Origin of the sequence: Kosakonia sp. LAM2021 (assembly GCF_016620385.1) — a bacterium.
Classification (GTDB): Bacteria; Pseudomonadota; Gammaproteobacteria; order Enterobacterales; family Enterobacteriaceae; genus Kosakonia; species Kosakonia sacchari.
Genome location: NZ_JAENHT010000003.1, coordinates 171,856 through 287,198, shown reverse-complemented (window position 1 = coordinate 287,198; position 115,343 = coordinate 171,856). Strand labels below are relative to the sequence as shown.

General features: G+C 54.1%; 108 protein-coding genes, 12 tRNA genes and 1 other RNA gene (2 of these 121 only partly in view). 65 read left to right on the top strand and 56 right to left on the bottom strand.

Annotated features, from left to right (window positions below; translation table 11 throughout):
* From modE to gpmA, 9 genes are all read left to right on the top strand, one after another.
* A protein-coding gene (gene modE, locus JKP81_RS10170) for a molybdenum-dependent transcriptional regulator (protein WP_200551623.1) crosses the window boundary here: on the top strand, positions 1-260 show its 3' end. 529 nt of this gene lie to the left of the window's left edge; the window shows 260 of its 789 coding nt (coding positions 530-789); its start codon lies beyond the left edge, outside the window; it ends in the stop codon at positions 258-260.
* 67 nt (positions 261-327) lie between these two features.
* On the top strand, positions 328-1,797 hold the full coding sequence (gene modF, locus JKP81_RS10165) for a molybdate ABC transporter ATP-binding protein ModF (protein WP_200551622.1): 1,470 nt from the start codon (positions 328-330) through the stop codon (positions 1,795-1,797).
* Between the two features lie 175 nt (positions 1,798-1,972).
* Positions 1,973-2,893 carry a DUF2167 domain-containing protein gene (locus JKP81_RS10160; RefSeq protein WP_200551621.1) on the top strand — a complete coding sequence of 307 codons (921 nt, stop codon included), beginning with the start codon at positions 1,973-1,975 and terminating at the stop codon, positions 2,891-2,893.
* A gap of 3 nt (positions 2,894-2,896) precedes the next feature.
* Positions 2,897-3,592, top strand: a complete 696-nt coding sequence (locus JKP81_RS10155; protein ID WP_025263685.1) for a site-2 protease family protein — start codon at positions 2,897-2,899, stop codon at positions 3,590-3,592.
* 217 nt (positions 3,593-3,809) lie between these two features.
* Complete coding sequence (galE, locus tag JKP81_RS10150; RefSeq protein ID WP_200551620.1) at positions 3,810-4,826, top strand: UDP-glucose 4-epimerase GalE; 1,017 nt, start codon at positions 3,810-3,812, stop codon at positions 4,824-4,826.
* Positions 4,827-4,836: 10 nt separating this feature from the next.
* Positions 4,837-5,883 (top strand): galactose-1-phosphate uridylyltransferase, encoded by a 1,047-nt coding sequence (gene galT, locus JKP81_RS10145; RefSeq protein WP_200551619.1) that lies wholly within the window; start codon positions 4,837-4,839, stop codon positions 5,881-5,883.
* A 2-nt stretch (positions 5,884-5,885) separates the two neighbouring features.
* Positions 5,886-7,034: a galactokinase gene (galK, locus tag JKP81_RS10140; RefSeq protein ID WP_200551618.1), complete on the top strand. Its 1,149-nt coding sequence runs from the start codon at positions 5,886-5,888 to the stop codon at positions 7,032-7,034.
* Positions 7,028-8,068, top strand: a complete 1,041-nt coding sequence (galM, locus tag JKP81_RS10135; protein WP_200551617.1) for a galactose-1-epimerase — start codon at positions 7,028-7,030, stop codon at positions 8,066-8,068. Before galK ends, galM begins: the two co-directional genes overlap by 7 nt.
* A gap of 207 nt (positions 8,069-8,275) precedes the next feature.
* A complete protein-coding gene (gpmA, locus tag JKP81_RS10130) occupies positions 8,276-9,028 on the top strand; it encodes a 2,3-diphosphoglycerate-dependent phosphoglycerate mutase (protein ID WP_200551616.1) in 753 nt (250 codons plus the stop codon).
* A 56-nt stretch (positions 9,029-9,084) separates the two neighbouring features.
* Here gpmA and aroG read toward each other — a convergent pair whose 3' ends face one another.
* Positions 9,085-10,137, bottom strand: coding sequence for a 3-deoxy-7-phosphoheptulonate synthase AroG (gene aroG / locus JKP81_RS10125; RefSeq protein WP_200551615.1), 1,053 nt, complete (start codon positions 10,135-10,137; stop codon positions 9,085-9,087).
* Between the two features lie 318 nt (positions 10,138-10,455).
* Between aroG and JKP81_RS10120 the strand changes: the two genes are divergently transcribed.
* Entirely contained in the window at positions 10,456-10,833 is a 378-nt protein-coding gene (locus tag JKP81_RS10120) for a YbgS-like family protein (RefSeq protein ID WP_200551722.1), read from the top strand.
* Positions 10,834-10,960: 127 nt separating this feature from the next.
* Positions 10,961-11,893: a CDF family zinc transporter ZitB gene (gene zitB, locus JKP81_RS10115; protein ID WP_200551614.1), complete on the top strand. Its 933-nt coding sequence runs from the start codon at positions 10,961-10,963 to the stop codon at positions 11,891-11,893.
* Here the strand turns inward: zitB and pnuC are convergent.
* From pnuC to JKP81_RS10015, 20 genes are all read right to left on the bottom strand, one after another.
* Positions 11,890-12,609 carry a nicotinamide riboside transporter PnuC gene (pnuC, locus tag JKP81_RS10110; protein WP_200551613.1) on the bottom strand — a complete coding sequence of 240 codons (720 nt, stop codon included), beginning with the start codon at positions 12,607-12,609 and terminating at the stop codon, positions 11,890-11,892. The two genes, zitB and pnuC, sit on opposite strands and share 4 nt — an antisense overlap.
* Before the next feature lie 38 nt (positions 12,610-12,647).
* Positions 12,648-13,691: a quinolinate synthase NadA gene (nadA, locus tag JKP81_RS10105; protein ID WP_200551721.1), complete on the bottom strand. Its 1,044-nt coding sequence runs from the start codon at positions 13,689-13,691 to the stop codon at positions 12,648-12,650.
* 177 nt (positions 13,692-13,868) lie between these two features.
* Positions 13,869-14,004, bottom strand: a non-coding RNA gene (locus tag JKP81_RS10100) — RtT sRNA.
* Positions 14,005-14,097: 93 nt separating this feature from the next.
* A tRNA-Lys gene (locus tag JKP81_RS10095) sits at positions 14,098-14,173 on the bottom strand.
* A gap of 49 nt (positions 14,174-14,222) precedes the next feature.
* Positions 14,223-14,298: transfer RNA gene (locus JKP81_RS10090), tRNA-Lys, on the bottom strand.
* Between the two features lie 136 nt (positions 14,299-14,434).
* A tRNA-Lys gene (locus JKP81_RS10085) sits at positions 14,435-14,510 on the bottom strand.
* Between the two features lie 3 nt (positions 14,511-14,513).
* Positions 14,514-14,589, bottom strand: a tRNA-Val gene (locus JKP81_RS10080).
* Positions 14,590-14,615: 26 nt separating this feature from the next.
* A tRNA-Lys gene (locus tag JKP81_RS10075) sits at positions 14,616-14,691 on the bottom strand.
* Between the two features lie 163 nt (positions 14,692-14,854).
* Positions 14,855-15,661, bottom strand: coding sequence for a cell division protein CpoB (cpoB, locus tag JKP81_RS10070; RefSeq protein WP_200551612.1), 807 nt, complete (start codon positions 15,659-15,661; stop codon positions 14,855-14,857).
* A gap of 9 nt (positions 15,662-15,670) precedes the next feature.
* Positions 15,671-16,183: a peptidoglycan-associated lipoprotein Pal gene (gene pal, locus JKP81_RS10065; RefSeq protein ID WP_017455955.1), complete on the bottom strand. Its 513-nt coding sequence runs from the start codon at positions 16,181-16,183 to the stop codon at positions 15,671-15,673.
* A gap of 33 nt (positions 16,184-16,216) precedes the next feature.
* Complete coding sequence (gene tolB / locus JKP81_RS10060; RefSeq protein WP_017455954.1) at positions 16,217-17,509, bottom strand: Tol-Pal system beta propeller repeat protein TolB; 1,293 nt, start codon at positions 17,507-17,509, stop codon at positions 16,217-16,219.
* A 127-nt stretch (positions 17,510-17,636) separates the two neighbouring features.
* A complete protein-coding gene (gene tolA, locus JKP81_RS10055) occupies positions 17,637-18,902 on the bottom strand; it encodes a cell envelope integrity protein TolA (protein ID WP_200551611.1) in 1,266 nt (421 codons plus the stop codon).
* A 39-nt stretch (positions 18,903-18,941) separates the two neighbouring features.
* Positions 18,942-19,370: a colicin uptake protein TolR gene (gene tolR / locus JKP81_RS10050; RefSeq protein WP_017455952.1), complete on the bottom strand. Its 429-nt coding sequence runs from the start codon at positions 19,368-19,370 to the stop codon at positions 18,942-18,944.
* 3 nt (positions 19,371-19,373) lie between these two features.
* Positions 19,374-20,066: a Tol-Pal system protein TolQ gene (gene tolQ / locus JKP81_RS10045; RefSeq protein ID WP_017455951.1), complete on the bottom strand. Its 693-nt coding sequence runs from the start codon at positions 20,064-20,066 to the stop codon at positions 19,374-19,376.
* On the bottom strand, positions 20,063-20,467 hold the full coding sequence (gene ybgC / locus JKP81_RS10040) for a tol-pal system-associated acyl-CoA thioesterase (RefSeq protein WP_017455950.1): 405 nt from the start codon (positions 20,465-20,467) through the stop codon (positions 20,063-20,065). Before ybgC ends, tolQ begins: the two co-directional genes overlap by 4 nt.
* A 148-nt stretch (positions 20,468-20,615) precedes the next feature.
* A complete protein-coding gene (ybgE, locus tag JKP81_RS10035) occupies positions 20,616-20,909 on the bottom strand; it encodes a cyd operon protein YbgE (protein ID WP_200551610.1) in 294 nt (97 codons plus the stop codon).
* Entirely contained in the window at positions 20,909-21,022 is a 114-nt protein-coding gene (cydX, locus tag JKP81_RS10030) for a cytochrome bd-I oxidase subunit CydX (RefSeq protein ID WP_004100325.1), read from the bottom strand. Before cydX ends, ybgE begins: the two co-directional genes overlap by 1 nt.
* A 14-nt stretch (positions 21,023-21,036) precedes the next feature.
* A complete protein-coding gene (cydB, locus tag JKP81_RS10025) occupies positions 21,037-22,176 on the bottom strand; it encodes a cytochrome d ubiquinol oxidase subunit II (RefSeq protein WP_017455948.1) in 1,140 nt (379 codons plus the stop codon).
* Between the two features lie 15 nt (positions 22,177-22,191).
* Positions 22,192-23,760, bottom strand: a complete 1,569-nt coding sequence (gene cydA / locus JKP81_RS10020; protein WP_017455947.1) for a cytochrome ubiquinol oxidase subunit I — start codon at positions 23,758-23,760, stop codon at positions 22,192-22,194.
* Positions 23,761-24,409: 649 nt separating this feature from the next.
* On the bottom strand, positions 24,410-25,606 hold the full coding sequence (locus JKP81_RS10015) for an MFS transporter (RefSeq protein WP_200551609.1): 1,197 nt from the start codon (positions 25,604-25,606) through the stop codon (positions 24,410-24,412).
* Positions 25,607-25,694: 88 nt separating this feature from the next.
* Between JKP81_RS10015 and JKP81_RS10010 the strand changes: the two genes are divergently transcribed.
* Positions 25,695-26,132: a winged helix-turn-helix transcriptional regulator gene (locus JKP81_RS10010; RefSeq protein WP_370568876.1), complete on the top strand. Its 438-nt coding sequence runs from the start codon at positions 25,695-25,697 to the stop codon at positions 26,130-26,132.
* A 73-nt stretch (positions 26,133-26,205) separates the two neighbouring features.
* Here JKP81_RS10010 and sucD read toward each other — a convergent pair whose 3' ends face one another.
* The 8 genes from sucD to sdhC all read right to left on the bottom strand — a co-directional run bounded on the left by sucD (position 26,206) and on the right by sdhC (position 36,007).
* Positions 26,206-27,075: a succinate--CoA ligase subunit alpha gene (gene sucD / locus JKP81_RS10005; RefSeq protein ID WP_017455944.1), complete on the bottom strand. Its 870-nt coding sequence runs from the start codon at positions 27,073-27,075 to the stop codon at positions 26,206-26,208.
* On the bottom strand, positions 27,075-28,241 hold the full coding sequence (gene sucC, locus JKP81_RS10000; protein ID WP_017455943.1) for an ADP-forming succinate--CoA ligase subunit beta: 1,167 nt from the start codon (positions 28,239-28,241) through the stop codon (positions 27,075-27,077). Before sucC ends, sucD begins: the two co-directional genes overlap by 1 nt.
* Before the next feature lie 103 nt (positions 28,242-28,344).
* On the bottom strand, positions 28,345-29,565 hold the full coding sequence (gene odhB, locus JKP81_RS09995) for a 2-oxoglutarate dehydrogenase complex dihydrolipoyllysine-residue succinyltransferase (RefSeq protein ID WP_200551607.1): 1,221 nt from the start codon (positions 29,563-29,565) through the stop codon (positions 28,345-28,347).
* A gap of 14 nt (positions 29,566-29,579) precedes the next feature.
* Positions 29,580-32,387: a 2-oxoglutarate dehydrogenase E1 component gene (gene sucA, locus JKP81_RS09990; protein WP_200551606.1), complete on the bottom strand. Its 2,808-nt coding sequence runs from the start codon at positions 32,385-32,387 to the stop codon at positions 29,580-29,582.
* A 376-nt stretch (positions 32,388-32,763) separates the two neighbouring features.
* Complete coding sequence (locus JKP81_RS09985) at positions 32,764-33,480, bottom strand: succinate dehydrogenase iron-sulfur subunit (protein WP_017455940.1); 717 nt, start codon at positions 33,478-33,480, stop codon at positions 32,764-32,766.
* Positions 33,481-33,495: 15 nt separating this feature from the next.
* Entirely contained in the window at positions 33,496-35,262 is a 1,767-nt protein-coding gene (gene sdhA / locus JKP81_RS09980; RefSeq protein WP_017455939.1) for a succinate dehydrogenase flavoprotein subunit, read from the bottom strand.
* Entirely contained in the window at positions 35,262-35,609 is a 348-nt protein-coding gene (sdhD, locus tag JKP81_RS09975) for a succinate dehydrogenase membrane anchor subunit (protein ID WP_017455938.1), read from the bottom strand. The genes sdhA and sdhD overlap by 1 nt, the downstream gene beginning before the upstream one ends.
* Complete coding sequence (gene sdhC / locus JKP81_RS09970) at positions 35,603-36,007, bottom strand: succinate dehydrogenase cytochrome b556 subunit (protein WP_017455937.1); 405 nt, start codon at positions 36,005-36,007, stop codon at positions 35,603-35,605. Before sdhC ends, sdhD begins: the two co-directional genes overlap by 7 nt.
* A 637-nt stretch (positions 36,008-36,644) precedes the next feature.
* Between sdhC and JKP81_RS09965 the strand changes: the two genes are divergently transcribed.
* Positions 36,645-37,931 (top strand): citrate synthase, encoded by a 1,287-nt coding sequence (locus JKP81_RS09965; RefSeq protein ID WP_017455936.1) that lies wholly within the window; start codon positions 36,645-36,647, stop codon positions 37,929-37,931.
* A 46-nt stretch (positions 37,932-37,977) separates the two neighbouring features.
* On the opposite strand, the gene nei is transcribed toward JKP81_RS09965, so the two are convergent.
* The 8 genes from nei to JKP81_RS09925 all read right to left on the bottom strand — a co-directional run bounded on the left by nei (position 37,978) and on the right by JKP81_RS09925 (position 43,962).
* Positions 37,978-38,769 (bottom strand): endonuclease VIII, encoded by a 792-nt coding sequence (gene nei, locus JKP81_RS09960; protein WP_017455935.1) that lies wholly within the window; start codon positions 38,767-38,769, stop codon positions 37,978-37,980.
* Between the two features lie 14 nt (positions 38,770-38,783).
* Positions 38,784-39,521: a 5-oxoprolinase subunit PxpA gene (gene pxpA / locus JKP81_RS09955; RefSeq protein ID WP_200551605.1), complete on the bottom strand. Its 738-nt coding sequence runs from the start codon at positions 39,519-39,521 to the stop codon at positions 38,784-38,786.
* On the bottom strand, positions 39,511-40,443 hold the full coding sequence (gene pxpC, locus JKP81_RS09950) for a 5-oxoprolinase subunit PxpC (protein WP_200551604.1): 933 nt from the start codon (positions 40,441-40,443) through the stop codon (positions 39,511-39,513). The genes pxpA and pxpC overlap by 11 nt, the downstream gene beginning before the upstream one ends.
* Positions 40,437-41,093: a 5-oxoprolinase subunit PxpB gene (pxpB, locus tag JKP81_RS09945; RefSeq protein ID WP_017455932.1), complete on the bottom strand. Its 657-nt coding sequence runs from the start codon at positions 41,091-41,093 to the stop codon at positions 40,437-40,439. The genes pxpC and pxpB overlap by 7 nt, the downstream gene beginning before the upstream one ends.
* Positions 41,094-41,104: 11 nt before the next feature.
* The gene (locus JKP81_RS09940) at positions 41,105-41,848 is read right to left on the bottom strand and encodes a type 2 GTP cyclohydrolase I (RefSeq protein WP_200551720.1); all 744 of its coding nucleotides are present in this window, start codon (positions 41,846-41,848) and stop codon (positions 41,105-41,107) included.
* Between the two features lie 10 nt (positions 41,849-41,858).
* Entirely contained in the window at positions 41,859-43,271 is a 1,413-nt protein-coding gene (gene phrB / locus JKP81_RS09935) for a deoxyribodipyrimidine photo-lyase (protein ID WP_200551603.1), read from the bottom strand.
* Entirely contained in the window at positions 43,268-43,654 is a 387-nt protein-coding gene (locus JKP81_RS23755; RefSeq protein ID WP_370568875.1) for a DUF1722 domain-containing protein, read from the bottom strand. Before JKP81_RS23755 ends, phrB begins: the two co-directional genes overlap by 4 nt.
* Before the next feature lie 101 nt (positions 43,655-43,755).
* Complete coding sequence (locus tag JKP81_RS09925) at positions 43,756-43,962, bottom strand: YbfA family protein (RefSeq protein ID WP_200551602.1); 207 nt, start codon at positions 43,960-43,962, stop codon at positions 43,756-43,758.
* A 416-nt stretch (positions 43,963-44,378) separates the two neighbouring features.
* On the opposite strand from JKP81_RS09925, the gene kdpF reads away from it, so the two are divergent.
* From kdpF to JKP81_RS09890, 7 genes are read left to right on the top strand one after another with little or no spacing between them, the layout of a single operon-like run.
* Complete coding sequence (gene kdpF / locus JKP81_RS09920; protein ID WP_020457044.1) at positions 44,379-44,468, top strand: K(+)-transporting ATPase subunit F; 90 nt, start codon at positions 44,379-44,381, stop codon at positions 44,466-44,468.
* On the top strand, positions 44,468-46,144 hold the full coding sequence (kdpA, locus tag JKP81_RS09915) for a potassium-transporting ATPase subunit KdpA (protein WP_200551601.1): 1,677 nt from the start codon (positions 44,468-44,470) through the stop codon (positions 46,142-46,144). The genes kdpF and kdpA overlap by 1 nt, the downstream gene beginning before the upstream one ends.
* 20 nt (positions 46,145-46,164) lie before the next feature.
* The gene (gene kdpB / locus JKP81_RS09910) at positions 46,165-48,213 is read left to right on the top strand and encodes a potassium-transporting ATPase subunit KdpB (protein WP_200551600.1); all 2,049 of its coding nucleotides are present in this window, start codon (positions 46,165-46,167) and stop codon (positions 48,211-48,213) included.
* A gap of 13 nt (positions 48,214-48,226) precedes the next feature.
* Entirely contained in the window at positions 48,227-48,802 is a 576-nt protein-coding gene (kdpC, locus tag JKP81_RS09905; protein WP_200551599.1) for a potassium-transporting ATPase subunit KdpC, read from the top strand.
* Between the two features lie 3 nt (positions 48,803-48,805).
* On the top strand, positions 48,806-51,493 hold the full coding sequence (kdpD, locus tag JKP81_RS09900) for a two-component system sensor histidine kinase KdpD (protein WP_200551598.1): 2,688 nt from the start codon (positions 48,806-48,808) through the stop codon (positions 51,491-51,493).
* On the top strand, positions 51,490-52,167 hold the full coding sequence (gene kdpE, locus JKP81_RS09895) for a two-component system response regulator KdpE (protein WP_045509019.1): 678 nt from the start codon (positions 51,490-51,492) through the stop codon (positions 52,165-52,167). The genes kdpD and kdpE overlap by 4 nt, the downstream gene beginning before the upstream one ends.
* A gap of 33 nt (positions 52,168-52,200) precedes the next feature.
* The gene (locus tag JKP81_RS09890; protein ID WP_017455922.1) at positions 52,201-52,629 is read left to right on the top strand and encodes an EamA family transporter; all 429 of its coding nucleotides are present in this window, start codon (positions 52,201-52,203) and stop codon (positions 52,627-52,629) included.
* A 51-nt stretch (positions 52,630-52,680) separates the two neighbouring features.
* Here the strand turns inward: JKP81_RS09890 and pgm are convergent, their stop codons facing one another.
* Together pgm and seqA are read right to left on the bottom strand one after the other, a co-directional pair.
* Positions 52,681-54,321 (bottom strand): phosphoglucomutase (alpha-D-glucose-1,6-bisphosphate-dependent), encoded by a 1,641-nt coding sequence (gene pgm / locus JKP81_RS09885; protein WP_200551597.1) that lies wholly within the window; start codon positions 54,319-54,321, stop codon positions 52,681-52,683.
* A gap of 24 nt (positions 54,322-54,345) precedes the next feature.
* The gene (gene seqA, locus JKP81_RS09880; RefSeq protein WP_200551596.1) at positions 54,346-54,900 is read right to left on the bottom strand and encodes a replication initiation negative regulator SeqA; all 555 of its coding nucleotides are present in this window, start codon (positions 54,898-54,900) and stop codon (positions 54,346-54,348) included.
* Between the two features lie 182 nt (positions 54,901-55,082).
* Between seqA and ybfF the strand changes: the two genes are divergently transcribed.
* The 4 genes from ybfF (at position 55,083) to fur (ending at position 57,703) form a co-directional block, all read left to right on the top strand.
* On the top strand, positions 55,083-55,856 hold the full coding sequence (ybfF, locus tag JKP81_RS09875) for an esterase (RefSeq protein ID WP_200551595.1): 774 nt from the start codon (positions 55,083-55,085) through the stop codon (positions 55,854-55,856).
* Positions 55,857-55,988: 132 nt separating this feature from the next.
* Positions 55,989-56,270: a LexA regulated protein gene (gene ybfE, locus JKP81_RS09870; RefSeq protein WP_017455918.1), complete on the top strand. Its 282-nt coding sequence runs from the start codon at positions 55,989-55,991 to the stop codon at positions 56,268-56,270.
* 163 nt (positions 56,271-56,433) lie between these two features.
* Positions 56,434-56,964, top strand: a complete 531-nt coding sequence (gene fldA, locus JKP81_RS09865; RefSeq protein ID WP_170956365.1) for a flavodoxin FldA — start codon at positions 56,434-56,436, stop codon at positions 56,962-56,964.
* Between the two features lie 292 nt (positions 56,965-57,256).
* The gene (fur, locus tag JKP81_RS09860) at positions 57,257-57,703 is read left to right on the top strand and encodes a ferric iron uptake transcriptional regulator (protein WP_007373881.1); all 447 of its coding nucleotides are present in this window, start codon (positions 57,257-57,259) and stop codon (positions 57,701-57,703) included.
* Positions 57,704-57,818: 115 nt separating this feature from the next.
* Here fur and JKP81_RS09855 read toward each other — a convergent pair whose 3' ends face one another.
* From JKP81_RS09855 to nagE, 5 genes are all read right to left on the bottom strand, one after another.
* On the bottom strand, positions 57,819-60,473 hold the full coding sequence (locus tag JKP81_RS09855; protein WP_200551594.1) for a beta-N-acetylhexosaminidase: 2,655 nt from the start codon (positions 60,471-60,473) through the stop codon (positions 57,819-57,821).
* A 45-nt stretch (positions 60,474-60,518) separates the two neighbouring features.
* Positions 60,519-61,916 (bottom strand): chitoporin, encoded by a 1,398-nt coding sequence (gene chiP, locus JKP81_RS09850; protein WP_200551593.1) that lies wholly within the window; start codon positions 61,914-61,916, stop codon positions 60,519-60,521.
* A gap of 448 nt (positions 61,917-62,364) precedes the next feature.
* On the bottom strand, positions 62,365-64,032 hold the full coding sequence (gene glnS, locus JKP81_RS09845) for a glutamine--tRNA ligase (protein ID WP_200551592.1): 1,668 nt from the start codon (positions 64,030-64,032) through the stop codon (positions 62,365-62,367).
* 83 nt (positions 64,033-64,115) lie between these two features.
* A complete protein-coding gene (locus JKP81_RS09840; RefSeq protein WP_200551591.1) occupies positions 64,116-64,547 on the bottom strand; it encodes a membrane lipoprotein lipid attachment site-containing protein in 432 nt (143 codons plus the stop codon).
* 114 nt (positions 64,548-64,661) lie between these two features.
* Entirely contained in the window at positions 64,662-66,680 is a 2,019-nt protein-coding gene (gene nagE / locus JKP81_RS09835) for an N-acetylglucosamine-specific PTS transporter subunit IIBC (protein ID WP_200551590.1), read from the bottom strand.
* A gap of 331 nt (positions 66,681-67,011) precedes the next feature.
* Here nagE and nagB point away from each other — a divergent pair, with 331 nt between their 5' ends.
* The 12 genes from nagB (at position 67,012) to JKP81_RS09775 (ending at position 73,898) form a co-directional block, all read left to right on the top strand.
* Positions 67,012-67,812, top strand: coding sequence for a glucosamine-6-phosphate deaminase (gene nagB / locus JKP81_RS09830; protein WP_017455911.1), 801 nt, complete (start codon positions 67,012-67,014; stop codon positions 67,810-67,812).
* Positions 67,813-67,875: 63 nt separating this feature from the next.
* Positions 67,876-69,024 carry an N-acetylglucosamine-6-phosphate deacetylase gene (nagA, locus tag JKP81_RS09825; RefSeq protein ID WP_200551589.1) on the top strand — a complete coding sequence of 383 codons (1,149 nt, stop codon included), beginning with the start codon at positions 67,876-67,878 and terminating at the stop codon, positions 69,022-69,024.
* A 9-nt stretch (positions 69,025-69,033) separates the two neighbouring features.
* Complete coding sequence (locus tag JKP81_RS09820; protein WP_017455909.1) at positions 69,034-70,254, top strand: N-acetylglucosamine repressor; 1,221 nt, start codon at positions 69,034-69,036, stop codon at positions 70,252-70,254.
* Between the two features lie 41 nt (positions 70,255-70,295).
* Positions 70,296-71,048, top strand: a complete 753-nt coding sequence (locus JKP81_RS09815) for an HAD-IIA family hydrolase (RefSeq protein ID WP_017455908.1) — start codon at positions 70,296-70,298, stop codon at positions 71,046-71,048.
* Between the two features lie 256 nt (positions 71,049-71,304).
* Positions 71,305-72,969 carry an asparagine synthase B gene (gene asnB, locus JKP81_RS09810; protein WP_200551588.1) on the top strand — a complete coding sequence of 555 codons (1,665 nt, stop codon included), beginning with the start codon at positions 71,305-71,307 and terminating at the stop codon, positions 72,967-72,969.
* A gap of 218 nt (positions 72,970-73,187) precedes the next feature.
* Positions 73,188-73,264 (top strand) — tRNA-Met (locus JKP81_RS09805).
* A gap of 8 nt (positions 73,265-73,272) precedes the next feature.
* Positions 73,273-73,357, top strand: a tRNA-Leu gene (locus JKP81_RS09800).
* A gap of 23 nt (positions 73,358-73,380) precedes the next feature.
* Positions 73,381-73,455: transfer RNA gene (locus JKP81_RS09795), tRNA-Gln, on the top strand.
* 35 nt (positions 73,456-73,490) lie between these two features.
* Positions 73,491-73,565 (top strand) — tRNA-Gln (locus JKP81_RS09790).
* A gap of 28 nt (positions 73,566-73,593) precedes the next feature.
* A tRNA-Met gene (locus JKP81_RS09785) sits at positions 73,594-73,670 on the top strand.
* Positions 73,671-73,715: 45 nt separating this feature from the next.
* Positions 73,716-73,790: transfer RNA gene (locus JKP81_RS09780), tRNA-Gln, on the top strand.
* A 33-nt stretch (positions 73,791-73,823) separates the two neighbouring features.
* Positions 73,824-73,898, top strand: a tRNA-Gln gene (locus JKP81_RS09775).
* 95 nt (positions 73,899-73,993) lie between these two features.
* Here JKP81_RS09775 and ubiF read toward each other — a convergent pair.
* Positions 73,994-75,169 carry a 3-demethoxyubiquinol 3-hydroxylase gene (ubiF, locus tag JKP81_RS09770; RefSeq protein WP_200551587.1) on the bottom strand — a complete coding sequence of 392 codons (1,176 nt, stop codon included), beginning with the start codon at positions 75,167-75,169 and terminating at the stop codon, positions 73,994-73,996.
* Positions 75,170-75,340: 171 nt separating this feature from the next.
* Here ubiF and miaB point away from each other — a divergent pair, with 171 nt between their 5' ends.
* The 9 genes from miaB (at position 75,341) to gltL (ending at position 84,560) form a co-directional block, all read left to right on the top strand.
* The gene (gene miaB, locus JKP81_RS09765; protein WP_200551586.1) at positions 75,341-76,765 is read left to right on the top strand and encodes a tRNA (N6-isopentenyl adenosine(37)-C2)-methylthiotransferase MiaB; all 1,425 of its coding nucleotides are present in this window, start codon (positions 75,341-75,343) and stop codon (positions 76,763-76,765) included.
* 142 nt (positions 76,766-76,907) lie between these two features.
* Positions 76,908-77,954 carry a PhoH family protein gene (locus JKP81_RS09760; protein WP_200551585.1) on the top strand — a complete coding sequence of 349 codons (1,047 nt, stop codon included), beginning with the start codon at positions 76,908-76,910 and terminating at the stop codon, positions 77,952-77,954.
* On the top strand, positions 77,951-78,418 hold the full coding sequence (ybeY, locus tag JKP81_RS09755) for an rRNA maturation RNase YbeY (protein WP_200551584.1): 468 nt from the start codon (positions 77,951-77,953) through the stop codon (positions 78,416-78,418). The genes JKP81_RS09760 and ybeY overlap by 4 nt, the downstream gene beginning before the upstream one ends.
* A gap of 105 nt (positions 78,419-78,523) precedes the next feature.
* Positions 78,524-79,402 carry a CNNM family magnesium/cobalt transport protein CorC gene (corC, locus tag JKP81_RS09750; protein WP_040016553.1) on the top strand — a complete coding sequence of 293 codons (879 nt, stop codon included), beginning with the start codon at positions 78,524-78,526 and terminating at the stop codon, positions 79,400-79,402.
* A 5-nt stretch (positions 79,403-79,407) separates the two neighbouring features.
* On the top strand, positions 79,408-80,946 hold the full coding sequence (gene lnt, locus JKP81_RS09745) for an apolipoprotein N-acyltransferase (RefSeq protein WP_200551583.1): 1,539 nt from the start codon (positions 79,408-79,410) through the stop codon (positions 80,944-80,946).
* A gap of 386 nt (positions 80,947-81,332) precedes the next feature.
* Entirely contained in the window at positions 81,333-82,259 is a 927-nt protein-coding gene (locus JKP81_RS09740; protein WP_017455899.1) for an amino acid ABC transporter substrate-binding protein, read from the top strand.
* A gap of 158 nt (positions 82,260-82,417) precedes the next feature.
* On the top strand, positions 82,418-83,158 hold the full coding sequence (locus JKP81_RS09735; protein WP_017455898.1) for an amino acid ABC transporter permease: 741 nt from the start codon (positions 82,418-82,420) through the stop codon (positions 83,156-83,158).
* Between the two features lie 2 nt (positions 83,159-83,160).
* Positions 83,161-83,835: a glutamate/aspartate ABC transporter permease GltK gene (gene gltK, locus JKP81_RS09730; RefSeq protein WP_017455897.1), complete on the top strand. Its 675-nt coding sequence runs from the start codon at positions 83,161-83,163 to the stop codon at positions 83,833-83,835.
* Positions 83,835-84,560 carry a glutamate/aspartate ABC transporter ATP-binding protein GltL gene (gene gltL, locus JKP81_RS09725; RefSeq protein ID WP_200551582.1) on the top strand — a complete coding sequence of 242 codons (726 nt, stop codon included), beginning with the start codon at positions 83,835-83,837 and terminating at the stop codon, positions 84,558-84,560. The genes gltK and gltL overlap by 1 nt, the downstream gene beginning before the upstream one ends.
* A gap of 39 nt (positions 84,561-84,599) precedes the next feature.
* On the opposite strand, the gene JKP81_RS09720 is transcribed toward gltL, so the two are convergent.
* Complete coding sequence (locus tag JKP81_RS09720) at positions 84,600-85,082, bottom strand: zinc ribbon-containing protein (RefSeq protein ID WP_131406266.1); 483 nt, start codon at positions 85,080-85,082, stop codon at positions 84,600-84,602.
* A 235-nt stretch (positions 85,083-85,317) separates the two neighbouring features.
* Here JKP81_RS09720 and leuS point away from each other — a divergent pair, with 235 nt between their 5' ends.
* The 4 genes from leuS to nadD are packed head-to-tail and all read left to right on the top strand — an operon-like array spanning position 85,318 to position 90,152.
* Positions 85,318-87,900 carry a leucine--tRNA ligase gene (leuS, locus tag JKP81_RS09715; RefSeq protein WP_200551581.1) on the top strand — a complete coding sequence of 861 codons (2,583 nt, stop codon included), beginning with the start codon at positions 85,318-85,320 and terminating at the stop codon, positions 87,898-87,900.
* Between the two features lie 14 nt (positions 87,901-87,914).
* Positions 87,915-88,478, top strand: coding sequence for an LPS assembly lipoprotein LptE (lptE, locus tag JKP81_RS09710; protein ID WP_045508977.1), 564 nt, complete (start codon positions 87,915-87,917; stop codon positions 88,476-88,478).
* Positions 88,478-89,509, top strand: coding sequence for a DNA polymerase III subunit delta (gene holA / locus JKP81_RS09705; protein ID WP_065369008.1), 1,032 nt, complete (start codon positions 88,478-88,480; stop codon positions 89,507-89,509). The genes lptE and holA overlap by 1 nt, the downstream gene beginning before the upstream one ends.
* Position 89,510: 1 nt before the next feature.
* Entirely contained in the window at positions 89,511-90,152 is a 642-nt protein-coding gene (gene nadD / locus JKP81_RS09700; RefSeq protein WP_200551719.1) for a nicotinate-nucleotide adenylyltransferase, read from the top strand.
* Here nadD and cobD read toward each other — a convergent pair.
* A complete protein-coding gene (gene cobD / locus JKP81_RS09695; RefSeq protein ID WP_200551580.1) occupies positions 90,127-91,221 on the bottom strand; it encodes a threonine-phosphate decarboxylase CobD in 1,095 nt (364 codons plus the stop codon). The genes nadD and cobD overlap by 26 nt on opposite strands.
* Before the next feature lie 99 nt (positions 91,222-91,320).
* Between cobD and JKP81_RS09690 the strand changes: the two genes are divergently transcribed.
* The 11 genes from JKP81_RS09690 to lipA all read left to right on the top strand — a co-directional run bounded on the left by JKP81_RS09690 (position 91,321) and on the right by lipA (position 102,099).
* Positions 91,321-91,938 (top strand): adenosylcobalamin/alpha-ribazole phosphatase, encoded by a 618-nt coding sequence (locus tag JKP81_RS09690; RefSeq protein WP_200551579.1) that lies wholly within the window; start codon positions 91,321-91,323, stop codon positions 91,936-91,938.
* Between the two features lie 242 nt (positions 91,939-92,180).
* Complete coding sequence (gene rsfS, locus JKP81_RS09685; protein WP_017455887.1) at positions 92,181-92,498, top strand: ribosome silencing factor; 318 nt, start codon at positions 92,181-92,183, stop codon at positions 92,496-92,498.
* 3 nt (positions 92,499-92,501) lie between these two features.
* Entirely contained in the window at positions 92,502-92,969 is a 468-nt protein-coding gene (gene rlmH, locus JKP81_RS09680; RefSeq protein ID WP_017455886.1) for a 23S rRNA (pseudouridine(1915)-N(3))-methyltransferase RlmH, read from the top strand.
* A 29-nt stretch (positions 92,970-92,998) separates the two neighbouring features.
* Positions 92,999-94,900 (top strand): peptidoglycan DD-transpeptidase MrdA, encoded by a 1,902-nt coding sequence (mrdA, locus tag JKP81_RS09675; protein ID WP_020457006.1) that lies wholly within the window; start codon positions 92,999-93,001, stop codon positions 94,898-94,900.
* 1 nt (position 94,901) lies between these two features.
* Positions 94,902-96,014, top strand: a complete 1,113-nt coding sequence (gene mrdB / locus JKP81_RS09670; RefSeq protein WP_200551578.1) for a peptidoglycan glycosyltransferase MrdB — start codon at positions 94,902-94,904, stop codon at positions 96,012-96,014.
* A 10-nt stretch (positions 96,015-96,024) separates the two neighbouring features.
* A complete protein-coding gene (gene rlpA / locus JKP81_RS09665; RefSeq protein WP_200551577.1) occupies positions 96,025-97,218 on the top strand; it encodes an endolytic peptidoglycan transglycosylase RlpA in 1,194 nt (397 codons plus the stop codon).
* Positions 97,219-97,357: 139 nt separating this feature from the next.
* Positions 97,358-98,569, top strand: a complete 1,212-nt coding sequence (gene dacA, locus JKP81_RS09660; RefSeq protein ID WP_017455882.1) for a D-alanyl-D-alanine carboxypeptidase DacA — start codon at positions 97,358-97,360, stop codon at positions 98,567-98,569.
* A 104-nt stretch (positions 98,570-98,673) separates the two neighbouring features.
* Complete coding sequence (gene ybeD, locus JKP81_RS09655) at positions 98,674-98,937, top strand: DUF493 family protein YbeD (protein ID WP_017455881.1); 264 nt, start codon at positions 98,674-98,676, stop codon at positions 98,935-98,937.
* Between the two features lie 88 nt (positions 98,938-99,025).
* Positions 99,026-99,667 (top strand): lipoyl(octanoyl) transferase LipB, encoded by a 642-nt coding sequence (gene lipB / locus JKP81_RS09650; protein ID WP_200551576.1) that lies wholly within the window; start codon positions 99,026-99,028, stop codon positions 99,665-99,667.
* Between the two features lie 304 nt (positions 99,668-99,971).
* The gene (locus JKP81_RS09645) at positions 99,972-100,925 is read left to right on the top strand and encodes a YbeF family transcriptional regulator (RefSeq protein WP_200551575.1); all 954 of its coding nucleotides are present in this window, start codon (positions 99,972-99,974) and stop codon (positions 100,923-100,925) included.
* Between the two features lie 208 nt (positions 100,926-101,133).
* Complete coding sequence (gene lipA / locus JKP81_RS09640; protein WP_200551574.1) at positions 101,134-102,099, top strand: lipoyl synthase; 966 nt, start codon at positions 101,134-101,136, stop codon at positions 102,097-102,099.
* Positions 102,100-102,168: 69 nt separating this feature from the next.
* On the opposite strand, the gene tatE is transcribed toward lipA, so the two are convergent.
* Both tatE and JKP81_RS09630 read right to left on the bottom strand, forming a co-directional pair.
* Complete coding sequence (gene tatE, locus JKP81_RS09635) at positions 102,169-102,363, bottom strand: twin-arginine translocase subunit TatE (protein ID WP_017455877.1); 195 nt, start codon at positions 102,361-102,363, stop codon at positions 102,169-102,171.
* 127 nt (positions 102,364-102,490) lie between these two features.
* Complete coding sequence (locus JKP81_RS09630; protein WP_200551573.1) at positions 102,491-103,279, bottom strand: deaminated glutathione amidase; 789 nt, start codon at positions 103,277-103,279, stop codon at positions 102,491-102,493.
* A gap of 89 nt (positions 103,280-103,368) precedes the next feature.
* Between JKP81_RS09630 and crcB the strand changes: the two genes are divergently transcribed.
* Positions 103,369-103,752: a fluoride efflux transporter CrcB gene (gene crcB / locus JKP81_RS09625; RefSeq protein ID WP_200551572.1), complete on the top strand. Its 384-nt coding sequence runs from the start codon at positions 103,369-103,371 to the stop codon at positions 103,750-103,752.
* 62 nt (positions 103,753-103,814) lie between these two features.
* On the opposite strand, the gene cspE is transcribed toward crcB, so the two are convergent.
* From cspE to JKP81_RS09590, 7 genes are all read right to left on the bottom strand, one after another.
* Entirely contained in the window at positions 103,815-104,024 is a 210-nt protein-coding gene (gene cspE / locus JKP81_RS09620) for a transcription antiterminator/RNA stability regulator CspE (protein WP_007373839.1), read from the bottom strand.
* 192 nt (positions 104,025-104,216) lie between these two features.
* Positions 104,217-104,780 carry a lipid IV(A) palmitoyltransferase PagP gene (gene pagP / locus JKP81_RS09615; RefSeq protein WP_200551571.1) on the bottom strand — a complete coding sequence of 188 codons (564 nt, stop codon included), beginning with the start codon at positions 104,778-104,780 and terminating at the stop codon, positions 104,217-104,219.
* A gap of 170 nt (positions 104,781-104,950) precedes the next feature.
* Positions 104,951-108,073 carry an efflux RND transporter permease subunit gene (locus JKP81_RS09610; RefSeq protein ID WP_200551570.1) on the bottom strand — a complete coding sequence of 1,041 codons (3,123 nt, stop codon included), beginning with the start codon at positions 108,071-108,073 and terminating at the stop codon, positions 104,951-104,953.
* Complete coding sequence (locus JKP81_RS09605; protein WP_200551569.1) at positions 108,070-109,524, bottom strand: efflux RND transporter periplasmic adaptor subunit; 1,455 nt, start codon at positions 109,522-109,524, stop codon at positions 108,070-108,072. The genes JKP81_RS09610 and JKP81_RS09605 overlap by 4 nt, the downstream gene beginning before the upstream one ends.
* Positions 109,524-110,777, bottom strand: a complete 1,254-nt coding sequence (locus JKP81_RS09600; RefSeq protein WP_200551568.1) for a TolC family protein — start codon at positions 110,775-110,777, stop codon at positions 109,524-109,526. The genes JKP81_RS09605 and JKP81_RS09600 overlap by 1 nt, the downstream gene beginning before the upstream one ends.
* 12 nt (positions 110,778-110,789) lie before the next feature.
* A complete protein-coding gene (locus JKP81_RS09595; protein WP_234455577.1) occupies positions 110,790-111,140 on the bottom strand; it encodes a copper-binding protein in 351 nt (116 codons plus the stop codon).
* A gap of 55 nt (positions 111,141-111,195) precedes the next feature.
* Positions 111,196-111,606 carry a DUF2946 domain-containing protein gene (locus JKP81_RS09590; RefSeq protein ID WP_200551567.1) on the bottom strand — a complete coding sequence of 137 codons (411 nt, stop codon included), beginning with the start codon at positions 111,604-111,606 and terminating at the stop codon, positions 111,196-111,198.
* 346 nt (positions 111,607-111,952) lie between these two features.
* On the opposite strand from JKP81_RS09590, the gene dcuC reads away from it, so the two are divergent.
* The 4 genes from dcuC to uspG form a co-directional block, all read left to right on the top strand.
* Positions 111,953-113,329 carry an anaerobic C4-dicarboxylate transporter DcuC gene (gene dcuC, locus JKP81_RS09585; RefSeq protein ID WP_200551566.1) on the top strand — a complete coding sequence of 459 codons (1,377 nt, stop codon included), beginning with the start codon at positions 111,953-111,955 and terminating at the stop codon, positions 113,327-113,329.
* 97 nt (positions 113,330-113,426) lie between these two features.
* Positions 113,427-114,230, top strand: coding sequence for a ribonuclease I (gene rna / locus JKP81_RS09580; protein ID WP_200551565.1), 804 nt, complete (start codon positions 113,427-113,429; stop codon positions 114,228-114,230).
* Between the two features lie 138 nt (positions 114,231-114,368).
* Positions 114,369-114,779 (top strand): nucleoside diphosphate kinase regulator, encoded by a 411-nt coding sequence (rnk, locus tag JKP81_RS09575; RefSeq protein ID WP_200551564.1) that lies wholly within the window; start codon positions 114,369-114,371, stop codon positions 114,777-114,779.
* Positions 114,780-114,928: 149 nt separating this feature from the next.
* Positions 114,929-115,343, top strand: partial view of a universal stress protein UspG gene (gene uspG, locus JKP81_RS09570; RefSeq protein WP_200551563.1) — the 5' portion only. The gene runs 14 nt beyond the window's last position; only the first 415 of its 429 coding nucleotides appear in the window; its start codon is at positions 114,929-114,931; the stop codon falls past the right edge of the window.

The following is a 115,343-nucleotide window of genomic DNA, read 5'->3' as shown; positions in this document are numbered from 1 at the left end:
AGGTGCTGGTGCTGCTAAAAGCGCCGTGGGTGAGCATCACACAGGATGCCAAACGCGCCGCGCAGGCGGATAACCAGCTTACCGGGCGCATCAGCCATATTGAGCGCGGCGAGCAGCAAACTGAGGTGCTGATGACGCTGCCAGATGGTCAGGTGCTGTGCGCCACCGTGCCGACGCAAGAGATGGATAATTTGCAGGAACAGAGCGAAGTGACCGCATATTTTAATGCCGATCGCGTGATTATCGCCACGTTATGCTAATCGCATTGACAAGTTAGCCCATTGCACGTATCCCTGAGTTTCTACGCTGCAAAAAATGGGATACACAATGTCGTCATTGCACATTTCGCAAGGTACGTTTCGTCTTAGCGACACTCGCACGCTGCACATTGAACACTTAGCGCTACGCGCTGGCGAAAGCTGGGCTTTTGTCGGCGCGAATGGCAGCGGCAAGTCAGCGCTGGCTCGCGCGCTGGCGGGGGAATTGACCTTACTGAAAGGTGAACGCCAGTGCCAGTTTACCCGCCTCACCCGCCTCTCTTTCGAGCAGTTGCAAAAGCTGGTCATCGACGAGTGGCAGCGCAATAACACCGATATGCTCAGCCCCGATGAAGAGGATACCGGGCGAACTACCGCCGAGATTATTCAGGATGAGGTGCAAGACGCGCAGCGCTGTGCGCAACTTGCGGCGCAGTTTGGCATCACGCATCTGCTGGAGAGACGCTTTAAATACCTCTCGACCGGCGAAACCCGTAAAACGCTGCTGTGCCAGGCCCTGATGGCCGAACCGGATTTACTGATCCTTGATGAGCCTTTCGATGGGCTTGACGTTCACTCACGGCAGCAACTGGCGGAGCTTCTCGCGCGCCTCAATGCCGACGGCTTTACGCTGGTGCTGGTGCTGAACCGCTTTGATGAAATACCGGACTTCGTACAACACGCCGGGGTTCTGGTGGATTGCTCGCTCACAGAGACCGGAGAAAAAGCAGCCCTGTTGCAACAAGCGCTGATCGCCCAGTTAGCCCACAGCGAAAAATTATCCGGTATTGCATTACCAGAACCGGATGCGCCGCCCGCACGTGAAACATTAAACGCAGACGCGCCGCTTATCGTGCTGAACGATGGCGTCGTCTCTTATAACGACCGGCCAATCATCGACCACCTTTCATGGACGGTAAATCCTGGCGAGCACTGGCAGATCGTCGGCCCGAACGGTGCGGGCAAATCCACGCTGCTCAGCCTGATAACCGGCGATCATCCACAGGGCTACAGCAACGATTTGACGCTGTTTGGCCGGCGTCGCGGCAGCGGTGAAACCATCTGGGATATCAAAAAGCATATTGGCTATGTCAGCAGCAGCCTGCATCTGGATTACCGCGTCAGCACCAACGTGCGCAATGTCATCCTCTCTGGTTATTTCGACTCGATTGGTATTTACCAGGCGGTATCGGACAAACAACACAAACTGGCACAGCGCTGGCTGGATATTTTAGGTTTCGATGCACGCACCGCCGACGCGCCGTTTAGTAGCCTCTCCTGGGGTCAGCAGCGGCTGGCGCTGATTGTGCGTGCGCTGGTCAAGCACCCGACGCTGCTCATTCTTGATGAACCGTTACAGGGTCTTGATCCTTTAAACCGCCAGCTTATTCGCCGCTTTGTTGATGTATTAATTAGCGAAGGCGAAACCCAACTGTTATTTGTTTCGCACCACGCCGGAGACGCGCCCGCTTGTATTACCCACCGTCTTGAATTTGTACAAGAGGGCGACGGATATCGTTATCAACTTACACCACAATAATTAGGGGGATGGTTCCATTTCGCCGGATATGATGTAATAGCCCCGTTTTAAATAAGCAACATAATAACGATCTCTGACTGGTCAGTTGGCAACATAAAATTGTCGGCGGCCAGTTTTTGTTATGGCAAGAAAAAAGCCCGTCGATGGACGCCGGGTAAAAAATTACGGGACTATGATGAATCAATTCCTCCGCATGACCCGCGCCGTTTCTCTGGCTGCGTCGCTGTTACTGGGTTTCTGCAGTGTCGCTTTCGCCGATGAGAGTGCGCAAACACCAGCTTCCGGGCAGGAAGCACAATTAAAGCAAGCCGTTGAAAATATGCAGCGTGCCAGTATTCACGGCCCGCATAAAATTGATCTTGGTAATCAGGCGATTCTGAACCTGCCCGAAGGCTTCGCCTATATTCCGTCACAGCAGGCAGCGGTATTTATGCGCGCGCTGGGTAACCATGTTGATAACAACTCTTTTTATGGTCTGGTATTCAGTAATGATATTTCCGGCTTTGTTTCGATTGAATATGCCGACGCCGGTTATATCAAAGATGACGATGCCAAAGACTGGGACGCCGACGAACTGCTGAGTAATTTGCAGGAAGGGACTAAAGCGGGCAATAAAGAGCGTAGCGAAAAAGGTATCCCGCCAATTGAAGTCTTGGGTTGGGTAGAAAAACCTACCTACGAGGCGGCCTCGCATCGCCTGATTTGGTCTGCGGCTATCCGCGATATTGGCAGCAACGTGCCGGAAAAAGAACAGGGTGTTAACTACAACACCTATCTGCTGGGTCGTGAAGGTTATCTGTCGTTAAACCTGGTGACCGATCGCGGCACCGTTGAGCAGGAAAAACCGCTCGCCAAAACGTTACTCAATGCCGTGACCTTTAACGACGGCAAAAAATACAGCGATTTTAATGCTTCTACCGACAAGATTGCCGAATATGGCCTCGCGGCGCTGATTGGCGGCCTGGCGGCGAAAAAACTGGGTCTGCTGGCGCTTATCGGTGTGACGCTGCTGAAGTTCTGGAAACTTGGCCTAATCGCCGTGGCGGCATTCGGCATGGGTGTGAAAAAAATGCTGTTTCGCAAAAAAGCCGAGTAAACCATGAGCATGCTCTTGCTGCTGCTTAAAGGGGCAAGCCTCGGGAAGTTTTTCCTTTCCGGGGCCACCATGCTGCTGTCGATCGCTACCTATGCGCTCGCCTTCGGCTGGCCGTATGCGACGGGGTTTGTGGTGCTGCTGTTTTGCCATGAGCTGGGGCACTATCTGGCGGCGCGTCAACGCGGGTTAGCGACGGGATTACCGATGTTTATCCCCTTCGTGGGTGCCTGGATCGCGTTGAAAGATGAGCTGCCAGATGCGGAAACCGAAGCCTGGGTCGGTATTGCCGGCCCGCTGCTCGGCTCGCTTGCCGCCCTCGGTTGCTACTATCTGGCGGAGTATTTCCACAGTTCACTACTGATGGCGGTAGCCTATTCAGGTTTTGTACTTAATCTGTTTAACCTGATCCCCGTACCGCCGCTGGATGGCGGGCGCATTACGGTCGCCATCTCGCGCAAGATCTGGTATCTGGGCATTCCCGTACTGCTGGGTTTCTTTTACCTTCACCCGAGTCCGCTGTTACTGCTGGTGTGCTTTCTCGCGGCATCACAAATCTGGGCGCGGCGCCATGATCAACCGAATCTCGACACACTGACCCCTGGCAAACGTCTGGAATATACGCTTTTGTACTTCGGGCTGATTGCCTGGCTCTCCCTGATGACTTATAACCTCCACGAGGCGTTATCCGGCTTTCGCTGATGCCGCCTGCGTTGCTGCACCGCAGTGACATCATTTTTAAGACTTTTTACTTGCGTCAGACGAACCCCGCTATTGCGGGGTTTTTCTGGCGCTTACCCCGCAAACTGGCTAGCAGAAAACTGAGTGTAAACGATTCCACTAATTTATCCCATGTCACAGTTTTCACCTCTCTGTTATGCTAAGGTTTGTTCATATCAAATGCTTTATGGAGGGAAATATGCGAGTTCTGGTTACAGGTGGTAGCGGTTACATTGGAAGTCATACCTGCGTGCAACTGCTGCAAAACGGCCACGACGTTATCATCCTCGACAATCTCTGTAACAGTAAGCGCAGCGTGCTCAATGAGATCGAGCGTTTTGGCGGAAAAAGCGCGCTGTTCGTCGAAGGCGACATTCGCGATGAAGCGCTGCTTGCAGAGATCCTGCACGATCATGCCATTGAAGCGGTGATTCACTTCGCCGGGCTGAAAGCCGTTGGCGAATCCGTCGCGAAGCCGCTGGAATATTACGACAACAACGTTAACGGTACGCTGCGCCTGATTAACGCAATGCGCGCCGCGAACGTTAAAAACTTCATTTTCAGCTCATCTGCCACCGTTTACGGCGACCAGCCGAAAATCCCTTATGTGGAAAGCTTCCCGACCGGCACGCCGCAAAGCCCCTACGGCAAAAGCAAACTAATGGTGGAACAGATCCTCACCGACCTGCAAAAAGCGCAGCCGGAGTGGAGCATTGCGCTGCTGCGCTACTTCAACCCGGTTGGCGCGCATCCGTCAGGCGATATGGGCGAAGATCCGCAGGGCATCCCGAACAACCTGATGCCATATATCGCCCAGGTTGCCGTTGGCCGCCGCGATTCGCTGGCGATTTTTGGCAGTGATTATCCGACACCAGACGGCACCGGCGTGCGTGATTATATCCACGTGATGGATCTGGCAGACGGTCATGTCGCCGCCATGCAACAACTGGCCGGTAAACCAGGTGTGCATATTTATAACCTCGGCGCGGGCGTCGGCAGCAGCGTGCTGGATGTGGTGAACGCCTTCAGTAAAGCCTGTGGCAAACCGGTAGCCTGGCACTACGCGCCGCGCCGCGAGGGCGATCTCCCGGCCTACTGGGCCGATGCCAGCAAAGCGGATAAGGAACTGAACTGGCGCGTAACCCGTACGCTTGACGAAATGGCAGAAGATACCTGGCGCTGGCAGTCACGCCACCCGCAAGGCTATCCCGATTAAAGGAATGGTAATGACGCAATTTAATCCGGTCGATCACCCGCATCGCCGCTACAACCCGCTGACCGGCCAGTGGATACTGGTTTCACCGCACCGCGCAAAACGCCCCTGGCAAGGGGCGCAAGAGACGCCTGCGAAACAAACCCTGCCGGCGCACGATCCGGACTGTTTCCTCTGCCCGGGCAATACCCGCGTAACCGGGGATAAAAACCCGGATTACACCAGCACTTATGTGTTCACCAACGACTTCGCCGCGTTGATGACCGACACGCCGGACGCGCCGGTGAGCGACGATCCGCTGATGCGCAGCCAGAGTGCGCGCGGCACCAGCCGGGTGATCTGTTTCTCGCCGGATCACAGCAAAACGCTGCCTGAACTGAGCGTCGATGCGCTGGAATCCGTGGTAAAAACCTGGCAACAGCAAACCGCTGAGCTGGGTCAGCAGTACCCGTGGGTACAGGTATTTGAAAACAAAGGTGCGGCGATGGGTTGTTCCAACCCGCACCCGCACGGGCAAGTCTGGGCCAACAGCTTCCTGCCGAATGAAGTGGATCGTGAAGATCGCCTGCAACGCGACTATTTCGCTCAGTATCAGTCCCCTATGCTGCTGGACTACGCAACGCGCGAGCTGAACGATGGCAGCCGTACCGTGGTGGAAACAGAACACTGGCTGGGTGTGGTTCCCTACTGGGCAGCGTGGCCGTTTGAAACCTTGCTGCTGCCGAAAGCGCATGTACAACGCATCACCGATTTAAGCGATGAACAGCGCCGCGATTTAGCGCTGGCATTGAAAAAACTGACCAGCCGTTATGACAATCTATTCCAGTGCTCGTTCCCCTACTCGATGGGCTGGCACGGCGCACCGTTTAACAGCGAAGAGAATGACCACTGGCAACTGCACGCGCATTTCTACCCGCCGCTGCTGCGTTCCGCCACGGTGCGTAAATTTATGGTCGGCTATGAAATGCTGGCCGAAACCCAGCGTGACCTGACAGCAGAACAAGCCGCCGAACGTCTGCGCGCGGTCAGTGATATCCATTTTCGCGAATCCGGAGAATAACAATGAGTCTGAAAGAGAACACACAATCCCTGTTTGCTGAAAAATTCGGCTACCCTGCCACCCACACAATCCAGGCACCTGGTCGCGTGAATCTGATTGGCGAACACACCGACTATAACGACGGTTTTGTTCTGCCGTGCGCCATTGATTACCAGACGGTGATCAGCTGCGCCCCGCGTACTGATCGCATCGTTAGGGTGATCGCTGCCGATTATGACAACCAGAGCGATGAGTTCTCACTGGATGCGCCAATTGTGACCCATGACAGCCAGCAGTGGTCGAACTATGTGCGCGGCGTGGTGAAACATCTGCAAAAACGCGATGCCAGTTTTGGCGGCGCGGATCTGGTCATCAGCGGCAATGTGCCGCAGGGCGCTGGCCTGAGCTCTTCTGCCTCGCTGGAAGTGGCGGTCGGAACCGTGTTCCAGCAGCTTTATCATCTGCCGCTGGACGGCGCGCAAATTGCCCTCAATGGTCAGGAAGCGGAAAACCAGTTTGTCGGCTGTAACTGCGGCATCATGGATCAGCTTATCTCGGCGCTGGGCAAAAAAGGCAGCGCGCTGCTGATCGATTGCCGCTCGCTGGGCACCAAAGCGGTGTCGATGCCGGAAGGCGTGGCGATCGTCATCATCAACAGTAACTTTAAACGCACCCTGGTTGGCAGTGAGTACAACACCCGCCGCGAGCAGTGTGAAACTGGCGCGCGCTTCTTCCAGCAAAAAGCGCTGCGCGATGTCAGCATCGACCAGTTCAATGCGGTGGCGCATGAGCTGGATCCGCTGGTTGCCAAACGCGTACGCCACGTGCTGACCGAAAACACCCGTACCGTGGAAGCTGCGGCTGCGCTGGAGAAAGGCGATCTGCAGCGTATGAGCGTGCTGATGGCTGAATCCCATGCGTCAATGCGTGATGATTTTGAAATTACCGTCCCGCAGATTGATACGCTGGTCGAGATTGTCAAAGCGACAATCGGTGACCAGGGCGGAGTGCGCATGACCGGCGGCGGTTTCGGCGGTTGCATCGTCGCGCTGATGCCAGAAAACCTCGTACCGGCAGTCAAAAAGGCTGTTGAGAGCCAGTACGAAGCGAAAACCGGTATCAAAGAAACCTTCTATGTTTGCAAACCTTCACAGGGAGCAGGACAGTGCTAAACGAAGCTTCTGCAGCAGCCCCGGACGGGCTGCCCTTTCGCCTGATCACCCTGCGCAATAGCGCCGGGATGGTGGTGACATTGATGGACTGGGGCGCGACGCTGTTATCCGCGCGTGTGCCGTTAAAAGATGGTTCCGTGCGTGAAGCGCTGCTGGGCTGCGCCACGCCGGAACACTACCTGCAACAGACGGCGTATCTGGGCGCGTCGGTGGGCCGTTACGCCAACCGTATCGCCAAAAGCCGTTTCACGCTGGATGGCCACACCTATACGTTGACGCCAAGCCAGGGTGAAAACCAGCTGCATGGCGGCCCGGAAGGGTTCGACAAACGGCGCTGGTTGATAGAGCGGCAGAATGATAACGAAGTGGTCTTCGTCCTGAATTCAGCGGATGGCGATCAGGGATTCCCCGGAAACGTTCATACCCGCGCGCATTTCCGCCTCGGCGACGATAACCGACTTGCCATTGAATACCGGGCAACGACCGATAAACCGTGCCCGGTCAATCTGACTAACCACGCTTATTTTAACCTTGATGGTGATCAGTCGGATGTTCGCAACCACACGTTGCAACTGCTGGCGGATGCTTATTTGCCGGTCGATGAGATGGGCATTCCGACAGACGGGTTGAAAGATGTTGAGCGGACCAGTTTTGATTTCCGTGCCCCGAAAACCGTAGCGCAGGATTTTCTGGCCGAGGACGATCAGCGCGTGGTGAAAGGTTACGACCATGCGTTTTTATTGCAGGCAAAAGGCGACGTCAGTCAACCCGCCGCGCAGTTGTGGTCTGCGGACAAACAGCTGCAAATGACGGTGTATACCAGCGCGCCTGCGCTCCAGTTCTATTCCGGTAATTATCTGGAAGGAACGCCAGCGCGCGGCGGCAAAACCTATAACGCGTGGCAAGGCCTGGCGCTGGAGAGCGAGTTTTTGCCCGACAGCCCGAACCGCCCGGATTTCCCGCAGCCGGACTGCTTCTTACTGCCTGGCGACGTTTATGTCAGCCTGGCGGAATACCACTTTATTGCGCAGTAAATCCCCCGCCCTCCTTCCGGAGGGCTTTTTTTACCCGTTTTGCTGAAATATGCGCCACTTATCGACAAAACCATAACCCCTGATTCACAAGCACCTTACACTCGGCGGCTATTTTCGCTATGGTTATGGGTAACCGTTGCCGGGAGCACCTTTACGGCAATATAATGAGAATTGTTATCATTCAATCAGGCTCACAGGAGTAAGTGTATGGCTGTTACTAAGCTGGTTCTGGTTCGTCATGGCGAAAGCCAGTGGAACAACGAAAACCGCTTCACCGGTTGGTACGATGTTGATCTGTCCGAAAAAGGCGTTGGCGAAGCAAAAGCGGCAGGCAAACTGCTGAAAGAGGAAGGCTACAGCTTCGATTTTGCTTATACCTCTGTGCTGAAACGTGCCATCCATACGCTGTGGAACGTGCTGGACGAGCTGGATCAGGCGTGGTTGCCGGTAGAGAAAAGCTGGAAACTCAACGAGCGTCATTACGGTGCGCTGCAGGGTCTGAACAAAGCTGAAACCGCTGAAAAATACGGTGACGAGCAAGTTAAACAGTGGCGTCGCGGCTTTGCTGTCACTCCGCCAGCGCTGACCAAAGATGACGAACGTTTCCCGGGCCACGATCCACGCTACGCGAAACTGACCGATACCGAGCTGCCGCAGACTGAAAGCCTGGCGCTGACCATCGATCGCGTCATTCCTTACTGGAACGACACCATTCTGCCGCGCCTGAAAAGCGGTGAGCGCGTGATCATCGCCGCTCACGGTAACTCCCTGCGCGCGCTGGTGAAATACCTCGATAACATGAGCGAAGAAGAGATCCTCGAGCTGAACATCCCGACTGGTGTACCGCTGGTCTATGAGTTCGACGAAAACTTCAAACCGCTGAAACACTACTACCTGGGTAACGCGGACGAGATCGCCGCGAAAGCTGCTGCGGTAGCAAACCAGGGTAAAGCGAAGTAAGTTTTCGCCCATAAAAAAAGCGTGGAACTTTCCACGCTTTTTTATTTTTGCAACCGTTAACTGCGTCGCGCTTTTACTGCCGCCGCGAGCTGGCGTAAAAGCGTTTCGGTATCGTCCCAACCGATGCAGGCGTCGGTAACGCTTTTACCGTACACCAGCGGCTCACCGCTCTCCAGGCTCTGGTTGCCTTCCACCAGATGGCTTTCAATCATCACACCGATAATGGCTTTTTCACCACCGGCGATCTGCTGGCACACATCCGCGCCCACTTCCATCTGTTTCTTGAACTGTTTGCTGGAGTTAGCATGACTGAAGTCGATCATCACCTGCGGCTCCAGGCCAGCTTTCTGCAGGCCGACTTTTACTTCTGCGACATGCTTCGCGCTGTAGTTTGGCTCTTTACCGCCGCGCAGGATAATGTGGCAATCACCGTTACCGGCGGTGTTCACAATGGCGGAGTGGCCCCATTTGGTGACGGACAAGAAGCAGTGCGGCGCACCTGCGGCGTTGATCGCGTCAATGGCGACTTTAATGGTGCCGTCGGTGCCGTTTTTGAACCCCACCGGGCATGAGAGGCCGGAAGCCAGCTCACGATGCACCTGCGATTCCGTCGTACGCGCGCCAATCGCTCCCCAGCTCATCAGATCGGCCATGTATTGCGGGGTGATCATATCGAGGAATTCCCCCGCCGCCGGTAAACCGCTGTCATTGATTTCCAACAGCAGCTTACGCGCAATACGCAAACCGTCATTAATCTGGAAGCTGTTATCCATGTGCGGATCGTTAATCAGCCCTTTCCAGCCCACCGTGGTACGCGGTTTTTCAAAGTAAACGCGCATAACGATTTCTAAATCGTCTTTAAGTTCTTCGCGCAATGCCAGCAGACGCGCAGCGTACTCTTTTGCCGCCGCAGGATCGTGAATGGAACACGGCCCGATAACCACCAGCAGACGATCGTCATTTCCGCGCAGGATCTTATGAATCGCTTTGCGGGCATGCGAGACCGTATTTGCGGCGGTTTCAGTGGCGGGGAATTTTTCAAGGAGTGCTACAGGAGGTAATAACTCATTGATCTCTTTAATACGTAAATCGTCGTTCTGATAATTCATGTTCGTTCCAGTCTGGCCATACTTTTTTTGATGAATGCAATATTTCCAATCTATCTCGTCAGCGACGAAGTGTAAACGCGATTTTACACTTCGCCCGGATAATTCCTGGAATAGGGCCAAATCGCGTTAAAAAGTAGCGGGTGGCGATATCAGGGCTACACTTTTTAACTGTTAACACTTCTATTTTTCATTTTATCGCTATTCCATGCTGCTATATCGCACATGAATGGCATCTTTAACCACTGAGCGTGATAATTCGTTCGCGCTGCTTTTACCGCCCTCAGCGGCGGTAAAAACGACCGGAACAGGAGCATCATGATGAAAATGAATAAATTAGCGACACTATTACTGACGACGACGCTGACTTTCGCAGGTGGCGCAGCCTATGCGGCCGACGCAGCATCCTCCAGTGACAGTAATGGCGATGCCAATGCCGCAGCGGCTGCTGGTCAACCGGCATCGGACGCAAAACAGAATGTTGCGCCAAACAACGTGGATAACAGCCAAATCAACAGCGGTAGCTTGAATACCAACTCGACCACTCAACACAACTCCAGGCAGCAGATGAGCAAAGATGAGGTGCATAAAAACACCATGTGTAAAGATGGCCGCTGCCCGGATGTGAATAAAAAGGTTGAAACCGAAAGCGGTAACAACCATAGCGTTGATAAGAAAACCGATGGCACAACCCAGTAAGATTCGGTGCATTACATATCAGGGAGAGCTTCGGCTCTCCTTACTTTTTTCTGCCCGATCTCTCCCGCACAGCGAAAAATCTGCAATGATGTAAGGCGTTAAAATAATTACAAGGAACGACCCGTCCATGGCGCATTCACACTCGCACACTCCCGCAGATGCCAACGCCCGCCGTCTGCTGCTGGCGTTTATCGTTACCGCCGTTTTTATGGTTATCGAAGTGGTCGGCGGCCTGATTTCCGGCTCTCTGGCGCTGATTGCCGATGCCGGCCATATGCTGACGGACGCCGCCGCGCTGCTTTTTGCGTTATTAGCGGTCTATTTTGCGCGCCAGCCACCCAGCACTCACCGTACATTTGGCTGGCTGCGTCTGACCACGCTTGCAGCATTCATCAATGCGCTGGCGCTGGTGCTGATTACCGTGTGGATTGTCTGGGAAGCGATTCAGCGTTTCTCTCATCCGCAGCCCGTTGCAGGCTTAACCATGATGGTAATTGCGATAGCCGGGCTTGTGGCTAATGTGCTGGCGTTCTGGTTACTGCACCGGGGGAGCGAAGAGAAGAACCTGAATGTCCGCGCCGCCGCGCTGCATGTGCTGGGCGACTTACTCGGTTCTGTGGGTGCCATCGCTGCGGCACTGGTGATTTTGTTCACCGGCTGGACACCGATTGACCCGATACTCTCAGTGCTGGTTTCCGCGCTGGTGTTACGTAGCGCCTGGCGACTAATGAAAGAAAGCGTTAACGAGCTGCTGGAAGGTGCGCCGGGCTCAATGGATATTGGCGCGTTGCAGCGCCATCTGCGACGCGCTATCCCGGAGGTGCGTGATGTTCACCACGTGCATGTCTGGCTGGTCGGCGAAAAACCGCTCATGACGTTGCATGTGCAGGTGATCCCTCCGCGCGACCATGACAAGCTACTTGGCGAGATCCACCACTTTCTGGCACATCATTATGAGATTGAGCATGCGACGGTGCAGATGGAGTACCAGCCCTGTAGCGGGCCAGACTGCCATCTGGGCGAGATGCAGCCTGACCATCACCATTCACACTCGCATTAATGCGAAAGCGCGTGAGAACCCCGCTCACGCGCGCTATTAATCCACATCCTGCTGCCATTAAGGGCGATAAAGGTCAGGATCAGATACTCCAGCGACATCGCCCAGACACCCTGAAGCGCGAAGATCACCACGCTTATCACATTAATCACCACCCATAGCAGCCAGTTCTCAACGTATTTGCGTGTCATCAGAATCATCGCCACGATGGAGAGCACCATCATGCTGGAATCCCAGAACGGGAACGCATCGGGCTGCAATTGCGGCATGACCACGTTCAGCCCCAACGCTTGCATGACGGCAACGGCGATTTTCGTCAGAAAGGCGAAGACCGGATCTATAAAGAAGGTCATCAAGCCAATCGCCACCACACATACCGCTAACCAGCTCATCGCTTTGGGTAACGGTAGCCAGCGGATTTGCAATTCAGCTTCATTCTGCGAGGTTTGCCGTGACCAGGCATACCAGCCATAAATGTTGGCGGCAAAGAAAAACAGCTGCAGCAGTAAGCTGGCATACAGCTGGATCTGGAAGAAAATAATCGCAAACAGCGTCACGTTGATCAGACCAAACGCGTAATTACTGATCTTCTCAAGGCTGGCGAGCCAGATGCACAATAAACCGGCCAGTGTGCCTGTGGCTTCAATCCATGAAAGATCGTACCCACCGGTGCCAATCGGGATATGCACCAGGATGTTCTGTGTACTAAAAAAATCCATTCTTTCCCCACAGCGTATTGCTACGCATTGATTATTCACTAAGAACGTAGTGTAGCCGCAAAATCGAGCATACGGTTAAGCGGCAGCAGCGCGCCTTCACGCAGCGCAGCATCAACGTGGATTTCATGCTCCGCGCCACCGTTTTCCAGGCTTTCAGCGATCGCTTTCAGACCGTTCATCGCCATCCACGGGCAGTGCGCGCAGCTGCGGCACGTTGCTCCCTCACCTGCGGTAGGCGCTTCCAGCAACTCTTTTTCCGGCACAGCCTGCTGCATTTTATAAAAGATACCGCGATCGGTCGCGACGATAAGCTGCTTATTTGGCAGTGTTTTTGCTGCTGCGATAAGCTGGCTGGTTGAGCCGACAGCATCGGCCAGATTCACGACTGCCTGCGGCGATTCAGGATGCACGAGGATGGCAGCATCAGGATAGAGCGCTTTCATGCGCGTCAGTGCTTGCGTTTTGAATTCATCATGCACGATGCACGCGCCCTGCCAGCACAGCACATCCGCGCCGGTCTGTTTTTGTACATAGTTACCGAGATGGCGATCCGGAGCCCAGATAATTTTCTCGCCAAGGCTGTCGAGATGCTCAATTAACTCCACCGCGATGCTTGAGGTCACAACCCAGTCGGCACGCGCTTTCACGGCCGCAGAGGTGTTGGCGTAAACCACCACGGTACGATCCGGGTGCGCATCACAAAAGGCGCTGAACTCCTCGATCGGACAGCCGAGATCAAGCGAGCATTCCGCATGCAATGTCGGCATCAGGATGGTTTTTTCCGGGCTGAGGATTTTGGCCGTTTCCCCCATAAAACGTACGCCTGCTACCAGCAGCGTTGAGGCGGAATGTCTGGCACCAAAACGCGCCATCTCCAGCGAATCAGAGATACAACCGCCCGTCTCTTCCGCCAGTTGCTGAATTTCCGGGTCGGTATAGTAGTGCGCAACCATCACCGCATCTCGCTCTTTGAGCAAGCGCTTGATTTTCTCGCGGTAAAACTGCTTCTCATGCAGGTTTAGCGGTGTGGGTTTGGGCGGGAACGGATAGATTGCGGTTTCAGGATCAAACATTACGCTCATCATGCTTACTCGTTTTGCTTGCTTAACTTAATTACCAGAACAACGCAAATGCGTGACGTCATTAGCGCACCGGTGTTTTATATACTAAACAAGATAGCTGATTGGACAAAAAATGTCGTGGAGAATTTTTGTGGAATAGCAGATAGCAAAAAAGCGCCGCCAGCGCCATTTTTACATTGGTGGGTCGTGCAGGATGACTCGCTTCGCTCGCCCTTCGGGTCGTCGCCGCAGACGGCTCCGTTGTCTCACTCCGTTCGACTCGAACCTACTGCAGAGTTACTCGTCTCATCCTGAGACTCGCCCTGCGGGCCAACGCTGCGCGTTGTTCAAAATTGTTCCCGACAATTTTGTCGAATCTTCAACCAAGGCAGATAGCAAAAAAGCGCCGCCAGCGCCGTTTTTACATTGGTGGGTCGTGCAGGATTCGAACCTGCGACCAATTGATTAAAAGTCAACTGCTCTACCAACTGAGCTAACGACCCCTTTCGGGACTGTTCTTCGAAGTTAACCGGCGCCAATGTGATGTTAAATTGGTGGGTCGTGCAGGATTCGAACCTGCGACCAATTGATTAAAAGTCAACTGCTCTACCAACTGAGCTAACGACCCATACGGGTAGCAACTTCGAAGACAATTTTTTGTGACCACATTGAGTGGTTGATCGTGCAGGATGGCTCGCTTTTAGCCGGACGCTGCTGACGCAACGTTATCCTTCACGTTTAACACCATCGTATGGATGTTAAATTGGTGGGTCGTGCAGGATTCGAACCTGCGACCAATTGATTAAAAGTCAACTGCTCTACCAACTGAGCTAACGACCCGAGTGGTGGGTGATGACGGGATCGAACCGCCGACCCCCTCCTTGTAAGGGAGGTGCTCTCCCAGCTGAGCTAATCACCCGATACTGCGCTGGATACTACTTTAAGTGGTGGGTCGTGCAGGATTCGAACCTGCGACCAATTGATTAAAAGTCAACTGCTCTACCAACTGAGCTAACGACCCACTTTTGCGCTGCTTCTGGTTGTGTGATATCCCTTGGCAACGGCGGCATATATTACTGATTTAAGAATTGAGCGCAACAACAATTTCGATGAATATCACTTAACTGCTTATGATTCATGCGACAAGACCAGAAAAAGCTCGATTTCTGGTCATGTGCTATGCATTACATCGAACCAAGACGTTTTTGCGCTTGTTTCGCGCCTTCGGTACCAGGGTATTTACTGACCACCTGCTGGTAAACCGCCTTCGCTTTTGCTGTATCTCCTTTGTCTTGCATAATCACACCGACTTTGTACATAGCGTCTGGCGCTTTAGGCGATTTTGGGAAATTTTTCACAACAGAAGCGAAATAATAAGCAGCATCGTCTTTTTTACCCTTGTTGTAATTCAACTGACCAAGCCAGTAGTTGGCATTCGGTATGTAGGTTGAATCAGGATACTTTTTGACGAAATTCTGGAATGCGGCAATCGCTTCATCCTGGTGGGATTTATCCTGCACCAGCGCAACCGCAGCATTGTAATCGGTATTGGCATCACCGCTTTGTACGGGCGCGCCAGTGTTTGCCGCCCCCGCGTTGGCACCAGAATCCGCTGCCGGAGTCTGCGTTGCCGCACCGCTCTGATCGCCGGACGTCTGCTGCGTCTGCCCCGCCGCACCGCCACTGCTAAGATTGCCTATCTGCTGCAAAATTTGCTGTTGGCGTTCAACCACCTGGTTCAATTGATACTGATTTTCCTGGATTTGCCCACGAAGCGTATCAATATCGGCCTGATTATCGGAGAGTTGTTGCTGGAGTTGAGTTAAAAGCTGGCTGTGAGCATTGGAAATACGCTCGAGTTGAGTGACACGGTCTTCGACCGAGCCTGAGCCGACACTACTGATTGGCGCCTGAGCATTAGCGGCCCAGGGGGCCGCTATGCCAACCAGTAACGACAGACTCAACAGATGATGTCTGAAGTTACTGCTCATGCAATTCTCTTAGTAAACCAGTACGGCGCGACGGTTTTTAGCGTAAGCCGCTTCGTCGTGACCCAGTACTGCAGGTTTTTCTTTACCGTAAGAAACGATGGAGATCTGGTCAGCGGAAACGCCTTTACCCTGCAGGTACATTTTAACGGCGTTAGCACGACGTTCGCCCAGGGAGATGTTGTATTCCGGAGTACCACGTTCGTCAGCGTGACCTTCTACGGTGACTTTGTAGGACGGGTTGCTACGCAGGAAGTTAGCGTGAGCATCCAGCATCGCTGCGAAGTCAGAACGGATGTCATACTTGTCCAGATCGAAGTAAACAATGTTGTTCTGCTGCAGCTGTTGCATTTGCAGACGCGCTTGTTCTTCGGAGGACATGTTGCCACTACCGTTCATGCCAGTGCCAGCACCCATCATGCCTTCGCCGCTCTGGTCGCTTGCATTCTTGTGAGAAGAACATGCAGCGATCGCCATTACAGGCAGAGCCAGCATCAGGCCTTTCAGCACTTTATTCAGTTGCATTTCTTTGATTCCTTTATAATCAATTATTTATTATTACAGATACGGTGACCAGGCAGGGAATTTAACCTGTCCATCAGTCGCCGGAATACGCGCTTTGAAACGCCCATCTGTAGAAACCAGATTCAGCACGGATCCCATCCCCTGAGAAGAGCTGTAGATTACCATTGTGCCGTTAGGTGCCAGACTTGGCGTTTCATCCAGGAACGTTGACGTCAGAACCTGTACGCCACCCGCTTCCAGATCTTGTTTAGCGATGTGCTGCTGACCACCGTCAGAGCTAACCATCACCATAAATTTGCCGTCGCTGCTGATATCCGCATCCTGGTTCTGCGAACCCTGCCACGAGATACGCTGTGCTGCGCCGCCATTAATGCCTACTTTATAAACCTGCGGACGCCCAGCCTGGTCAGAGGTGAAAGCCAGAGTCTGGCTATCCGGGAACCAGGTCGGTTCCGTGTTGTTGCTGCGGCCATCGGTGACCTGGCGGATCTGGCCAGAGCCGATGTCCATGACGTAAATGTTCAGGCTACCGGTTTTCGACAGTGCGAACGCCAGTTTAGAACCATCCGGTGAGAACGCCGGCGCGCCGTTGTGACGCGGGAACGAAGCAACCTGACGAACACTGCCGTTAGCCAGAGTCTGGATAACCAGCGCAGAACGACCACTTTCAAACGTCACGTACGCCAGTTTGGAGCCGTCTGGTGACCATGCCGGAGACATCAGCGGCTGCGGAGATTTATGCACCAGGAACTGGTTGTAACCATCGTAGTCGGAAACGCGCAGTTCATATGGGAACTGGCTGTTAGCGGTCTGCACAACATAAGCGATACGGGTACGGAACGCGCCTTTAATGCCTGTCAGTTTTTGGAATACTTCGTCACTGGCAGCGTGAGCGGCGTAACGTAGCCACTGTTTGTTCACTTTAAAGGAGTTCTGCGCCAGTACGGTTCCCGGTGCACCACCGGTATCCACCAGTTGGTAAGCGACATTGTAGCTGCCGTCAGGATTCGGGGTCACCTGGCCGACAACCACCGCGTCAATACCCAGTGCTGACCATGCGGCTGGCTGTACTTCCTGAGCGCTGCCAGGTTGCTGCGGCAGACGTGAACGGTCGAGTGGATTGAATTTGCCGCTGTTGCGCAGATCCGCAGCAACGATACCGCCAGCATCCTCAGGCGCAGCGCCAGGGCCACCCCACTGGAAAGGCACGACGCCGATCGGGCGTGCCGAGTCCACCCCCTGGGTGATCTCGATACGTACTTCTGCGTGCAGCACAGCTGCCCACAGCATCAGAAAACCAAATGCAACACGTAATGCCTGCTTCATCATATCTCCCTTATCCGGGCGGAAAACCCGCGATAATTTAGCAGAATTTTAACAAACTCAATAGACAATACTACCAATGCCCAATGTCAACCGTAGCTGCTGATCTACCCTTGTAAAGGAAAGATCATTACAGTTTGAAGTCTAATTTGGCATCTTTTACTTGTTCATAAACAGCCTGGCTCGGCGGTTTAGGAATTCTGGCCGTTTTAGCAGCAGTCAATGCCGCCTGACATAAGGCAGGGTCGCCACCTTCCGAAGTAATATCACGCAGCGTTCCATCCGGTCCGAGATTAATATGCAGAACGCAAGACTTACCACGGTACAAATCGGATCCGTAAAGGCGGCTTTCAATCGCGACCTGGATTTGTTTTGCATACGCACTAATATCCGTACCAGTTGCACCACCCTTCGCGCCAGATTGGCCCGAATCTTTTGCTGGCTGACCATTCCCTTTCGCTCCACCACCCGTTTTCGGTGCATTCTTACCGGAGCTTAAATCGCCAAACAGATCGTCAACGCCAGCGGCATCAGCTTTCTCCGCAGCGGCTTTCTTGGCTGCTGCGGCCTTCTCTGCAGCCGCTTTTTTGTCGGCTGCCGCTTTTGCCGCTGCGGCTTTCTTCTCTGCAGCCGCTTTTTCAGCCGCTGCTTTCTCGGCAGCAGCCTTTTCAGCGGCGGCCTTCTCGGCTGCTGCGGCTTTCTCCGCTGCCGCTTTTTCTGCGGCGGCTTGTTTAGCCGCTTCAGCCTGCGCTTTCTTCGCAGCTTCGGCTTCCGCTTTTTTCTTCGCATCGGCAGCCGCTTTGGCCGCTTCCGCTTCGGCTTTTTTCTGTGCGTCTGCGGCAGCTTTAGCGGCTTCGGCTTCCGCTTTTTTCTGTGCGTCAGCAGCGGCTTTCTTCGCCGCTTCTTCCGCTGCTTTTGCCTGCGCGTCCGCTTTTGCTTTTGCGTCAGCTGCGGCTTTCGCGGCAGCCTCTTCAGCTTGTTTCTGCTGCTGTTGAGCCTGTTTTGCCGCCTCTTCCGCTTTTTTCTGCTGCTCAGCCTGTTCGCGCGCCGCTTCCTGCGCCTGCAAACGCTCCTGCTCCAGCTGTTTTAAATGCTCCTGTTCGGCAGCCTGCTTTTCACGCAGCTCTTCCGCTTGCTGTTGCGCCTGTTTTTCACGCTGCTCTTTAGCGCGCTGCGCACTGGCTTGCTGCTGCTGTTGGCGATTGTAATTTTCCACCACAGCGCCCGGATCGACCATCACCGCATCAATCGCAGAGCCACCGCCACCGCCTGAAGAAGCATCAATATGCTCATCAAACGAGCTCCAGATCAGCAGCGCCACAAGGATTACGTGCAGCACAGCTGAAATGATTATTGCTCGCTTAAGCTTGTCGTTTTGTACGGTTGCCTTTGACACTCTCGGTTCCCAAAAACTGTCCGCCTGTTAAGCCGGTGATCAGATAGGCTGCGTCATCAAGCCGACTGATTTCACACCCGCGCTATGTAACAGGTTCAGCGCTTTAATGATTTCATCGTACGGCACATCTTTCGCCCCGCCGATTAAGAACACGGTTTTCGGATTGGATTGCAGGCGACGCTGCGCCTCCGCAATCACCTGCTCCGGCGGCAGTTGATCCATACGATCTTTTTCCACCACCACGCTGTATTGTCCGACACCGGAAACCTCAATAATGACCGGAGGATCGTCATTGGTGCTGACGGTTTGCGACTGTGTCGCATCCGGCAGATCAACCTCTACGCTTTGCGTAATGATCGGTGCCGTCGCCATAAAGATCAGCAGCAGCACCAACAACACGTCCAGCAACGGTACGATGTTGATTTCAGACTTGAGGTCACGACGGCCCCGTCCACGCGATCTGGCCATGGCTTACTCCTTGTTACTGTCGCTGCTGGCAAATGCCTGGCGATGCAGAATAGCCGTGAACTCTTCCATAAAGTTGTCGTAATTCAGTTCCAGTTTGTTCACGCGCTGGTTCAGTCGGTTGTAAGCCATAACCGCTGGAATGGCAGCAAACAGACCGATAGCTGTTGCGATCAACGCTTCGGCGATACCTGGCGCAACCATTTGCAACGTCGCCTGCTTCACCGCACCCAGCGCGATAAAGGCGTGCATGATCCCCCATACCGTACCGAACAGGCCGATATACGGACTGATAGAACCCACGGTACCAAGGAAAGGAATATGGTTTTCCAGGGTTTCCAGCTCGCGGTTCATCGAAATACGCATCGCCCTTGATGCCCCTTCAACAATTGCTTCTGGCGCATGGCTGTTAGCGCGGTGCAGGCGGGCAAACTCTTTGAAACCGCTATAAAAGATTTGTTCTGAGCCGCTTAGATTATCGCGGCGTCCCTGGCTTTCCTGATACAAACGAGACAGTTCGATGCCGGACCAAAACTTGTCTTCGAAGGCTTCCGCTTCGCGCCCTGCTGCGTTGAGGATGCGCGTTCTCTGGATGATGATTGCCCAGGATGCGATAGAAAAACCAATCAAAATCAACATGATAAGTTTGACCAGAAGGCTAGCCTTCAGGAACAAATCAAGGATGTTCATGTCAGTCACTGCTTAAACTCCGCGACAATAGACTTGGGAAGCGCACGAGGCTTCATTAAGAGTGGATCAACACAGACAATCAGCACTTCAGCTTCGTTCAGCACTTTATTCTCTGCGTTGACAATCCGCTGCGAGAAAACCATCGAGGTTCCGCGCATTGATGTAACTTCCGTTTGGACTTCGAGCATGTCGTCGAGTCTGGCGGGTGCAAAATACTCCAGCGTCATTTTGCGTACCACGAATGCAACGCGCTCAGCCAACAAAACCTGTTGGCTAAAGTGATGGTGGCGCAGCATCTCAGTGCGGGCTCTTTCATAAAAAGCAACGTAGCTGGCGTGGTAAACCATGCCACCGGCATCGGTATCTTCGTAATAGACCCGAACCGGCCATCGAAACAGCGTTGTATTCACTTTACATCCCGGTAATGCAAAAAAAGTTAGAGCTTTTAAACTTCGCTACTATACGCGCGGGCAAGATGCTTTGGAATGGGTTGAGGTAAACGGAGAGTAAAAATTTATGGGCTTTTGCAAGCCCATGAGGATAGCGGATATTTCTTATTCAAAAGAAGAAAAAAACAAGCCCCGCAAGCATTACCAGGAAAGCAACTGGTGGGCAGAAAAAACCCTGCCAGTGAAGCGCGCGCGGGCGAAAGCCAACACCGTGCACAACACCGGCACACACCGCCCACATTAATAACAGCCCGTGCCAAATCTCCAGCTCGCTGGTTTTGGCCGCGAAACGGGAGGGATCCCAGAAGATACAGCCTGCCAGCAGTAATGCCATGATTAAGGAAAGGGCCCTTAACGGGCCCTTATCCATTACCGCATACAATTTTGCGATAATTTTATCCATCAGTGTTCTTCTTTCCCGGCTTTGGTCGCTTCAACATGTTCCAGCGCCAGCGCGGTAATCACTCCGAAAGCACAGGCAAGAAGCGTTCCTAAAATCCATGCGAAATACCACATATTCTGCTCCTTACTTAGTACATAGAGTGGGTATTGCTTTCAATGTGCTCTTTGGTGATGCGACCAAACATTTTCCAGTAACACCAGGTGGTGTACAGCAAAATGATCGGCACGAAGACCAGCGCCACATACGTCATCAGGTTCAGCGTCAACTGAGTCGATGTTGCATCCCACATGGTCAGGCTTGCTTTCAGCATAGTGCTTGACGGCATGATGAACGGGAACATCGCGATACCAGCAGTCAGGATGATGCACGCCAGCGTCAGTGAAGAGAACACGAACGCCCACGCGGCTTTATCCAGACGCGCGGTCAGCACGGTCAGCAGTGGCAACACCACGCCCAGCGCCGGCACCAGCCACAGCACAGGCATGTTGTTGAAGTTAGTCAGCCAGGCACCCGCCTGTACCGCAACTTCTTTGGTCAACGGGTTAGACGCGGCGTGATGATCCATAACAGAAGTCACCACGTAACCGTCGATACCGTAAACCACCCACACGCCAGCCAGTGCGAAGCAAACCAGCGTAACCAACGCAGCAATCTGCACCGTGGCACGAGCACGCAGATGCAGTTCGCCAACGGTACGCATTTGCAGGTAAGTCGCGCCCTGGGTCAGGATCATCGCCACGCTCACCACGCCGGCCAACAGACCAAACGGGTTCAGTAACTGGAAGAAGTTACCGGTGTAGAACAGGCGCATATCATTATCGAGATGGAACGGCACGCCCTGCAACAGGTTGCCGAATGCCACACCAATCACCAACGGCGGAACAAAGCTGCCGATGAAGATGCCCCAGTCCCACATGCCGCGCCAGCGCATATCTTCAATCTTCGAACGGTAGTCAAAACCAACCGGACGGAAGAACAGGGAAGCCAGCACCAGGATCATCGCCACATAAAAACCGGAGAACGCGGCAGCGTAAACCATCGGCCAGGCGGCAAACAGCGCGCCACCGGCGGTGATCAGCCAAACCTGGTTACCGTCCCAGTGCGGCGCGATGGAGTTAATCATCACGCGGCGTTCGGTGTCGCTACGACCCAGCACGCGGGTCAGCATACCCACGCCCATGTCGAAGCCGTCGGTGACCGCAAAACCAATCAGCAGAATGCCAACCAGCAGCCACCAGATAAAACGTAATATTTCATAATCAATCATTTGACGACTCCTGTCTTAGCGTGCCGGCTGAGAAGCCACGGTGGACTGCTCGTAGTGATAGCGACCTGTTTTCAGACTGCTCGGCCCAAGGCGAGCAAATTTGAACATCAGGAACACTTCCGCCACCATAAACAGCGTATAAAGGCCGCAAATCAGAATCATGGAGAACAGCAGATCGCCAACGGTCAGCGATGAGTTCGCAACTGCGGTCGGCAGCACTTCACCAATCGCCCACGGCTGACGGCCGTACTCTGCAACAAACCAGCCCGCTTCAATAGCAATCCACGGCAGCGGGATGCCATACAGCGCAGCGCGCAGCAGCCATTTTTTCTCACCGATGCGGTTACGAATCACGGTCCAGAAAGAGGCACCGATAATCAGCAGCATCAGCACGCCAGCGGCCACCATCAAGCGGAATGCGAAGTACAGCGGTGCAACGCGTGGGATGGAGTCTTTGGTCGCTTGCTTGATCTGCGCTTCTGTCGCGTCAGCCACATTCGGCGTATAGCGTTTCAGCAGCAGGCCATAACCAAGATCTTTTTTGATGTTATTGAACTGGTCACGAATGGCCTGATCGGTAGAGCCTGCGCGCAGTTGCTCCAGCAACTGATACGCTTTCATACCGTTACGGATGCGCTCTTCGTGCTGCACCATCAGATCTTTAAGACCAATGACCGGCGTATCAACAGAACGGGTCGCGATGATGCCCAGCGCGTATGGGATCTGAATAGCAAATTTGTTCTCTTGCTTATCCTGGTCCGGCACGCCAAACAGGGTAAACGCCGCCGGTGCAGGCTGAGTTTCCCATTCGGCTTCAATCGCAGCCAGTTTGGTTTTTTGCACGTCGCCCATTTCGTAGCCGGATTCATCACCCAGCACAATAACAGACAGCACCGCAGCCATACCGAAGCTAGCAGCGATAGCAAAAGAGCGTTTAGCAAAGGCGATGTCGCGCCCGCGCAGCAGGTAGTAGGAGCTGATGCCAAGGATAAAGATCGCGCCACAGGTGTAACCAGACGCCACAGTGTGAACGAATTTCACCTGCGCAACCGGGTTAAGCACCAGCTCAGCGAAGCTCACCATCTCCATGCGCATGGTTTCAAAGTTGAAATCAGAAGCAATCGGGTTTTGCATCCAGCCGTTTGCGACCAGAATCCACAGTGCGGACAAGTTGGAGCCAAGAGCCACCAGCCAGGTCACTGCCATGTGCTGCACTTTGCCCAGACGATCCCAACCGAAGAAAAACAGACCTACAAACGTAGACTCGAGGAAGAAGGCCATCAGACCTTCAATGGCCAGCGGCGCACCGAAGATATCCCCAACATAATGGGAATAGTAAGACCAGTTAGTCCCGAACTGGAACTCCATCGTCAGACCGGTAGCCACGCCCAGTGCGAAGTTGATACCAAACAACTTGCCCCAGAACTTGGTCATATCTTTATAAATCTGTTTGCCGGAGAGGACGTAGACCGTTTCCATAATTGCCAGCAGGAACGCCATACCGAGCGTCAGTGGCACAAACAGAAAGTGGTACATCGCGGTCAAGGCAAACTGTAAGCGCGACAGTTCGACTATATCTAACATTATGACTCCTTGCTCATCGCATGAAGACTCCGAGAGTAAACCCCGTTAGCGAAGGTTCACACGCATGCCCCAATACAAAATTGCTGCACTGTTTTATTCACATCACATAAAGCGTGACAATGAATGAAAAAAGTTACAACCAGGTTAATAAAAAACTCGAATTGATCTCACGCATATATTACTCCGCAAAACCCTTACAATAAAAAGGTTTTTATTGAGTTAGTTTTACGTTTTTCGACAGTGATCAATTTATAGCGAATTTACCACTTTTGCACCAATTTGATCGGCGACAATTTAACGACTTTCAGCATCTTTTCCAAGCTTTTAAATATTGATTTAAATCAATTTTATTCAGCCTTGTTAATTTTGTAACCGGTGTATAATCACAGTAAAAACATTGTTAATAGCATGTTCATTTTAACGCCATCAATGGTTATCAATCGGCGAGTAACGATAAATAATGGCGACTTTATTTAACGTTTAGCATTCATCTAAAAAATGAGACACTCGTTACATCTAAAGGGGGGCGTAAAATTAAAGCGGGTGATTATCTTGTTTATTTTACAATTATTTCACTTCCACGATTATCATACTTAACACCGCGCAGTGATTATTCGTTATATTTCCTGCACACTAATACCCTTTTATTTTATAGGTTATTACTGAAAAGCATCCAGCGCCGGGTTGTAACCCAGACAATAAGCGCCAACAACGTCACTGCTGCGCCAAGCAAGCAAACGCCCTGCCAGCCGAAAACAGCGTAAACCGCCGTCGTTGCCATAGCCCCCAACCCGCTGCCGAGGGCGTAAAACAGCATATACAACGCCACCAGTCTGCCGTGCTGCGATGTGGCGGTACGCAAAATCAGGCTCTGATTTGTCACATGCAATGCCTGACCACCAAGATCGAGCAAAACAATGCCGAGAATAAACAACACCAGAGAGTGTTGTAGCTGTGACAGCGGCCACCAGGCCAGCAACAGCACGAGGAGCGCCAGCAAACTTGTGCGCTGCGCATTGCCGCGATCTACTTCGCGCCCGGCTTTTGACGCTACCAGCGCGCCCGCAACACCCGCAAGGGCAAACAAGCCAATTGCCGTATGGGAGAAACCAAACGGTGCCGTGCTTAACGGCAGCACCATTGCGCTCCAGAAAATGTTAAAAGCGGCAAACATCAGCAAAGCCAATACGCCGCGGACTTGCAGTACGCGATCCGTGCGTAACAGCCCCAGCATTGAGCCCATCAAACGTAACCGGCTGACAGAAATCATCGTGCTGCGCATCACAGGTAACCGCCGCCAGAGCAGCAGCAATAACACCATCATCAGCGATGCCGAGACGCCATAAACCGCGCGCCAGCCCGCTAAATCGCTAATAACACCGGCAAAAACTCGTGCTAACAGCAGGCCGATAAAAACGCCGCCTTGCGCCGCGCCCACTACCCTGCCCCGCTCTTGTTCGTTAGCGATACTGGCCGCACTGGCAATCAATCCTTGTGTCATCGCCGTGCCCAGTAACCCTGTCGCCAGCATACCGACAAGCAACACAGTTGCCGATTGCGCCAGCGCGACAACGGCGAGCGCAACCACCAGCGCCAGCAACTGCACCAATAATAACCGGCGTCGCTCAACAACATCGCCCAATGGTACCAACAACAATAAGGCCAGCGCCGATCCCACTTGTGTAGCCGTCACCACGCCGCCAACAACCGCCTGGCTGATAGCAAAGCTCTGCGCCAGTGCATCCAGCAGCGGCTGCGCGTAATAGACATTCGCCACACATAAACCACTGGCTACCGCGAACAATGCGATGACACCGCGCGGCGTTGCCTGTGCGCTTTTATTCATATTCGATCCTGGTTGCAAAACAAAACTAGTTGAAGGGTAGATAAACCAGTTTTAAAATGCAACCAAAATGACAAATCGGAGATTCGCCGTGCAACTAAATACTCAACCTTGCCCCGTCGCACGTTCTGTCGATTTGATTGGCGATCGCTGGGCACTCCTTATCGTGCGTGACGCTTTTGATGGTGCGCGCCGTTTTGGCGATTTTCAGCGTGGCCTTGGCGTCGCGCGCAACATTCTTACCGACAGGCTACGCAAACTGGTGGAAGCGGGCATTTTCACCACCCAGCCGGCATCAGACGGCACGGCGTATCAGGAGTATGTGCTGACCAAAAGAGGCGAGTCGTTGTTTCCGGTCGTCGTGGCGCTACGCCAGTGGGGCGAACAGCATCTTTTCGCGCCGAACGAGCCGCATTCCGTGTTGATTGATAGTCAAAGCGGTGAAGCCATTGCGCCAATGCAACCGCAGGCGGCAGACGGGCGTATCCTGAGTGCGGCAAACACGCAGGTACGTAAACTGCAGCCATAAAAAAGGCCGCTACGGGAGCGGCCAACCATGTCGAAAGGATACTTGCTCCCCTACATGGAGGAGCAATGAGGTTTTATTTGATAACAGATTTCAGCGCTTCGCCAATGTCGGCCAGGCTGCGAACGGTTTTCACGCCCGCCGCTTCCAGAGCAGCGAATTTCTCATCCGCGGTGCCTTTACCACCGGCAATAATGGCGCCAGCGTGGCCCATACGTTTGCCTTTTGGCGCGGTCACGCCAGCGATATAACCCACCACCGGTTTGGTCACGTGATCTTTGATATACGCTGCCGCTTCTTCTTCCGCGCTGCCGCCGATCTCACCGATCATGACAATCGCTTCAGTCTGCGGATCTTCCTGGAACAGCTTCAGGATATCGATAAAGTTTGAACCCGGGATCGGATCACCACCGATGCCCACACAGGTGGACTGGCCGAAACCGTAATCCGTGGTCTGCTTAACCGCTTCATAGGTCAGCGTACCGGAACGGGAAACAATACCAACTTTACCAGGCTGATGAATGTGGCCAGGCATGATACCGATTTTGCACTCGCCTGGGGTGATAACACCTGGGCAGTTCGGGCCAATCATGCGCACGCCAGCTTCGTCCAGCTTCACTTTCACCGTCAGCATATCCAGCGTCGGAATACCTTCAGTAATGGTGATAATCAGTTTAATGCCCGCATCGATGGCTTCGAGGATCGAGTCTTTGCAGAACGGTGCCGGAACATAGATAACGGTAGCCGTCGCGCCAGTTGCTTCAACCGCTTCGCGCACGGTATTAAACACCGGCAGACCGAGGTGCGTGGTGCCACCTTTGCCCGGCGTAACGCCGCCAACCATCTGCGTACCATAGGCAATTGCCTGCTCAGAGTGGAAAGTCCCCTGGCTTCCGGTGAAGCCCTGGCAGATAACTTTGGTGTTCTTATCAATCAAAACAGACATTATTTCCCCTCCACTGCGGCAACAACCTGCTGCGCTGCATCCGTCAGACTTTTTGCTGCAATAATATTCAGGCCGCTGTCCGCCAGGCGTTTCGCGCCCAGTTCAGCATTGTTACCTTCCAGGCGTACAACCACCGGTACGTTAACACCCACTTCTTCTACCGCGCCGATGATACCGTCAGCGATCAGGTCGCAACGCACGATACCGCCGAAGATGTTAACCAGCACCGCTTTCACGTTCTCATCGGAAAGGATAATTTTGAACGCTTCGGTCACGCGCTCTTTGGTCGCGCCGCCGCCCACATCCAGGAAGTTTGCCGGCTCGCCGCCGTGCAGTTTCACGATGTCCATGGTGCCCATCGCCAGACCTGCGCCGTTGACCATACAACCGATGTTGCCATCCAGCGCAACATAGTTCAGTTCCCAGTGTGCTGCCTGCGCTTCGCGCGGATCTTCCTGCGACTGGTCGCGCATTTCGCGCAGTTCAGGCTGGCGGAACAGGGCGTTGCCATCAGCGCCCAGTTTGCCGTCGAGGCAGATCAGGTCGCCCTGTTTGGTGATAACCAGCGGGTTGATTTCAATCAGCGCCAGATCGCGCTCAAGGAAAATGGTCGCCAGCCCCATGAAAATTTTGGTGAATTGCTGAACCTGCTTGCCTTCCAGACCCAGTTTAAACGCCAGGTCGCGCCCCTGATACGGCATCGGGCCGGTCAGCGGATCAATGGTGGTTTTGTGGATCAGATGCGGGGTTTCTTCCGCGACTTTCTCGATTTCCACGCCACCTTCGGTGGAGGCCATGAACACGACACGGCGGGAGCTACGGTCAACCACCGCGCCCAGATACAGCTCTTTGTCGATATCGGTCGCCGCTTCAACCAGGATCTGGTTTACCGGCTGGCCGTTCGCGTCTGTTTGGTAGGTCACCAGGCGTTTGCCCAGCCAGTTTTCCGCGAAGGCGCGAATATCTTCTTTGCTGTTGACGACTTTTACGCCGCCCGCTTTACCACGGCCGCCTGCATGGACCTGGCATTTTACCACCCACGGGCCTGCGCCGATTTTGGATGCCGCTTCTTCTGCTTCACGCGGGGTAGTACAGGCGTAACCAACCGGAGTCGGCAGACCTGACCGGGCAAACAGTTGTTTCGCCTGATACTCGTGTAAGTTCATGTGTTCTATCCATCCTTCATTTAATTTGTCACGCCGGATGACGGCCTACAAAGCAGGTGTTCGTTATAGTGGCCCGGCAACGGACGTCGCCGGGCTAAGGACACTAGACGTCCAGCAGCAAGCGAGTCGGGTCTTCCAGCAGCTCTTTGATGGCTACCAGGAAACCAACGGATTCGCGACCGTCAATCAGACGGTGATCATAAGAGAGCGCCAGGTACATCATCGGCAGGATCTCGACCTTGCCATCAACCGCCATCGGGCGATCTTTAATGGCGTGCATGCCGAGGATCGCGCTCTGCGGCGGGTTGATGATCGGTGTAGACATCAGCGAACCGAACACACCACCGTTGGTGATGGTGAAGTTACCGCCGGTCAGATCATCAACGGTCAGTTTGCCGTCACGGCCTTTAACCGCCAGCTCTTTGATTTTCTTCTCGATATCAGCCATGCCCAGCGTATCGACATCGCGCAGCACCGGAGTTACCAGACCACGCGGCGTGGAAACCGCCATGCTGACATCAAAATAGTTGTGATAAACCACGTCATCGCCATCGATGGACGCGTTCACTTCCGGATAGCGTTTCAGCGCTTCAACCACGGCTTTCACATAGAAAGACATAAAGCCCAGGCGGATACCGTGACGTTTTTCAAAGGCGTCACCGTACTGCTTACGCAGATCCATAATCGGCTTCATGTTGACTTCGTTGAACGTGGTCAGCATGGCGGTGGAGTTTTTCGCTTCCAGTAGACGCTCAGCAACACGTTTGCGCAGACGTGTCATCGGCACACGTTTTTCAGTGCGACCAGCCAGCGGTGCCACCGGAGCGCTCGCCGGAGCAGCAGCCGGTTTCTCTTGTTTCGCCGGTGCTTTCGCCAGATGTTTCTCAACATCTTCACGCGTAATACGACCACCGACGCCCGTGCCTTTGATAGCGCTGGCTTCGAGGTTGTGCTCAGCCAGCAGGCGACGGATCGCCGGGCTCAGTGCGTCATTGTTTTGCTCTTCTAGCGAAGCCTGCTGGCGCTGCGCCGGCGTGGACTCTTTCTCTTCAGATTTGGCGCTGCTCTCTTTACCAGCGCTGTTGCCCTCTTTCAGGCGACCGAGGATCTGACGGGAAGTCACAGTGGTGCCTTCATCTTCCAGCACCGCGTCCAGAATACCGTCTGCCGACGCCGGTACTTCCAGTACCACTTTGTCAGTTTCGATTTCGACCAACACTTCGTCGCGTCGTACGCTATCGCCTGGTTTTTTGTGCCAGGTCGCAACGGTCGCGTCAGCAACGGACTCGGGCAGATCGGGAACAAGAATATCTACGCTACTCATTATTTATCCTTTAATTAATCGACGTTCAGCGCGTCATTTACCAGATCTTGTTGCTGTTTCTGGTGAACGGACAGGTATCCCACCGCCGGAGAGGCGGAGGCCGGGCGACCTGCATAACGCAGAGCGGCCCCAAACGGAATCACATCACGGAAATGATGCTGGCTGCAGTACCATGCGCCCTGGTTAAGCGGCTCTTCCTGGCACCAGACAAAATCATGTACGTGAGCGTAAGGTTTCAGCGCTTCCTGCACCGACTGGTGCGGGAACGGGTAAAGCTGTTCGATACGCACAATCGCGACATCTTTCTGGTCGTTTTTACGACGCTGTTCCAGCAGATCATAATAGACCTTACCAGAGCACAGGATCACGCGCTTAACGCCTTGCGGATCAAGATCATCCACTTCGCCAATCGCTGGCATAAAGGTGCCGTTCGCCAGCTCATCGAGCGTGGAAACCGCCTGCGGATGACGCAGCAGCGACTTCGGCGACATCACCACCAGCGGGCGACGCATACCGCGCAGTGCCTGGCGACGCAGCATGTGGTAAACCTGCGCCGGGGTAGACGGCACGCAAACCTGCATATTTTGTTCAGCACACAGTTGCAGATAACGCTCCAGACGCGCGGAGGAGTGCTCCGGGCCTTGCCCTTCATAGCCGTGCGGCAGCAGCATCACCAGGCCGCACATACGGCCCCATTTCTGCTCGCCGGAGCTGATGAACTGGTCGATAACTACTTGCGCGCCGTTGGCGAAATCACCGAACTGCGCTTCCCAGATGGTCAGCGTGCGCGGCTCTGCCGTGGCATAACCATATTCAAAGGCCAGTACCGCTTCTTCAGAGAGCACGGAGTCCCATACGCGGAACGCCCCCTGTGAATTGTGTACATGGCTCAGCGGCGTATAGGTGGAACCGTTCGCCTGGTTGTGGATCACCGCATGGCGATGGAAGAAGGTGCCGCGGCCGGAGTCTTCACCGGACAAACGCACCGGGATCCCTTCATCCACCAGCGTGGCATACGCCAGCGTTTCTGCGCCGCCCCAGTCGAATAGCTTCTCGCCGCTCGCCATCAACTGGCGGTCGCCGTAAATTTTCGCCACGCGGGACTGCATTTCGATGGCTTCCGGCACCGTACTGATGCGTTTTGCCAGCTCCTGCAAGCGCTTCATTTCTACCTTGTTCGGGTAGCTCTCATCCCACTCGTGGTTGAGGTACGGCGACCAGGTAAAGGAGTGCATATTCATCGGACGCCATTCGGCGACCACACACTCGCCCGCATCCAGCGCGTCGCGGTACAGGTTGACCATTTCGGTGGCATCTTCCAGCGTAATGGTTTTGTCCTGCTCCAGGCGATCGGCGTAGATTTTGCGCGGCGTCGGGTGTTTTTTGATTTTCTGATACATCAGCGGCTGGGTTGCGCTCGGCTCGTCGGCTTCGTTATGGCCGTGACGGCGGTAGCATACCAGGTCGATAAAGACATCGCGTTTGAAGGTATTACGGAAGTCAAGCGCCAGGCGAGTGACGAACGCCACCGCTTCCGGATCGTCCGCATTGACGTGGAAAATCGGCGCCTGCACCATTTTACCGATGTCGGTACAGTATGGCGTGGAGCGTGCATCCAGCGGGTTCGACGTGGTGAAGCCCACCTGGTTGTTAATGACGATACGCACCGTGCCACCCACTTCGTAGCCGCGTGCTTTGGACATGTTCAGGGTTTCCTGCACCACGCCCTGGCCCGCAACGGCGGCGTCGCCGTGAATGGTGATTGGCAACACTTTATTGCTGCTCGGTTCGTCAAGGCGGTCAAGACGCGCGCGAACGGAACCGATAACCACCGGGCTGACAATCTCGAGGTGTGACGGGTTGAACGCCAGCGCCAGGTGAACCAGGCCGCCTTCCGTTTCCACGTCGGACGAGAAGCCCATGTGATATTTCACGTCGCCGGTGCCAAGGTGTTCTTTATGTTTACCGGCGAATTCGTCGAACAGATCCTGCGGCTGTTTACCCAGCACGTTAACCAGTACGTTCAGACGTCCGCGGTGCGCCATACCCAGCACCACTTCGCGAGTACCGCTCTTGCCCGCGTGGCGGATCATCTCTTTGAGCATCGGCACCAGCGCATCACCGCCTTCCAGCGAGAAGCGTTTCGCACCGGGGAATTTCGCGCCCAGATAACGTTCAAGACCTTCTGCAGCCGTCAGCTCAGCCAGGAAGCGTTTTTTCTCTTCACTGCTAAAGCTTGACTTGCCTGTTGCGGACTCAATACGTTGCTGGATCCAGCGTTTCTCTTCGGTGCTGGTGATATGCATATATTCCGCGCCGATCGAACCGCAATAGGTCTCTTTCAGTGCGTTAATCAATTCGCCCAGCGGCATGGTGTCTTTGCCAATCGCAAAAGAACCCACGTTAAAGCTGTTCTGGAAATCGGCTTCCGTCAGATCGTGGTAAGCCGGATCGAGATCGGCAACCCTTTCTTGCTGCCACAATCCCAGCGGATCGAGGTTCGCATGTTGGTGACCACGAAAACGGTATGCGTTGATAAGTTGCAGGACTTTAACCTGCTTTACATTGGTGTCGGGGTCGGAAATAGAGGAGGAGTAACGTGAAGCATCTTTCGCCAGCTGACGGAAATAATCACGTGTTTTGGAGTGGAACTGATCCGGTTTGACTCCGGTGCCCGGTAACTGCTGGAACATAGATCGCCAGTTTGCATCTACCGAGTCAGGATCGGTTAAGAAGTCTTCATAGAGCTGTTCTATCCAGCTCTGGTTAGACCCAGAGAGGTAAGAAGAGTCCAGCCAGGCTTTCATTGCGCCGTTCTGCATCGTGATCCCTTAAGCATTGTTATGCTTACTTCGCCGTGGATAACTACGACGTACACCCGTTAGCGCACGTCCCAGGGTTCACTTGCGGGCTCTTGGTGGCCCGCGAAGGAACCTTTAAAAACTGCCTAATCTTCGCTGTCCGGGCTGCGACTGCGTTGGCTGCCTTTGCTTACCCTGGTCACATAGTTGACTATGCTCCCAGCGATGCGCTCAGTTGCCGCCTTGTCTCGCACCAGACATCTCGATTATGTCTACTGTGGCGGTTTTTAAAGGTTTCCTGCTTCCTTGTTACCCGGCGGCGCTAACGCTACCGGGCAAAAAAAACATCACTATTAATGTAGGCCGGATACGCGTCAGCGCCATCCGGCACTGACATTTATGCGCTTCGTTGCAACAACATCGACTTAATATGGCCGATGGCGCGCGTCGGGTTCAGCCCTTTCGGGCATACACTGACGCAGTTCATAATGCTGTGGCAGCGGAATACGCTGAAAGCATCGCTTAAACCTTCCAGACGGTTATCGGTTTCCGTATCGCGGCTGTCGATCAGGAAACGGTACGCCGCCAGCAGGCCAGCCGGACCGATAAATTTGTCCGGGTTCCACCAGAACGACGGGCAAGATGTCGAGCAGCAGGCGCAGAGAATACATTCATAGAGACCGTCGAGTTTTTCACGCTGGTCAGGTGACTGTAAGTGCTCTCTTGCTGGCGGATTTTGCCCATTATTCAATAAGTAAGGCTTAATCTTCTCATATTGGGCATAGAATTGTCCCATGTCCACCACCAAATCGCGGATCACCGGCAGGCCAGGCAGAGGACGAATCACAATCTTCTGTTTGCCATTGCCGAGTGCGGAAATCGGGGTGATACACGCCAGACCGTTCTTGCCGTTCATGTTCAAACCATCGGAACCACACACCCCTTCACGGCAGGAGCGGCGGAACGACAGCGTAGGATCTTTTTCTTTCAGCTGCATTAACGCATCCAGCAGCATCATGTCACGCCCTTCTTCGCCTTCCAGGGTGTAATCCTGCATGCGCGGCGCGTCATCAACGTCCGGGTTATAGCGATAAATCGAAAATTCGAGTTTCATAATCCTGTCTCCGCATTAATAAGTACGAATCTTCGGCGGGAATGCCGGACGCAGTTTCGGCTCCATATTGACGCTGCGACGCGTCATGGACTCCGTTTCTGGCAGATACAGTGAATGGCACAGCCAGTTTGCGTCGTCACGATCCGGATAGTCGAAGCGGCTATGCGCGCCACGGCTCTCAGTACGGAAGTTTGCGGAGACCGCCGTTGCATACGCGGTTTCCATCAAGTTATCCAGCTCCAGGCACTCAACGCGCTGGGTGTTAAACTCGGTGGACGTATCGTCCAGACGGGCGTTTTTCAAACGCTCGCGGATCACTTTCAATTGCTCAAGCCCTTTCGCCATCGCATCACCTTCACGGAAGACCGAGAAGTTATGCTGCATACACTCTTGCAGCGCTTTACGAATGGTGACCGGATCTTCGCCGTTGCGGTTGTTGTTCCAGCGGTTGAGGCGCTCAAGTGACGCTTCAACATCAGACTCGCTGGCGTCGCGCAGTGCGCCCTGCTCGGCGATCGATTCTTGTAAATGCAGACCTGCCGCACGACCAAACACCACCAGATCCAGCAGCGAGTTACCGCCCAGACGGTTGGCGCCGTGTACCGATACGCAGGCAATTTCACCCACTGCGAACAGACCCGGAATGACGACATCTTCGCCCTTCTCGTTCACCGTCAGCGCCTGGCCAGTTACTTTGGTCGGAATACCGCCCATCATATAGTGGCAAGTCGGGATGACCGGGATCGGCTCTTTCACCGGATCGACGTGCGCGAAGGTGCGCGACAGTTCAAGGATCCCCGGCAGGCGCGATTCCAGCACCTCTTTACCCAGGTGATCGAGTTTCAGTTTCGCGTGCGGACCCCACGGGCCGTCGCAGCCGCGACCTTCACGGATTTCGATCATGATGGAACGCGCCACCACATCACGACCCGCCAGGTCTTTGGCGTTTGGCGCATAACGCTCCATAAAGCGCTCGCCATGTTTGTTCAGCAGGTAACCGCCTTCACCACGGCAACCTTCCGTTACCAGCACGCCCGCGCCCGCAATACCGGTCGGGTGGAACTGCCACATTTCCATATCCTGCACCGGTACGCCTGCGCGCAGCGCCATGCCAACGCCGTCGCCGGTATTGATATGTGCGTTGGTGGTGGACTGGTAAATACGGCCTGCGCCGCCGGTCGCCAGCACGGTTGCTCGCGCTTTGAAGTAGACCACTTCACCGGTTTCAATGCACAGTGCGGTACAACCCACCACCGCGCCATCCTGGTTTTTCACCAGATCCAGCGCGTACCACTCGGAAAAAATCGTCGTGTGGTTTTTCAGGTTTTGCTGATAAAGAGTGTGCAACAGCGCATGACCGGTACGGTCCGCTGCGGCTGCCGTGCGCGCCGCCTGTTCGCCGCCGAAGTTTTTCGACTGGCCGCCAAACGGGCGTTGATAGATACGGCCATCATCCAGACGGGAGAACGGCAGACCCATATGTTCCAGCTCAAGAATCGCTTCCGGGCCGGTTTTACACATATATTCAATGGCATCCTGGTCACCGATGTAATCGGAACCTTTTACCGTGTCATACATGTGCCATTCCCAGTTATCTTCATGGGTATTACCCAGCGCAACGGTAATGCCGCCTTGCGCAGATACGGTGTGAGAACGGGTTGGAAAGACTTTAGAGAGCAGCGCACAGGTTTGCCCGCTCTGGGAAATTTGCAGCGCCGCGCGCATACCTGCGCCACCGGCACCAATGACAACAGCATCAAATTCTCTGACTGGCAGTTTCATTACACACCCCACACCACAACGAATCCATAAATCACGTAAACCGCAAGTGCAATGACGATAGCCAGTTGCAGCACCAGGCGCACAGCCAGCGATTTAACGTAGTCGGTCAACACCTGCCACATGCCAATCCAGGCATGGATCAGAATCGAAAACAGCGCCAGCAGCGTGAAGACTTTCGTGAAAGCGGAGGAGAAAAACTCAGTCCACACCACCCAGGTCAGATCGCCGTGTGTGGCAAAAAAACCGACCATATAGATGATGTATAACGTCAGGACGATGGCAGTAGCACGGACAAGAATAAAATCATGTACGCCGTTGCGTCCTAATGCGGAGGCGTTGCTTACCATACGAGGACTCCTGCGAGAATTGAAAGCACGACAGTGATTGCAAAAGAGAGATTAGCGGAACGCTTTCCTGCTTCGAAGGTTTCTTCCAGCCAGCCAAAATCCATTAACATATGGCGAATACCGCCCACAGCGTGATAAGCCAGCGCTGTCAGGATGCCCCAGAAAATGAATTTAACGAAAAAGCTGCTCATGATGGCAGAGGCGGTCAGGAAGCCCTCTTCGGATGACAGCGACAGGCCCAATAACCACAGCAGAATGCCAACCGCCACGAAAGTAATGACGCCGGAAACGCGGTGGAGAATGGAAGCTATAGCCGTAACAGGAAACCGAATTGTTGTCAGATCCAGATTGACAGGTCTTTGTTTTTTAACATTTTTTATCATGAATAACGCCCACATGCTATTCTTATAGTTTCCTTCCTCCGGTCTGCGTGCGGGTCAGACAGCGTCCTTTTCTATAACTGCTCGTCATGCAAAAAATTAGCTTCCAGATGCTAAACGACAGGTTACAACGCTGGGTGGCTCGGGATTGCAGGGGTATTCCGGAGACCTGGCGGCAGTATAGGTCGTTCACAAAATCATTACAATTAACCTACATATAGTTTGTCGGGTTTTATGCAGAACAGTGACCCCCATCACGATAACAACATTCTTTTAAATTTTAATCATCTGATTTGACAAAAGTTAAACATTCTTGTTACAAACAACGCCAGAAAGGGCTTATAATTCGCAAAAGTTATGGGGTCTTACTTTCACCTGAGAATAAGTTATGTAACAGTGTGATGGTATTGACCGATGTAATCAGGACAGTTATTAGTGATATACAGGTTTGATAAATTCGGACTGCTAAGACGCTGATTTGCTGTTTTTTCACTGTGTTTTCAATGTGTACTTGCACGCGCCCATCGCTCTGTACCCTGGTACCTCCTCTCAACAGAGCTGCGAGCTAAATAACAAACTGGTAACGTTGACGGGCAGTTGAATGCAAATCCGGTGACTGGCGGTCTTAAGCAATAAGGCGCTAAGGAGACCGTAAATGGCTGATAAGAAAGCAACCATCACCTACAATGGTGACGCTGCTATTGAACTGGATGTGCTAAAAGGCACGCTCGGTCAGGATGTGATTGATATCCGTAGTCTCGGTTCAAAAGGGGTATTCACTTTTGACCCAGGTTTTACCTCTACCGCATCATGCGAATCGAAAATCACCTTTATCGACGGTGACGAAGGTATTCTGCTGCACCGTGGTTTCCCTATCGACCAACTGGCGACCGAATCCAACTATCTGGAAGTCTGCTACATTCTGCTGTACGGCGAAAAGCCAACGCAGGAGCAGTTTGACGAGTTCAAACTGACCGTAACACGCCATACGATGATTCATGAGCAGATCACCCGTCTGTTCCACGGTTTCCGTCGCGACTCGCACCCGATGGCCGTGCTGTGCGGTGTGACTGGCGCGCTGGCGGCGTTCTACCACGATTCACTGGACGTTAACAATCCGCGTCACCGTGAGATTGCCGCGTTCCGCCTGCTGTCGAAAATGCCGACCGTCGCGGCGATGTGTTACAAATATTCCATTGGTCAGCCGTTCGTCTACCCGCAGAATAATCTCTCTTACGCTGGTAACTTCCTGCACATGATGTTCTCCACGCCGTGTGAACCGTATGAAGTGAACCCGGTGTTGGAACGCGCAATGGACCGTATTCTGATCCTGCACGCCGACCATGAACAAAACGCTTCCACCTCCACCGTGCGTACCGCGGGCTCTTCTGGCGCGAATCCGTTCGCCTGCATCGCCGCAGGTATCGCTTCACTGTGGGGACCGGCACACGGCGGCGCCAACGAAGCTGCGCTGAAGATGCTGGAAGAGATCAGCACCGTGAAACACATTCCGGAATTCCTGCGCCGCGCCAAAGACAAAAACGATTCGTTCCGTCTGATGGGCTTCGGTCACCGTGTCTACAAAAACTATGACCCGCGCGCAACCGTGATGCGTGAAACCTGCCACGAAGTGCTGCGTGAGCTGGGCACCAAAGATGATCTGCTGGAAGTGGCGATGGAGCTTGAGCACATTGCGCTCAACGATCCGTACTTTATCGAACGTAAGCTCTACCCGAACGTCGATTTCTACTCCGGTATTATCCTGAAAGCGATGGGTATTCCGTCGTCTATGTTTACCGTTATCTTCGCGATGGCGCGTACTGTGGGCTGGATTGCACACTGGAACGAAATGCACGACGATGGCATCAAAATTGCCCGTCCGCGCCAGCTGTACACCGGTTACGAAAAACGCGAGTTCAGCTCCGATCTGAAAAAAGATTGATAGCCAACCCGCAGAAAAAAACGCGCCTGAAGGCGCGTTTTTTATTTTAACGCTGACAAGCCGGGCACCAGTAAAACGGCCGGGACGACATGGTGGTTTTCTCAATTATCCCGCCGCAACGCTCGCACGGTTCGCCTGCGCGGTGAAACACCTTAAAGCGAAACAGCGCGCCGTGGTGTTTATTCTCATCCACCACGCCGCGTGTCTGATACGACAAACGGGGAATATCCAGCAGCGCATGCGCTAACACGTCGAGTTGTTCTTCGCTTAGCTGCAAAACGTTGCGCTGCGGTGCCAGGGCGCTTTGCCAGAGAATTTCGACACGCAGGTAATTTCCCAGCCCGGCAAGAAAGGCCTGATCGAGCAATAACCCCGAAAACTGGCGACGGCGAAAACGGGGTGAGAGCAGCCGTTCTTTTACCTGCGCCACGGTCAGCGACATATCCAGCACATCCGGCCCGACACGCTGTAAAAACGGATGTTGCGCCAGTTGCCCGGGCGTGAGCAGCGCGATATCCGACGCGCTGTACAGCAAAATCGCCTTTTGCTCCGTTTGCAGCCGCACGCGCAGCACACGGTTGGTTTGCGGGATCTCCCCCGCCTCAACCACGCGCCAGATGCCGTAAAGCTGGTTATGGCTGTAAAGCGTTAGCCCGCCAGAAAAATGGGTCAGGAGCGCTTTTCCCCGCGTTTCAATGTTCTCAACGCACTGCCCCACAAGATCAGCGGCGAACCCCTTCAACGACGGCAGGCCAAACCAGACATCCGTTAATGGTTTGTTTTTAACAGCGGCTTCAAGCGTATCTGCCGCCCGGCGGATCTCCGGTCCTTCCGGCATAAAAACTCCTTGCGTTAGTGGGCGGAAATCAACACGCCACGTTGGGCGAAGGCACTATGTAAGCGGCGGGCAAATAGCAACGCATGCTCACCATCGCCATGCAGGCAGACCGTTTGCGCCTGCACATTAACAAACTCACCGCTGACGCACCTCACCCGGCCTTCAAGCACCATGTCCAGCGTTTGCGCCAGCGCCAGATTGTCATCATCAATCAGTGCACCCGGCGCACTGCGCGGCACCAGCCGACCATCGCGGAGGTAGCCACGATCGGCAAACACCTCCTGGCGCGTACGCAGACCATAACGCTCACCGGCATGAATTAACTCGCTGCCCGCCAGCCCAACCAGAATCAATGCGGGATCTGCATCATAAACCGCTCCGGCAATGGCATCGGCCAGCGCCGCGTCATCCGCCGCCTGGTTGTAGAGCATACCGTGCGGTTTCACATGGTGCAGTTTGCCGCCTTCGGCACGCACCATCGCCGCCAGCGCACCAATTTGATACAGCATTTGGGCATAGACCCTATCCGGCGGCAGATGCATCGGCGTGCGGCCAAAGTTTTCCCGATCCGGGAATGAGGGATGCGCGCCCACCGCCACGCCGTTACGCAATGCTTCGCGCACACAGGTCAGCATGGTTTGCGCATCACCTGCGTGGAAACCGCAGGCGATATTGGCGGAAGATACAAGCTGGAGTAACGCCGCATCGTTGCCGCAGCCTTCGCCGAGATCGGCGTTTAAATCAATCTTCATTGTGCAGACGCCATGCCAGTTGATCGAGATAGATACGCTGCTCGCGCCGCGCCTTCAGCGCCTCATCCAGCGAGCATTGAACAAAGTGTATCGACTGCCCCAGTGGGATTTGCGCCAGGTGGTACATATCCGCCTCGATAATGCAGGCAATTCGCGGGTAACCGCCGGTGGTCTGGGCATCATTCATCAGCACTATCGGTTGCCCGTTAGAGGGAACCTGGACGACGCCCGGCAACAAGCCGTGGGAAAGCAGTTCGCGTGACGTAGTGCGCACCAGCGGCTGCCCCTGTAAACGGTAACCCATGCGGTTACTCTGCGGGCTTATCTGCCACGGCAAACGCCAGAACGCCTCCTGCGAGGCGCTGTCAAATTCGTGATATTCCGGCCCCGGCAACGCGCGAATACGGTTGCCCCACAGCAACTGTTTTACTCCTTGCTGTGTGTGAAAATGACGGACAGGTTCACCCAGCGGCAACACATCGCCATCGCGCAGTAGCCGCCCTTCCAGCCCGCCGATAGCGGTTTTCAGATCGGTGCTGACCGAGCCCATTACCGCCGGCACGGCAAAGTTCCCGGCAACCGCAAGATAGCTGCGCACACCGTGCAACGGCCTTTTCAACACCAGTCGCTGCCCGGCCTTTGCGGCAAACCGCCAGCCGGTCCACACCGCTTTACCGTCAAGCTTCGCCTCACAGCCTGCGCCAGTAAGCGCAAACCAGGCATCGCGACCAAATACCACTTCGCACTGACCAAAAGTAATTTCCAGCGCCGCCGCCGCCGGCGCGTTCCCCACCAGCGCATTAGCAATTTGCAACGCGGGTTCGTCCAGCGCGCCGCAGTAGCTGACGCCGGACTGGCGCAAGCCAATACGTTTACCGCCCTGCAAGGTGGTATACATTCCCGCACGGATAATTTTCAGCATACGCCCTCCTTGCGCGGCACAAACCGCAGCGTGTCGCCCGGACGTAATAGCACCGGCTCCGGCAAGCGCGGGTTGAACAACGCCAGATCGGTGCGGCCAATCAGGTTCCAGCCGCCAGGCGTTTCCAGTGGGTAAATGCCGGTTTGCGCGCCGCCAATGGCGACAGAACCGGCGGGAACACTCACACGCGGTTCGGCGCGGCGCGGAGTGGCAAGCGCCTCCGGCATCCCGCCCAGATAAGGGAAACCGGGCTGGAAGCCAAGAAACCACACCACGTAATCGATAGAAGCATGCAGCTCAACGACCTGCTTTTCCGTCATCCGGCAGTGTTCCGCCACCAGCCCCAGATCCGGCCCGGCCGCTTTGCCGTACAGCACCGGGATCTCAATGGATCGTGACTCGGGCTCCAGCGCCTCGCTCTCTTCCCACCAGCGCTGTAAGCGCTCAATCGCATCAAGCGCCAGCGAATGGGGATCGCGCAGCACCACCGTAATGTTATTCATCCCCGGAATGGCTTCCACCACGTCCGGCACGTCCGCCAGCCGCTGCGTCAGCCGCCAGATACGCTTTTGCGTCGCCAGTTGTACCGGTGGCTCCAGTTCCAGCACCACCGCGCTTTCACCTAACAAATAACACCGTGCTCGCTGCACTTGCACTCTCCTTACGCCGGGTTCGGAATATCGATAAACGTGACGTCAAGATCGCTATTTTCATTCAGCCAGTCGCTGAGCGCGCGAATGCCACCGCGCTCGGTGGCGTGGTGGCCCGCAGCGTAGAAATGCAGCCCCTGTTCACGGGCGGAATGAATAGTCTGTTCGGAAACTTCGCCGGTGATAAACGCATCAACGCCGAAGCGGGCCGCTTTGTCAATAAAACCCTGCCCGCCGCCGGTACACCAGGCAACGCGGGTGATTTTTTCCGGCCCGGTATCGCCACACCACAGCGGCTTGCGACCAAGACGCGCCTCAATCCACGACGCCAGTTCCCCTCCCGGAACCGGCATGGAGAGTTCGCCCCACGGCAGCAATTCTTCAATTTCACCCATCACGTTAATGCCGAGCAACGCCGCCAGTTGGGCGTTATTGCCAAGCTGTGGGTGCGCGTCGAGCGGCAGGTGCCAGCCGTACAGGTTGATGTCGTTCGCCAGTAACGTTTTCAGGCGGTTACGCTTCATCCCGCGAATGATCGGCGCTTCGTTTTTCCAGAAATAACCGTGATGCACAATCACCGCGTCCGCCTGCTGGCGTACAGCTTCGTCCAGCAATGCCTGGCTTGCGGTCACGCCGGTGATAATTTTCTGTACCGTTTCCCGCCCTTCAACCTGTAGCCCGTTCGGGCCGTAATCACTGAACGCCGCACTGTTAAGTTTTTCGTTAATCAGTTTTTCCAGCTCGGTATTTTTCATCATCACTCCTTTACGCTTTACGGGCGGCTTCATAGGCCGCCAGCGTGGCGGTTCGCGCCTGTTTATGGTCAACAATCGGGCGTGGATAATCGAGTTTCACCCCGTGTTTATCCGCCCAGTCCCAGGGTTGATGCACCGATTTTTCCGGCACCTTTTTCAGTTCAGGTAACCAGTGGCGAATAAACGCGCCGTCAGCATCAAAGCGTTCGCCCTGCGTGGTCGGGTTAAAAATACGAAAATAGGGAGCCGCATCGGTGCCCGTCGAGGCCGCCCACTGCCAGCCGCCATTGTTCGCCGCGAAATCGCCATCGATCAACTGCGACATAAAATAACGCTCCCCATGACGCCAGTCGATAAGTAAGTCCTTGACCAGAAAGCTCGCGGTTATCATCCGTAAGCGGTTGTGCATCCAGCCGGTGGCGTTCAACTGGCGCATCGCCGCATCAACAATCGGGTAGCCGGTATTGCCGCGTTGCCAGGCTTGCAGATGCCCGGCGTTTTCCTGCCACTGCACCTTATCAGTCCAGGCTATAAAAGGGCGATGCTTACAGAGTGCCGGATGATAGGTCATCAGATGGCGATAAAATTCGCGCCAAATCAGCTCATTTAGCCACACGGCTCCCGGCCCGCCGTCGAGCGCCCGCGGTTGTTCAGCCAGCAGACGATGCAGGCACTGGCGCGGCGATAACGCGCCAATCGCCAGATACGCCGACAAGCGGCTGGTGCCTTCGATCGCCGGGAAATCGCGCTGCTGCTCATACGCTGCCGCCTGCTGCTGGCAAAACTGACGCAGCCGCGCGAGAGCGCTTTTCTCATCGGCAGGGAACAGGTTTTCGTCAAAATTCTGCTGCGTGTAATCAAGCGTAATCGGTTCTGGCGCGACGTCGACACCTTCACGCGGGTGCGGCGCGGCAACACACTGGGGCAGATCTTCTTTTAACCGGCGCAGAAAGGCGTTTTTAAAAGGCGTAAAGACTTTATACATCTCATGATTGCCGGTCATCACGCTGCCAGGTGCCAGCATCACGCTATCGTCAAAGCCCTGGCAGGCGACATTCGGCAGCGCTTTTTCGACCGCGACGTCACGCTGTCGCTCGTTAAATTCGTATTGATAGTTGTAAAAGAGATGGCTGACTTGCTCGCTTTCACAGACATCCACCACCGTTTGCACGCTGTCGGTAAAATCCGCCGCTTCCCGGTAAATCAATGGAATGCCCTTTTCCGCCAGCGCCTGCTGCAGGGCGTTGAGATGCGCATTGAGATAGGCTGCCTGGCGTGGCGCCATATTATGTTGCCGCCACTGTGTCGGCGTGGCGATAAACAGGGCTTTTACCTGCGCGTTATCGCTGCGACAGGCAGCAGCAAGCGCAAGATTGTCATGCACGCGCAAATCCGCGCGAAACCAGACCAGATGGGTGGTCATACCGCTCCTAATATCCGTAACGTAAGCACCGCGCCTCTGGCCGGGGGCAAAATGCGTTTCCCGGCCAGGGACGCGTCGGGAAATTCAACCATATAGTGTTTGAGTAAGGTCTTGGGTGCAAGCCGTGGTTGGGTTCGCTGGCGGTAACGCTCAATCAGCGTGGCGAGTGCTGGCTGCTGGTGGGCATAAAGCGTTTGATAAAAACCAGGCATCAACGCCCGGGTGGGATTGCGCCGCGTGGCTTGCGCCAGGCGGGTCGGAACAAATGTCTGTCGGGGAGAAAGCGATTTTGCCGCGAGGGTAAGCTCCGTATGGACGCCGTAAAAACAGACAGCTTTCCCGGACAAACAGGCACGAATGTCAGCAGGAATTTGCTCGCGCATCACGGCTCCTTTTTCTACCCGCAGTAAGTGCAGTCAAAGGCCGCAGGTAAAAAAAAGCCACCGCAAGGGCGGTGGCGATGAGGTTTGCTGTGTGTCGTCGATCAATAAAAATCGCAGGCTACTTTCTCTGCCTGCTCCATCCACACCGGTTTATCGCTGGTTTTTGCCCAGACGCGATGCAGATAGCTGTAAAAACGTGCGCGGTCTTTCCAGAACAACATTACCGGCAACGCCAGCACACCCGCCAGAACGGCGAAAGCACGTCGCATCAACACAATATGAGCCGGAAACGTTTTGTATGTGTCCATAATTCTCTCCCCTTTGTCAGGCCGGTAAGCAGCACCGGAAAATAATGAGCCACCACTGAAAGCCACTAACGTAAAAACCAGGGCGGCACTGAAATCTGGTTAAAATAGTACCGTTTTGTTTGTAATTTTACTACTCATCCGACCACTATTTTTTGTCAATTTTGGCTTTATTTACATTGAGCCGGTAAATAAGTTACAAAACGGTTAAAATAATACTAACCACCAGTTAAATTGTGGATTTTTGGTTGAGCATGGTAACCCCAGTTGAAGGGGCTACGCATATCAACATCACTCCACCTGCGCACTCCGCGCGATTTTTATATTTTTTTTACACCTCGCCCGCCGATTTTTGCGAAATCTTTGCGTCGAAAATTCTACTTTTTCTGCACATCGTTAAATCACCCCGGAGGTGGATTGTGAGTGCAGGCGTAGTCATCGGCATCGTGCTGGTTTTCCTGTTATTGGGCTATCTGGTTTATGCCCTGATCAACGCGGAGGCTTTCTGATGGCCGCTCAGGCGTTTCTTCTGATTGCCAGCTTCTTGCTGGTATTGTTTATCCTCGCGCGCCCGCTCGGTTCGCTGCTGGCGAAAATGATCGCCGGGCAGCCGCTTCCCGGCGTGAGCGGTGTGGAAAATCTCCTCTGGCGCGGGCTCGGTATTGATACCCGTGAAATGAACTGGCGCCACTATTTGTTGGCGATTTTGTGGCTGAATATCTTCGGCCTGCTGCTGCTGTTTGCGATGCTGATGCTGCAAGGCGTTCTGCCGCTCAACCCACAAAACCTGCCGGGGCTCTCCTGGCACCTGGCGCTGAACACCGCCGTCAGCTTTATCTCTAACACCAACTGGCAGTCGTATTCCGGGGAGAGCACCCTGAGCTATTTCAGCCAGATGGCTGGGCTGACGGTACAAAACTTCTTATCCGCCGCGACGGGTATTGCTGTGGTTTTTGCGCTGATCCGCGCTTTTTCACGCCGCAGTATGGAGACGCTCGGTAACGCCTGGGTCGATATCACGCGCATTACCCTGTGGCTGTTGCTGCCTATCGCACTGCTGATTGCGCTGTTTTTTATTCAGCAAGGCGTGCTGCAAAACTTTTCAGCATACCAGGCTTATACCTCACTGGAAGGTGTGCAACATCTGATGCCGATGGGGCCGGTAGCATCACAAGAAGCGATAAAAATGCTCGGCACCAACGGCGGTGGCTTCTTTAACGCTAACTCGTCGCATCCATTTGAAAACCCTACTGCTTTAACCAATTTTGTGCAGATGCTGGCGATCTTCCTGATCCCAGCGGCGCTGTGCTTCGCCTTTGGCGATGCGGTTGGCGATCGCCGTCAGGGACACATGTTGCTGTGGGCTATGTCGATTATTTTCGTCATCTGCGCCGGGATTGTGATGTGGGCGGAATTACAGGGTAACCCGCACTTCCTGACGCTTGGCGGCGATAGCGCCATCAATATGGAAGGGAAAGAGAGCCGCTTTGGCATTCTGGCCAGCAGCTTGTACGCCGTGGTCACCACCGCAGCTTCTTGCGGCGCGGTCAACGCCATGCACGACTCGTTTACCGCGCTTGGCGGCATGATCCCGATGTGGCTGATGCAGATTGGCGAAGTGGTGTTCGGCGGCGTGGGTTCAGGTCTGTACGGCATGCTGCTGTTTGTGCTGCTGGCTGTGTTTATCGCCGGGCTGATGATTGGCCGCACGCCTGAATTCCTCGGCAAGAAAATTGACGTGCGTGAAATGAAAATGACCGCGCTGGCGATCCTTGTCACCCCGGCTCTGGTGCTGATTGGCACCGCGCTGGCAATGATGACCGACGCAGGTCGTAGCGGCATGTTCAACCCCGGCATTCACGGCTTTAGTGAAGTGCTGTACGCCGTCTCATCCGCCGCCAATAACAACGGCAGCGCCTTTGCGGGCTTAAGCGCCAATACGCCGTTCTGGAACTGTTTGCTGGCGTTTTGCATGTTCTTTGGCCGCTTTGGTGTGATTGTGCCGGTGATGGCGATTGCCGGTTCACTGGTGGCGAAGAAAATTCAACCGACCAGCTCCGGCACCCTACCAACGCATGGCGCGCTGTTTATCGGCCTGCTGATCGGCACCGTGTTACTGGTCGGCGCTTTAACCTTTATTCCAGCCCTGGCGCTCGGCCCGGTGGCGGAATACCTGCAATTTTAAGAGTGGCGGAGACGCGTTATATGAGTCGTAAACAACTGGCGCTTTTCGAACCGAATCTTGTTCGCCAGGCGCTGATGGATTCCGTGACCAAGTTAAGCCCGCATGTGCAGTGGCGTAACCCGGTAATGTTTATTGTCTGGATTGGCAGCGTGTTAACTACCCTGCTGGCGCTGGCAATGGCGACCGGCCATCTCGACGGCAGTGCGTGGTTCACCGGCGCGATCAGCGTGTGGCTGTGGGTGACGGTTCTGTTCGCCAACTTCGCCGAAGCGCTGGCCGAAGGCCGCAGTAAAGCACAGGCCAACAGCCTGAAAGGGGTGAAAAAGACCGCGTTTGCCCGCAAACTTCGCGCCCCGCAGCATGACGCGCAAATCGACCACATTCCGGCGGAAGATCTGCGCAAAGGCGACATCGTGCTGGTGGAAGCAGGCGACATTATCCCCTGCGATGGCGAAGTGATCGAAGGTGGTGCTTCGGTAGATGAGAGCGCGATTACCGGGGAGTCCGCACCGGTGATTCGTGAGTCCGGCGGCGATTTCGCCTCGGTTACCGGCGGTACACGCATTCTCTCTGACTGGCTGGTGATCCAGTGCAGCGTTAACCCCGGCGAAACCTTCCTTGATCGCATGATCGCGATGGTGGAAGGCGCGCAGCGGCGTAAAACGCCGAACGAAATCGCGCTGACCATCTTGCTGGTGGCACTAACAATAGTGTTCCTGCTGGCAACGGCAACGTTGTGGCCCTTCTCCGTGTATGGCGGCACGCCGGTGAGTGTCACCGTGCTGGTTGCCCTGCTGGTGTGTCTGATCCCGACGACTATCGGTGGGCTGCTTTCCGCGATTGGTGTCGCGGGGATGAGCCGCATGCTGGGGGCAAACGTCATTGCAACCAGCGGTCGCGCGGTAGAAGCGGCGGGCGATGTCGATGTGTTATTGCTGGATAAAACCGGCACCATCACGCTGGGTAACCGCCAGGCATCAGACTTCCTGCCCGCCCAGGGCGTGGATGAAAAAACGCTGGCCGATGCCGCACAGCTCTCATCCCTGGCCGATGAAACGCCGGAAGGCCGCAGCATTGTTATCCTGGCAAAACAGCGCTTTAACCTGCGTGAGCGCGACATGCAGAGCCTGCAAGCGACCTTTGTGCCGTTCACCGCGCAAACCCGGATGAGCGGAATTAACGTGCAGGACCGGATGATCCGCAAAGGTTCCGTCGATGCCATTCGCCGCCATATCGAAGCGAATAGCGGTCAGTTCCCGGCAGATGTCGAAGCACTGGTCGAACGCGTGGCGCGCCAGGGAGCAACGCCGCTGGTGGTTGCCGAAGGGGCAAAAGTGCTTGGCGTGATCGCGCTGAAAGATATCGTCAAAGGTGGCATCAAAGAGCGTTTTGCCGAGCTTCGCAAAATGGGTATTAAAACGGTGATGATCACCGGCGATAACCGCCTGACCGCCGCGGCGATTGCCGCCGAAGCGGGTGTCGACGATTTTCTGGCCGAAGCGACACCGGAAGCCAAGCTGGCGCTGATCCGCCAGTATCAGGCGGAAGGTAGACTGGTAGCGATGACCGGCGATGGCACCAACGACGCCCCCGCGCTGGCGCAGGCGGATGTGGCGGTCGCGATGAACTCCGGTACGCAGGCGGCGAAAGAAGCGGGCAACATGGTGGATTTGGACTCCAACCCCACCAAGCTGATTGAAGTGGTGCATATCGGCAAACAGATGCTGATGACGCGCGGCTCGCTGACCACCTTCAGTATCGCTAACGATGTGGCAAAGTACTTCGCCATTATCCCGGCGGCGTTTGCGGCGACCTATCCGCAACTGAATATGCTCAACGTGATGCACCTGCACTCCCCGGCGTCGGCGATTTTGAGCGCCGTTATTTTTAACGCGCTGGTGATTGTGTTTCTAATCCCACTGGCATTGAAAGGGGTGAGCTACAAACCGCTGACCGCCTCTGCCATGCTGCGTCGCAACCTGTGGATCTACGGGCTGGGCGGTTTGATCGTGCCGTTTATTGGCATCAAAGCGATCGACCTTATTCTCACGTTATTCGGCCTGGTGTAAGAGGAAGATAAAAATGGCTTTATTACGTCCGGCATTTCTGCTTTTGATACTCTTTACCCTGATTACCGGCGGGCTGTATCCGCTGCTTACCACCGCGCTGGGGCAATGGTGGTTTCACGATCAGGCCAACGGCTCACTTATTCGTGAAGGCGACAATGTGCGTGGCTCACGCCTGTTAGGCCAGGACTTTACCCAGCCGGGATATTTTCATGGCCGCCCTTCCGCCACGGCGGACGCGCCTTATAATCCTATGGCATCCGGCGGCAGTAACCTGGCGGGTAGCAACCCGGAGCTGGATAAAGAAGTGGCGCAGCGCGTCGCGCAACTGCGGGCTGATAATCCGCAAGCGGATACGCATGTACCGGTAGAGCTTATTACCACTTCGGCCAGCGGCCTTGATGGGCAGTTATCTCCGCAGGCCGCAGAATGGCAGATCCCTCGGGTGGCGCAGGCGCGCAACCTGCCGGTGCAGGAGGTGACGAAACTGGTGGCCAAGCATACCTCAACGCCGCTGGTGAATTTTATCGGCCAACCGGTAGTGAATGTGGTGGAACTTAATCTGGCGCTGGATGCGCTCAAGGACAAATAAAGCATGACTGATGAGCCTTTGCGCCCCAATCCCGACCGCCTGCTGGAGCATGCTGCCACCGCGCACCGGGGAAAGCTGAAAGTCTTTTTTGGCGCCTGCGCCGGGGTGGGGAAAACCTTTGCGATGCTGCAGGAAGCACAGCGGCTGCGGGCGCAAGGACTGGATATTCTGATTGGCGTCGTGGAAACCCACGGCCGAAAAGAGACCGCCGCGTTGCTGGAGGGGCTGGCAACGCAGCCCGCCCGGCGTATCCATCATCGCGGACGCTTAATTCAGGAGTTTGATCTGGACGCCGCCCTTGCGCGGCGTCCGGCGCTTATTTTGATGGACGAGCTGGCGCACAGTAACGCACCCGGCTCGCGTCACCCGAAACGCTGGCAGGATGTTGAAGAGCTGCTGGAGGCGGGAATTGATGTTTTTACCACCGTCAACGTTCAGCACCTTGAAAGCCTGAACGATGTGGTCAGCGGCGTGACCGGCATTCAGGTGCGCGAAACGGTGCCGGATCCTTTCTTTGACAGCGCCGATGAAGTGGTGCTGGTGGATTTACCGCCGGATGATCTGCGCCAGCGTCTGCACGAAGGCAAAGTCTATATTGGTGGTCAGGCGGAACGCGCGATTGAGCACTTCTTCCGTAAAGGCAACCTGATTGCCTTGCGCGAACTGGCGCTGCGCCGCACAGCCGATCGTGTGGATGACCAAATGCGCGCCTGGCGTGACCGCCAGGGCGAAGAAAAAGTCTGGCACACGCGCGATGCTATTTTGCTTTGCGTCGGCCACGGTGCAGGCAATGAGAAGCTGATCCGCACTGCCGCACGCCTGGCAGCAAAACTCGGCAGCGCCTGGCATGCGGTGTATGTCGAAACCCCAACGTTGCATAAGCTACCGGAACCTCAGCGACGGGCGATTTTAAGTTCGCTGCGTCTGGCGCAGGAGCTGGGCGCAGAAACCGCCACCCTTTCCGATCCGGCGGAAGACCGCGCCATTTTGCGTTACGCGCGCGAACATAATCTCGGCAAAATTCTGATTGGCAGACGCAACAAACGCCACTGGTGGAGCCGGGAATCCTTTGCCGACAAACTCGCCAGGCGCGCGCCGGATCTCGATCTGGTGATTATCGCGCTGGAAGATGCGCCAACTCCCCTACCCGCCCGCGCCGGGGATGTGCGACCGTTTATGGATCGCTTTCGCGTGCAGCTTAAAGGCTGCGTTGTCGCGCTTGCGCTTTGCGCCGCCATTACATTAATTGCCATGCAGTGGCTGACGGCGTTTGATGCCGCCAACCTGGTGATGATCTATCTGCTTGGCGTGGTGCTGGTGGCGCTGTTTTTTGGCCGCTGGCCCTCCGCGTTCGCCACGGTGATTAACGTTGTCAGCTTCGATCTCTTTTTCATTGCCCCGCGCGGCACGCTGGCGGTTTCCGATGTGCAGTACCTGCTGACGTTTGGCGTAATGCTGACGGTAGGCCTGGTGATTGGCAACCTGACGGCCGGGGTTCGTTACCAGGCGCGCGTGGCGCGCTACCGGGAGCAGCGCACCCGCCATCTGTATGAGATGTCAAAAGCGCTGGCGGTTGGGCGAAGCAATCAGGATATCGCCGCGACCAGCGAAACCTTTATCCACTCCACTTTTAATGCACGCAGCAAACTACTGCTGCCGGACAGCCACGGCCAGTTAGCGGCCGTGACACAGACGCACGGCATGACGCCGTGGGATGACGCCATCGCCCGCTGGAGTTTTGACAAAGGCCAGCCGGCAGGCGCGGGCACCGATACGCTGCCCGGCGTGCCGTATCAAATTTTGCCGCTAAAAAGCGATCAAAAAACCCATGGCTTGTTGATTGTTGAACCGGCGAATCTTCGTCAGTTAATGATCCCGGAGCAGCAGCGCCTGCTGGAAACTTTCACCCTGCTGGTCGCCAGCGCGCTGGAGCGCCAGGCATTAGCCACCAGCGAGGAGCAGGCGCGGCTTGCCAGCGAGCGCGAAAGCATCCGCAACTCGTTGCTGGCGGCACTGTCTCACGATCTACGCACGCCGCTGACCGTGCTGTTTGGTCAGGCGGAGATCCTCACACTGGATCTGGCGAGCGAAGGTTCAGCACATGCGCCACAAGCCAACGAAATCCGCCAGCATGTGCTGAATACCACGCGGCTAGTGAACAATTTGCTGGATATGGCGCGCATCCAGTCTGGCGGCTTTAACCTGAAAAAAGAGTGGCTGACGCTCGAAGAGGTGATTGGCAGCGCGTTGCGAACGCTGGAGCCAGGGCTTGGCGGCCAGCATATTGCGCTCGACCTGCCCGACCCGCTGATGCTGGTGCATGTAGACGGCCCGCTGTTTGAGCGCGTGCTGATTAATCTGCTGGAAAATGCGGTGAAATATGCCGGACATCGTGCCGAAATCGGCATTACCGCGCACAGCACACCGGATCAGTTAACGCTGGATGTGTGGGATAACGGGCCGGGGATCCCCGCAGGCCAGGAAGCGGCGATTTTCGATAAATTCGCCCGCGGTACTAAAGAGTCAGCCATTCCCGGCGTTGGGCTGGGGCTGGCGATTTGCCAGGCGATTGTCGAGGTGCATGGCGGCACCATCGCCGCCCGTAACCGCCCACAAGGCGGCGCGCTATTTTGTGTTACACTTCCACGGGAAACACCGCCGCAACTGGATGAATTACCTGAGGATCTGTGATCAACGTTCTGATTGTTGAAGATGAACAAGCTATCCGCCGTTTTCTGCGTACCGCGCTAGAAGCCGAGGGGCTGCGCGTCCATGAAGCAGAAACATTACAGCGTGGGTTAATTGAAGCCGCCACCCGCAAACCGGACCTGGTGATCCTCGATTTGGGGCTGCCGGACGGTGACGGGCTCGACTTTATCCGTGACCTGCGCCAGTGGAGCAAGATGCCAGTGATTGTGCTCTCTGCGCGTACAGAAGAGAGCGACAAAATCGCCGCGCTGGATGCGGGTGCCGACGATTATCTCAGCAAGCCGTTTGGCATTGGCGAATTGCAGGCACGCCTGCGCGTCGCACTGCGCCGCCATGCCGCAGCTACCCCCGATGAGCCGGTGGTCACGTTTTCGGATATCCGTGTCGATCTGGCTAACCGCCGGATTCAGCGCGGAGAGGAAGAGCTTCATCTCACGCCGATTGAGTTTCGCCTGCTGGCGGTGCTGCTCAATAACCACGGGAAAGTCCTGACGCAGCGCCAGCTGCTTAGCCAGGTGTGGGGCCCGAATGCTGTGGAACACAGCCATTACCTGCGTATTTATATGGGGCATCTGCGGCAAAAGCTGGAGGTCGATCCGGCGCGCCCTCGCCATTTACTGACGGAAACAGGTATCGGCTACCGGTTTATGCTCTGACGGCGTATCCTTCTGATTTTTGGGAGGAGATTCATGAGTGCCTGGTTAATTTATGCCTTGTTGTCGGCGCTGACCGCTGCGCTGGTCGCCATTTTCGGCAAAATCGGTTTACAACATCTTGATGCCAATACCGCTACCGCCATCCGCGCGGTGGTGATGGCAATTTTTCTGGTTGGCGTGGTGGTGGTTCAGGGCAAGCTGTCGCTGATTTCGACGGTTTTCGCCGATAAAAAAGCGCTACTGTTTGTGGTGCTAAGCGGCGTGGCCGGTGCGCTGTCGTGGCTGTTCTACTTTATGGCGATCAAAACCGGGAATGTGTCGCGCGTGGCGCCGATTGATAAGCTCAGCGTGGTGTTTGCAGTGATTCTGGCGGTAGTGCTGTTTGGCGAGAAGGTTTCTCTGATTTCTGGCGCGGGTGTCGCGCTGATCACTGCCGGTGCGCTGATGGTGGCGCTGGGGTAATCGCTAACAGGCAGTAAAAAGGCTCCCGAGGGAGCCTTTTCTTTTCAGCGCTTAGGCGTTTTTCAGCACTTCGCTGACAATTTCTACCGCTTCTTTTTCGATCTGCTTACGGTGTTCAGCACCGAGGAAGCTTTCACAGTAGATTTTGTAGGCGTCTTCGGTACCTGACGGACGCGCGGCGAACCAGCCATTGTCGGTCATCACTTTCAGCCCGCCAATCGATGCGCCGTTGCCCGGTGCAGCGGTAAGACGCGCGGTGATCGGATCACCAGCGAGCGTGCTGGCGCTAACCATTTCCGGGGAAAGTTTAGACAGTGCCGCTTTCTGTGCGGAAGAAGCAGAAGCCTGCAAACGGTTGTAGCTCGGCGCGCCGAAACGCTCTGCCAGCTCATCGTAGTGCTGCTGCGGGTTTTTCCCGGTGACGGCGGTGATTTCCGCAGCCAGCAGGCACATGATGATGCCGTCTTTATCCGTTGACCATGGTGTGCCGTCGAAACGCAGGAAAGAAGCGCCCGCGCTCTCTTCGCCGCCGAAGCCGAAGCTGCCATCGTGCAGCCCATCGACAAACCATTTAAAGCCGACCGGCACTTCCACCAGCTTACGGCCCAGGTCATTCACCACGCGGTCGATCATCGCAGACGAAACCAGCGTTTTACCAACGGCAACCTCTTTGCCCCACTGCGGACGGTGCTGGAACAGGTAATTGATCGCCACTGCCAGGTAGTGGTTCGGGTTCATCAGGCCAGCCGGAGTGACAATGCCGTGACGGTCGTAGTCCGGATCGTTGGCGAAGGCCAGATCGAACTTGTCACGCAGCGCCAGCAAGCCCGCCATAGCGCACTCGGAGGAGCAATCCATACGGATAACGCCATCTTTATCGAGATGCATAAAGCGGAACGTCTGATCGACCTGATCGTTAACAATGGTCAAATCCAGCTTGTAGTGCTCAGCAATGCGTTTCCAGTACTCAATACCGGAGCCACCCAGCGGGTCAACACCCAGTTTCAGACCCGCTTTCTGGATAGCCGCCATATCGACGATATCCGCCAGCCCTTCAATAAACGGCTGTACCAGATCTTTTTCCGTCACATGACCGGACGCCAGCGCGGCATCCAGCGTAATGCGTTTTACGCCTTTCAGGCCGTCTGCCAGCAGTGCGTTAGCGCGATCTTCAACCACTTTGGTGACGTTGGTGTCCGCCGGGCCGCCGTTCGGCGGGTTGTATTTGATCCCACCATCTTCCGGTGGGTTATGCGACGGCGTAATAACGATACCGTCCGCCTGCGCGCCGCCGTTTTTGTTGTGAACCAGGATAGCGTTTGAGATGGCAGGCGTCGGCGTGAAGCCATTATTTTCCTGAACAATAATGTCCACACCGTTGGCTGCCAGCACTTCCAGCACAGAGATAAACGCCGGCTCAGACAGCGCGTGAGTATCTTTACCCACATAGCACGGGCCGGTAATACCGTTTTTCGCACGCTCTTCGGCGATAGCCTGAGCGATGGCGAGGATATGTTGCTCGTTGAAGCTGTGGCGACCTGCGCTGCCACGGTGGCCGGATGTTCCGAACTTCACCGCATGTTCTGAATTTCCGACTTCCGGTTTCAGCACGTAATACTGCGCAGTAAGCTGAGCGACGTTGATCAAATCGCTCTGTTGTGCAGGTTGCCCCGCACGCGGATGGTTAGCCATTGCCTGGTCCTTTCAATGCAAGGATTAAATTGTGCCGCAAACTTTTTCAATCAATTCCGCGGGGAACTGCATTGATTGCATGATGTGCTCGATCATGCTGCATTTACGACCCGTATTGGTGTTGGTGATGACCCAGTAAGGGGTGTTCGGCACCTGTTTCGGCTTGGTTTGATTGCCGTTTTGCAAAAGCGTTTGCTCGTTCGCGGCAAAGTATACGCGGGTGCGCCCATGCAGAGACTCGGTGGATTCCGTAAACCCTTTTTCATCCAGTAAGTAGAGTGTAGACAGCACCAGCAGGAAACGATTCACCGCCTTTTTCTGCTCGGCGTATTCATCAGACAGAAGCAACTCGCGAACGGCACGGACTTTGTCTTTGGCGGTGTTTGTCGGTTTAACCCCTTCAACGGTGCTGACAGTACGCGTCTCTTTTACCGGCGCGAGGGAAGCGGCAGGCTGTGAGTGAGGAACGGCGGAAAATTTTAACATACGCCGTAAAATGTCGGATGCGCTCTCGCCAATGTGCTTCGTGTGGCTGGCAATATAACTGTAGAGCTCATCATCAACTTCGATCGTTTTCATCTTAATCCAGTGCGATATCTTATCTGAATACAAGTGTTGGGATTATAAAGTGAAATCTCAACAGCGGATAGCGTCAAACCAGGATGGCGGCAAAAGTAAGAGTAATTCTTAACCTTGCGGCCGGGCGGCAGAATGTTCAACATAATAACCTAACCCGAATCAGTGAAAAAAAGAACTTTGCCATGAAATTGAATACGCGCGCGCAAACTGCGCAACATCCGCACAACAATTCTCCGATTGTCCTTGTTCACGGCCTTTTTGGTAGTCTCGATAACCTTGGCGTGCTCGCCCGTGAGCTGGTTCAGGATCACGAAGTGCTGCAAGTGGATATGCGTAACCACGGTCTTTCAGAACGCGCCTCAGAAATGAACTACCCGGCAATGGCGCAGGATCTGCTGGATACGCTGGACGCTCATCAGCTCGACAAAGCGACCTTTATTGGCCACTCCATGGGCGGTAAAGCCGTGATGGCATTAACAGCGCTCGCGCCGGAGCGTATTGATCAACTGGTGGCGATTGATATTGCGCCTGTGGATTACCAGGTGCGCCGCCATGACGAAATTTTTGCCGCCATCAACGCGGTCAGTGATGCAGAAGCATCCACTCGTCAGCAAGCTGCAGCCCTGATGCGCGAACATATAAATGAAGAAGGTGTCATTCAGTTCCTACTGAAATCCTTTGTCGACGGCGCGTGGCGTTTCAACGTGCCGGTGTTATGGGAGCAATACCCGCATATTGTCGGCTGGGAAACGGTTCCGGCATGGAACAAACCGGCCCTGTTTGTTCGCGGTGGAAACTCTCCTTACGTCACTGAAGCCTACCGTGACGCGCTGCTGGCACAGTTCCCACAAGCGCGTGCGTATGTGATTGCCGGAGCCGGCCATTGGGTTCATGCCGAGAAACCCGACGCGGTTTTGCGCGCTATCCGTCGTTATCTCGCTGAAAAGACGAATTGATTAAAAAGGCGGCGACTGGTCGTTTCAACGCGCCCGGTCGTTGGCGTGTCCGTTGTGCTGATGTATGATGGCGCGCTATTCAGCCCGGGCGCGCCGCCCGATTGCTTGTTTTTCCCGTAGTATGCTTAGACCATGGCTAAAGAACAAACGGACCGTACGACACTAGATCTGTTCGCGAATGAGCGTCGCCCGGGACGGCCGAAGACAAACCCGCTCTCGCGCGATGAACAGTTGCGCATCAACAAACGCAATCAGCTAAAACGCGATAAGGTTCGTGGGCTTAAGCGTGTCGAATTAAAACTCAACGTGGAAGCCGTCGATGCGTTAAACGAGCTGGCAGAAGCGCGTGATATGAGCCGCAGCGAGCTTATCGAAGAGATGCTGCTGGCGCAGTTGAAGGCATTGCGCGGCTAGCGAATCCTCCGAAACATCATCGAAATAACACTTTCATGTGTCATACAGTGCAGTCCGACGCGATAGCAGTTTCCGCGTGCTTCCCTGTTCTGCTATGATTGCCCTTATCTGTGGGCGTAGCGCCACCACCATACTCATTAAGTTTCAAGAGGTTATTTTACTCATGGCAATTACAGGCATTTTCTTCGGCAGCGACACCGGCAACACCGAAAACATCGCGAAAATGATTCAGAGTCAGCTTGGTAAAGACGTTGCCGACGTACATGACATTGCCAAGAGCAGCAAAGAAGATATCGAAGGGTATGACATTCTGTTGCTCGGCATTCCTACCTGGTACTATGGTGAAGCGCAGTGCGACTGGGATGACTTTTTCCCGACGCTGGAAGAGATCGACTTTAATGGCAAATTAGTTGCGCTGTTCGGCTGTGGCGACCAGGAAGATTACGCGGAATATTTCTGCGATGCGCTGGGCACCATTCGCGATATCATCGAACCGCGCGGCGCGACCATCGTTGGCCACTGGCCGACTGCGGGCTATCATTTTGAAGCCTCTAAAGGTCTCGCGGACGACGACCACTTCGTTGGCCTGGCGATTGATGAAGACCGTCAACCCGAGATGACATCAGAACGCGTACAAAAATGGGTAAAACAGGTTCGCGAAGAGCTGCACCTGGACGATATCATTAACGCCTGATTTTTTTACGGCGTAATCTGTGGGTTACGCCGTATTGATAGATAAAAGCAATGGAAATAATTGCTACAAATTTTTAACTTTTTTCTCCATCGCTGTACAATGAGCCCTGCTAAACTGGGTGCCGTCGTAAAGGACTTTGCTGGCGACACCACGTTTTATAAGCTTACTTTACTTGAGGGCTTGCAGTTTTCATCCAGCCATGGCAGTTCTATAATGAGACGCATTACCCCAGGTGCATTCCTTATAACTTCCGCTAAGGAAGTGAATCGTATAGCAACAGGACAGATTCCGCATGACTGACAACAATACCGCATTAAAGAAGGCCGGCCTGAAAGTCACGCTTCCTCGGTTAAAAATCCTTGAAGTGCTTCAGGAACCGGATAACCATCATGTCAGTGCGGAAGATTTATACAAACGACTGATCGACATGGGCGAAGAGATCGGGCTGGCAACGGTTTACCGTGTACTGAACCAGTTTGACGACGCCGGGATTGTGACCCGTCATAACTTCGAAGGCGGCAAGTCCGTTTTTGAACTGACTCAGCAACATCACCACGATCACCTGATCTGCCTCGATTGCGGCAAGGTGATTGAATTCAGTGATGACTCCATTGAAGCGCGTCAGCGTGAAATCGCCGCGAAACACGGCATTCGCCTGACTAACCACAGTCTTTACCTTTACGGCCACTGCGCCGAAGGTGACTGCCGCGAAGATGAACACGCGCACGACGCGAAATAACAGCTTTTGAAGCCTAAAGAGCCAGCCTGACGGTTGGCTTTTTTTTGCCTGCAATTTCGGCAAAAACAGAAAAACCCGGCAAGCTCGCGCCGCCGGGTTTAATTACTGCCTCACATTACGCTTTTACGCTGTCGACACGGCTAAAGCGTTTGCCGTCAGGGCTGGCAGTGCGCACCTGCACTTCCCCGCTCACTTGCGGACGCGCTTTATCATCGTAGCGCTGCCAGTTTTTACCGCCGTCGGTTGAGAACTCAACCATCATGCCAGGGAAGCTGGTATTGGCTTCAAGTTTCCCACCAACCACGCGCGCGCCCGGTACTGGCAGGCGGTAATGAACACCAGCCTTATCCAGTTTCGCCAGTTCGCGATGACCTAACAGGTTCGCAAAGCGTTGCCAGTCACGTTCCAGCGCTTTCACATCTACCAGATGTGTCTCACCGCCTTTGTATTCACGTCCGGCTTTGTAATCCTGCTCCCAGCTAGCGCGATGCCATGCACGTTCAGCCACCGAAACCATACGCGGATAGATCATGTACTCCATCTGGTTATCGGTGCGCACCACTTCGCTCCACAGCTGCGCGGAAAGGCCATACGCGCCCGGCCACGGTTTGTCGGACTTCGCGCTAAACGGGTTGCCATCGCGATCGAGCGAGGTTTCCGCGTTCTGCGGCATGTTGTCCGGGGCGAAGCTGAAAATCTTACGTTCATCGCTAAAACGCGTGCCCCAGTAGTAGCCGCTTTCCGCCGGGTTGACCTCATTCGGGAAGTCAAGATACACGTAATCAGGATTGGAGACGACAACGCGGAAGCCTTTGTTCGCCCAGTCATTCACCGAGTCAAAACCGCCCCAGTAGAGCGTATCCCAGAAGTTAACATTGACATGATCGGTGGCGAACACCGACACGTCTTTGGCATCTTTCAAACCGTCCTGCCACGCCTGCATAGTGCCGATACCGTGCGCTTTCACCAGCTTGCTGACTTCCACGCCGAAATAACTGGAGAGATGTTCAACATCGGCAACTTTGCCCTCTTTGATCATCGCCTGGCAGACTTGCGATTTCGCCCACGGCTTATCCTGATTGCTCTGATCGATAATGCCTTTGCCCGCTTCCGGTTTTTTCTGATCCGTATAACCTGCGCCAAGATAGATGTTTTTCGCTTCGTCACCGCCGAAATGCCAGGTATTCAGCGGTAGCCCGGCTTCTTTATGCATCTGCTGAATTTCGCCAATCACTTTGTTCACAAAGTTACGCGACGAATCAAGGCACGGATTGAGATAGCCGGTACGGTTATAGAACTGCACACCGGTGGTGTTCGAGGTGTCAGTGGGATCCAGCAGGCGATACTGCTGCGCCTCTTTCTCTTTGCCCGCTTTCATCAGGCGCTGGTAACGCGCTTCCATTGAGATCACGGCCGCACGTGCATGAGCTGGCATATCGATTTCCGGGATCACTTCAATCTGCCGCGCTTTGGCATATTTGAGGATCTCGATGTAATCCGCGCGGCTAAAGTGGCCGCTGCCGTTGTTATTACTGTCCGGCCCGGAGCCCAGCTGTGGCAACAGGCACGTTTTCTCACTCAAATCATGACAACGTTTGCTGCCAATATCGGTCAATTCCGGCAGGCCAGGGATCTCAATGCGCCAGCCTTCATCATCTGTAAGATGGAAATGGAATTTGTTCAGTTTGTACGTCGACATTTGATCCAACAGGCGCAGCACCGCCGCTTTACTGTGGAAATTGCGACCGACATCCAACTGAATGCCGCGATAGTCAAAACGCGGCGCATCTTTCGCCTCAAGCGTGGCAATCTTCATCTCGCCCGTGGCAGGAACGAGCGACAGCAGCGATTGCAGACCGTAGAACACGCCCGCCTGATCGTAGCCGGTCACTACGGTTTCTTTCGCGCCAATGTGTAACTGGTAAGCGCCAGAAACCGCCTCGTCGCCGCTAAAGGCGTTGCTGGCAATTTCAGTCCGCAGCGGATAACTGCCCTCTTTCACCCCCAGCAAGGCAAAACGCGATTTCACCGCATCTTGCGCATCGGCACTGAGTGCTGAGAGATCCAGCTTCACGCCCTTACTCAGGTCAACATCCTGCCCGTGAATGTTAACGTGCTGTGGCGTTGGCACTATCTGGCCGCGCAGCGACGCGAGATTTAACGCCTTCACATCGCTATTTTTCTCAAAGCGCGCCTCGGCAGTCATCAGGATATTTTTGTCGTCCGGCGTGCGTTTCCACTGGTTATCAAGCGGCGTAACGAAGCGGGATAAATCTTCCGTATCCGTATTGGCAATGACTTTCGCCGTCGCGCCGTCAGCGGTGACGTACCAGCGCGGCAGCACATCGGTGATAAACAACTGCCAGTATTCATTAATAATCGGGATCTCTATCGCCTGCTTCGCCGGGAAACCGGTGAATTTGTCGGTCGGTTCCAGCTTATGCAGATCGCCCATAATGTGGGTCACTTTGAACTGATCGTTTGCTACCTCCAGCACCGGGCGAATGCTGTGAAAATAGATGGCCCACGCGTTGTCGGTTACCGCGTCGCCATTATTGGTCAGAGTGATCACCGCTTTGTTGCAGGAGGCCCAATCGGCGCCGAGCTTCGCGCAGTCAACGCCGTGTTGCGCGGCGAAATTATCTTTCACCGCATAGTTAAGATGAAACTGGCTGATAGCATCCACGGTACTCTGATTCGCCAGCGCCGCAGTGCTGCCCAGCATCGCCAGTACGGCACTGGCGAGCATATTTAAACGAACTGTTTTCATTACGTATTCCTTGTAGTTTGCCGGGCCGAACCCGGCATGCGCTCATCAGAAAATGGTAAACGGTGCGATAACCATAAACTTCACATCGCGCTCATCCTGGAAGATGTTGCCATAACCGCCGCTGTAGCTCGGGATGTCGGAATGGTTGTCGTACTGGGTGAAGTGCAATTTGAACATCGTGCCTTTCGCACGCCCTTCTTGCAGGGTGTAAATCGCATCGAGGCTGTAAGAAGACTCTTTCAGGCGGTAGTTCGGATCGTAATAGGCATCTGGCGTTGCCATATTTGCGGGTTTCGCATCCCAGGCGTAAGCGTAAGACGCACCCACCGTCCAGCCCGGCAGGTTCCAGTTTTTCAAGTCGTACATCGCACCGAAGAACACCGCTTTTTCACCGTTGGCGTTGAAGTCAGAGCGGTTATCCCACCAGATATCCAGCCGACCGTTGGATGAAGCATACGTAGGCGTCATACGTTGCAGGAAGTAGCCCTGCTGACCATCGGCTTTTACCCACGTGCCTTCCAGACGCAGATCGACCTGACCGACTTTGTAGCCAAATGTCAGCGCTTGCAGCCATGCAGTGCCGTCATAAATATCATTTACGCCGCCATTACTCACTTTGTCGCGCGTGCCGTAGAACTGGTAACTGGTGCTCAGCGGGCTGCCGGCGATATCGAATTTGTAGCTGGCTTTTGCGAAATATTGATCGACATAACCCTGAGCCTGACCAAATGCTGCTTCCAGAATCAGATCGTTTTTGAAGTCATACTTCGCACCAACCGAGTGCAGGTAATCAACTTTGGTTTTTTTATCGTTTTGATAGAACTTGTCCATCTCGATATGCCACGGCGATTTGTACTCGTTGGTCCACATGTAAGAGAAACTCAACGCCCCGGCATCGCCGTAGTCAAAATTCGCCCCGGCTTCCGCGCCCTGATAAGTACCGGGCATAAAGCTCCAGTGCGGGGCTAACAGCGTCTGGCCGGTTGGCTGGATGTAACCCGCACGCGCCCATACCGGGCCATATTTGAATTTCGCTGCGGCTTTATACAGGCTGACCCCGCTCTTATCACCTGACCAGTCTTCTTTGTAGGCTTTATTGCTGGAGGAGAAGGCGATTTCGTTCGGGTGTGCGCTGTCGCCGTTTTCCGCCATCTCGATGGCGGTGAAGGCAGCAATATCCAGACCAAACATATCGGCGGCGTAACCGGACTGGAAATCCAGGTTCGCGTTCCATGTTGAGTGGGAAAGGTTGGTTTTGTATTTATCTTCCAGAACATCTTTACGGTCACGTTCACGCTGCCAGTAATAGATACCGCCGGTGAGCGTGGAATCATCGATAAAGCCTGCTGCATGAGCCTGTGGAGAGACAACCCAGCCCGACATTGCTGTGACACCGGCGATTGCCAGCGCCAGCGTACTACGTTTGCCACTAAACGTACGCATGTGTGATTCCTTCTAGACGTATTAAAAAATCGCCGGAGATGACGAAAAAAGGTCAAATAGTTTAGGTAGTTACGAAAACCCCCGAATGCACTACCGGCTTAAGACTATTTTTCGCGACGCGAATTATCAATGTTTTTTAGCGGCAAAATGACAGGATTATGACGAAGAGCACATATTCCGTAGTGTTTTGAAACATGTTACATAAAACAGGAAAACAACAAATAAAAACAGAAAAAACAAAGAGATTAATACTAATTGATAGCGATTACACATTAGAATCGACTTTTAAAACCTCAAAAATGATTTCCATGCGTTCAATAAACGCATCAATGAGAAGACACATTAATTCGCGTCGCGAATGTATATAAAGTGTAACAACCTAATGGATAAGCAAAAAAAAGCGCCGCTGAAAGCGGCGCTATAACCCAATTGTTTCTGGTTGACTTACTTAGTCAGCGATTTTCGCCCAGGTGTCGCGCAGACCCACGGTACGGTTGAACACCAGTTTGGAAGCGGTTGCATAACGACTATCGAGGCAAAAGTAACCTTCACGTTCGAACTGGTACGCTTTACCCGCTTCTGCTTCTTTCAACGACGGTTCGGCGTAGCCTTGCTTGATCACCAGCGATTCCGGGTTGATGGTTGCCAGGAAATCTTCTGCAGCACCCGGATTCGGTACGCTGAACAGACGATCATAAAGGCGGATCTCAACCGGCAGCGCATGTTGTGCGCTCACCCAGTGAATAACCCCTTTCACTTTGCGACCATCGGCCGGATCTTTGCTCAGCGTGTCCGCATCGTAAGAACAGAAAATAGTGGTGATGTTGCCGTCGGCATCTTTCTCCACGCGTTCTGCTTTGATGACGTAAGCGTTACGCAGGCGAACCTCTTTACCCAGCACCAGACGTTTGTACTGTTTGTTGGCTTCTTCGCGGAAGTCAGCGCGATCGATCCAGATTTCACCGCTAAACGGCACGTCACGTGTCCCCATTTCCGGCTTATTCGGATGGTTCGGCATGCTAACGATTTCGCTGCTGCCCTGCGGGTAATTTTCGATAACCAGTTTCACCGGATCGATAACCGCCATTGCACGCGGTGCGTTTTCGTTCAGATCTTCACGAATGCAGGACTCCAGAGACGCCATCTCAATGGTGTTGTCCTGTTTGGTGACGCCGATACGTTTGCAGAACTCACGGATAGAGCCAGCGGTGTAACCACGGCGGCGCAGACCGGAGATGGTCGGCATACGCGGATCGTCCCAGCCTTCAACATGCTTGTCAGTCACCAGCAGGTTCAGCTTGCGCTTGGACATCACGGTGTATTCCAGATTCAGGCGCGAAAACTCGTACTGGCGCGGGTGAACCGGAATGGTGATGTTATCCAGCACCCAGTCATACAGGCGGCGGTTATCCTGGAACTCCAGCGTACACAGCGAATGAGTAATGCCTTCCAGTGCATCGCTGATGCAATGGGTAAAGTCGTACATCGGGTAGATGCACCACTTGTTACCAGTCTGGTGATGTTCAGCAAATTTAATGCGGTACAGCACCGGATCGCGCATCACGATAAACGGCGACGCCATATCGATCTTCGCGCGCAGGCACGCTTTACCCTCTTCGAAGCCACCCGCACGCATTTTTTCAAACAGCGCCAGGTTCTCTTCCACGCTGCGATCGCGATACGGGCTGTTCTTACCCGGTGCCGTCAACGTACCGCGATATTCGCGGATCTCATCAGCGGAAAGCTCGTCAACGTAGGCCAGACCTCTGTTGATAAGCTCAATCGCGTATTCGTACAGCTTGTCGAAATAATCCGAGGAATAGCAGATATCGCCAGACCAGTGAAAGCCCAACCATTGCACGTCGTTCTTAATAGATTCAACGTATTCGATGTCTTCTTTTGCAGGGTTTGTGTCATCGAAACGCAGGTTGCACTGCCCCTGGTAATCCTGGGCGATACCAAAGTTCAGGCAGATCGATTTCGCGTGGCCAATGTGCAAATAACCATTTGGCTCCGGCGGAAAACGGGTATGGACGGTAGTGTGCTTACCACTGGCCAGATCTTCATCAATGATCTGGCGAATAAAGTTAGTCGGGCGGGCTTCTGCCTCACTCATCACAGGTTCCTCAAGGCGTAAACAACGTATAACGGCATATGATCTAATAAGAGGACGCAGGAAACAACCTTTACTTATACAAATCACTGATGCCCGGAAGAAAGGTATTCAGCTACGTCCTGCGCTTGTCGGCAGCGTAAATCTTGCGTGGTCGGTTTAAGGATGACCGGGCTCGCTATCTCATCGCCCTGTCCGTTTTGCGGAATATAACCCGGCGCTTCAATACACCAGCCCCACGAGTAGAAATTCGTCCCGTGCAAAAAGAAAATCATATTTTCCCACTGGGATTTTTTCTCCACGTCGATATGCCCTTGCCGATCAGCGCCAAACGCTTCCGGCGGCGGATAGTACCCCGGTGGTGAACGCCCGGTACTCACCCACATCATTGCCGTTGAGATCGCTTCCCCGGCCGGATTACGCACATCCACTTCATAGTGCGGGCGCAGCGTGGCGTAACGTGGAATACAGCCGCTTAACGTCAGTGCGATAAAGAACGCGCAGATTATCCTTTTCATATCATCCCCTAGATAAAAGCGACATCAGTATGGCACTGATTAAATGCAAGGCAAAAAAAAGCGGCGGAGGATATTCCCCCGCCGCTTAAGGCATGAAAGCTTACTCAGGAGCCATTAGCCTTTAATTTCATACAGCGGAGTCTGACCAGCAACCACCGCGCCCTGCGCCTTGATAACCAGGCCGCTAAAGTCGTCAATATTACTGACCACAACCGGGCTAATCATTGAACGGGCATTAGCATTGAGGTACTCCAGATCCATTTCGAGGATCGGCTGTCCCGCTACCACTTCCGCGCCCTCTTCAACCAGGCGAGTAAAGCCCTGGCCGCCCAGCGCCACGGTATCAATGCCCATATGGACAACGATTTCCGCACCTTTCTCGGTTTCCAGGCAGAAGGCATGGTTAGTGTTGAAGATTTTCACAATGGTGCCAGCAGCCGGAGAAACCACGGTTTTATCCGTCGGTTTCACCGCCACGCCGTCACCCACTGCTTTGCTGGCAAAGGCTTCATCCGGCACTTGATCCAGCGCCACCAGTTCACCGGTTACAGGCGATACCAACTCAGCGATGGTTGTCGCGTTCGGTACCGCCTGCGGCTTTACCGCTGCCGCCGGAGCCGCTGCGGGAGCAGCATTACCTGCCGCCGGGACATCGCCTGCCGTTCTCATTGCGTCGGCAATTTTTTCCGCCACGAAACCAACGATAATCTGCACGCCGGTTTTGTTCAGACGAATAACACCGGAGGCGCCAAGACGTTTCGCCATGGATTCGTTCACCAGCGAAGAGTCTTTCACCGTTAAACGCAGACGAGTGATACAGGCGTCAATGCCGGTCAGGTTAGAAGAACCCCCAATCGCGGCGATGTACTGACGCGCCAGGCCACTCACATCCTGCTCAGTGTTACCGCTGACATTCATATCCTGACCATCCGCTTCATCGCCGGATACAGCCAGTTCGCGACCCGGAGTCAGCATGTTGAACCTGGTGATAGCGAAACGGAAAACCACGTAATAGATAACGAAGAACACCAGACCTTGCGGGATCAGCATCCACCACTGGGTTGCCAGCGGGTTACGCGAGGAGAGCACCATATCCACCAGACCGGCGCTGAAGCCGAAACCGGCAATCCAGTGCATGCTGGCGGCGATAAATACGGAGATCCCCGTCAGCACGGCATGGATCACATACAGTACCGGCGCAACGAACATAAAGGAGAATTCCAGCGGTTCAGTGATACCGGTAAAGAACGCGGCAAACGCGCCCGCCATCATGATACCCAGAACTTTGGCTTTATTTTCCGGACGTGCGCAGTGGTAAATCGCCAGCGCCGCGCCCGGCAGACCGAACATCATGATCGGGAAGAAACCTGCCTGATAACGGCCTGTGATACCGACCACCGCTTTACCGGCTTCGATAGACTGTGCGCCACCAAGGAAGTTAGGAATATCGTTAATACCTGCTACGTCAAACCAGAACACAGAGTTGAGCGCGTGGTGCAAACCAACCGGAATTAACAGGCGGTTAAAGAAGGCGTAAACGCCTGCACCCACGGAGCCGAGTTTCTGAATGCTCTCACCAAATTCCACCAGACCGCTAAACACGACTGGCCAGATATACATCATGATGAAAGCAACCACGATCATCACAAACGAGGTGAGGATCGGCACCAGACGGCGGCCGCTAAAGAAGGAGAGCGCTTTTGGCAGCTCAACGCTACTAAAGCGGTTATACAGTTCAGCAGCAATAATCCCCACCAGAATACCGACGAACTGGTTTTTGATTTTGCCAAACGCGGCCGGAACTTGATCCGCAGGGATTTTTTGGATCATTGCCACAGCTGCCGGTGAACAGAGCGTGGTCAGAACCAGGAAGCCGACAAAGCCAGCCAGCGCAGCGGCACCATCTTTGTCTTTTGACATACCGTAAGCGACACCCACCGCAAACAGCACGCCCATATTGTCGATAATGGCGGAGCCGGACTGGATGAAAAACGCCGCCAGTGCGTTTTGACCACCCCAGCCGACCGGGTCAATCCAGTACCCGACGCCCATCAAAATTGCCGCCGCAGGCAGCGTGGCGACAGGCACCATTAGCGCACGGCCGATCTTTTGCAGATAACCTAGAATACTCACTTTTATTCCCCCTATGAACCCGATGAGAGCTCACTGAAACAGTCGTTTTTTATTGTGTCACTAACCCTGAAATCACGGCTATTTTCTCACTACCTGACAGAGTGTGTGAAAAATTAATTCGCCTCGCAAATTAAAAGCGTATTTTCTGTGATTAAAATCACTAAGTATCGTCAATCACCCTCCCAATCACTGGCAAACAGGCAAAACTTATTTTATGATTAAAAATATCAGGGCGGATTGCTCCCTTCTCTCTGTCGCGAACCAGGTTACGCTTAACGCTGAGTTAGCACGCATTCCGCCAACTTTCTTCATTTAACTTTTGAGGTGAACAATGAGACTGATTCCCCTGGCGACAGCTGAACAAGTCGGCAAATGGGCAGCCCGCCATATCGTCAATCGTATCAACGCGTTCAAACCGACCGCAGACCGTCCGTTTATTCTCGGCTTACCGACCGGTGGAACCCCGCTCACCGCGTACAAAGCGTTAGTTGAGATGCACAAAGCAGGCCAGGTCAGTTTCCAGCATGTTGTCACCTTCAACATGGATGAGTATGTCGGCTTGCCGAAAGATCACCCGGAAAGTTACCACAGCTTTATGCACCGCAATTTCTTCGATCACGTTGATATCCCGGCTGAAAATATTAACCTGCTTGATGGCAACGCGCCGGATATTGACGCAGAATGTCGCCGTTATGAAGAAAAAATCCGTTCTTACGGCAAAATTCACCTGTTTATGGGTGGCGTAGGTAACGATGGGCACATCGCGTTTAACGAACCGGCGTCTTCGCTGGCCTCGCGCACCCGTATTAAAACCCTGACCCATGACACCCGCGTCGCGAACTCTCGCTTCTTTGACGGCGACGTTAATCAGGTGCCGAAGTACGCACTGACCGTGGGCGTGGGCACATTGCTGGATGCAGAAGAAGTGATGATCCTGGTGCTCGGCGGTGTTAAAGCGCAGGCGCTGCAAGCGGCGGTTGAGGGCAACGTTAACCACATGTGGACCATCAGCTGCCTGCAGTTACATCCGAAAGCCGTTATCGTCTGCGACGAACCGTCCACGATGGAGCTGAAAGTGAAAACGTTGAAATACTTCAACGAGTTAGAAGCGGAAAACATTAAAGGTCTGTAAGTCAGTTCCCGCTCCGCGAGGCGGAACCTGCGGAGCGGTATACCTAGTTAATCGGGGGTCGTTATGTATGCTTTAACCCAGGGCCGAATCTACACCGGCCATGAAATTCTGGATGACCATGCGCTGGTCATCGCCAATGGTCTGATTGAACGCCTTTGTCCGCTGGCCGAGCTGCCAACAGGAATTGAACAACGCTCGCTGAATGGTGCCATCCTTGCCCCCGGTTTTATCGACGTGCAGCTCAACGGCTGTGGCGGCGTACAGTTTAACGACACCGCAGAAGCCGTTAGCGTAAAAACACTGGAAATCATGCAGCAGGCGAATGAGAAATCTGGCTGTACCAGCTTCCTGCCGACGCTGATTACCACCAGTGACGAATTAATGAAACAGGGCGTGCAGGTGATGCGCGATTACCTGGCTAAATACCCGCATCAGGCGCTGGGCCTTCATCTGGAAGGGCCGTGGCTGAATATTGTAAAAAAAGGCACACACAACCCGGAATTCGTGCGTAAACCGGATCCGGCGTTGGTCGACTTCCTGTGCCAGAACGCCGATGTGATCACCAAAGTTACGCTGGCCCCGGAAATGGCGGGCACCGAAGTGATTCGCCAGTTAGCTGACGCAGGCATCGTGGTTTCTGCTGGTCACTCCAATGCCACGCTGAAAGAAGCAAAAGCCGGTTTCCGCGCCGGGATCACGTTCGCCACACATTTATATAATGCCATGCCGTACATCACCGGCCGTGAACCAGGTCTGGCAGGCGCAGTGCTTGATGACACAGACGTTTACTGCGGCGTGATTGCAGATGGCCTGCATGTCGATTACGTTAATATCCGTAATGCTAAGCGATTGAAAGGCGACAAACTTTGCCTGGTAACTGACGCGACAGCGCCAGCGGGGGCGAATATTGAGCAGTTCATTTTTGCTGGCAAAACAATATACTACCGTAATGGACTGTGCGTGGACGAAAACGGAACGCTGAGCGGTTCCTCCCTGACGATGATCGAAGGGGTGCGAAATCTGGTGGAGCATGTCGGCATTGCGCTGGATGAAGCGCTGCGTATGGCAACACTCTACCCCGCTCGCGCCATTGGCGTTGACGAAAAGCTGGGAAGTCTCGCTGCGGGGAAAGTGGCGAACCTGACGGCGTTCACGCGCGATTATAAAATCATCAAGACCATCGTTAATGGCAACGAGGTCGTCACTGCATAAAGAGACGGTATGACATCAGGCGGACAAGCTCAAATCGGTAATGTTGACCTCGTAAAGCAGCTTAACAGCGCGGCGGTTTATCGCCTGATTGACCAACACGGCCCCATTTCGCGCATTCAAATTGCCGAACAAAGCCAGCTAGCTCCCGCCAGCGTGACAAAAATCACGCGCCAACTTATCGAACGCGGGCTGATCAAAGAAGTCGATCAGCAGGCCTCCACCGGAGGCCGTCGCGCTATCTCCATTGTCACCGAAACCCGCAGTTTCCAGGCTATCGGCGTGCGCCTCGGGCGTTACGACACCACACTGACGTTGTACGATTTAAGCAGCAAAGTGCTGGCAGAAGAGCATTACCCGCTGCCCGAACGAACCCAGGAGACGCTGGAACATGCGCTGCTCAATACCATCAGCCACTTTCTTGAAACCAGCCAACGCAAAATCCGCGAACTGATCGCGATTTCCGTGATTCTGCCGGGTCTGGTAGACCCGGAAAGCGGGGTGATTCGCTATATGCCGCACATTCAGGTTGAAAACTGGGCGCTGGTGGAAGCACTGGAAGAACGCTTCAAATTGACCTGTTTTGTCGGGCATGACATCCGCAGCCTGGCCTTGGCTGAGCACTATTTTGGGGCAAGTCAGGATTGTGAAGACTCCATTCTGGTGCGTGTACACCGTGGGACAGGCGCCGGGATTATCTCTAACGGGCGTATTTTTATCGGCCGTAACGGTAACGTCGGCGAAATTGGACACGTGCAAGTCGAGCCGCTGGGCGAACGCTGTCACTGCGGCAACTTTGGCTGTCTGGAAACGATCGCCGCCAATGCCGCGATAGAGCACCGCGTTCGTCATCTTTTAGAACAGGGCTACCAGAGTCGCCTGACGCTGGAAGATTGCTCGATCAAAACCATCTGTAAAGCCGCCAATAAAGGCGATGCGCTGGCGTGTGAAGTGATTGAATATGTTGGTCGCCATTTAGGTAAAACCATCGCCATTGCTATAAACCTGTTTAACCCGCAGAAAGTGGTGATCGCCGGGGAAATTGTCGAAGCAGAAAAAGTGCTGCTCCCGGCCATCGAGGCGTGCATTAACACTCAAGCGTTAAAAGCGTTTCGCAAAAACTTGCCGGTGGTACCTTCCGCGCTGGATCACCGCTCGGCGATCGGCGCGTTTGCGCTGGTGAAACGCGCTATGCTGAACGGTCTGCTGCTGCAACGTTTGCTGGAAAACTGACAGCGTCTATCGTTAATACTTATTTTTTATCCGGACAGTCCATGACCATTCAGAATGTAATCTGTGATATTGACGGCGTGCTGATGCACGACAACGTTGCCGTACCGGGCGCTGCTGAGTTCATCACCCGCATCCTTGAAAAAGGTATGCCGCTGGTATTACTGACCAATTACCCTTCGCAAACCGGCCAGGATCTGGCGAACCGCTTTGTCTCTGCCGGTATTGATGTACCTGCCAGCGTCTTTTATACCTCTGCAATGGCGACCGCCGATTTCCTTAAGCGCCAGGAAGGGAAAAAAGCCTATGTGGTGGGCGAAGGCGCACTGATCCACGAGCTTTACAAAGCCGGTTTTACCATTACCGATATCAACCCGGATTTTGTCATCGTTGGCGAGACCCGTTCCTATAACTGGGAAATGATGCATAAGGCTGCGTTCTTCGTGGCGAATGGCGCGCGCTTTATCGCCACCAACCCGGACACACACGGGCGCGGATATTATCCGGCCTGCGGCGCGCTGTGCGCCGGCATCGAAAAGATTTCCGGGCGTAAACCTTTCTATGTGGGCAAACCCAGCCCGTGGATCATCCGTGCGGCACTGAATACCATGCAGGCACACTCAGAACAGACAGTAATTGTGGGTGATAACCTGCGTACCGATATCCTGGCGGGCTTTCAGGCCGGGCTTGAAACCATCCTGGTGCTTTCTGGCGTATCGCGCATTGATGATATCGACAGCATGCCGTTTCGCCCGTCGTGGATTTATCCTTCGGTCGCGGAAATCGACGTTATCTAAACGCCACCACGTCTTCGGACGTGGTTTTTTATTTCCACCCCTGCAAAAAAGAACGTCATTCAATAAAAAGCGTGTTATTTTGCCGATCCATCAATAATAGCGTCTTATACATACTCTTTTTTCAGCATCCAATAATCATCATTGCACTTTTTACTTTCGGCGCGGTAAAAGGCTTGCGCCCAGCCCCGTTTTTGCGGCATTTTGACTGCAAGCACACAACATTACAGCTTTGCACTCAAGGTTAACGGAGAAGTCTATGTGTTCAATTTTTGGCGTACTGGATATTAAAACCGACGCGGTCGAATTACGTAAAAAAGCGCTGGAATTATCCCGACTGATGCGCCACCGCGGCCCGGACTGGTCCGGTGTTTATGCAAGTGATAAAGCCATTCTGGCGCATGAACGTCTCTCTATTGTCGACGTTAACGCCGGGGCACAGCCGCTCTACAACGAAAAGAAAACACATGCGCTGGCAGTGAACGGTGAAATTTATAACCACCAGGCGCTGCGTGCAGAATATGGCGACCGTTACGCATTCCAGACCGGTTCTGACTGCGAAGTGATCCTCGCGCTGTATCAGGAAAAAGGGCCGGAATTCCTCGACGACTTGCAAGGCATGTTCGCTTTCGCGCTGTACGACAGTGAAAAAGATGCTTACCTGATTGGCCGCGACCATATCGGTATCATTCCGCTGTACATGGGTCACGACGAACACGGCAACTTGTACGTGGCGTCAGAAATGAAAGCGCTGGTGCCGGTTTGCCGCACCATTAAAGAGTTCCCGGCAGGCAGCTACCTGTGGAGCAAAGAGGGTGAAATCCGCTCTTATTATCAGCGCGACTGGTTTGACTACGATGCAGTAAAAAACAACGTGACCGACAAAGCGGAACTGCGCCAGGCGCTGGAAGACGCGGTGAAAAGCCACCTGATGTCCGATGTACCGTACGGCGTGCTGCTTTCCGGCGGTCTGGACTCTTCGGTCATTTCCGCAATCACCAAAAAATTTGCTGCCCGTCGCGTTGAAGATCAGGAGAAATCAGAAGCCTGGTGGCCGCAACTTCACTCCTTCGCTGTTGGTCTGAAAGGCGCGCCGGATCTGAAAGCGGCGCAGGAAGTCGCCAACCATCTTGGCACCGTGCACCATGAAATTCATTTCACCGTGCAGGAAGGGCTGGATGCGATTCGCGATGTGATTTACCACATTGAAACCTATGACGTGACGACAATTCGCGCCTCAACGCCGATGTACCTGATGTCGCGTAAAATCAAAGCGATGGGCATCAAAATGGTGCTCTCCGGCGAAGGTTCCGATGAAGTGTTTGGCGGTTATCTCTATTTCCATAAAGCGCCAGATGCCAAAGAGTTGCACGAAGAAACCGTGCGTAAACTGCAGGCCCTGCATATGTTTGACTGCGCCCGTGCAAACAAAGCGATGTCCGCCTGGGGTGTGGAAGCGCGTGTACCGTTCCTGGATAAAAAATTCCTCGACGTGGCCATGCGTATCAACCCGGAAGACAAAATGTGCGGCAGCAACGGCAAAATGGAGAAACACATTCTGCGCGAATGTTTTGAATCCTACCTGCCGGCAAGCGTAGCATGGCGTCAAAAAGAGCAGTTCTCCGACGGCGTCGGTTACAGCTGGATCGATACGCTGAAAGAAGTTGCCGCGCAGCAGGTGACGGATCAACAACTGGCAACAGCCAGCTACCGTTTCCCGTACAACACGCCAGCATCGAAAGAAGCGTATCTGTACCGTGAAATTTTTGAAGAGCTGTTCCCGCTGGCGAGTGCCGCGGAATGCGTTCCTGGCGGTCCATCCGTTGCCTGCTCTTCCGCAAAAGCGTTTGAATGGGACGAAGCCTTCAAAACCATGAACGATCCGTCAGGTCGCGCGGTAGGTATTCACCAGTCAGCTTATTAATAAGTAATGGTTATTCTTACAGGCCCTGCGGGGCCTGTTGTTTTTTGTGCGCTGATTTAATGAATAAAATCTATTTTCGCCCAATAAAGCGCCATGCTGTTCGCAACCTAACCAAACAGTCACATTCCGGCAATTTTCGATGAAAAAGGTATTGACGCTGTAAGGTCCAATACGCATAATGCGCCCCGCAACGCCGATAAGGTAACGCGAAAAAAGATGGCTACGTAGCTCAGCTGGTTAGAGCACAGCACTCATAATGCTGGGGTCACAGGTTCGATTCCCGTCGTAGCCACCATCTTTTTTGCGGGAGTGGCGAAATTGGTAGACGCACCAGATTTAGGTTCTGGCGCCGCAAGGTGTGCGAGTTCAAGTCTCGCCTCCCGCACCATTCCCAAGTAAGCGTTGCACGGATGGGGTATCGCCAAGCGGTAAGGCACCGGTTTTTGATACCGGCATTCCCTGGTTCGAATCCAGGTACCCCAGCCATCTCTTCTTCGACTCCTGCGAAACGCACTAGTCGTTGGGGTATCGCCAAGCGGTAAGGCACCGGTTTTTGATACCGGCATTCCCTGGTTCGAATCCAGGTACCCCAGCCAGTCGATGACTGGGAAAGCAGTAAAACTTGGCTACGTAGCTCAGCTGGTTAGAGCACAGCACTCATAATGCTGGGGTCACAGGTTCGATTCCCGTCGTAGCCACCATATTTAAGGTCTAATGTTAAAACGTTAAGCCTGAAAAAGATTTGTTGGGGTATCGCCAAGCGGTAAGGCAGTGGATTCTGATTCCACCATCCCGAGGTTCGAATCCTCGTACCCCAGCCATCTCAAAGACGTTTGCTTTCGCGAACGCACTTTTGGGGTATCGCCAAGCGGTAAGGCAGTGGATTCTGATTCCACCATTCCGAGGTTCGAATCCTCGTACCCCAGCCAACAAAACAAAAAAGCTCGCTTCGGCGGGCTTTTTTGTTTTTATCGTTTGGTACAACCGGGCGGCTAACGTGTAAACACACGCTCACCGCCAGACATCACAAACCTAACGCATATTTCAGCGCCTGACGTTTCAACACGCCAGCGCGTTCCGCCGCCATCAGACCAATATTGCGCAGCAGTCGCACCGGGCCGAGGGAGTTACTAAACCCGGCGTAAAATAGATCCATACCGCTTTGCATAATAAAGTTATCCGCCATGCGTCGCGTCTGATAACGCTTCAACACCGCGTGGCTGGCCCAGGTTTCCGCCTGCGTACGCGCGCTGGTCAATACATCCAGCAACGCATCCACATCGCGATACCCCAGATTAACGCCCTGCCCGGCCAACGGATGAATGGTATGCGCTGCGTCGCCCACCAACGCCAGCCCCGGCCTGACATACTGCAGCGCATGGCGGCGAGTCAGCGGAAAAGAGGCTGCGGCGACCGGTTTAACGGCACCTAAGCGCGCCGGGAAATGCCGGGTAATCTCTTGCTCCAGTTGCGCCATCGTCAATGTCTGTAACTGGCGGATACGCGCCGGGGAGTCATACCACACCAGCGATGCCCAGTTATCAAACAGTGGTAAAAAGGCATGCGGGCCATCAGGCGTAAAATGTTGCCAGGTGCTGTCACCTGCTTCGTGTTCGCATTGAACGGTGATCAACATACAGGATTGCTGATACTGCCAGGCGTGAATGCCAATCCCCGCCGCTTGTCGTACCCAGGAATTCGCGCCATCAGCGCCCACTACCAGCTTCGCCGTTAACATGTCACCATCCGCAAACGTTAGTTGCTGACCTTCGTTGTAGGCATGCAATGTGGTTAATTCTTTCGCCGTGAGCAGCGTTACCTGCGGGTGCGCCTGTAACGCCTCCCACAGCGCACGCTGGAGCACCGTGTTTTCCACCATATAACCGAGCAGCGGCAACTTCAGCTCGCGGGCGTCGAACAGCACATGCGCATTTTCCCACTCCCAGGTTTCCAGTTGCCGATAAGGGTGGCAGCGCATGGCCTGAATGTTCTCCCAGACGCCCAGGCCGCGCAGCAACGCCACTGATGCGGCACTGATTGCCGAAATGCGTACGTCCGGCGGCAACGTTGCATCAAACGCCGCGGGTTCCTGTTTTTCAATCACGGTCACGGCAAAACCATGTTGTGCCAGCCCCAGCGCCAGCGCTCCGCCGACCATTCCGCCGCCGACGATGGCAACTTCAGTGGATTTATTTGTCATGGCTACTTGTCCTTCAACGAGAATCCGTTAAGTTTACCGGATTTTTTACCCCTTGAGACTGACAACCGTCATACTGGTCAGCACGCGACCAAAGCATTACAATACGCGGCCTGCAATCCTGGCTGATACCCGTCATACTCAGCGTATACGAACTTAAGCAAGAGCAAGTCGATGACAAAAAAACTCCACATAAAAACCTGGGGCTGTCAGATGAACGAATACGATTCATCGAAGATGGCCGATCTGCTGGATGCCACTCACGGCTATCAACTGACCGAGGTGGCGGAAGAAGCGGATGTGCTGCTGCTTAATACCTGCTCAATCCGTGAAAAGGCTCAGGAAAAAGTCTTCCATCAGTTGGGCCGCTGGAAGCTGCTGAAAGAGAAAAACCCCGATCTGATTATCGGTGTTGGCGGCTGCGTGGCGTCTCAGGAAGGCGATCATATTCGCCAGCGCGCACACTATGTCGACATTATTTTTGGGCCGCAAACCCTGCACCGCTTGCCGGAAATGATCAACTCCGTACGCGGCACCCGTAGCCCGGTTGTCGATATCAGCTTCCCGGAAATTGAAAAATTCGACCGTTTGCCGGAACCGCGTGCCGAAGGCCCGACCGCGTTTGTATCGATCATGGAAGGCTGTAACAAATACTGTACTTACTGCGTGGTGCCTTATACCCGTGGTGAAGAAGTCAGCCGCCCTGCCGACGACATCCTGTTTGAGATCGCGCAACTGGCGGCACAAGGTGTGCGTGAAGTGAACCTGCTCGGCCAGAACGTAAACGCCTGGCGCGGTGAGAACTTTGACGGCAGTATCGGCACCTTTGCCGAGTTGCTGCGTCTGGTGGCAGCCATTGATGGTATCGACCGCATCCGTTTCACCACCAGCCATCCGATTGAATTCACCGATGACATCATTGAGGTCTATCGCGACACCCCGGAACTGGTGAGCTTCCTGCATCTGCCGGTGCAAAGTGGTTCCGACCGCATACTGAACCTGATGAGCCGCACGCATACCGCGCTGGAATACAAAGCGATCATCCGTAAGCTGCGCGAAGCGCGCCCGGACATTCAGATTAGCTCCGATTTTATCGTCGGCTTCCCGGGTGAAACCACTGAAGACTTCGAAAAAACCATGAAGCTGATTGCCGATGTTAACTTCGATATGAGCTACAGCTTTATCTTCTCCGCACGCCCGGGCACGCCCGCTGCCGATATGGTAGATGATGTGCCGGAAGAGGAGAAAAAACAGCGCCTGTACATTCTGCAAGAGCGTATTAACCAGCAGGCGATGGCCTGGAGCCGCCGTATGCTTGGCACGACGCAGCGCATCCTGGTGGAAGGTACTTCGCGTAAGAACATCATGGAGCTGTCCGGTCGCACCGAAAATAACCGCGTGGTGAACTTCGAAGGCAAGCCAGAGATGATCGGTAAATTTGTCGATGTAGAAATCGTCGATGTCTACCCGAACTCTCTGCGCGGCGTGCTGGTGCGTACCGAAGAGGAAATGGGGCTGCGCGTGGTAGAATCTCCGCAATCTGTTATTGCCCGTACGCGTAAAGAGAACGACCTCGGCGTCGGCCTGTACCAACCGTAATGCCATCGGCCTGCCATATCTGGCAGGCCTTGCTTTTCCCCTCGCCGACCCCAACATCTTGCGCAATGCTTGCGACTTCTTTATATGCCGTGAATAATTCCCTAATGGGCATAGCCCTCGACTTATCGAAAAGAGGAACAGTTTGAATATAGATACGCGTGAAATTACCCTTGAGCCAGCGGACAACGCACGTCTGTTAAGTCTGTGCGGCCCGTTTGACGACAACATCAAACAGCTGGAGCGGCGACTGGGCATCGAAATCAACCGCCGCGATAATCACTTCAAACTCACCGGACGCGAAATTTGCGTTAATGCCGCGGCCGATATTCTGCGCACCCTTTATGTCGATACCGCGCCAATGCGCGGCCAGATTCAGGATATCGAACCGGAACAGATCCATCTGGCTATCAAAGAAGCGCGCGTGCTGGAGCAGAGCGCCGAAAGCGTGCCGGAATACGGCAAAGCTATCCATATCAAAACCAAGCGTGGCGTGATTAAACCGCGCACGCCGAACCAGGCGCAGTACGTCGCCAATATTCTTGACCATGACATCACCTTCGGCGTTGGCCCGGCGGGCACCGGTAAAACCTACCTCGCCGTTGCCGCAGCGGTGGATGCGCTGGAACGCCAGGAAGTACGCCGCATTCTGCTGACGCGCCCGGCGGTAGAAGCAGGTGAAAAACTCGGCTTCCTGCCCGGCGATCTCAGCCAAAAAGTCGATCCTTATCTGCGCCCGCTTTATGACGCGCTGTTTGAGATGATTGGCTTTGAACGCGTCGAAAAGCTGATTGAGCGCAACGTCATTGAAGTCGCGCCGTTAGCCTATATGCGCGGTCGTACGCTAAACGACGCGTTTATCATTCTTGATGAGAGCCAGAACACCACCATCGAACAGATGAAGATGTTCCTGACGCGTATTGGTTTTAACTCCAAAGCGGTGATCACAGGCGACGTCACGCAGATCGACCTGCCGCGCAGCACCAAATCCGGTTTGCGTCACGCCATCGAAGTGCTGGCGAACGTCGACGAAATCAGCCTTAACTTCTTCCACAGCGAAGATGTGGTGCGCCATCCGGTGGTTGCCCGCATCGTTATCGCCTATGAAGCCTGGGAAGAGGCCGAACAGAAACGTAAAGCAGAACTGGCCGCCGAGCGCAAACGCGAAGCCCAGGAGCAGGAGCAGAAATGAGTCAGGTGATCCTTGATCTACAGTTGGCGTGTGAAGATAACAGCGGCCTGCCGGAAGAAGCGCAGTTCCAGAAATGGCTTGACGCCGTTATCCCGCAGTTTCAGGAAGAAGCAGAAGTCACCATTCGCCTGGTCGACAATGCGGAAAGCCACGAACTGAACCTGACCTACCGCGGAAAAGATAAGCCGACTAACGTGCTCTCTTTCCCGTTTGAAGCACCGCCGGGCATCGAAATGCCGCTGCTTGGCGATTTGATTATTTGTCGCCAGGTCGTGGAACAGGAAGCCCAGGAACAAGGCAAACCGCTGGAGGCTCACTGGGCGCACATGGTGGTGCACGGCAGTTTACACCTGCTCGGTTACGACCATATTGCAGACGATGAAGCCGAAGAGATGGAAGGGATCGAGACAGAGATAATGCTTGCTCTGGGCTATGAGGATCCGTACATTTCCGAGAAAGAGTAAGTTGGCGCGCAGATTGCTGCGCTCCACTCACCTGAAATGCCGTCCGGCGCTGAGTTTACGCGCGACGAGCGACAGATTAACCCACACGAGAACCCACACGACGCCATGAGCGACGATAACTCACACAGTAGCGACAACACCAACAACAAAAAGGGATTCTTCTCCCTTTTACTCAGCCAGCTCTTTCACGGCGAACCGAAAAATCGTGATGAACTGCTGGAACTGATCCGAGACTCCGGGCAGAACGAGCTTATCGACAACGATACGCGCGACATGCTGGAAGGGGTAATGGATATTGCGGACCAGCGCGTTCGCGACATCATGATCCCCCGCTCCCAAATGATTACCCTGAAACGCAACCAGACGCTGGACGAATGTCTCGATGTCATTATCGAGTCTGCCCACTCGCGTTTTCCGGTGATCAGCGAAGATAAAGATCACATCGAAGGGATCCTGATGGCTAAGGATTTGCTGCCTTTTATGCGCAGCGACGCCGAAGCGTTCAGTATGGAAAAAGTGTTACGCCAGGCGGTAGTGGTGCCGGAAAGCAAGCGTGTCGATCGCATGCTGAAAGAGTTCCGTTCCCAGCGCTACCATATGGCTATCGTTATTGATGAGTTCGGCGGCGTTTCTGGTCTGGTCACGATTGAAGATATTCTCGAGCTTATTGTCGGCGAAATCGAAGACGAATATGACGAAGAAGAGGATATCGATTTCCGCCAGCTTAGCCGCCATACATGGACAGTACGCGCACTGGCGCCGATTGAAGATTTCAATGAAACCTTCGGCACCCACTTCAGTGATGATGAAGTAGACACCATTGGCGGTCTGGTGATGCAGGCGTTCGGTCACTTGCCTGCGCGCGGCGAATCGATTGACATTGATGGTTACCAATTCAAGGTCGCTATGGCTGATAGTCGACGTATTATTCAGGTCCATGTCAGAATGCCGGATGATTCTCCGCAACCGAAACTGGATGAGTAATGTAAATGGTATTTGCCGCATTGTTTGAGCGCCAGCGCATACGTCTGCTGCTGGCGTTGTTATTCGGAGCCAGCGGAACGCTGGCTTTTTCTCCTTATGATTTCTGGCCCGCCGCACTTATCTCCCTGATTGGTCTACAGGGTTTAACCCTGAATCGCCGCCCGTTGCAGGCTGCCTGGATTGGCTATTTCTGGGGGCTTGGTCTTTTTGGCAGCGGTGTGCACTGGGTGTATGTCAGTATCGCCCAGTTCGGCGGCATGCCAGGCCCGGTCAATATTTTCCTTGTGGTACTGCTGGCGGCCTATTTGTCGCTCTACACCGGGCTGTTCGCCGGTATTTTGTCGCGTCTGTGGCCACATACCACCTGGTTGCGACTGGCCGTTGCCGCGCCCGTCGTCTGGCAAATTACCGAGTTCCTGCGCGGCTGGGTGCTAACCGGTTTCCCGTGGCTCCAGTTTGGTTACAGCCAGATAGATGGGCCGCTGAAAGGCCTCGCGCCGGTGCTTGGCGTTGAAGCGATCAATTTCTTACTGATGGTGGTCAGCGGTCTGGTGGTGCTGGCGTTGGTGCAGCGTCGCTTGCGCCCGCTGGTTGTCGCCGTCGTGCTGTTCGCTCTACCCTTCCCGCTGCGTTATATCCAGTGGTATCAACTGCTGCCGGATCGCACCACTCAGGTGTCGATGGTGCAGGGGAACATTCCACAATCGATGAAGTGGGTCGAAAACCAGCTACTCAATACGCTGAAAATCTACAGCGAAGCCAGTGAGCAAGTGATGGGTAAATCGCAGCTGATTATCTGGCCGGAGTCTGCCATTCCGGATCTGGAAATTAACCAGCAACGCTTTTTAAGCGCCATGGATAATCTGCTGCGGGCAAACAACAGTACGCTTATCACCGGGATTGTCGATGCACGTCTCAATAAGCAAAACCGCTACGATACCTACAACACCATCATTACGCTGGGCAAAGACAACGCGTACAGCTACAGCTCAAGCGATCGCTACAATAAAAACCATCTGGTACCGTTTGGCGAGTTTGTACCGCTGGAGTCGATTCTGCGTCCGCTGGCACCCTTCTTCGATTTGCCGATGTCCTCATTCAGCCGTGGCGCTTATGTACAGCCTCCGCTGTCGGCACATGGGCTAACGCTGACGGCGGCAATCTGCTACGAAATCATCCTTGGCGAGCAGGTGCGTGATAATTTCCGCCCGGATACTGATTTCCTGCTGACCATCTCGAACGACGCCTGGTTTGGCAAATCCATCGGCCCGTGGCAGCACTTCCAGATGGCGCGGATGCGTGCGCTGGAGCTGGCGCGACCGCTGTTGCGTAGCACCAATAACGGCATCACTGCGGTCATTGGCCCGCAGGGTGAAATCCAGGCGATGATCCCGCAATTTACCCGTGAAGTGCTGACGGCAAAGGTAACACCGACCTCTGGCCTCACGCCGTATGCCCGCACGGGTAACTGGCCGCTGTGGATTATCACCGCGCTGCTGGGCTTTGGCGCCCTGGTGATGGGCTTGCGTCAGCGCCGCCGTTAATCCCTTTCCTCGTTATTCTGCCCGGTGACGGTCTGCTTACCGGGCATCCTCTCTTCGTTACGCAAAATTTACGATTAAGCCGTTTTTGGCATGCGGTTTGCTTATATCTATCAGGCAGCTATGAAATCCGCTTATGTGCAACTTAGGTCGCACCAGCAGGAAACAGTAGCAGCACCAATCTGGTGCAATGGGAGATTTTTGCCTCTAAACGGTGCGGCGCGCCTCGCAAAAATAAACAATACCGCAGCAAAATCTTTACATTAAGCCAGACTGAATGTAACAAACACACACGACACTGCACGATATTGTCGCAGAACAACAAAAACACAATACACACAATGGGTATCAATACGCGTCTCTGGCGCTGACGATAAAGGAGTCTGGATATGCAATTACGTAAACTGGCCGCCGCGATGCTGGTGATGGGACTGTCCGCCGGTCTGGTGCATGCTGAAGATGCAAAACCTGCCGACGCAGCGCCGGCCGATCAACAAGCTACGCTGGCTAAAATTGCTAAAAACGGCGTTATCGTCGTCGGTCACCGCGAATCTTCCGTACCGTTCTCCTACTACGACAATGAACAAAAAGTCGTGGGTTACTCCCAGGACTACTCCAACGCTATCGTTGAAGCGGTGAAGAAAAAACTGAATAAGCCGGATCTGGCGGTAAAACTGATTCCAATCACTTCACAAAACCGTATCCCGCTGCTGCAAAACGGCACCTTCGATTTTGAATGTGGTTCCACCACTAATAACGTTGAACGTCAGAAACAAGCGGCGTTCTCTGACACCATTTTCGTGGTTGGCACGCGTCTGCTGACCAAAAAAGGCGGCCCAATTAAAGACTTCGCCGACCTGAAAGGCAAAGCGGTTGTTGTGACTTCCGGCACTACCTCAGAAATTCTGCTGAACAAGCTGAACGACGAGAAGAAAATGGATATGCGCATTATCAGCGCGAAAGACCATGGCGACTCGTTCCGTACGCTTGAAAGCGGCCGCGCAGTGGCCTTTATGATGGATGACGCCCTGCTGGCGGGTGAACGTGCGAAAGCGAAAAAACCGGATAACTGGGACATCGTTGGCACACCGCAATCGAAAGAAGCCTACGGCTGTATGCTGCGTAAAAACGATCCGGAGTTCAAAAAGCTGATGGATGACACCATCGCTCAGTTGCAGACATCCGGTGCAGCGGAAAAATCCTTCGATAAATGGTTTAAAAACCCGATTCCGCCGAAAAACATGAACCTCAATTTCGATCTCTCTGACGATATGAAAGCGCTGTTCAAAGAACCGAATGACAAAGCTCTGAACTAATTACAACCATTAGGGGCGGGTTTACCTGCCCTCTCGATTGTCGAAGTAGCACGGACAGACTATATGCTGAGTGGCCGTTCCCCACTCAACACGAAAACTCGCTCTTCATACAATCTTCGAGGGTAGCGCTGCTACCCTTTTTTTTCCGGAGTAGATTTATGTCCATAGACTGGAACTGGGGAATATTTCTTGAACAGGCCCCGTTCGGCAACACCACCTATCTTGGCTGGCTATGGAGTGGTTTTCAGGTCACCATCGCGCTTTCCGTGACGGCCTGGATTATCGCTTTCCTGGTCGGTTCCCTGTTTGGCATCCTGCGCACCGTCCCTAACCGTTTCTTGTCCGGCATTGGCACCCTATATGTCGAACTGTTCCGCAACGTGCCGCTGATCGTGCAGTTTTTTACCTGGTACCTGGTGGTACCGGAACTACTGCCAGAAGATATCGGCATGTGGTTCAAATCAGAACTGGATCCGAATATCCAGTTCTTCGTCTCATCTATGGTCTGCCTGGGGCTGTTTACCGCCGCTCGCGTTTGCGAACAGGTACGCGCCGCGATTCAGTCGCTACCGCGCGGGCAGAAAAATGCCGGTCTGGCGATGGGGCTGACGCTGCCGCAAACCTACCGTTATGTATTGCTGCCTAACGCCTATCGCGTGATCGTGCCGCCGATGACCTCGGAGATGATGAATCTGGTGAAAAACTCGGCCATCGCCTCCACTATCGGCCTGGTAGACATGGCAGCGCAGGCAGGAAAATTACTGGATTACTCCGCACATGCCTGGGAATCGTTTACGGCAATCACCGTTGCGTATGTCTTAATTAACGCTTTCATTATGTTGGTGATGAACCTGGTTGAACGCAAAATTCGCCTGCCGGGCAATATGGGGGGCAAATAATCATGTACGAATTTGACTGGAGTTCAATCGTCCCTTCGTTGCCGTACCTGGTCGCGGGTCTGATCGTCACGCTCAAGATCACGGCGATTGCGATTGTTGTCGGTATCGTCTGGGGAACGCTGTTGGCGGTGATGCGCCTGTCCACTTTCGCCCCGCTACGCTGGTTCGCCAAGAGCTACGTTAACGTGTTCCGCTCCATTCCGCTGGTGATGGTGCTGCTGTGGTTCTATCTGATCGTGCCGGGTTTTCTACAAAACGTGCTAGGCCTGTCACCCAAAACCGATATCCGCTTGATTTCAGCAATGGTGGCTTTCTCGATGTTTGAAGCGGCCTATTATTCAGAAATCATTCGCGCAGGCATCCAGAGTATCTCTCGCGGACAATCCAGTGCCGCACTGGCACTCGGTATGACACACTGGCAGTCGATGAAACTCATCATTTTGCCGCAGGCATTCCGCGCCATGGTTCCGCTGCTGCTTACGCAGGGCATTGTGCTATTCCAGGACACCTCGTTGGTCTATGTCCTGAGCCTCGCGGATTTCTTCCGCACCGCATCTACTATTGGCGAGCGCGATGGTACGCAGGTTGAAATGATCCTGTTTGCCGGTGCTGTCTATTTTGTTATCAGTTTGAGTGCTTCGCTGTTGGTCAGCTGGCTGAAGAAAAGGACCGTCTAATGATATCCCTGAAAAATGTTTCTAAATGGTATGGTCACTTTCAGGTGTTGACCGATTGCTCCACCGAAGTGAAAAAAGGCGAAGTGGTTGTGGTTTGCGGGCCGTCCGGCTCCGGTAAATCCACACTGATAAAAACCGTCAACGGTCTGGAACCGGTGCAGAAAGGCGAGATTGTCGTCAACGGCACCAAAGTGAATGACAAGAAAACCGATCTGGCGAAGCTGCGTTCTCACGTCGGGATGGTGTTTCAGCACTTTGAATTGTTCCCGCATTTGTCGATTATTGAAAACCTGACGCTGGCACAGGTAAAAGTGCTGAAGCGTGATAAAGCCGCTGCAAGGGAAAAAGGGCTCAAGCTGCTGGAGCGCGTTGGTTTGTCAGCGCATGCGAATAAGTTCCCGGCGCAGCTTTCCGGCGGCCAGCAGCAGCGCGTGGCGATTGCCCGCGCGCTCTGTATGGATCCGGTGGCGATGCTGTTTGATGAGCCGACTTCCGCGCTCGATCCCGAGATGATCAACGAAGTGCTGGACGTAATGGTCGAATTGGCGAACGAAGGCATGACGATGATGGTGGTGACCCACGAAATGGGCTTTGCCCGCAAAGTGGCGAACCGGGTGATCTTTATGGATGAAGGGAAAATTGTCGAAGATTCAGAGAAAGACGCCTTCTTCGATAATCCGAAATCCGACCGTGCCAAAGACTTCCTCGCAAAAATCCTGCATTGACAGCCTGCGCCTGCCCGCTTCGGGCAGGCGCTTTTTGGGTTACGGTTCGAACGGGCGGCGCTGGAATTGGTCATGTCCGCATTTCGGGCATAACGGCAACACATCCGGCGTGTAGACCGCCAGATGAAAATGACACTTTTCGCAAACCAGATTCCCGAGTCCTACCACTTCGCCGCTGTGATACACGCCGTGGTGGTTGAGATCCTGAAACACTTCACGCCACTCAAGCTGCGTTTTATCGGTGATATCCGCCAGCTCCTGCCAGATACTCTCTTTAATCACCCGCATAAATACGCTGTCGGTGACCTCCTGCTGGCTTTCGCTGTAACTGAGGGCGAACTCCTCCAGATCGCGGCGAATTGCGCGCATCAGTTCGTCAACCTCCGTGCGCGTTAACTCGCCGGTTTGCGCCACGCGCAGGCGCGCTTGTTCAACCAGGGCATCAATATCACGCTCTCCATTGCGTAAACGCTCGGTCAACGCCGCCACCAGTTCACGGTAAAAATGAGCAACCTTGTTCATCGTTTCGCCTCCCGGTTCAGTAACTCTCTCTAATGGTAGACGTTATTTCTTGCTCGCTGTGCCGACTCGCCCGCACTGTCGACAAAAAAGTAGCCGCCAAAGGCTGCGGCAATTTCATTCCCGCCTCGCGGAAAGGCTGTTTTGAGAGTGGCGTTTGGGCTATGCTATGCCTTTCGAAAAATCACGTAACAACGCTACATTTGTAGCTGTAGCAAAAACAGGACTACTGGCTGCCATGCAAGAGCAATACCGCCCGGAAGAGATAGAATCCAAAGTACAGCGCCACTGGGAAGAGAAGCGCACATTTGAAGTCACTGAAGACGAGAGCAAAGAGAAATACTATTGCTTGTCGATGCTCCCCTATCCTTCTGGCCGACTACACATGGGCCACGTCCGTAACTACACCATCGGCGATGTGATCTCCCGTTACCAGCGCATGCTGGGTAAAAACGTGCTGCAACCGATTGGCTGGGATGCGTTTGGTCTGCCCGCTGAAGGCGCAGCGGTAAAAAACAACACCGCACCGGCACCGTGGACCTACGACAACATCGCGTACATGAAAAACCAGCTAAAAATGCTGGGCTTCGGCTATGACTGGAGCCGCGAGCTGGCGACCTGCACCCCGGAATATTACCGTTGGGAACAGAAGTTCTTCACCGAGCTGTACAAAAAAGGGCTCGTCTATAAAAAAACCTCTGCGGTGAACTGGTGCCCGAACGACCAGACCGTGCTGGCAAACGAACAAGTTATCGACGGCTGCTGCTGGCGCTGTGATACCAAAGTTGAGCGTAAAGAGATCCCACAGTGGTTTATTAAAATCACCGCTTACGCCGACGAGTTGCTGAATGACCTGGATAATCTGGATCACTGGCCGGATACCGTGAAAACCATGCAGCGCAACTGGATTGGCCGTTCTGAAGGCGTGGAGATCACCTTCGACGTGCAGAACAGCGACCAGAAACTGACGGTCTACACCACTCGCCCGGACACGTTTATCGGCGCAACTTACCTTGCCGTTGCGGCGGGTCATCCGCTGGCGCAACAGGCTGCCACGAGCCAACCAGAGCTGGCGTCCTTTATCGACGAATGCCGCAACACCAAAGTTGCGGAAGCCGATATGGCGACGATGGAGAAAAAAGGCGTTGATACCGGCCTGAAAGCCATTCACCCGCTGACCGGCGAAGCCATCCCGGTGTGGGCGGCAAACTTTGTGCTGATGGAGTACGGTACTGGCGCGGTGATGGCCGTTCCGGGCCACGATCAGCGTGACTACGAATTTGCGACTAAATACAATCTGCCGATCAAGGCGGTCATCCTCAACGCAGACGGCAGTGCGCCGGATCTGAGCGAACAAGCGATGACCGAAAAAGGTGTGCTGTTTAACTCCGGCGAATTCGACGGCCTCGACTTTAACGCCGCTTTTAACGCCATTGCCGACAAACTGGCGGCCAAAGGCGTGGGCGAGCGCAAAGTGAACTTCCGTCTGCGCGACTGGGGCGTGTCCCGTCAGCGTTACTGGGGCGCACCAATCCCGATGGTGACGCTGGAAGACGGTACCGTTATTCCAACGCCGGAAGATCAACTGCCGGTTATCCTGCCGGAAGATGTAGTCATGGACGGCATCACCAGCCCAATTAAAGCCGATCCTGAGTGGGCGAAAACCACCGTTAACGGCCAACCGGCACTGCGCGAAACTGATACCTTTGACACCTTTATGGAGTCTTCCTGGTACTATGCACGTTACACTTGCCCGCAGCACAACGAAGGCATGCTCGACCCGAAAGCGGCGAATTACTGGCTGCCGGTAGATATTTATATTGGCGGTATCGAACACGCCATCATGCACCTGCTCTACTTCCGCTTCTTCCACAAACTGATGCGCGACGCGGGCATGGTGAACTCCGATGAGCCTGCCAAACAGCTGCTGTGCCAGGGCATGGTACTGGCTGATGCGTTCTATTACGTGGGTGAAAACGGCGAACGTAACTGGGTTTCGCCGAAAGATGCCATTGTGGAACGTGACGAGAAAGGCCGCATTGTCAAAGCGACCGATCCGGCGGGCCACGAGCTGGTTTATACCGGCATGAGCAAAATGTCCAAGTCGAAAAATAACGGTATCGACCCGCAGGAAATGGTTGAGCGTTACGGCGCGGATACCGTGCGTCTGTTCATGATGTTTGCATCGCCAGCCGATATGACACTGGAGTGGCAGGAATCCGGTGTAGAAGGGGCGAACCGCTTCCTGAAACGCGTCTGGAAACTGGTTTACGAACACACCGCTCAGGGTGCTGTTGCCGCGCTGGATGTGGCTGCGCTGAGTGAAGACCAGCAAGCCCTGCGCCGTGACGTGCATAAAACCATCGCGAAAGTTTCCGATGACATCGGTCGCCGTCAGACCTTTAACACCGCTATCGCGGCGATTATGGAGCTGATGAACAAACTGGCGAAAGCGCCGCAGGAGAGCGAACAAGATCGCGCCTTAATGCAGGAAGCCCTGCTGGCGGTGGTACGTATGCTTAACCCGTTCACCCCACACGCCAGCTTCACGCTGTGGCAGGCGTTGGGCGGCGAAGGCGATATCGACAATGCGCCATGGCCGGAGGCTGATGAGAAAGCGATGGTGGAAAACACCACGCTGGTCGTCGTCCAGGTCAACGGTAAAGTGCGTGGTAAAATTACTGTTGCCGTTGACGCGACGGAAGAACAGGTGCGTGAACGTGCAGGCCAGGAACATCTGGTGGCAAAATATCTTGATGGCGTGACCGTGCGTAAAGTGATTTACGTACCGGGTAAACTGCTTAATCTGGTCGTTGGCTAAGCGCGGGAGGAAGCGTGCGATATCTGGCTACATTGTTCGTATCACTGGCGGTGCTCATCACCGCCGGATGTGGCTGGCATCTGCGTAATACCACGCAGGTGCCGAGCGAAATGAAAACGATGTTTTTTGACTCCGGGGATCCGAATGGCCCGCTGAGCCGCGCGATCCGCAGCCAGTTGCGCCTGAATGGCGTCGAACTGTTGGAGAAAACGTCCACACGTCAGGATGTGCCTTCTTTGCGTCTGGGGGCCGTAACATTCTCTCGTGACACGGCTTCTGTTTTCCAGGATGGTCGTACTGCGGAATATCAAATGGTGCTGACCGTAAACGCCAGCGTGCTGATCCCGGGTCATGATATTTACCCGATCAATACCAAAGTTTATCGTTCCTTCTTCGATAACCCGCAAACGGCACTGGCGAAAGCGGCAGAGCAGGAGATGATCGTTCAGGAGATGTATGACAAAGCAGCCGAACAGCTAATTCGTAAGCTGCCTAGCGTACATACGGCAGACGCGAAAAGCACGCAGGATGCCGCCACCTCGACGACTGGCTCCTCTTCCACACAACCGGGTAGCTAATGCTCAGGTTGTATCCGGAACAACTCCGCGCGCAGCTTAATGAAGGGCTGCGCGCGGCGTATTTACTCCTCGGTAATGATCCGCTGTTGTTGCAAGAGAGCCAGGACGCTGTGCGTCAGGTCGCCTCTGAACAGGGTTTCATCGAACACCATACCTTCACACTGGATGCCAGCACGGATTGGGATGCGATTTTCTCCATCTGCCAGGCATTGAGTCTGTTCGCCAGCCGCCAGACGTTACTGTTACAGCTGCCCGAAAATGGCCCAAACGCTGCTATCAATGAACAACTGGCAAAGCTGGTCAGCCTGCTGCATGACGACCTGATTTTGACAGTGCGCGGGAACAAGCTCACCAAAGCGCAGGAAAATGCGGCATGGATAACGCAGCTAAATAATCGTGCCGTGCAGGTAAGCTGCCAGACACCGGAACAGGCGAACCTGCCGCGCTGGGTTGCCGCCAGGGCAAAGCAAAACAAGCTGGAACTGGACGACGCCGCCAATCAGTTACTTTGTTATTGCTACGAAGGAAACTTACTGGCACTCGCGCAAGCGCTGGAACGTCTGGCGCTGCTGTGGCCGGATGGCAAACTCACCCTGCCCCGCGTGGAACATGCGGTGAACGACGCAGCGCACTTCACCCCTTTCCACTGGGTTGATGCGCTACTTGCCGGGAAAAGCAAACGCGCGTTGCACATTCTCACCCAGTTGCGACTGGAAGCGTGTGAGCCGGTGATCCTGCTGCGTACCGTGCAACGCGAATTGCTGTTGCTGGTGACGTTGAAACGCCAGTCAGCACATACCCCACTGCGTGCGCTGTTTGACAAGCATCGGGTGTGGCAAAACCGCCGGGGTGTGACGGGCGATGCGCTTAACCGCCTGAGCCTCGACCAGTTACGCCAGGCGGTCCATTTGCTGAGCCGCATTGAGCTGATTGTGAAGCAGGATTTTGGTCAGTCGGTCTGGGCCGAGCTTGAAGGGCTTTCTCTGCTACTCTGTCATAAGGCACTGGCAGACGTTTTTATTGATGGTTGACATGAATCAGTTGCAGGCACTGTTTGGCGGTACATTTGATCCGGTTCATTATGGGCACCTGAAACCTGTGGAAGCGCTGGCGAACCAGATTGGCCTTTCCAGGGTGATCATCATGCCCAATAACGTGCCGCCGCACCGTGCACAACCCGAAGCCAGCAGCCAGCAACGCAAAAAAATGGTCGAACTGGCGATTGCCGATAAACCCTTATTCACCCTTGATGAACGCGAACTGCGCCGCGACACTCCTTCATATACGGCGCAAACTATACAAGAGTGGCGGGAAGAGCAAGGTGCGCAACGCCCACTGGCGTTTATCATCGGTCAGGATTCACTGCTGACTTTCCCCACCTGGCATCACTACGAGTCCATTCTGGATAACTGCCATCTGATTGTCTGCCGCCGCCCAGGTTACCCGCTGACAATGGAGCAGGAAGCGCATCAACAGTGGCTGGAAGCCCATCTCACCACCAATCCTGAAGATCTGCATACCTTACCTGCAGGACGGATTTACCTTGCCGAAACCCCGTGGTTCAACATTTCGGCGACGCTTATCCGTGAACGGCTGGAGCACGGTGAAAAGTGTGATGATTTGCTCCCCGAATCCGTCATGGCATATATCAACGAGCAGGGTTTGTACCGCTGAGCACCGCCGTCATGGCAGCGATAAGCCGATCATTCTCCCCTTCGCTTCGCACCGCCACACGGTAATAGCGCGCATCCAGCCCTGGGTAATTGGCACAGCTACGAATCAAAATGTGGCGGGAAAGCAATGCCTGTTGTAACTCCATCTCCGGCACGTCACAGCGCATAAAAAGATAATTTGCGCAGCCAGGCCAGACCGTTAACCCCGGCAGCGCGTTCAGAGCGGCGAATAAACGCGGACGTTCTTTATTAAGCCAATTCCAGCTTGCCTGCTGATAGTCGCAGTCCTGTAAAATTACCTCACCCGCGAGCGCAGCAAAGGCATTGATGGACCACGGCATCTGCGCATCGCGCATAGAGCAGACTTGCTGTTCATTGCTGCCCAACACATACCCCAATCGCAGGCCTGGAATGGCGTAAAACTTGGTGAGTGAACGCAGCACCCAAACGTGCGGATTGTTTACCAGATAAGGAATAAAACCTTCGCGTTCGGCAATAAAATCCATAAAAGCTTCGTCGAGGACAAGCGTAATTCCCAGCGCTTCGCAACGTGCGGCGATCGCGTGCAGCAAAGCGTCGTCCGGCAACAAGCCGGTGGGGTTATTCGGTGTACAGAGAAATAAACAGTCAAGGTCGGCACTCAGCGCGCCCAGCAGCGCATCGGTAAGCTGCCAGCCATCAGTCTCACGCAACTGATAGTCGCTAATCGCACATCCCACCAACGCCAGCGCCCGGCGGTATTCCGTAAACCCTGGCGTTATCAGCATCGCTTTACGTGGCTTAAGCATGTTGACCAGCGCAAAGATCGCTTCCGTTTCACCGTTCCCGGCAAGTATCCATGAAGCCGGAACCTGGTGATGAGCCGCCAGTACCTGATGCAGACGCTGATATTCAACATCCGGGTAGCGCTCGGCGAGCGACAGATTATTTTGCAACGCATGTTTAAGCGATGCCGGCATGCCAGCCGGGTTAATGTTGGCGCTGAAATCAAGCAACTGTTCCGCTGATATCCCCAACAGTTCTGCCGCCTCACGCGTATTGCCACCGTGCGCACTGTGAAACAAAGCCATCTTCCGCTCCGGTTAAAAGCCGTTATCTTAAACGAAAAAGAGGCTGTGATTGAGGGCGCGATGGTAAACTTTGCGCACGAATCCAGACGGGAGATCACAATGCGACTCTGGCTGATACGCCACGGAGAAACCGAAGCGAATGTTGCCGGGCTTTATAGCGGCCACTCACCGACTCCGCTGACGCCCAAAGGGCTGGCGCAGGCGGAAGCCCTGCGCGATTTACTCGCGAGTGTGCCCTTCGATTATGTGCTGTGTAGCGAACTGGAGCGCGCGCAGCAGACGGCCGCGCGCGTACTGGAATCGCGTACGCTGACCGTTCATACCACACCATTACTTAATGAGATGTTTTTTGGCGACTGGGAAATGCGCCATCATCGCGATTTAACGCGAGAAGATCCGGAAAGCTATACCGCCTGGTGTACCGACTGGCAGCACGCCGTTCCTACCAATGGTGAAGGATTTCAGGCATTTTCTGCACGAATTGAGCAAGTTATTGCGCTGCTTGCCGATATAAAAAGTCAGCACAAGAACGTGTTGATCGCCAGCCATCAGGGGGTATTGAGTTTGTTGATAGCCCGCTTGCTCAACATGCCTGCCGCATCGCTGTGGCATTTTCGTGTTGATCAAGGATGCTGGAGCGCTATTGATATCCATGATGATTTCGCCACGCTACGGGTATTAAATAGTCGCGCAGCATGGCGCGCGGACGTTGCATAGCCTGTTTTTCACGCATCCTATTCACACCGCTGATTCGGCCATTGACACGCCCTCACAGGCTGCTATCCTCCGCGCGCAGAGATTGTTTTACAAAAATGGCAATGCAATCGCGCGCCCGTGATGGGATGATAGCCAACTTTTAAACTTGCCGGGTCTCTGTTACCCCGACAATCGATGCAGTTCAGGTATAATGTCAGGCCGTTCATTAACAGTACATTTTTCACTCACCCCAGGGGGAACACTTGCAGGGTAAAGCACTCCAGGATTTTGTTATCGACAAAATTGATGACCTGAAAGGTCAAGATATCGTTGCCATTGACGTTCAGGGTAAATCCAGTATCACCGACTGCATGATTATCTGCACCGGCACCTCTACGCGTCACGTTATCTCTATTGCGGATCATGTGGTGCAGGAATCGCGTGCCGCCGGCATGATGCCGCTGGGTGTCGAAGGTGAAAGCGCCGCGGACTGGGTCGTTGTCGATTTGGGCGATGTGATTGTCCACGTCATGCAGGAAGAGAGCCGTCGCCTGTATGAGCTGGAAAAACTCTGGGGTTAATGCGTGAAACTGCAACTGGTCGCCGTCGGCACGAAAATGCCGGACTGGGTACAGACAGGTTTTAGTGAATACCTGCGCCGCTTTCCAAAAGATATGCCGTTCGAACTAATCGAAATTCCGGCGGGAAAGCGCGGCAAGAACGCAGATATCAAACGCATTCTCGATAAAGAGGGTGAATTGATGCTGGCCGCGGCCGGCAAAAATCGTATCGTTACCCTCGATATTCCGGGTAAACCCTGGGATACACCGCAGCTGGCAAACGAGCTGGAGCGCTGGAAGCAAGACGGGCGCGATGTCAGCTTGCTGATTGGCGGGCCGGAAGGGCTATCACCAGCCTGCAAAGCGGCGGCAGAACAAAGTTGGTCACTCTCTGCGCTAACGTTACCTCACCCGCTGGTGCGCGTGCTGGTTGCTGAAAGCCTATATCGCGCATGGAGTATTACCACCAACCATCCTTATCACCGTGAGTAACGACGAGTCTTGGGTAGATTAAGCAGCGGATGAAATTACAGAATTCTTTTCGCGACTATACGGCTGAGTCCGCGCTGTTTGTGCGCCGGGCGCTGGTCGCTTTTACGGGGATTTTGCTGCTTACCGGCGTGCTGGTAGCCAACCTTTATAACCTGCAAATCGTCCGTTTTGCGGACTACCAGACCCGCTCCAACGAAAACCGCATTAAGCTGGTGCCTATCGCGCCAAGCCGCGGCATTATCTACGATCGCAACGGCACGCCGCTGGCGCTGAACCGCACCATCTACCAGGTCGAGATGATGCCGGAGAAAGTCGATGATGTGCAGCAAACGCTGGATGCCCTGCGCGATGTGGTCGATCTGAACGACGACGATATTGCCAACTTCAAAAAAGAGCGCTCACGCTCGCACCGCTTCACCTCAATACCGGTAAAAACTAACCTGACGGAAGTTCAGGTGGCGCGCTTTGCGGTGAACCAGTACCGTTTCCCCGGCGTTGAGGTCAAGGGCTATAAGCGCCGGTTTTATCCGTATGGTTCCGCGCTGACACACGTTATTGGCTACGTGTCGAAAATTAACGATAAAGATGTCGAACGGCTGGATAAAGAGGGCAAGCTGGCAAACTACGCCGCCACCCACGATATCGGTAAACTGGGCATTGAGCGCTATTACGAAGATGTGCTGCACGGTCAGACCGGTTATGAAGAGGTGGAAGTCAACAACCGCGGCCGCGTGATCCGTCAGCTCAAAGAGGTGCCGCCACAGGCCGGTCATGATATCTACCTGACGCTGGATTTAAAACTCCAGCAATATATTGAAACGCTGCTCGCTGGCAGCCGTGCCGCCGTGGTAGTAACCGATCCACGCAATGGCAGCATTCTCGCGCTGGTGTCGATGCCAAGCTACGATCCGAACCTGTTTGTCGATGGCATTTCCAGCAAAGATTACTCTTCCCTCTTAAACGACCCAAATACGCCGCTGATCAACCGCGCAACGCAAGGGGTGTACCCACCAGCGTCCACGGTAAAACCGTATGTGGCCGTTTCCGCACTCAGCGCCGGGGTGATCACGCGTAACACCAGCCTGTTCGATCCCGGCTGGTGGCAATTACCCGGCTCGGAAAAACGTTACCGCGACTGGAAAAAATGGGGTCACGGCCACCTGAACGTTACCAAGTCGCTGGAAGAGTCTGCTGATACCTTCTTCTATCAGGTTGCCTACGATATGGGCATCGACCGCCTGGCAGAGTGGATGGGCAAATTTGGCTACGGTCATTATACCGGCGTTGACCTCTCGGAAGAGCGCGCGGGGAACATGCCAACCCGCGAATGGAAACTGAAGCGCTTTAAAAAGCCGTGGTACCAGGGCGATACCATTCCGGTAGGGATCGGCCAGGGTTACTGGACGGCAACGCCATTACAGATGAACAAAGCGATGATGACGCTGATTAATGACGGCGTTGTTAAAGTGCCGCATCTGCTGATGAGCACGGTAGAAGATGGCAAGCAAGTGCCGTGGCAACAGCCGGCACAGCCGCCGGTGGGTGATATTCACTCTGGCTACTGGGAGATTGCCAAAGACGGGATGTATGGTGTAGCCAACCGCCCGAATGGTACGGGTCATAAATACTTCGCCAACGCGCCGTACAAAGTCGCGGCGAAATCCGGTACCGCCCAGGTCTTTGGTTTGAAAGCCAACGAAACCTATAACGCTCACCGTATTGCCGAACGTCTGCGCGATCATAAATTGATGACGGCGTTCGCCCCTTACGATAACCCGCAGGTCGCCGTCGCCGTCATTCTGGAAAACGGTGGCGCAGGTCCGGCGGTGGGTACGATTATGCGCCAGATCCTCGATCACATTATGCTTGGCGATAACAACACCGAGCTGCCAACGGAAAACCCGTCCACGGCAGCAGTGGAGGACCAATAACATGACGGATAATCCGAACAAGAAATCGTTCTGGGATAAAATCCACATCGATCCGGTACTGCTGCTGATTATCCTCGCTCTGCTGTTTTACAGCGCGATCGTTATCTGGAGCGCCAGTGGCCAGGATATCGGTATGACCGAGCGCAAAATCGGTCAGATCGCCATGGGGCTGATTATCATGGTCATCCTGGCGCAGGTGCCGCCACGCGTCTATGAAGGTTGGGCGCCCTACCTTTACATTTTCTGCATCGTCTTGCTTGTCGCGGTGGATGCCTTCGGCGCTATCTCAAAAGGCGCGCAGCGCTGGCTTGATTTGGGCGTGGTGCGTTTCCAGCCTTCGGAAATCGCTAAAATTGCCGTACCGTTAATGGTGGCACGCTTTATTAACCGCGATGTCTGCCCGCCTTCGCTGAAGAACACCGCTATCGCGCTGGCGCTGATTTTCGTGCCGACGCTGCTGGTGGCGGCGCAACCGGATTTGGGAACCTCCATCCTCGTGGTGCTCTCCGGGCTGTTTGTGCTGTTTCTTTCCGGGTTAAGCTGGCGGCTGATTGGCATTGCCGCCGTGCTGGTGGCGGCGTTTATCCCGGTGCTGTGGTTCTTCCTGATGCATGATTATCAGCGCCAGCGCGTGATGATGCTGCTCGATCCGGAAACCGATCCGCTCGGCGCGGGCTATCATATTATTCAGTCAAAAATCGCCATCGGCTCCGGCGGTCTGAGCGGTAAAGGCTGGCTGCACGGAACCCAGTCGCAACTGGAGTTTCTGCCCGAACGCCATACCGACTTTATCTTTGCCGTGCTGGCGGAAGAGCTGGGCCTCATCGGTATTCTGATTTTGCTGGCGCTGTACGTGTTGCTGATTATGCGTGGGCTGTGGATTGCCGCCCGGGCGCAAACCACGTTCGGGCGCGTTATGGCCGGTGGTTTAATGTTGATTTTGTTCGTTTATGTGTTCGTAAATATTGGTATGGTGAGCGGTATCCTGCCGGTGGTGGGCGTACCGCTGCCACTGATCAGTTACGGGGGTTCCGCCCTGATCGTACTCATGGCCGGGTTTGGTATCGTTATGTCGATCCATACCCACAGGAAAATGTTGTCAAAGAGCGTATAAGAGGTGGGCAATGCGTAAGCAATGGCTTGGGATCTGCATAGCAGCAGGATTACTGGCGGCATGTTCGAACGATGATGGTCAGCAGCAGACGACCGTAGCGCCGCAACCTGCGGTGTGTAACGGCCCTGTCGTTGAAATTAGCGGTGCGGAGCCTCATTACGAAGCGCCTGTCGCCACGGCGAATCAGGATTATGAACGCGACGGTAAGCGCTACAAAATCGTGCAGACTCCGGCGAATTTTAGCCAGGCGGGGTTGGCTGCCATTTATGATGCCGAACCCGGCAGCAATTTGACTGCTTCCGGCGAAGCGTTCGATCCAATGCAGCTTACCGCAGCACACCCGACACTGCCCATTCCGAGCTATGCGCGTATCACCAACCTGGCGAATGGTCGCATGATTGTGGTCCGCATTAACGATCGCGGGCCCTACGGCAACGATCGCGTGATTTCCCTGTCACGTGCGGCGGCGGATCGACTGAACACCTCCAATAACACCAAAGTGCGTATCGATCCGATTATCGTTGCGCAAGATGGTTCCCTTTCCGGCCCGGGTATGGCGTGTACGAAAGTTGCACAGCAAACCTACGCGTTGCCAGCGCGTCCCGATCTTGGCGGCGGTCTCGGCAGCGTCTCTTCGGCTCCGCAGCCAGTAGAGCCGCAGGGCAATGTCCACGCTATCAGCAATGACACGCTGAAAAGCGACGACACGACCGCGGCGCCAGTGCGTAGCGGCGGCTTCCTGGGCGCGCCGACTCCACTCGCCTCTGGCGTGCTGGAAGGCAGCACCGATACTGCGACCGCGACAGCAGCGCAACCAGCAACAGCATCTGTGACGCCAACGGCTACGCCGGCCGCGCAGACTGCTCCGGCTGCGCAAACTTACACACCAACGCGCACTTCGCCCGTTACCGCCCCAGGCTCAGTACAGGGCAACGTACATACTGCCGCACCTGCCAGCAGCGCTGCGGCAGTAAGCAGCGGCGGTTATATGGTGCAGGTGGGTGCCGTCAGCGATCAGACGCGTGCACAACAATACCAGCAGCGCCTGGCGCAGCAGTTTGCGGTTCCTGGGCGCGTCACGCAAAACGGTGCGGTCTGGCGCGTACAGTTAGGGCCGTTCAGCAACAAAGCGGACGCCAGCGCCTTGCAGCAGCGCCTGCAAAACGAGGCGCAGTTGCAGTCATTCGTCACGAACGCCCAGTAACGTTGCTAAGGCGTCTGATTTTGTCAACTTATGTCAGCAACATTAACAAAGTCATGCTGAAAGTCAGATGCCTGCAGGTATAGCTTTTGCTATAGTAAGGCACTTTTTTTAACTCCATCACGGATGTCGTTGTTCGACCATGAAGACCACTTTTTCCGCTCGTTTTATGCAGCGCCTGGCGCTCACCACGGCGCTGGCAGCAGCTTCTCTTTCCGCTGCGCATGCCGATGACCTGAATATTAAGACCATGATCCCGGGCGTTCCGCAGATTGACGCGGAATCCTATATCCTGATCGACTATAACTCCGGCAAAGTGCTGGCTGAGCAAAACGCTGATGCGCGCCGCGATCCTGCAAGCCTGACCAAGATGATGACCAGCTATGTCATTGGCCAGGCCATGAAAGCGGGCAAATTCAAAGACAGCGATCTGGTCACGATTGGTAACGACGCCTGGGCTACCGGCAACCCGGTGTTCCGTGGTTCTTCGCTGATGTTCCTGAAACCCGGTATGCAAGTGCCGGTTTCCCAACTGATCCGTGGAATCAACCTGCAATCCGGTAACGATGCTTGCGTGGCAATGGCCGATTATGTGGCGGGCAGCCAGGATGCGTTTGTCGGCCTGATGAACAACTACGTTAAAGCGCTGGGCCTGCAAAACAGCCACTTCCAGACCGTACACGGCCTGGATGCGGATGGTCAGTACAGCTCCGCGCGTGACATGGCGCTGATTGGTCAGGCGCTGATCCGCGATGTGCCGAACGAATACTCCATTTATAAAGAGAAAGAGTTCACCTTTAACGGCATTCGCCAGACCAACCGTAATGGCCTGCTGTGGGATAACAGCCTGAATGTCGACGGGATTAAAACCGGTCACACCGATAAAGCGGGTTATAACCTGGTGGCATCAGCAACCGAAGGCCAGATGCGCCTGATCTCTGCTGTGATGGGTGGTCGCACGTTTAAAGGCCGTGAAACCGAAAGCAAGAAACTGCTGACCTGGGGCTTCCGTTTCTTTGAAACCGTAAGTCCGATCAAAGCCGGTAAAGAGTTTGCCTCAGAGCCAGCATGGTTTGGCGACAGCGATCGCGCGTCGCTGGGCGTTGATAAAGACGTGTACCTGACCATTCCGCGTGGTCGCATGAAAGATCTGAAAGCCAGCTATGTGCTGAACACCAGCGAACTGCACGCACCGCTGCAGAAAAATCAGGTGGTTGGCTCTATCAACTTCCAGTTGGATGGTAAAACCATCGAACAGCGCCCGCTGGTGGTGTTGCAGGAGATCCCGGAAGGCAATTTCTTCGGCAAAATCATTGATTACATTAAATTGATGTTCCATCACTGGTTTGGCTAAAAATTGAACACTTGAAAGTGTGATTTCCGTCCCCATATACTTAGCATCTCAGAAAAACTCCTGCCCTTGCGGCAGGAGTTCTTATTTTTTACGCCGGAGCTGACATGAAAACCAATCTTAAAGAACTGCTTGAATTCCCGACTCCCTTTACTTACAAAGTGATGGGTCTGGCGAAACCAGAGCTGGTTGATCTGGTGGTTGAAGTGGTACAGCGCCATGCGCCAGGTGATTACTCTCCGCAGGTAAAACCGAGCAGCAAAGGCAATTACCACTCGGTATCCATCACCATTAACGCCACGCATATTGAGCAAGTAGAGACGCTGTACGAAGAACTCGGCAATATCGAAATTGTTCGTATGGTGCTGTAATTGTTCATCACGTTACCCGGAGCCATTCGGGTAACGTCTTCGCTGTGATATACTCCCCCCACTCTTTTTCTCCCCCGGGGATGCCGTTTTGTCTCAGGACACCATTCTTATCCGCAATCTTGGTTTGCAGCCTTATGATCCCATTTCTCGGGCGATGCATGAATTCACCGATGCTCGCGACGAGACGACGCCGGATGAAATCTGGCTGGTAGAACACCACCCCATCTTTACGCAAGGCCAGGCCGGCAAAGCCGAACACGTGCTGGCTCCGGGCGATATTCCTGTGATCCAGAGCGATCGCGGCGGGCAGGTAACCTACCATGGGCCAGGCCAGCAGATCATGTATGTATTAATTAATCTGAAGCGGCGAAAAGTGGGCGTGCGCGAACTTGTCACATTGCTGGAAAATACGGTTATCAATACGCTGGCAACGCTCGGGATTAACGCCCAGGCGCGTGCTGACGCACCCGGTGTATATGTGCAAGGCAAGAAAATCTGTTCTCTGGGGCTGCGGATCCGTAAAGGGTGCTCATTTCATGGGCTGGCGCTGAATATCGATATGGATTTGGCGCCGTTTATGCGCATCAATCCTTGCGGGTACGCCGGTATGGAAATGACCCAGGTCAGCCAACTGGTGGAAAATAGCGATATGGATAAATTAAGGACGATTCTTATCCAGCAATTTTTAGCGCTACTAAACAATCCACCGCATCAATATATGAGCGCTTAATATATCATGTATAGAAGCCCGCATTTTGTGCGGGTAGTTATTTATTTGCCCTGTTAGCGCTTTACAATAGAAGCCATATTCTCTATTTTCAACCTGCCTGCTTTGTCGGGATAATTAGCATTAAAGCACGTTGCCAGGCTTTGTATGCGCGCTCCAGTTCAATCTTTTTTGCGTGTATTGTCTGGCCTCGCGATGAAAAACTACGTCATGATGACGAGAGACAGGATGTTTACTCAAGTTAATAATCAACAACAAAAATAAATTCAACTATCATTCAGTTTTTGAATGAATACGGAGCACAAGCGTGGATAATAATAACCTGCAGGAAAAGCGAATAACCGTGCGCCCCGACGATGATAAGCCGCAAGTCTTCAGAACGCTGCGCAATATTGATCTCAATTTATTGACCATTTTTGAGGCAGTATATGTGCACAAAGGGATAGTCAACGCGGCCAAAGTGCTCAATTTAACGCCTTCCGCAATTAGCCAGTCTATTCAAAAATTACGCGCAATATTTCCCGATCCGCTTTTCATTCGTAAAGGCCAGGGCGTGACGCCTACGGCTTATGCTTCCCATCTGCACGAATATATCAGCCAGGGGCTGGAGTCTATTCTTGGCGCATTAGATCTGACCGGCAGTTATGACAAACAACGAACGATTACCATCGGCACGCCACCATCGATTGGTGCATTAGTTATACCTGTTATCTTCCAGGCAATAAAAGAGAGTTCGCCGCATCTGATGATGCGTAATATTCCCGTTAATGATGCGGAAAGTCAGCTCAGCCAGTTTCAAACCGATTTAATTATTGATACGCATATTGCAGGCTCTCGTACCATTAATCATCACGTCCTTTATAGCGACCGCGTCATGCTGGTATGCCGTAAAGGGCACCCTTGTTTAAATGGGCTAATCAATGGAGAAGTTTTGCAACAGTACGAACACACGCTGCTAATGCTGGAAGGGCAAAATCTCAGCGGGCTTCGCCAACGCGTACAGGATCTTTTACCTGAGCGTCAGGTAAGCTTCAGCAGTTACAATATGTTTACGATTGCGGCACTGATCGGCAACAGCGATATGCTCGGGTTAATGCCGGCGCGGCTGTTTGAGTTATTCAGTGGCTGTTGGCCGCTGGTTGAAATTAATTACCCGCCGATCAGCAGTGAGCAGCTTGAAATCTCACTTTTTTACAATAAGTTGAGCCTGCGCGACCCGGTACTGGAAAGCGTCATTAATGTTATCCGGCGGGCTTTTTAACGCCCGTCCGTGCCTGGCGAAAGCGCTAACCCTTATTGGGCATTCGGCACAAAACAACAACTATTTTACAAATTGCCCCGTTGTCAGGCTGCTTTCTATCCCCCTCAATGGTATACTGCACGCAACTTAATTCAAAAATAGTTGATAAATACAACATTCATTTGAATTGAATGCTTACTTCGTTATCCGCAACTGGAACACGCACGCTATGAGTAAACCCATTGTGATGGAACGCGGTGTTAAGTACCGCGATGCCGATAAAATGGCGCTTATCCCGGTTAAAAATGTGGCGACTGAGCGCGAAGCCCTGTTAAGAAAACCGGAATGGATGAAAATCAAACTCCCGGCCGACTCTTCCCGTATCCAGGGCATTAAAGCAGCCATGCGTAAAAACGGGCTGCACTCTGTGTGCGAAGAGGCTTCCTGCCCGAACCTCGCTGAGTGTTTCAATCACGGTACGGCAACCTTTATGATCCTTGGCGCTATTTGCACGCGCCGCTGTCCGTTCTGCGATGTGGCACATGGCCGTCCTGTGGCACCGGATGCCAACGAACCGCAAAAACTGGCGCAAACCATTGCTGATATGGCGCTGCGTTATGTAGTAATCACCTCTGTTGACCGTGACGATTTGCGTGACGGAGGTGCTCAGCATTTTGCTGATTGCATTACTGCAATCCGCGAAAAAAGCCCATCGATCAAAATCGAAACGCTGGTGCCAGATTTCCGTGGTCGTATGGATCGTGCGCTGGATATCCTCACTGCCACGCCACCAGATGTGTTTAACCACAACCTGGAGAACGTGCCGCGTGTTTACCGCCAGGTTCGCCCGGGCGCAGATTACAACTGGTCGCTGAAACTACTGGAGCGTTTTAAAGAAGCGCATCCGGAAATCCCGACGAAATCCGGTTTGATGGTTGGCTTAGGCGAAACCAACGCAGAGATCATTGAAGTCATGCGCGATTTGCGCCGTCACGGCGTGACGATGCTGACGCTGGGCCAATATTTACAGCCAAGCCGCCACCACCTGCCTGTACAGCGCTATGTCAGCCCGGATGAGTTTGACGAAATGAAAGAGGAAGCGCTGGCGATGGGCTTTACCCATGCAGCCTGTGGCCCGTTCGTTCGTTCCTCTTACCATGCAGATCTGCAGGCAAAAGGCATTGAAGTGAAGTAACACTTGCTTACACTGCAAACAAAAAAACCGGCTTCTGCGCCGGTTTTTTTTCGCCTGTCAAAGCCGCTGTTACTCTTTGTGAGAGAGTTTTTCTGCTGTGACTTCGTCAGCTTTTTTCGCTGCATCATCATCATTCATGGCTTTTTTAAAGCCTTTGATGGCTGCGCCCAGGTCACCGCCGAGCGTACGCAATTTTTTGGTTCCAAACAGCAGAACAACCAGTGCGGCCACAACCAGCAGTTTGGTAATACTAATCTCACCCATAGATACCTTCTTTCGTAAAACAGGCTGCATAAAACGCCATTATAACCGGACTTCATTAACGGTCATTCGACGCGCGCACACAATAGCAATGTGTAACGAGATGAATCAAGCATTGTTTAAAAAAACATCACAATAAATGCGGTACAGCGAAACGGCGATTGCGTAACACCGGCAGTTTCTCGCGTGTCTGCGCCACGCGTTCAGGCGTGACCTCTGCGAAAATCAGCTGTGGCGCTTCTGCTGCTGCCGCAACCGTCACGCCCTGCGGATCAACAACCCGGCTCTGCCCGATATTCTTATTGCCGCATTCGCCGGCCGCGACAATATAACATGTTGTGTCCAGCGCCCTTGCCGATAGCAGCGTCGACCAGTGCTGCTCCTTGAGCGGACCGCGTACCCAGGCAGCAGGCAACACCAGCAGTTCAGCACCCTGCAGCGCCAGCGACAATGCCAGTTCCGGGAAACGCAAATCGTAGCACGTCATCAACCCGACCTTCATGCCCTCCACATCAATCAACGGAGGAATATCGTGCCCGGCGTCCACTCGTAGCGATTCCTGCATATTGAATGCGTCATACAAATGCAGCTTGGCATACTGCGCGATCACCTCTCCACCGCGCAATACCACCAGCGTATTAACGGCCCTGCCTTCGGTTGACGGAACATGCACCGTCAACACCGTCGTCAACGCGTTATGCTGACTCTCCGTACGCAACAGGCTCAGAAAGCCACCATCCAGCGTCTGTGCCGATTTGACTGAAAGGTGGGGGTCGGCATCATCTCTTGCCAATAATGCCTCTGGCAGCACCAGCAGCGACGCCTGACGCGCTGCCGCTTGTGCCATCAACGCAACACACGTCTGCGCATTGGTCCGCCAGTCTGGCGTGACCGCAAATTGCCCGGCTGCAACAATCATCTTTAGTCCTCTCGCTTCGTCACGATAGCCAGAAAATAGCCGCGACGCTAAACTCAACACTCTAACAAATCAAATAGCAGGATCTCACGGTGTTACAACTTCTTTTAGCGGTATTTATTGGCGGTGGAACCGGCAGCGTTGCGCGCTGGATGTTAAGTATGAAACTTAATCCGGCACATCAGGCAATTCCTGTTGGTACGCTCACCGCCAACCTGCTTGGCGCGTTTATTATCGGTATGGGTTTGGCGTGGTTCAATCGTATGACGCACATTGATCCCGTCTGGAAAGTGCTGTTAACCACCGGCTTTTGTGGTGGGCTGACGACCTTTTCTACCTTTTCCGCTGAAGTGGTGTTTTTGTTACAGGAGGGACGAATTAACTGGGCGCTGCTGAATGTAGCGGTAAACCTGCTGGGTTCGTTTGCCATGACGACGCTGGCGTTTTGGTTGTTTTCCTCGGTTAACGCAAATTGAAAGCATAAAAAAACCCGCCTTACGGCGGGTTTTGGAATTCTTACTGTACGTACGTAGCTGAATTAAACAGGCATTACGTTCGCAGCAGATGGGCCTTTGGCACCGTTAGTGATTTCAAACTCAACGCGCTGGCCTTCAGCCAGGGTTTTGAAACCATTGCTCTGGATTGCAGAGAAGTGTACGAACACGTCTTTGCTGCCATCTTCCGGAGTAATGAAACCGAATCCTTTGGATTCATTAAACCACTTAACGTTACCTTTAATCTTAGACATCAAAATTACCTTTACATGAAAAATCGACACAAATGCTGTGTCGGGTATCAGTACAACAATTGTGACGACTTTTGTCCAGTCGTTATTCGTGAAAAAGTGATAAATGTCGCTAACTTTTTTGCAAAAGTGAGTTTATTCCGCGTTTTAGGCAATGATTAAAATTTGCACACCGCGTTAACACAGCATTTGCAGCTAAAACTGAAAGCGCATCCAGGCAAAGTAAACGTTACCGTTGTTATAGGTGCCCGGAATGTAGGTCATCTGGAAGGTCGCCGGGCCATAGCCGATAGATGCCAGCGGCAACAATACCGGAATGGGAATGTACTTCCAGTTATCACGCGCGGTAAACCCGGCCGTATAACCCAATCCCAGACGGAAATTATCATCTGCCAGCGGGCGCCATGTTTTTTCCCACCCGTAGCCGCCAATCGGTTCCCATTTGTTATAGGAATCTTTAAACGCCATCACATAAAGGCCATGCCAGTTCCCTTTTTCGTCCCAGCGAGACTGACCAAAACCCGCGCCCCACGGACGTTCGTTATAGCGATCCGTTTTTTCCTTGTCATAGGCGAAACGCGCATGCCAGGTGATAGCAGGAACATAAAGATCATAATGCTCTGGCTGCTGCCAGGTTTGCTTCACATTGTCAGTAAAACTCGAGAACCAGGAGCTTTCTGCAGCAACTGCTGTGGTAACCACCGAAAACGGACAAAACAAAGCCCAAAAAATAGCTAAAAACTTCTTATTTACAGACACCGTATTTATTCCATGTTACGCAACGACGTTTATTCTTGGGCATGCTATCTGAATAGTTCCTTAACGAGATCGGATTAATTCTGAAAAAACCTACGGAATAATCGCAGTATTTGCCTCACTTAACACAGAATAGCGTTAGATGCGCCCCCTCACAGGAGCGCAAACAATGACTAACGTTTGTTGCGATGCAGTAAGAAATAAACCGCCGGAATAACCAACATCGACAGCAAGGGTGCCGTTATCATGCCGCCAATCATAGGAGCAGCGATACGGCTCATCACCTCCGAACCGCTGCCACCGCCCCACATAATGGGAAGCAGCCCTGCCATAATCGTCGCAACTGTCATTACCTTTGGCCGCACGCGGAGTACCGCACCTTCATGGATAGCCTGTAGCAACACCTTATTCCCCCCATCCGGTTCACGTGTGCGATATTTCTGAAGTGCATGATTAAGATAGAGCACCATAATAACGCCGAACTCCGCCGCTACCCCGGCAAGCGCAATAAAGCCTACGGCTCCCGCAACGGACAAATTATATCCCAGCAGCCACAATAACCAGACACCGCCAATCAACGAAAATGGCAATGTCCCCATTATTAACAGGGCATCAGATATACGCTTAAAGGTAATAAATAGCAGGACGAAGATAATCATTAGCGTTACCGGCAAAACGATTTTCAATTTTGCCGTGGCGCGTTCCAGATATTCAAACTGTCCGGACCACGAAAGCGTTACCCCCTGCGGCAGTTTCACCTGCTGCGCCACCCGCTGCTGCATCTCGTCCACTGCCGATTTCAAATCGCGACCGCGCAGGTCAACGTAGATCCAGTTCGAGAGGCGCGCGTTCTCGCTTTTCAGCATCGGCGGCCCCTCTTTCACCACGATATCCGCCAGTTCACCTAACGCAATCTGGCTGCCATTTTCCGTGATCACCGGCAATTTGCGCAAATCATCAACGTTATCACGTATTTCTCGCGGGTAACGCACATTGATGGGATACCGTTCCCGACCCTGTAGCACTTCACCAATATTTTCTCCCCCCACCAACGTTGAAACCAGCGACTGCAACTCTTTTACGGACACACCATAACGCGCGGCTTGCTGCCGGTTAATGTTGATATCGACGTAGCGCCCGCCCGCCAGGCGCTCCGCCAGTGCCGATGTTACGCCCGGCACGGTTTTCACCACCTGCTCAATTTGCTGCGCCACAGGTTCAATATCAGCAATATTATTGCCGTTCACCTTAATCCCCACCGGGCTTTTAATGCCGGTTGCCAGCATATCCAGGCGGTTACGGATAGGGGGCACCCAGACATTGGCGATGCCCGGTACGCTGACGGTTTTATCCAGTTCTTCCACCAGCTTTTCTGGGGTCATCCCCGCTCGCCACTGGTCGCGCGGTTTAAAGCGAATAGTGGTTTCCAGCATGGTCAACGGCGCGGGATCGGTTGCACTCTCCGCTCTGCCGGCCTTACCAAATACGCTCGCCACTTCCGGCACGCTTTTAATCAGCCGGTCGGTTTGCTGCAATAAACGTCCAGCTTCCCGCGCAGAAATCCCCGGCAACGTCGACGGCATATACAGCAAATCGCCTTCGTTAAGCGGCGGCATAAACTCGCTGCCCAGCCGGCTCAGCGGCCATAACGTTGCCAGCAGCAACAGCAGCGCCACTGCCAGTGTCGCTTTCGGCCACGCCAGCACTTTGTCCAGCAGTGGCTCATACATGCGGATCAAAAAACGGTTGATCGGGTTGGCTTTCTCATCAGGAATTTTTCCGCGAATAAACAAGCCCATCAGCACCGGAACCAGCGTGATACCAAGCCCGGCGGCCACCGCCATCGCCCAGCTCTTGGTGAACGCCAGCGGTGAGAACATGCGCCCTTCCTGCGCTTCCAGCGAAAACACCGGAATAAACGACAAGGTGATAATCAGCAGGCTGCAAAACAGAGCAGGTCCCACTTCGACTGCCGCCTGTTCTGAAAAACGCCAGTAATCCGCACCGGTCGGCTGGCGGTCAGGGTTATCGTGCCGCCACTGCTCCATCACTTTGTGCATGTTCTCAATCATCACAATGGCCGCATCCACCATCGCGCCAATAGCAATCGCAATCCCGCCAAGCGACATGATATTGGCGTTGATGCCCTGGTAATGCATGACGATAAACGCGCCAAGTATCCCCAGCGGCAGCGACACAATTGCCACTAACGCTGAGCGGAAATGGAACAGGAATAGCGTGCAAACCAGTGCAACGACGATGAATTCCTCGATCAATTTATGCGTCAGCGTTTCAACTGCACTTTCAATCAGCGTCGAGCGATCGTAAACCGGCACGATCGCTACACCGTCGGGCAGCGTTTTTTGCACCTCACTCAGTTTTGCTTTCACCGCATGAATGGTATCGAGCGCGTTTTTGCCATAACGCATAACGATAATGCCGCCCGCGACTTCGCCTTCGCCATTATATTCCGCCACGCCACGGCGCAGTTCCGGCCCAAGGCGCACCGTCGCCACATCGGAAAGCATCACTGGCACACCGTCCCGGCTGGCAATGACTATCTGGCGAAAATCTGCCAGTTGCCGCAAGTAACCGGTAGTGCGCACCATAAATTCGGCTTCGCCCATCTCCAGCAACGCGCCGCCACTCTCCTGATTCGCCGCCTGCACAGCGCTGACAATCTGTTCATGGGTAATATTCAACGCCCGCATTTTCGCGGGATCCGGCGCAACCTGATACTGCCGCACCATACCGCCAACGCTTGCTACTTCCGCAACGTTCGGTACCGTTTTGAGTTCAAATTTCAGCGTCCAGTCCTGCAACGCGCGCAAATCTGCCAGATTATGTTTACCGCTGCGATCCACCAGCGCGTACTCATAAATCCAGCCCACACCGGTCGCATCCGGCCCTAACCCAACACTCACGCCCGCAGGCAACGATGACTGGATTTGACTTAAATTCTCCAGCACGCGAGAACGCGCCCAGTAGAGGTCGGTGTCATCATCGAACAGCACATAGACATAGGCATCGCCAAACATCGAATAGCCGCGCACCGTTTTCGCCCCCGGCACGGAAAGCATGGCGGTAGTCAGCGGATAAGTGACTTGATCTTCAATAAGTTGCGGCGCTTTACCCGGATAGCTGGCGCGAATAATCACCTGTACATCAGAGAGATCCGGCAGCGCATCCAGCGGTGCGCGCTGCACTGACCAAATCCCCCAGCCGGTGAGCACCAGCGCGGCCAGCAGAATTAACAAGCGGTTACGCAGCGAGGCGCGAATGACGGCAGCAATCATTTCATTGCCTCCTGCGTGGGCATCAGATGAGTAATGACAGCGCCCTGTTCATCGTCCAGCGTGAAGCTGAACATCACCTTATCGCCCACTTTGATATCGGGTTCAGGCTGTTTAAGCACGAAATCCATTGTCATCGCACCCCAGTTCAGCGCCGGGATCGGCTGGTGCGATAACGAGATGCTGCCCGCCTCAATCGCTTTCACCACCCCGGTTGATTCGTAAGTCTGCACGTTCTTCACCGCCGCCTGCGGTGCCTGTTGGAGCGGGAGCGCGCTACGCAGGCTCGCTTCCGAATCGATCAGGAACTGGCCGGACGTCACAACGTTATCGCCCTCTTTTAACCCGGACAGCACTTCGGTCCAGCCCTGTGCTGTCCGTCCGGTAGTGATGTTAACGGCCTGGAAATGCCCGTCGCCCGTCGCCAGTAACACGCGGCTTGCCGCACCAGTTTCAATCAGCGCCTCTTCCGGGATAGCCAGCACGTCAGGCTGCTGCGCCGAAGCAGGTTGCGTGACGGTCAGGAACATGCCGGGTTTGAGTTTTTGCTGCGGGTTATCCAGCACGATGCGGGCTTTCAGCGTCCGGGTGGTAGTTTCAAGCTGTGGCAGCAACTCACTGACGCGGCCGTGAAACTGCTCGCCCGGCCAGCTGCCAGATGTGGCAATGATTTCGCTACCCGCAGTAAGTGCCTGCGCCTGGCTTTGCGGGTAATCGACCACCAGCCAGACAGGATCAAGGCTCGCCAGCTCAAAGAGAACTTGCGTAGCGGCAACTTGCGCACCTTCGCGGGAATCAAGCTTGACCACATAACCGTCACGATCGGCGCGCAGCGTGAGCCGGGTTTGCGGTTTTCCGCTGCGTTCAACTGCGCGAATAATGGCATCCGGCATAAACTGCAACGCCAGCCGCTCGCGGGCAGCCCGCGTCAGTTCACCATCGCCCAACTGGCGCACCGCCAGATACTCTTGCTGCGCCGTGGTCCATTGCGGGATCCACAACTGCGCCAGCGCTTCGCCTTTTTTCACCCACTGCTGTGGCGCGCGGACAAACAGTTTTTCCACCACGCCCGCCGCCGGAGACGGCACGCTCTGAATGCTGCGCTCATCGGTGGTTACCGTGGCGAAGGCAGAAAACGCGTCGGCAAGCGCACGTTTTTCCACCTTCGCCGTGGTCATCCCAAGATTTTGCTGCTGCTGCGCACTGACGCTAACACCGCCGCTGGCAGGTGTTTCATCGGCATAACGTGGCACCAACGGCATATCCATAAACGGTGATTTACCTAGCTTGTCAAAACGCTGATCCGGCACCATCGGATCGTACCAGTAGAGCACCTTTCGTTGCGGCGTCGGCTCGCCGGAAGCCGCAGGCGCACTGTGCTGGCGACCGGCGAAATACCCAACGCTCGCCGCCAGGCAAGCCGCAATCACGACGGCTAAAATCGTTTTCTTCATTACCTTAACTCCTGAGGGATCAGCCAGCGGATTGCGGCCCATTTCTGCGCCATCTCTTTCTCGGCCTGGTTCGCGGCCAGTTCGCTATCGAGCACATTACGCCGGGCCTCCAGTAACGCGGAGAGATCCGACTGCCCCGAACGGTATTGCGCCGCCAGTAACGTGGCACGCTGGCGAACCAGCGGCAGCACCTCGTCACGCTGGCGCATCCACAGGGTTTGCGCAGCGTTATATTCAGCAATGAGTGAATGCAGCTGTGCGGCGTGATCGCGCTCAGCCAGCGCCAACTGGTCGTTAGCCTGCATAGTGCGGGAAACATCAGCGGCGTGATCTTTATCCTGACGGTGCGACTGGAACAACGGCAAATCGACGGTAAACATCACCCCGGCCATGTCTTCGAACCCTTCGGCGCGGCGCCCGTACCACACTTCCACCTCGACATCCGGAATGGCGGTGATGGCGGATTCAGCGGAACGCGCTTTCGCGCTATTTGCCGTGCTGGCAGCAGCGATAATGTCCGGATGCTGCGCGATGCCCTGCTCCAGCGTTTTTTCATCCGCAGGCAGACGTTGATACCTTGGAAGCTCGCCGGAAACGGCGCTCACATCCTGGCCGGTCAACTGCATCAGGCGGGTTTGTGCCAGTTGCACATCACGTTCGGCAAGCGTGAGCTTATCGCGCATTGCGCTCAGACCGACCCGAAAAGCCAGCACGCTGTCTGGTGCAGCATTGCCAGCACCCACGCTGGCGCGCTGCGCGCCTTGCTGGCGTTCGGTTTCTGCCAGCAGGGCGCGTGCGGTCTGCAACGCCTGTTGTGAAAGCGCTAAATCAAGCCACGCCTGGGCGGTATCGCGCTGTAAGTTGGCGCGCACGACGGCGGATTTGGCGCTGACACTTTGCGCTTCGGCTAACAGGGTATCGGCTTTGCGATCGCGTTTTTCGGCGCTGACATACTGCTGCATGATGCCAATCCGCTGCATCGTCATCCCTTCGCGGGTTAAACGGCGATCGTTGTTGCCCTGAACCGGGACGTTTTCAATACCGAATTTCAGCTTAGGGTCGGGTAACTGGCGGGCAGAATCTGCCATCGCATCCAGCGCCTGCGCCTCATTGCGGTTAGCGGAAAGTTCTGCGGAATAGCGCTCAGCGGCGGCAAGGGTTTGCATCAGCGTCAGTGACTCCGCCTGCGCGGCGGAGCACATCAGTCCAAGCAACACCCCGCCGAGCCGCAGGCTCAGCGAGTAACGTTTCATTGTTGCCCCCGGTTAGCGTTGCGGCGTTAATGAAACGAGCTGGTAGCCGTTTTCGCTTTGCACAAAAGTGAAGTCGACCTTATCGCCCACTTTCAGCGGCGCAAACGTGCTGCCTTTGGCCAGTGCAAACTGCATGGTCATTGGCGGCCAGTTCAACGCGGGAATGGCTTTATGGGCGATCGAAATCGCATCGGGGGTGATTTTTTTGATGACGCCCTGGCTTTGGTAGGTTTGCATTTGGCTATGCATCGCCGGGTGCTGTGACATATCGTGCATGCCGTGCATTACGGGCATATCTTCCGCGTGAGCGGCCAGGGAGAAAAACAGCACGCCAGAGAGCATGCAAAGAAGAGAAGAACGCATAATAAAACTCCTGTTAGACAATGAAATTAATGAAATTCAATGCATTAACAGGTTTTTATTCACGGAACCGGCAAAAACGAATCGTTGCCGGCGGGCCTATCGCAGGAGGGGTTAACGACCATCCGTCATGCGCGACGGAGGCACAAGCCGGTTCCGCGACCGCCAGCGTCAGCGAAACGGGCAGCGCCACCAGTGAAGCGTGATCGGTGTCTTTTTGCGCCAAATCCGGGACACAATGTTTTTCGCATAGCGGCGTTTTCATGATGTCCATTTGCGGCGCACTGTCAGACATCGCCATTCGATGGTCCATATGCTGAACCATCACATTTTCACCCTGCACGCTTAAATCACAGTTATGCGAAGCAATCGCTACCTGGCTTTGAATAAGCAGCCAACCAAACGCCATCAGCAGCATCAACAGATGCCGCTTAATAAAGCGTAATCGGTATAGCCAGCCTGCGTGCATAACGTCGCCATGGGGGAAAGAAAAGTAACGGCGAGTATAAGCAGCATCTTTTTTATTTTTAAAGTGTTTTTTAACTAATTTACGTCCGGAAATAAAATACAACCAAAACCATTAAATAAATTAACCTATCAGCATCTTTTAAATAACAACCCCATCATTTCCAATTAATACCGTTTATCGCTTAAGCAGTATTAATTAAGTGGAGTGATAACAATTTGACGCGATTATTCGCTCAACACATCGCTTTGTTGATTTTAATCATCTACCCGCTGGCTATTATTCGGCACATTGCGTTGCCAGTTTTTTTACTTACTTTTCATTCAGGTCAACCTCCGGGGCCAACAACATGTTATTAACACTCATTGAACTGCTGATAGGCGTGGTGGTGATTGTCGGCGTGGCGCGCTACATCATCAAAGGCTACTCAGCTACCGGCGTACTATTTGTCGGCGGTCTGGCGCTATTAATTGTCAGCGCACTGATGGGCCACAAAATATTACCCGGCAGCGCCGCCAGCACTGGCTATAGCGCTACCGATATTGTCGAATACATTAAAATCCTGCTGATGAGCCGTGGTGGCGACCTCGGCATGATGATCATGATGCTGTGTGGTTTTGCCGCTTATATGACCCACATCGGTGCTAATGACATGGTGGTGAAGCTGGCTTCGCGCCCGCTGCGCTTTATCAACTCGCCTTACCTGCTGATGATTGCCGCCTATTTTGTCGCTTGCCTGATGTCGCTGGCAGTCTCTTCCGCAACCGGCCTTGGCGTGCTGTTGATGGCGACCCTGTTCCCGGTGATGGTAAACGTGGGCATTAGCCGCGGTGCGGCAGCAGCGATTTGCGCCTCTCCGGCAGCAATCATTCTTTCGCCAACTTCCGGTGATGTGGTGCTGGCCGCGAAAGCCGCCGAGATGCCGCTTATCGACTTCGCGTTTAAAACCACCCTCCCCATCTCTATCGCGGCGATTATTGCCATGGCGATTGCGCACTTTTTCTGGCAGCGCTACCTGGATAAAAAAGAGCATATCGTCAGCGAAATGCTGGATGTGAAAGACATCACCACCAGTGCGCCCACGTTCTACTCCATTCTGCCGTTTACGCCGATTATCGGCGTGCTGATTTTCGACGGCAAATGGGGCCCGGAACTGCATATCATCACCATTCTGGTGATTTGCATGTTGCTGGCGGCAGTGCTGGAATTTTTACGTGGTTTCAATACGCAAAATGTCTTTTCCGGGCTAGAAGTGGCTTATCGCGGTATGGCTGACGCATTTGCTGGCGTGGTGATGTTGCTGGTCGCCGCCGGGGTTTTCGCCCAGGGTTTGAGCACCATTGGCTTTATTCAGAGTCTTATTTCGATTGCCACCTCGTTCGGTTCGGCGAGCATCATTTTGATGCTGGTGCTGGTCACGCTGACCATGCTGGCGGCAATGACCACCGGCTCCGGTAACGCGCCGTTCTATGCCTTTGTCGAGATGATCCCGAAACTGGCGCATGAGTCAGGTATCAATCCGGCTTACCTGTCGATTCCGATGTTGCAGGCGTCCAACCTCGGGCGCACCATCTCTCCGGTTTCCGGTGTGGTGGTTGCCGTGGCGGGGATGGCGAACATTTCGCCTTTTGAAGTGGTGAAACGGACATCGGTGCCGGTGATCGTCGGCCTGATTGTGGTGATCATCGCGACCGAAGTATTGGTTCCGGGCGTAGCAGTACATTAATTTATAAACACCATTAATGAAAAAGCGCCTGCCCGGCGCTTTTTTTATGGTTTAATAACGCATGGCAATTACCCGGATACATCCATCAGGAACTGATATGTTTATAAAGGGACTCTTCACCTGCGCAAGCCTTGCCGCAACACTGTTCTCCGCCGCTTATGCCGCACCGCTCAAGCCCACACAGTATGGTGACTTTGACCGCTATGTTCTGGCGCTCTCCTGGCAAACCGGTTTTTGCCAGAGCCTGCATGCGCAAGGTCGCAATGAGCCGGATGAATGCCGACCGCAAAAAGAACCCGCTAACAAAGCCGATTATCTGACCGTGCATGGTCTGTGGCCAGGTCTGCCAAAATCCATCGCCGCGCGCGGCGTCGACGATCGCCGCTGGATGCGCTTCGGCTGTGCCACGCGTCCGATTCCAAATATGCCAGAGGCGAAAGCCAGCCAGAAATGCGCCGCTGCGGAAACCGGCCTGTCGCTGGAAGTTGCCAACAAACTCAACGCCGTCATGCCGGGCGCAGGCAGCACCACCTGCCTTGAGCGCTATGAATATGCCAAACATGGCGTCTGTTTTGGCTTCGATCCGGATGACTATTTCGGCGCGATGGTACGCCTGGACACCGAAATCAAACAGAGCGCACTCGGCCAGTTTCTGGCAGATAATTACGGGAAAACCGTCACCCGCGAGGCATTTAACGCAGCCGTCGCGAAAGCGTATGGCGATCAAAGCGTAAAAGCGGTGAAACTGACCTGTAGCGGCAACCCGGCGTGGCTGACGGAAATGCAGATAGCCATCAAAGCCGACGCGATAAACGCCCCGCTCGCGGCAACATCTTTACTGCCGCAGCCGCATCCCGGCAACTGTGGAAACAGCTTCGTCATTGATAAAGCGGGATACTGAAAAACCATAATTCCGGCAAATGTGCGCAACATCACTTCACAGCACGCTGTCGTGTCAGTATCATCCCTTGTAGACAAACCCTCGCTGCCAGTCGGCGAGGGTTTTTCTTTGGATCAATCACCTGACATGGAGTACCAGATGTCCAGACCTGCCATTATCATTAATGAGCGAGACGCCGAGCGCCTCGACCGTCTGCTTGAGCAGCCCGCTCACGCTAACCTGCCGGTCGCGGATGCGCTAAATGAAGAGTTGGATCGCGCCCAGATGTGCGCGCCAGAAGCGATGCCACACGATGTGGTAACCATGAACAGCACGGTAAAATTCCGTGAGCTGAAAAGCGGCGAAGAGCGCGTGCGCACGCTGGTTTATCCGGCGAATGTGACCGACAGCGCCAGCCAGCTTTCGGTGCTTGCGCCTGTCGGCGCAGCGCTGCTGGGCTTGCGCGTTGGCGATACCATCCACTGGGAACTGCCAGGCGGCACCACCACCGACCTTGAAGTGCTCGAACTGCTGTACCAGCCCGAAGCCGCAGGCGATTTCATGCACTAAGCCCCGCCCTGCGTTATTGTGCAGAGGATGCGCCCGCATCCTCTTTCCGTTCCCGCCCGTTTATTCTTCAGATTTGCCATCCAGGCAGCAAAATATTCTTCCCGTTTATGATTCAATCAGAAGGACATAACCTACAGGGAGAAGCGTTTATGTATCAGACAATCATTATGCCGGTCGATGTTTTCGAAATGGAGTTAAGCGACAAAGCCGTGCGTCACGCTGAATTTCTCGCTCAGAGTGAAGGCGTCATCCACCTTTTGCATGTATTACCCGCCTCCGCCAGCCTGAGCCTGCACCGTTTCGCCGCTGATTTGCGCCGTTTCGAAGAGCATCTGCAACAGGAAGCGCAAACGCGCCTCAGCACCATGGTCACACATTTCCACATCGATTCGTCACGCATTCATATTCATGTCCGTTTTGGCAATGTGCGCGATGTGGTCAATGAGCTAGCCGAAGAGTTGAGCGCCGATATGGTGGTGATTGCCTCGCGCAATCCTTCCATCTCCACCCACCTGCTCGGCTCGAATGCCGCGAATATTGTGCGCCACGCGCACATTCCGGTGC

What these genes read in the sequence shown, in the direction of transcription:
- modF (WP_200551622.1), top strand. Translation starts at nt 328, where the DNA reads ATGTCGTCATTGCACATTTCGCAAGGTACGTTTCGTCTTAGCGACACT.
- JKP81_RS10160 (WP_200551621.1), top strand. Translation starts at nt 1,973, where the DNA reads ATGAATCAATTCCTCCGCATGACCCGCGCCGTTTCTCTGGCTGCGTCG.
- JKP81_RS10155 (WP_025263685.1), top strand. Translation starts at nt 2,897, where the DNA reads ATGAGCATGCTCTTGCTGCTGCTTAAAGGGGCAAGCCTCGGGAAGTTT.
- galE (WP_200551620.1), top strand. Translation starts at nt 3,810, where the DNA reads ATGCGAGTTCTGGTTACAGGTGGTAGCGGTTACATTGGAAGTCATACC.
- galT (WP_200551619.1), top strand. Translation starts at nt 4,837, where the DNA reads ATGACGCAATTTAATCCGGTCGATCACCCGCATCGCCGCTACAACCCG.
- galK (WP_200551618.1), top strand. Translation starts at nt 5,886, where the DNA reads ATGAGTCTGAAAGAGAACACACAATCCCTGTTTGCTGAAAAATTCGGC.
- gpmA (WP_200551616.1), top strand. Translation starts at nt 8,276, where the DNA reads ATGGCTGTTACTAAGCTGGTTCTGGTTCGTCATGGCGAAAGCCAGTGG.
- aroG (WP_200551615.1), bottom strand. Translation starts at nt 10,137, where the DNA reads ATGAATTATCAGAACGACGATTTACGTATTAAAGAGATCAATGAGTTA.
- JKP81_RS10120 (WP_200551722.1), top strand. Translation starts at nt 10,456, where the DNA reads ATGAAAATGAATAAATTAGCGACACTATTACTGACGACGACGCTGACT.
- zitB (WP_200551614.1), top strand. Translation starts at nt 10,961, where the DNA reads ATGGCGCATTCACACTCGCACACTCCCGCAGATGCCAACGCCCGCCGT.
- pnuC (WP_200551613.1), bottom strand. Translation starts at nt 12,609, where the DNA reads ATGGATTTTTTTAGTACACAGAACATCCTGGTGCATATCCCGATTGGC.
- nadA (WP_200551721.1), bottom strand. Translation starts at nt 13,691, where the DNA reads ATGAGCGTAATGTTTGATCCTGAAACCGCAATCTATCCGTTCCCGCCC.
- cpoB (WP_200551612.1), bottom strand. Translation starts at nt 15,661, where the DNA reads ATGAGCAGTAACTTCAGACATCATCTGTTGAGTCTGTCGTTACTGGTT.
- pal (WP_017455955.1), bottom strand. Translation starts at nt 16,183, where the DNA reads ATGCAACTGAATAAAGTGCTGAAAGGCCTGATGCTGGCTCTGCCTGTA.
- tolB (WP_017455954.1), bottom strand. Translation starts at nt 17,509, where the DNA reads ATGAAGCAGGCATTACGTGTTGCATTTGGTTTTCTGATGCTGTGGGCA.
- tolR (WP_017455952.1), bottom strand. Translation starts at nt 19,370, where the DNA reads ATGGCCAGATCGCGTGGACGGGGCCGTCGTGACCTCAAGTCTGAAATC.
- ybgE (WP_200551610.1), bottom strand. Translation starts at nt 20,909, where the DNA reads ATGGATAAAATTATCGCAAAATTGTATGCGGTAATGGATAAGGGCCCG.
- cydX (WP_004100325.1), bottom strand. Translation starts at nt 21,022, where the DNA reads ATGTGGTATTTCGCATGGATTTTAGGAACGCTTCTTGCCTGTGCTTTC.
- cydB (WP_017455948.1), bottom strand. Translation starts at nt 22,176, where the DNA reads ATGATTGATTATGAAATATTACGTTTTATCTGGTGGCTGCTGGTTGGC.
- cydA (WP_017455947.1), bottom strand. Translation starts at nt 23,760, where the DNA reads ATGTTAGATATAGTCGAACTGTCGCGCTTACAGTTTGCCTTGACCGCG.
- JKP81_RS10015 (WP_200551609.1), bottom strand. Translation starts at nt 25,606, where the DNA reads ATGAATAAAAGCGCACAGGCAACGCCGCGCGGTGTCATCGCATTGTTC.
- sucD (WP_017455944.1), bottom strand. Translation starts at nt 27,075, where the DNA reads ATGTCTGTTTTGATTGATAAGAACACCAAAGTTATCTGCCAGGGCTTC.
- sucC (WP_017455943.1), bottom strand. Translation starts at nt 28,241, where the DNA reads ATGAACTTACACGAGTATCAGGCGAAACAACTGTTTGCCCGGTCAGGT.
- odhB (WP_200551607.1), bottom strand. Translation starts at nt 29,565, where the DNA reads ATGAGTAGCGTAGATATTCTTGTTCCCGATCTGCCCGAGTCCGTTGCT.
- sucA (WP_200551606.1), bottom strand. Translation starts at nt 32,387, where the DNA reads ATGCAGAACGGCGCAATGAAAGCCTGGCTGGACTCTTCTTACCTCTCT.
- JKP81_RS09985 (WP_017455940.1), bottom strand. Translation starts at nt 33,480, where the DNA reads ATGAAACTCGAATTTTCGATTTATCGCTATAACCCGGACGTTGATGAC.
- sdhA (WP_017455939.1), bottom strand. Translation starts at nt 35,262, where the DNA reads ATGAAACTGCCAGTCAGAGAATTTGATGCTGTTGTCATTGGTGCCGGT.
- sdhD (WP_017455938.1), bottom strand. Translation starts at nt 35,609, where the DNA reads ATGGTAAGCAACGCCTCCGCATTAGGACGCAACGGCGTACATGATTTT.
- sdhC (WP_017455937.1), bottom strand. Translation starts at nt 36,007, where the DNA reads ATGTGGGCGTTATTCATGATAAAAAATGTTAAAAAACAAAGACCTGTC.
- JKP81_RS09965 (WP_017455936.1), top strand. Translation starts at nt 36,645, where the DNA reads ATGGCTGATAAGAAAGCAACCATCACCTACAATGGTGACGCTGCTATT.
- nei (WP_017455935.1), bottom strand. Translation starts at nt 38,769, where the DNA reads ATGCCGGAAGGACCGGAGATCCGCCGGGCGGCAGATACGCTTGAAGCC.
- pxpA (WP_200551605.1), bottom strand. Translation starts at nt 39,521, where the DNA reads ATGAAGATTGATTTAAACGCCGATCTCGGCGAAGGCTGCGGCAACGAT.
- pxpC (WP_200551604.1), bottom strand. Translation starts at nt 40,443, where the DNA reads ATGCTGAAAATTATCCGTGCGGGAATGTATACCACCTTGCAGGGCGGT.
- JKP81_RS09940 (WP_200551720.1), bottom strand. Translation starts at nt 41,848, where the DNA reads ATGAAAAATACCGAGCTGGAAAAACTGATTAACGAAAAACTTAACAGT.
- phrB (WP_200551603.1), bottom strand. Translation starts at nt 43,271, where the DNA reads ATGACCACCCATCTGGTCTGGTTTCGCGCGGATTTGCGCGTGCATGAC.
- JKP81_RS23755 (WP_370568875.1), bottom strand. Translation starts at nt 43,654, where the DNA reads ATGCGCGAGCAAATTCCTGCTGACATTCGTGCCTGTTTGTCCGGGAAA.
- JKP81_RS09925 (WP_200551602.1), bottom strand. Translation starts at nt 43,962, where the DNA reads ATGGACACATACAAAACGTTTCCGGCTCATATTGTGTTGATGCGACGT.
- kdpA (WP_200551601.1), top strand. Translation starts at nt 44,468, where the DNA reads ATGGCCGCTCAGGCGTTTCTTCTGATTGCCAGCTTCTTGCTGGTATTG.
- kdpB (WP_200551600.1), top strand. Translation starts at nt 46,165, where the DNA reads ATGAGTCGTAAACAACTGGCGCTTTTCGAACCGAATCTTGTTCGCCAG.
- kdpC (WP_200551599.1), top strand. Translation starts at nt 48,227, where the DNA reads ATGGCTTTATTACGTCCGGCATTTCTGCTTTTGATACTCTTTACCCTG.
- kdpD (WP_200551598.1), top strand. Translation starts at nt 48,806, where the DNA reads ATGACTGATGAGCCTTTGCGCCCCAATCCCGACCGCCTGCTGGAGCAT.
- JKP81_RS09890 (WP_017455922.1), top strand. Translation starts at nt 52,201, where the DNA reads ATGAGTGCCTGGTTAATTTATGCCTTGTTGTCGGCGCTGACCGCTGCG.
- pgm (WP_200551597.1), bottom strand. Translation starts at nt 54,321, where the DNA reads ATGGCTAACCATCCGCGTGCGGGGCAACCTGCACAACAGAGCGATTTG.
- seqA (WP_200551596.1), bottom strand. Translation starts at nt 54,900, where the DNA reads ATGAAAACGATCGAAGTTGATGATGAGCTCTACAGTTATATTGCCAGC.
- ybfF (WP_200551595.1), top strand. Translation starts at nt 55,083, where the DNA reads ATGAAATTGAATACGCGCGCGCAAACTGCGCAACATCCGCACAACAAT.
- ybfE (WP_017455918.1), top strand. Translation starts at nt 55,989, where the DNA reads ATGGCTAAAGAACAAACGGACCGTACGACACTAGATCTGTTCGCGAAT.
- fldA (WP_170956365.1), top strand. Translation starts at nt 56,434, where the DNA reads ATGGCAATTACAGGCATTTTCTTCGGCAGCGACACCGGCAACACCGAA.
- fur (WP_007373881.1), top strand. Translation starts at nt 57,257, where the DNA reads ATGACTGACAACAATACCGCATTAAAGAAGGCCGGCCTGAAAGTCACG.
- JKP81_RS09855 (WP_200551594.1), bottom strand. Translation starts at nt 60,473, where the DNA reads ATGAAAACAGTTCGTTTAAATATGCTCGCCAGTGCCGTACTGGCGATG.
- chiP (WP_200551593.1), bottom strand. Translation starts at nt 61,916, where the DNA reads ATGCGTACGTTTAGTGGCAAACGTAGTACGCTGGCGCTGGCAATCGCC.
- glnS (WP_200551592.1), bottom strand. Translation starts at nt 64,032, where the DNA reads ATGAGTGAGGCAGAAGCCCGCCCGACTAACTTTATTCGCCAGATCATT.
- JKP81_RS09840 (WP_200551591.1), bottom strand. Translation starts at nt 64,547, where the DNA reads ATGAAAAGGATAATCTGCGCGTTCTTTATCGCACTGACGTTAAGCGGC.
- nagB (WP_017455911.1), top strand. Translation starts at nt 67,012, where the DNA reads ATGAGACTGATTCCCCTGGCGACAGCTGAACAAGTCGGCAAATGGGCA.
- nagA (WP_200551589.1), top strand. Translation starts at nt 67,876, where the DNA reads ATGTATGCTTTAACCCAGGGCCGAATCTACACCGGCCATGAAATTCTG.
- JKP81_RS09820 (WP_017455909.1), top strand. Translation starts at nt 69,034, where the DNA reads ATGACATCAGGCGGACAAGCTCAAATCGGTAATGTTGACCTCGTAAAG.
- JKP81_RS09815 (WP_017455908.1), top strand. Translation starts at nt 70,296, where the DNA reads ATGACCATTCAGAATGTAATCTGTGATATTGACGGCGTGCTGATGCAC.
- asnB (WP_200551588.1), top strand. Translation starts at nt 71,305, where the DNA reads ATGTGTTCAATTTTTGGCGTACTGGATATTAAAACCGACGCGGTCGAA.
- ubiF (WP_200551587.1), bottom strand. Translation starts at nt 75,169, where the DNA reads ATGACAAATAAATCCACTGAAGTTGCCATCGTCGGCGGCGGAATGGTC.
- miaB (WP_200551586.1), top strand. Translation starts at nt 75,341, where the DNA reads ATGACAAAAAAACTCCACATAAAAACCTGGGGCTGTCAGATGAACGAA.
- ybeY (WP_200551584.1), top strand. Translation starts at nt 77,951, where the DNA reads ATGAGTCAGGTGATCCTTGATCTACAGTTGGCGTGTGAAGATAACAGC.
- corC (WP_040016553.1), top strand. Translation starts at nt 78,524, where the DNA reads ATGAGCGACGATAACTCACACAGTAGCGACAACACCAACAACAAAAAG.
- lnt (WP_200551583.1), top strand. Translation starts at nt 79,408, where the DNA reads ATGGTATTTGCCGCATTGTTTGAGCGCCAGCGCATACGTCTGCTGCTG.
- JKP81_RS09740 (WP_017455899.1), top strand. Translation starts at nt 81,333, where the DNA reads ATGCAATTACGTAAACTGGCCGCCGCGATGCTGGTGATGGGACTGTCC.
- JKP81_RS09735 (WP_017455898.1), top strand. Translation starts at nt 82,418, where the DNA reads ATGTCCATAGACTGGAACTGGGGAATATTTCTTGAACAGGCCCCGTTC.
- gltK (WP_017455897.1), top strand. Translation starts at nt 83,161, where the DNA reads ATGTACGAATTTGACTGGAGTTCAATCGTCCCTTCGTTGCCGTACCTG.
- gltL (WP_200551582.1), top strand. Translation starts at nt 83,835, where the DNA reads ATGATATCCCTGAAAAATGTTTCTAAATGGTATGGTCACTTTCAGGTG.
- JKP81_RS09720 (WP_131406266.1), bottom strand. Translation starts at nt 85,082, where the DNA reads ATGAACAAGGTTGCTCATTTTTACCGTGAACTGGTGGCGGCGTTGACC.
- leuS (WP_200551581.1), top strand. Translation starts at nt 85,318, where the DNA reads ATGCAAGAGCAATACCGCCCGGAAGAGATAGAATCCAAAGTACAGCGC.
- holA (WP_065369008.1), top strand. Translation starts at nt 88,478, where the DNA reads ATGCTCAGGTTGTATCCGGAACAACTCCGCGCGCAGCTTAATGAAGGG.
- nadD (WP_200551719.1), top strand. Translation starts at nt 89,511, where the DNA reads ATGAATCAGTTGCAGGCACTGTTTGGCGGTACATTTGATCCGGTTCAT.
- cobD (WP_200551580.1), bottom strand. Translation starts at nt 91,221, where the DNA reads ATGGCTTTGTTTCACAGTGCGCACGGTGGCAATACGCGTGAGGCGGCA.
- JKP81_RS09690 (WP_200551579.1), top strand. Translation starts at nt 91,321, where the DNA reads ATGCGACTCTGGCTGATACGCCACGGAGAAACCGAAGCGAATGTTGCC.
- mrdA (WP_020457006.1), top strand. Translation starts at nt 92,999, where the DNA reads ATGAAATTACAGAATTCTTTTCGCGACTATACGGCTGAGTCCGCGCTG.
- mrdB (WP_200551578.1), top strand. Translation starts at nt 94,902, where the DNA reads ATGACGGATAATCCGAACAAGAAATCGTTCTGGGATAAAATCCACATC.
- rlpA (WP_200551577.1), top strand. Translation starts at nt 96,025, where the DNA reads ATGCGTAAGCAATGGCTTGGGATCTGCATAGCAGCAGGATTACTGGCG.
- dacA (WP_017455882.1), top strand. Translation starts at nt 97,358, where the DNA reads ATGAAGACCACTTTTTCCGCTCGTTTTATGCAGCGCCTGGCGCTCACC.
- ybeD (WP_017455881.1), top strand. Translation starts at nt 98,674, where the DNA reads ATGAAAACCAATCTTAAAGAACTGCTTGAATTCCCGACTCCCTTTACT.
- lipA (WP_200551574.1), top strand. Translation starts at nt 101,134, where the DNA reads ATGAGTAAACCCATTGTGATGGAACGCGGTGTTAAGTACCGCGATGCC.
- tatE (WP_017455877.1), bottom strand. Translation starts at nt 102,363, where the DNA reads ATGGGTGAGATTAGTATTACCAAACTGCTGGTTGTGGCCGCACTGGTT.
- JKP81_RS09630 (WP_200551573.1), bottom strand. Translation starts at nt 103,279, where the DNA reads ATGATTGTTGCAGCCGGGCAATTTGCGGTCACGCCAGACTGGCGGACC.
- cspE (WP_007373839.1), bottom strand. Translation starts at nt 104,024, where the DNA reads ATGTCTAAGATTAAAGGTAACGTTAAGTGGTTTAATGAATCCAAAGGA.
- JKP81_RS09610 (WP_200551570.1), bottom strand. Translation starts at nt 108,073, where the DNA reads ATGATTGCTGCCGTCATTCGCGCCTCGCTGCGTAACCGCTTGTTAATT.
- JKP81_RS09605 (WP_200551569.1), bottom strand. Translation starts at nt 109,524, where the DNA reads ATGAAGAAAACGATTTTAGCCGTCGTGATTGCGGCTTGCCTGGCGGCG.
- JKP81_RS09600 (WP_200551568.1), bottom strand. Translation starts at nt 110,777, where the DNA reads ATGAAACGTTACTCGCTGAGCCTGCGGCTCGGCGGGGTGTTGCTTGGA.
- JKP81_RS09595 (WP_234455577.1), bottom strand. Translation starts at nt 111,140, where the DNA reads ATGCGTTCTTCTCTTCTTTGCATGCTCTCTGGCGTGCTGTTTTTCTCC.
- JKP81_RS09590 (WP_200551567.1), bottom strand. Translation starts at nt 111,606, where the DNA reads ATGCACGCAGGCTGGCTATACCGATTACGCTTTATTAAGCGGCATCTG.
- dcuC (WP_200551566.1), top strand. Translation starts at nt 111,953, where the DNA reads ATGTTATTAACACTCATTGAACTGCTGATAGGCGTGGTGGTGATTGTC.
- rna (WP_200551565.1), top strand. Translation starts at nt 113,427, where the DNA reads ATGTTTATAAAGGGACTCTTCACCTGCGCAAGCCTTGCCGCAACACTG.
- rnk (WP_200551564.1), top strand. Translation starts at nt 114,369, where the DNA reads ATGTCCAGACCTGCCATTATCATTAATGAGCGAGACGCCGAGCGCCTC.